Genomic DNA, 110,345 nt, shown 5'->3' on the forward strand with positions numbered 1-110,345 from the left:
AGGGGCAGGGCGTCTATACCGCGCTGGCGCAGATCGTCGCGGACGAGCTGGGCGCGGACTGGCGGACGGTGGGCGTCGAGCCCGCGCCGCTCAACCCGCTTTATGCCAATCCGGTCGGGCTGAACGCGCTGTTCGAGGGAATGCCGGGCGTGGTTCCCGCAGCGGTGGCGGGCCCCGCGCCGATGCTGACCGCGGGATCGAGTTCGGTGCGGATGTTCGAGGCGGCGTGCCGGAGCGCGGGTGCGGCGGCGCGGGAATTGCTGTGCAAGGCGGCGGCGCGGCGCTGGGATGCGGACTGGGCGGATTGCCGGACCGAGGCGGGGTTCGTCGTTCAGGGCACGCGGCGGATCCGCTTCGCCGCGCTGGCCGAGGACGCCGCGCGCGAGACCTTGCCCGACGAGCCGGGCATCGGCGGGCCGGGCGCGGGCGCGCTCGCGGGGCGGTCGGTGCCGCGGATCGACACGCCCGCCAAGGTCGACGGATCCGCCAATTTCACCGGCGACGTGCGCCTGCCCGACATGGTCCATGCGGCGATCCGGCAGGGACCGGTCGGCGACAGCCGGCTGATCGGGGTCGACCGCGCCGCCGCGGACCGGGTGCGCGGCGTGCTGCAGATCGTCGAGACGCCGGCCTGGGTCGCGGCGGTGGCGACGACCGGCTGGGCGGCGCAGCAGGCGTTGTCCGCGATGGCACCGCGCTTTGCCACGCGATCGTCGCTGGTCGACAGCGAGACGATCGCCGCCGCGCTCGACGCCGCGTTCGAGACGCCGGGCGCGACGATGGCGGAGAGCGGGGAGATCGGCACGTTGCTCGACGGGGCGGGGGTGGTGACCGCCGCCTACCGCGTCGCGCCCGCGGTGCATGCGGCGATCGAGACGCGCAGCGCGACCGCGGCATACCGCGACGGAATCCTCGAGCTGTGGCTGCAGACTCAGGCGCCGGGGCCCGCGCGCGCGGCGGCGGCAAGCGCGGCGGGGATCGACGAGGCGCAGGTGGTGATCCATCCGATGCCGGTCGGCGGGTCGTTCGGCGCGGCGCTGGAGCATGACGCGGCGGCGCAGGCGGCGGTGCTGGCGGTGCGGCTGAAGCGCCCGGTCAGCCTGGTCTGGTCGCGGGGTGAGGACCTGATGCATGACCGCTATCGGCCCGCGGCGGCCGCGCGGCTGGCGGCGCGACTCGATGCGCGCGGGCGGATTCTGGCGTGGCGTACGGCGATCGCGGCGCCCGCGACCGGCGCGGAGATCGCGGCGCGGGTGCTGCCGGGGATTGCGAGCCGGGCGGCGACCGCGCTGACCCGCGGCGATCCGCACGCGGTCGGCGGTGCGCTGCCCGCCTATGCGATCCCGGCGGTGGCGGTCGTGCATCATGCCGCCGAGATCGGCGTGCCGACGGGCGCGCTGCGCGGCGGCGCGCATGGCTATACCGCGTTCTTCACCGAGACGTTCGTCGACGAGCTCGCGCGGATCGCCGCGACCGAGCCGATGTCCTACCGGATCGGCATGCTGGGCGGCGGCGCAAGACTCGCGCGGTGCCTGTCGACCGCGGCGTCGCTGGGCGGGTGGAATGGCGGCGTGCCCGGCAGCGGGCAGGGGATCGCGGCCCACGCCTTTCGCGGCAGTTTCATCGCCGTGCTGGCGGAGGCGCATCTGGGCGCGGACCGGCGGCCGGTGGTCGAGCGGCTGGTCGCGGCGGTCGATTGCGGGGTGCAGATCAACCCCGATCTGGTCCGCCAGCAGATCGAGGGCGGGCTGATCTTCGGGCTGGCGACCGCACTGGGCGCGGCGACCGGCTTCACACGCAACCTGGCCGATGCACGCGGGTTCGGCGACCTGCACCTGCCGCGGCTGGCGGACACGCCCGACATCACCGTCGAGCTGATCCGCAGCGACGAGGCGCCGGGCGGGGTCGGCGAGCTGGGCGTGCCCGCGGTCGCGCCGGCGATCGCCAACGCAATCTTCTCCGCAACGGGCTTTCGTCTGCGCGATTTGCCTTTAAGACCCTCGACATGACCCTGCCCCCCGACCATCCCGCGATTCCGAAGCCCCGGATCGGCGTCCTGCTGATGAACCTGGGGACGCCCGACGGCCCCGACGTGCGATCGGTCAAACGCTATCTCGGCGAATTCCTGTCGGATCGCCGTGTCGTCGAGATTCCGGCGATCGCGTGGCAGCCGATCCTGCGCGGTATCATCCTGAACACGCGGCCGAAGAAATCGGCGCATGCGTACAGCCAGGTGTGGCGCGAGGACGGTTCGCCGCTCGCCGCGATCACGCGGTTGCAGGCGGCGGCGGTGAGGGATTCGTTCGGTCCCGAGGTGATGGTCGACTGGGCGATGCGCTATGGCCGGCCGGCGATCGCCGAGCGGCTGAGCGCGATGCAGGCGGCGGGGTGCGAGCGGATCCTGCTCGCGCCGCTCTATCCGCAATATTGCGCGGCGACGACCGCGACCGCCAACGACAAGGCGTTTGCGCATCTGGCGGGGCTGCGCTGGCAGCCCGCGCTGCGCACGCTGCCGCCTTATTATGACGACCCCTTGTATATCGACGCGCTGAAGACCGATCTCGAGACGTCGCTCGCCGCGCTCGACTTCGTTCCCGATGCGATCGTCGCAAGCTTCCACGGCATGCCCAAGCGCACGCTGGAGATGGGCGATCCCTATCATTGCCACTGCCAGAAGACCGCGCGGCTGCTGAGCGCGGCGATGGGGCGCGAGCTGACGGTCGCGTTCCAGTCGCGGTTCGGGCCGCAGAAATGGCTCGGGCCCGCGACCGACGAGACGCTGGTCGAACTGGCCAAGGCGGGGAAGACCAAGGTCGCGATCTTTGCCCCCGGCTTTTCGGCGGACTGTCTGGAAACGCTCGAGGAATTGTCGATTCGTGGGCGCGAGAGCTTCGAGGAGGCGGGCGGCAAGGACTTTGCCTATCTGCCGTGCCTGAACGATGGCCCCGCGGGGATCGTGATGCTCGAGCGGCTGCTCGCACGCGAGCTTGAAGGTTGGACGCGCCGCGGTTAGCCTCCGGTAAAACACGTATGGCGGGAGAGAAGGCATGGCACGCGTCGCGATCGTAACCGGGGGAACGCGTGGCATCGGCGAGGCGATCAGCCTTGCGCTGCAGAAGACCGGGCTGACCGTGGCGGCGACCTATGCGGGCAATGCCGAACGCGCCGAGGCGTTTTCCGCGCGGACGGGAATCGCGGTCTATCAATGGGATGTCGCGGATTATGACGCGTGTCAGGCGGGCTGTGCGAAGGTCGCGGCCGATCTGGGCGATGTCGACATCGTCGTGAACAATGCGGGCATCACGCGCGACGGCACGATCCTGAAGCTGAGCTATGACGACTGGAAGGCGGTGATCGACACCAATCTGGGCGGCTGCTTCAACATGGCCAAGGCGGTGTTCCCGGGCATGCGGACGCGCAAATGGGGGCGGATCGTCAATATCGGCTCGATCAACGGGCAGGCCGGGCAATATGGCCAGGTCAATTACGCTGCGGCGAAATCGGGCATCCACGGCTTTACCAAGGCGCTGGCGCAGGAGGGCGCGCGGGCCGGCGTGACGGTCAATGCGATCGCGCCGGGCTATATCGATACGGACATGGTGGCGGCGGTGCCGGCCGACGTGCTCGAAAAGATCGTCGCGAAGATCCCGGTCGGGCGGCTGGGCCAGGCGAGCGAGATTGCGCGCGGGGTGGTGTTCCTGTGCTCGGAAGAGGGCGGGTTCGTGACCGGCTCGACGCTCAGCATCAACGGCGGGCAGCATATGTATTGACGGTTTTGGCCCGGGTGCGCGGCAGCCGGGCCAAAACCGGCACGGCCGGCGGACGGGTGCAACCCGGTCCGGCCGACGGCTTTGCCGGCGGCGTGGGTTTGGCGGCGGACGGTGGCCTGGGCTCTGGGTCCTGACTTTCGTCAGGGTGACGGGAGTGCTCCGGTCTCGGGGGCGAAACCGAAATAATCGTGGCGGTACGCGTCGAGCGCGGTGCCGATGCAGCGGACCGTCGGGGAGGACTGCGCGTCGCCCTGATCGTCGGCGTGCAGGGTGAAATCTGCGCTGGGGAGCTCGGTCCGGCTGGGACGGAATTTGCCGCGGACCGCGCCGCAGCGGGTGGCGATCTGCGCGACCGCGTGTGCGGTGAGGACGGGCTTTTCGGCGTGCGGCCCGGCCGCACAGCCGGCGAGCAGCGGAAGAGTCGTCAGCATGGCGAGCGCAAGGGGGCGGATCACGGGGCTCTCCGGGGTCTGGATGTCGCAGCGTAGGGCGGTCGGCGTTGCGGCGGAAGCGGGGATGCGCGGCTGGGGACGGTGGGTGGTATCCTGGATCCTGACTTTCGTCAGGATGACGGGAGTGGGGTGTCGACCGGCCCGACCAAAAACTCCGTCATCCTGACGAAAGTCAGGGTCCAGGGTAACGAGGGGTGTCGCTGCTGGGCTCTGGGTCCCGACTTTCGTCGGGATGACGGGGAGAGGATGACGGAGGGGTAAGGGCTCAGGCCGGGCCTGCCGTCGGCAAAGCCGTCGGCCGGGTTGGCGCTGGCGCCACCCGCCGGCCGGTCCGGTTCCGCGCGGTGCGCGGCTCCGGACGAAAACGAGGCCGGCCCCCTGTGGGGGACCGGCCTCTGCCCTCGATACGCTACGCGAGGGAACTGGGTGGCGCGGGTGCTCGGCTTGGCGAGCACCCGCGCTGTCGCGCTTACCTCCGGCAATAGCGCGGGTTGTCCGACTTATCGATCGCGTTGCCGGCGAGGCCGCCACCGGCGGCGCCGAGCAGAGCGCCGATCGTGCCGTTGCCGCGACCGGCAACCGTGTGGCCGAGCAGGCCGCCGGCGAGCGCGCCGACGATCGTGCCGCCGGTGTTGTCGCAGCCGCGACGGTTGTTGCGGTCGTTGCGGTAGTTGTAGCGGCGGTCGTTGCCGCGATATTCACGGTCATAGCCCCGGCCACGATCATAGCCGCGCCCGTCGTAACCGCGGTCATAGCCGCGCTCGTAACCGTAACGCTGCGCCTCGGCGGCGACGGGGACCAGGGTCGCGGTGCCCATTGCGAGCGCGCTGACGGCGAGGGTGAAGGTCTTGAACATCAAACGTCTCCCATTTGGGACCTGGGGGAGTGCGCCGGTGGCGGGCCCTTCGATCCTGATGACAGCCTTATGGTCGAGTCGGATTGAGCCGAGCCTGAATGCGTTCGTTATCAACGGTTCAGGCGAGACTCCGGTCCCGCGCCCTATCACGCACGCCTGACTGGAAGCGGGTGCCCCCGGGCGCGGCAGCGGCTATGGGGCGGGCGTGCGGCGTTTCCCGACCCTGTTGTTCGTGCTGGCGAGCGTGCACCTGCTGGTGCCCGGATGGAGCGGCACGTCGCGGCTGCCGCTGCTGGGCGCGGCGGCGGACATGACCGCGACGCGGGTGCGGATCGATCCGGCGGATCCGTCGCGGCGGCGGCTCGGCGGGCTGACCTATCTGGGCGGGGTGGTGCTGCGCAGTCGCGATTCGGCGTTCGGCGGGTATTCCTCGATCGCGGTCCGTCGCAGGGCTTCGCGAACCCAGGTGACGCTGCTCAGCGATGGCGGGAATATCGTCCGCTTTCATATCGGTGACGACTGGCGGCCCGCGGGGATCGGCTTTGCCGCGCTGCCGGGTGGTCCCGGGCAGGGCTGGTCGAAGCGCGACCGGGACAGCGAATCGCTGACGATCGATGCCGCGACGGGGACCGCGTGGGTCGGGTTCGAATATTGGAACGCGGTCGGGCGCTATGCCGCAGGGGCCGACGGTACGCTGCTGGCGCGATTCGACGGGATGGTCCGGCCGCGGGCGATGCGCGAATGGCCCGACAATGGCGGGCCCGAGAGCATGGTGCGGTTGCGCGATGGGCGATTCGTCGTGCTGTCGGAGACCGCGCGGCCGCGGGTGCGGACGAGCGCGGGCGGGGTCGGGCGCGGGACCGGGCGGCGGGGGCTGCTGTTTGCGGGTGATCCGCTTAACGCGCGCGGGGTGGGCTTTACCTATGTGCCGCCGGTCGGGTTCAGTCCGGTCGATGTCGCCGAGTTGCCTGATGGGCGGCTGATCGTGCTCAACCGCGCCTTTGCCGCGCCGTTCGCGTTTTCCAACGCCGTGACGGTGATCGAATCGGGGGCGATCCGGGCGGGGGCGGTGGTGCGCGGACGCGAGATCGCGCGGCTGGCGGCGCCGCTGGTGCATGACAATTTCGAGGGGATCGCGGTGGTGCGCGAGGGGGACGACACGGTGGTGTGGATCGTGTCGGACGACAACGAGACCGTGCTGGAGCGGACCCTGTTGCTGAAGTTTCGGCTGGAGGGGTAGCGGGGGGCGAGCGGGGCTGGCAGTGGTGTCTCGACTTCGCTCGACACGAACGGGAGGGGACGGTGCACCGGGCGGGCGGTGTTTCGACTGCGCTCGACACAAACGGAGAGGGGGGTGGAACGGGTTCGGCGGCGCGTTTCGGTTCGACGGGCGCACGAACGCCGACGGCCCGCGCTCCGGTGGGAGCGCGGGCCGAGGCCGTGTCGCAGTCGCGCGGGTTAGGCGGCGGCGGCGATCTTCTTGACGACGTCGCGCTTCAGGCGGCGGGCCTTGAGCGAGAGCTTGTCGTCCGAAGTCTTGACGAGCCAGTTGTCGAGGCCGCCATTATGCTCGACCGAACGCAGGCCGTGCGTCGAGACGCGGAGACGAACGCTCTGCTCGAGCGAGTCGGAGATCAGCGTGACGTTCTGCAGGTTGGGCAGGAACGTACGCTTGGTCTTGTTGTTGGCGTGGGACACGTTGTTCCCGACCATCCGGCCTTTGCCGGTCAGTTCGCAAATTCGCGACATCTGTCTACCTATCAAGTGTCGGGAGGAACCCCGGAAAGGCGCGCGGATACCCGGCAAGCGCGGCCGCGTCAACCGATTCACCCGTTTTTGCCGATCGGTGCCCACGCGGATGCGGCGAACGGGGCGGCACAGCGGGGCGTGCAACCGCGCGGGGTTGATCGACGTTGTTACGCCATCGAACCGGTCGACGCCCGCATTGGGTCGTGGCCTTATATAAGGGGAATCCCATGCGTACGCTCTTGTCTCTGGTCGCGATCGCGCTGCTCGCCGTCGTCGCTCTGATGTATTTCGGGATCATCAACATCGACCAGACGCGCGCCGGCGCGATCCAGACGCCGAAATTCGAGGCGGACGTCGCCAAGGTGCGGCTGGGGACCGAGACCAAGACGGTCGCGGTGCCGACGATCTCGGTCGACAAGCCGGGGACCGCGGCAGACAATGGCCAGGTGCCCGCCAACTGATCCGCGCCCGCCTTGTCCTGCAGCTTTACCTGATGGGGAAGGCAGGGCAGGGCGGGGCATGTTTCCGATCCCCGACCCGATGCGGCGCGCGCTCGACGCCGCGCGCGATGCCGCGGCGGCGGGCGAGGTGCCGGTCGGCGCCGTCGTGGTGCGTGCCGGGCAGGTGATCGCGACCGCGGCCAATGCGCCGCGCGCGTTGTGCGACCCGACCGCGCATGCCGAGATGCTCGCGATTCGCGCGGCGGCCAAGGCGCTGGGGCGGGATCGGCTGGAGGACTGCGATCTGTGGGTGACGCTCGAGCCGTGCGCGATGTGCGCGGGGGCGATCGCGCATGCCCGGATCGCGCGGCTCTATTACGGGGCGGCGGATGCGAAGGGCGGCGCGGTCGAGCATGGGGCGCGGTTCTTTGGGCAACCGACATGCCATCATCGGCCTGAGGTCTATGCGGGGATCGGCGAGCGGGAGGCTGGCGCGTTGCTGACGGGGTTTTTCCGGGGGCGGCGTCTGTAGAAGAAGATTGGGTTCGCGCGGAGGCGCGGAGGCGCGGAGGCGCGGAGGGGGTGCATCCGGCGCTTCGGTCGGGAGACCCTGACCTTTTGCGCTGCCGGACGTGATCGGGCGGTCGCTTCGCGGCGTCCACACTTTCTCCGCGCCTCCGCGCCTCCGCGTGAACCAAACTTCTTCTGTCTTGTGGCGCGTGCTCGTCTTTCCGGCTGACGCCGGAGTGCAGGGCCATGCGGGTTTGCGCTTGTGACCCTGGGTCCCGGCCTTCGCCGGGATGACGGGGTGATTGAGAAGAGTGGGTTCACGCGGAGGCGCGGAGGCGCGGAGGGGGTGCATCCGGCCCTTCGGTCGGGAGACCCTGACCTTTTGCGCTGCCGGATATGATCGGGCGGTCGCTTCGCGGCGTCCACACCGTCTCCGCGCCTCCGCGTCTGCGCGTGAACGAAACTTCTTCTGTCTTGTGGCGCGTGCTCATCGTTCCGGCTGACGCCGGGGCGCAGGGCCATGCGGGTTTGCGCTTGTGGCCCTGGGTCCCGGCCTTCGCCGGGATGACGGGGGGATTAAGGAGAAGGGGTTCACGCGGAGGCGCGGAGGCGCGGAGGGGGTGCGTCCGGCCTTTCGGTCGGGAGACCCTGACCTTTAGCTCTGCCGGAGGTGATCGGGTGGTTGCTTCGCGACGTCCACACCCTCCGCGCCTCCGCGCCTCTGCGCGAACCCCCTTCTTCTGCTGCCGGTCCGCCCGCACCCTGGGTCCCGGCTTTCGCCGGGATGACGGAGGGGCGGGCGGACGGTGGAGTTAGCGGAGGTCGTTCTGGGTGATGGGGACGATCTTGACCTCGACGCGGCGGTTGGCGGCGCGGCCGGCGTCGGTGTCGTTCGAGGCGATCGGCTGGCTTTCGCCGTAGCCGCGGGTGCCGATGCGGGCGGACTGGACGCCGTGGCTCGACAGGTAATCCGCGACCGAGGTCGCCCGGCGCTGCGACAGGGTCTGGTTGTAGGAGTCGCTGCCGGTCGAATCGGTGTGGCCGTACACGTCGATATAGGTCTGGTTATACTGGCGCAGCGTGTCCGCGACCTGATCGAGCGTGCGCTGGAACTGCGGCTGCACGGTCGCGCTGTCATAGGCGAAGGTGATGCCCGACGGGATGTTGAGGACGAGGTCATCGCCCTGGCGGATCACCTGGACGTCGGTCCCTGCGGTGCGCGCACGCAGATCGCGCTCCTGCTTGTCCATGTACGCGCCGACGCCCGCACCCGCGAGGCCGCCGATGCCGGCGCCGAGCAGCTTCTCGGTGCGGTCGTTACGCCCGCCGACGATGTCGCCGAGCAGATAGCCGCCGAGCGCGCCGCCGATGCCGCCGAGCGCGGTCTTCGAGATCGTGCGCTGGCCCGTCTCCGGATCGGTCGTGCAGGCCGACGTCGTGACGAGTGCGGCGAGCGCTGCGCCGATGAATATACCCTTGGCCTTCATGTCTCTGTCCCTTTTGGTCATGCCGCAGATAACCCGGCATATTCGGCGATTGTTCCACCTGCGCACTGAACGCCCAATGACGATAAGTGTCGAGACCGGTTGTGAAGCGCGCGAATGTGCGCCAAGAGACGATCGAGCCAATGGCACCGCTTCCCCCCTTCCCCTGGATCGACGTCGCGATCATCCTCGCGCTCGTCGCGTTGAACGGCGTGTTCGCGATGAGCGAGCTTGCGATCGTGTCGTCCAGGCGTGCGCGGCTCGACGCGCTGGCGCGGACCGGGCGCAAGGGCGCGAGCGCCGCGCTGCTGCTCGCCGCCGACCCCGGCAAGTTCCTGTCGACCGTGCAGATCGGCATCACGCTGATCGGGATCCTCGCGGGCGCCTATTCGGGTGCGAGTCTGGGCACGCCGACCGCGGCGCGGCTGCAGGCGCTGGGGCTGAGCGCGAGCACGGCGGAGACCGCGGGCTTCGCGATCGTCATCGGCCTGACCACCTATGCCTCGCTGATCATCGGCGAGCTGGTGCCCAAGCAATTCGCGCTGCGATCGCCCGAGACGATCGCCGCGTTCATGGCGCGGCCGATGCGCTGGCTGGCGATCATCACCGCGCCGATCGTGTGGGTGCTCGATTCGACGAGCGCGCTGATCTTCAAGGCGCTGCGCCTCAACCGCGAATCGGAGGAGCATGTCACCGCCGAGGAGCTCCACCTGATCGTCGCCGAGGCGTCCAAGTCGGGCGTGATCGAGGAGCATGAGCGCTCGATCATCTCGGGCGTGGTGCGGCTCGCCGACCGCCCGGTGCGCGAGGTGATGACGCCGCGGACCGATATCGACTGGCTCGACTGCAACTGGGATGCCGACGAGATCCGCGACACGCTGCTCGCGTCGCAGCACACGCGGCTGCCGGTCGGCGACGGGTCGATCGACCGGGTGCGCGGCGTGGTGCAGGCGCGCGACATCGCCGCCGCGCTGTTCCGCGGGGAACCGCTCGACCTCAACGTGCTGATGCGCAAGGCGCCGGTGGTGATCGACCAGATCGACGCGATGGACGCGCTGATCGCGCTGCGTCAGGCCGAGGTGCCGATGGCGCTGATCCATGACGAATACGGGCATTTCGAGGGGATCGTGACCCCCGCCGACCTGCTCGCGGCGATCGCGGGCGAGTTCAAGTCGGATGCCGACCCGGACGATTCGCCGTCGGTGGTGGTGCGCGACGACGGTTCGCTGCTGGTCGCCGGCACGATGGCGGCGGATGCGCTGGCCGACCGGCTGGGCATCGACCTGCCCGAGGACCGCGACTACGCGACCGTCGCGGGGCTGGCGCTCGCGGTGTTCCGCCATCTGCCCGGCGAGGGCGAGAGCTTCGTCGAACAGGGGTGGAAGTTCGAGATCGTCGATCTGGACGGGCGACGGATCGACAAGCTGCTCGTCAGCGAGGTTTGAGGCTGGCGGGGGCGGGGCTTGAACGCGCCGGATCACCGACCCGGTTGATTTACCCGGGCGCTCATTGTTTCGACGCTTAGCGGTTGCCCGAGATTTTAAGCCGTCGCGACACGTACCGCACGCAGGCAAAAACCGCGATTCCGACTACAAGAGACGGCGCATAGATCATTCCGACCCCGTAGATCGGGACGTCGCGAAGTGATTGGTAGTCATACCACGAGCTATAGATGACGTAGACGCACAGGGCGACGAACAGGATTGCGCACACGAGCATGGCGATCCTTGCTTCGGCGTCGACCTTTTCGTGTGCGACGGTTTCCGCATGCTCGCTGTTTGCCAGACGGTGCAGGACGGGACCAAGGAACACGCCAACGGCCGAACCGACCGCCAGGATAATGACAGGCTTGTCGAAGGCGACAGTAGCGCAGACGATTGGACCCAGACATAGATACGCAAGGATCAGCAGCCCCTTTGCCATCCCGTATCGTGGTTGCTGCATAGCCTGTCCGCCGCCTTATTGGTTTTCCTTGTCGTGGATGAAATTCGTTAACGGTGCGTGAGGCAGCGTCCGCGTCAACGCGGGCGGTGGCGGATGTTCGTGCTAGTGTCGGCCATGACCATCATAGCCTTTGTCATATTGCTGCAAGCTGCCTCGGGGCAGATGGCGCCACCGGTGATCGTGCGGCCGGCGGATGACCGGACGGTGTTCGCCCCGCTTCGTGGGCTGGGCGACACGATGGAAATCGCGGGTCGCTGTTCGCGCTTTATCGCCGCCGCCGACATGGACACGTTCCTTGCCGTGGCCAAGGCCAACCCCGCCGACGAGCCGTATCTCATCAGCCGGATCGGCAAGGGCAGCCAGCATCCGAAGGATCCCGCATGGTGCAATGCGGCGATCGAGACGCTCGGTCGGAAATAGCCTGTCGGGATGAAGCAGGCCGCTGATGCGCGGCCTGCGTGTCAGAGTTTGCCGAAGACCGCTTCGAAGCCGGGCTTGTCGCCGGCGGCGAGGAGGCGGGATTGTTCGATCCAGCGGTCGCGGCCCATGCGGCCGGTGAAGGCGCCGAGCTGCGCGTCGATGTTCTGCGCTTCGGTTTCGGAGAGTGCGGCCATGTCGCCGACGGTGGTGACGCCCAGTTCCGCGAGGCGGGTGGCGACCTTGGGACCGAGGCCCTTGAGCTGGGTGACGGGGGCGGCTGCGTGGTCGACCGCTGGGGCTGGAGCCGGGGCCGGGGCGGGTGCCGGGGTGGGTGTCGGAGTGGGGGCTGGCGCCTCGGTCGGAGTGGCGGCTTCGGCGGCGGGGTTGGCGTCGAAGCTGGCGGCGGCGATCGGTTCGTCGGACAGCGGCGCGGGGGTTGGCGCGGGAGCGGGCGCGGGCGCGGGGGCGACTGGCTGCGGTGCAGGCGCGACCGGAATCGGGGTCGGGGCGGTCTGGACCTGCGACTGGCTGGGTGCGGGGGTCGGTTTCGGGGCCGGGCGCGTTTCGGGAGCTGGGGCGGCGGCGGGGGTCGGCGCGGCGGGCAGCTCGGGGGTCGGCTCGGGTGCTGGTTCGACGCCGGCTTCGCGCGCGTTGGCGATGACGTCGCGCGACGCCTTTTTGCGGCTGCGCTTGGCCTTGATGCCCCAGAGCAGCCCGGCGATCACGAAGAGCGCGAGCACCGCGATGATCGCGAAATGGATCGTCGTCAGCGTGGTGATGCCGTCGGGGAGCAGGCTGTCGCCCGAGGCGGACGTCGCGGAAGTTTCGTTCATTTGCCTATAGTAGCGGGGTGGGTCGGGGGGGGCGAGACTTAATGCGCGTTGGCGGTGGTATCAGTGGCGTTGCGTTTGGGGATGCGCCCCACCCCAACCCCTCCCCTGAAGGGGAGGGGCTTTTTGCTTCGGGTCAGCGGGTGAGTTCGCGCCAGCCTATGTCGCGGCGGTAGAAGCCTTCTTCGAAATCGATCGCCTCGACCGCGCGGTAGGCGTTGGCCTGGGCGGAGGCGAGGTCGTCGCCGGTGGCGGTGACCGCTAGGACGCGGCCGCCCGCGGCGACGAGGCCGCCATCCTCGAGCCGGGTGCCGGCGTGGAAGACGGTGCCGCCCGCCGCGCGTGCCGAATCGAGGCCGATGATCGCGCCGCCTGCCTTTGGCGTGCCGGGATAACCCTCGGCCGCCATCACCACGGTCAGCGCGGTGGCGGCGCTGAAGCGGGCGGGGGGCAGGTCGGCGAGGCGGCCCTCTGCCACCGCGAGCATCGTCGCGATCAGGTCGCCCTCGAACCGCATCATCAGCACCTGCGTCTCGGGATCGCCGAAGCGCGCGTTATATTCGATCAGCTTGGGGCCCTGCGCGGTGAGCATGAGGCCGGCATAGAGGACGCCGCTGAACGGGATCCCGTCCGCCGCCATCGCGGCGACGGTGGGGGCGACGATCTCGTCGAGCGCACGCTGTTCGAGCGCGGCGGTGAGGACGGGGGCGGGGCTGTAGGCGCCCATGCCGCCGGTATTGGGGCCGGTATCGCCCTCGCCGACGCGCTTGTGATCCTGCGCCGAGCCGAACGGCATCAGCGTAGTGCCGTCGGTGAGGACGAAGAGGCTCGCCTCCTCGCCTTCGAGGAATTCCTCGATCACCGCCTCCGCCTCGCCGTCCGCGAACAGCGCGTCGAGCGCGGCGTCGGCCTCGGCGCGGGTGAAGGCGATGACGACGCCCTTGCCCGCGGCGAGCCCGTCGGCCTTGATGACCACGGGCAGCGAGAAGGTGCGGGTGAGCGCGACGTCGGCATCTGCACGGCTCGCGACGCGGACATAGCCCGCGGTCGGGATGCCGGCGCGCGTGCACAGATCCTTGGTGAAGCCCTTCGACCCTTCGAGCTGGGCGGCGGCCCTGGACGGACCGAAGACGGGGATGGCGGCGGCGCGCAGGCTATCAGCGAGGCCGTCGACGAGCGGCGCCTCGGGGCCGATCACGACGAGGCCGATGGCTTTCTCGCGGACGAAGGCGACGACGGACGCGTGATCCGTCGCATCGAGACGCACGAGCGTCGCAAGGCTGGCAATGCCGGGGTTGCCCGGCGCGGCATAGAGCGTATCGAGGCCTGGAGAAAAGCTGGCCGATTGCACCAGCTTCCACGCGAGCGCATGTTCGCGGCCCCCCGAGCCTAACAGCAGGACGTTCATGCCCGATCCCTTTTCCGATGACGTCGTGTCCAGCGACATGCTGGCGAGCGATATGGGGCGGCTGGTAGCCGAGCCGGTCGCCGGCGACAACGCACTCGCCATGTCGGTCGGCGAACTCGCGTTCAAGCTGAAGCGGATGGTCGAGGGCGAATTCGGCCATGTCCGCCTGCGCGGCGAGATTTCGGGATGGAAGCGCGTGGCGTCGGGGCATTGCTACATGGCGCTGAAGGACGATCAGGCGGTGATCGACGGCGTGATCTGGAAGGGGAGCGCGGCGCGGCTCGCCTTCGTGCCGCAGGACGGCGTCGAGGTGATCGCGACGGGCAAGCTGACGACCTATCCGGGGCGGTCGAAATACCAGATCGTGATCGACCGGATGGAGCTGGCGGGCGCGGGCGCGCTGATGGCGCTGCTCGAGAAGCTGAAGGCGAAGCTCGGCGGCGAGGGGCTGTTCGACGCGGCGGCCAAGAAGCCGCTGCCGTTCATGCCGCAGGTGATCGGCGTGGTCACGTCGGGGACGGGCGCGGTGATCCGCGACATTCTCCACAGGCTCGAGGATCGCTGTCCGACGCACGTCATCGTCTGGCCGGTCAAGGTGCAGGGCGAGGGATCGGCGGCCGAGATCGCCGCGGCGGTGCGCGGGTTCGATGCGATCGCGCCCGGCGGACCGGTGCCGCGCCCCGATCTGGTGATCGTCGCGCGCGGTGGCGGGTCGGTCGAGGATCTCTGGTCGTTCAACGAGGAGGTCGTCGTGCGCGCGGTCGCCGCCTGCTCGATCCCGATCATCTCCGCGGTGGGCCATGAGACCGACACGACCTTGTGCGACTATGCCGCCGACCTGCGCGCGCCGACGCCGACCGCGGCGGCCGAGATCGCGGTGCCGGTGCTCGCCGACCTGAGGCTGACGATCGACAGCCACCGCAACCGGACCGAGCGGTGTGCGCGACGCTATGTCGAGCGCGGGCGCGAGCGGCTCGACGCGCTGGCGCGGCATCTGCCCAAGCGCGACCAGCTGCTCGGGCCGCAGCGGCAGCGTGCGGACGATGCCGGGCAGCGGCTCGATCGCGGGCTCGAGCGGCGGCTGACGCTGGCGCGCGGGAGCCTCGACCGGTCGGGCGCGGCGCTGCGGCCGGCGACGCTCGAGCGCAAGCTGGAGGGCGCGCGGGCGCGGCTCGATGCGACGTGGCGGCTGGTCCAGTCGCTCAACCCCGATGCGATCCTCGACCGTGGCTATGCGCGGGTGACGTCTCGGGCTCCGGGGGGCACGACGCTGGCGTCGGCGGCGGCGGCGCGTGCAGCGGGGGCGCTGACGCTGCATTTCCGTGACGGGATGGTCGATGCGACCGTCGATGGGGGTGACAGCGAGGTCGCCGCCAGGCCGAAGCCGGCGAGCCGGCCGACGCCGTCTGCCGCCCCGTCCGCTGCCGCCGGTGCCGCGCCGCGCCAGCCGACCCTGTTCTGATCCTTCCCCCTGTGACGACGAGAGAAATCCGATGCTGATGTCCAATTCCGACCGCGCCGCCAAGCTGCACTACATGGCGAACGGGTTTCGCGTGCTGAGCCCGGGGGATCATGTCGTGTGCGCGGTCACCGGCCACCGCATCCTGCTCGAGGATCTGCGCTACTGGAGCGTCGAGCGGCAGGAGGCCTATGCGACCGCGGCGGGCGCCGCCGAGGCGATGAAGCCGCGGTGATCCGCACGCTGCTGCTGCCGTTGGTGCTGCCAGTGGCGCTGCTCGCGTCGGGCGGCGTCGCGCAGACCGTGCCGGCGCCTGTCGCGGCCGTTCCCGCGGCGACGGGGTTCGTCTGGACCGGGACGCTGAGCCAGGGCGGGCTGATCCTGGGCACTGCGCCTGCGGGGACGCGCGCGCTGACGCTCGACGGGCGGGCGGTGACGGTCGCGCCCGATCGCCGCTTCGTCGCGGGGTTCGACCGTGATGCGGGCACGCAGGCGATGCTCGTCGCGACGCTGGCGGACGGGCGCGTCGTGCAGCAGCCGCTGATGATAGCGGCGCGCGGCTGGGACATTTCGCGGCTGTCGAGCCTGCCCAAATATCCGGTCCCCGCGCCCGAATTCGCGCGGATCCGGCCCGGTGAGCTGGCCCAGATCGTCGCGGCGCGGCGGATCGCGGCGCTGTCGGACGGCTGGCGGCAGGCGTTCGTCTGGCCGGTGACGGGGCGGATCTCGACGTTGTTCGGGTCGCAGCGCGTCTATGCCAATGGCGAGGCGGGATCCTATCATTCGGGGATCGACATCGCGCGGCCGACGGGGACGACCGTGGTCGCGCCCGCGGACGGCGTGGTGATCCTGGCCGCGGACCACCCCTTCACGCTGGAGGGCAATCTGCTGATGATCGACCACGGCATGGGGCTGAACAGCGCGTTCCTGCATCTGTCGCGGATCGACGTGAAGCCGGGCGATCGGGTGACGCGGGGCCAGCCGGTCGGCGCGGTGGGCAATAGCGGCCGCGCGACGGGTCCGCATCTCCACTGGAGCCTGCGCTGGGGGGACGCGAAGCTCGATCCGTTGCTGGTGGCGGGGGTGATGAAGTAAGAGCGCGCGACGTCTAGTTGAGGCGGCGGACCTTGACCGCGGGCTGACCGCCGACGCTCATCCGGAAACTGCCGAGTGCGGCGCGCTTGATGACGACCGCATCCTTCGCGCGCGGGCGCCGGGCGATCACATTGTCGTCGGTCTGGATCCAGCGCGCGCCGTCGGCGAGCTGGAAGCGCCAATGGCCGGAGTCGTCGACCGACGCACCCGCGAGAACCGCCTCGATCTGCGGCAGGTCCTCGGCCTTGCCGAGCAGGCCCGTCTCGGGGAGCGCGATGCCGAACACCGCGCGTCGCGTCTCGCGCACCTGCTGCTGATCGATGATGACGATCGTCCGGTTCGCTTCGGCCTGTTCGAGCGCGGCGACCGAGCGGTCGAAACAGGCGAGCCGCGCGGCGGTGTCCGGCAGCGTGCGGCACTGGGTGAGCGCGACCAGCACCGGCGCGCGTCCGCCGCGCGGCGACCCCGCGGTCGCAGCGGACGGCAGGCCCGCGATCAGCAGGGCGGTGGTCAGCAGGCCGGCGATCAGCAGGCCGGGGGCCGCGCGTCGTGTCGATATGTGCATGTCCGTGTCATCCTCGTATCGGCTTCGGCAATCCGGGGCCGATCCGGGGCGGGGGCGCGCAGGGCCCGCCATCCCCGGAATATCCCCTTTGATTCCTTCGGAAAACCCGCCGCAGGGCGCAGGATTCGCGATGTTGCCTTTTTGTAACAATGGTACGTCAATGCGATGATCCGTTACTATTTTACAATTTTATTTTGGACAAAAGCGCTGCCGTTTGCGTAACCGGCCCCCAGTCAGCGCGCCGGAGCGCGCCGCAACACATCGCGTCAGTCATCACGGATCGACGGCGCGAAAGGGGAATGAATACATGCGGAATCATATGTTTCGGGATTGCCTGCTCGCGTCCACGATGATCGCGGGCGCCGTCGTCGCGCTGCCGGCAGCGGCCCAGACCGCACCGGCTCCTGCACCGGCAGCCGAGCCGGCTCCCGCACCGCAGAGCACCACCAGCGACGACGGCGCGGCAGCGACGACCCCGGCAGTCTCGAACACGCCGAGCGAGGATCCCGCTGCAGCCGGAACCGCCGCGAGCACCGACATCGTCGTCACCGGATCGCGTATCTCGAACCCCAACCTGACCTCTGCCAGCCCGATCACCGTGGTCAACGCGGCGGACATCAAGCTGCGTGGCGCGACGCGCATCGAGGACGTGCTCAACAGCCTGCCGGCGTCGTTCGCGACGCAGACCTCGTCGGTGTCGAACGGGTCGACCGGTACGGCGACGATCAACCTGCGCAACCTGGGTGAATCGCGCACGCTGGTGCTGATCAACGGCCGCCGCCTGATGCCGGGCAACCCCTCGTCGAGCAGCACCGCGAGTGCGGCCGCCGACGTCAACATGATCCCCGCCTCGCTGATCAAGCGCGTCGACGTGCTGACCGGCGGCGCCGGTTCGGTCTATGGGTCGGACGCGATCGCGGGCGTCGTCAACTTCGTGCTCGACACCGATTACGAAGGCTTCAGCGTCGACGTGTCGGGCGGCATCAACAACCACAACAACCGCAGCGAGCGGTTCCAGGCGCTGTCGGCGGCAAGCGGCTATCCCGCGCCGAGCGGCCAGGCGTTCGACGGCACGCAGTTCGACATCAACTTCAAGGTCGGCGCGGCAACCAGCGACGGCCGCGGCCATGTCGTCGGCTATGGCGGCTATCGCAAGATCGGCGCGATCCTGCAGGGGTCGCGCGACTATAGCTCGTGCGGGCTGAACGCGCCGTCGGGCAATGTCGGCAACGATTATGTCTGCGGCGGATCGGCGACTGCGTTCCCGGCGAACTTCACGCTCGGCGATGCGACCGAGGGCGGGCCGCCGACCGGCTATACGCTGAACGCAGCAGGCCAGCTCGTCGCGGGGCGGACGCTCTACAACGCCAACCCGCTGAACTATTACCAGCGTCCGGACACGCGCTACACCGCGGGCTTCCTCGCCAAGTATGAAGTCAGCGACGCGTTCAAGCCCTATGCCGACTTCATGTTCATGGACGATCGCTCGGTCGCGCAGATCGCGCCGTCAGGTGATTTCAATAACACGACGGTCCTGAACTGCAACAACCCGCTGCTGTCGGCGGCGCAGGTCTCGACCTTCTGCCGTGCGTCCAACCTGGTGACCGACGCCAATGGCGCGGTGGTCAATCTGACCAACCCGGACGGCTCGCAGTATCAGCAGGCGAAAGTCCGCATCGGCCGTCGCAACGTCGAGGGCGGCGGGCGTCAGGCGGATCTTCGCCACACCCAGTATCGCTTCGTCGCGGGCGCGACCGGCGATATCGACAAGGGCATCTCGTACGAGGCCTATGGCCAGTTCGGCAGCACCGTGTTCAGCCAGGTGTATCGCAATGAATTCTCGATCTCGCGCACCACGCGTGCGCTCGACGCGATCACCGACACGCGTCCCGGCTCGGCGACGCTCGGCCAGGCGGTCTGCCGCTCGGTCGTCGACGGCACCGATCCGAACTGCGTCCCGCTCAACATCTTCGGCGCGGCCGGGATCACGCCCGAGGCGCTGAACTATGTCCAGACCCCGGGCTTCCAGTCGGGCGAGAACAAGGAAACCGTCCTCAACGCGAACTTCACCTTCAAGGGCGCCGAATACGGCGTGCAGTCGCCGTTCGCGAGCGAGGGCATCGCGCTGAACGTCGGTGGCGAGTACCGCAAGGAATCGCTGAGCCTCGAAGTCGACAACGCGTTCCTGAGCGGCGATCTGGCCGGCCAGGGCGGCGCGACGTTGCCGATCCGCGGCAGCTACACCGTCAAGGAAGTGTTCGGCGAAATCCAGGTGCCGCTGGTCAGCGACCGCCCGTTCGTCAACGAGCTGACGGTCAATGGCGGCTATCGCTATTCGAGCTACAGCACCGCGGGTTCGGCGCATTCGTACAAGGGTGAGCTGGTCTGGGCGCCGGTCTCCGACGTCCGCTTCCGCGGCGGCTACAACCGTGCGGTCCGCGCGCCGAACACGCAGGAGCTGTTCGCGCAGCAGTCGGTCCAGCTCGACGGTGCGACCGATCCCTGCGCCGGCGCCGCGGTCAATGGCCTGGTCAACGGCAACACCGCCGCGCAGTGCGCGCTGACCGGCGTTCCCGCGAACCGGTTCGGCCTGATCGCCGCCAACCCGTCCGAGCAGTATAACGGCCTGCTCGGCGGCAACCCGAACCTGCGCCCCGAAAAGGCCGACACGTTCACCGCGGGCGTGATCCTGCGGCCGTCGTTCCTGCCGGGCTTCAACCTGTCGGTCGACGGCTTCCGCATCAAGCTGAAGGACCGGATCGGCGTCGTCGGCGCGGACACGATCATCGCGCAGTGCCTCCAGACCGCCGACGACCAGTTCTGCAGTGCGATCAACCGCGATGCCAACGGCACGCTGTGGCAGGGCAATGCGGGCTTCATCGTAGACACCAACGTCAATGCAGGGTCGCTGACCACGCAGGGGATCGAGACCTCGGCGGGCTATACCTATCGCTCGGACAGCATCGGCACGATCGGCCTGTCGTTCAACGGCACCTATGTCGACAAGTTCACGTCGGACAAGGTCGGCACCAAGTTCGATTGCGCGGGCCTGTACGGCGCACAGTGCGGCTATCCGATGTCCAAGTGGCGTCACCAGGCGCGTCTGTCGCTGACCACGCTGGGCGGCATCGGCCTGTCGGGCAACTGGCGCCATCTGTCGGCGACCAAGTTCGAGCGGACCAGCAGCGATGCCGACCTGGCCGGCCCGTTCTTCGCCAATGACGGCCGCGTGAAGGCGCAGGACTATTTCGATCTCGCCGCCACCATCCGGGTCGCGGACAAGGTCACCTACCGCCTCGGCGTCAACAACGTGCTCGACAAGACGCCGCCGATCCTCAGCGCGACAGCCTCGCCGATCGGCTCGTTCGGCAACGGCAACACCTATCCGGGCATCTATGATGCACTCGGCCGGTACCTGTTCGTCGGCCTGACGATCGACATGTAAGCGATCCTTTCGGACGCGATATCGGGGGGCGGCGGATCATGGATCCGCCGCCCCTTTTTTTTGGTTCGGGCGGCCGGTCCGGAGTGACGCTGAAGCCCGGACCAAGGCCTCGCCGAGCGCCTGTCGCGGGTGCGACGTGAAAATGCCTTTGCCTAATTATTATGCGTAGCGATGATCTGCTGTCGGAAAAAGCAACAGATTTTAAGAAAAAGCACCAGTGATTGTGTCTTTTTCGCTACACGAGATTGCCAAAGCATTCGGCCGCCCGGATGCATTCTTTACAGGATGCGACAGCACCTCCATCCCATCGCCATGTCCTTCGGGGTCGTGCTTCGGCGCGATGAAAGGGGCGGAAAATTGCCCGGCGTACCGCGATGCGGGCGACCGGGTTCAAGCGAGGGATCATGATGACCAGCATTTCGTTGACCAAGAAGGCGCTCCTGCTCGCGGCTGCGACGCCGTTCGCGTTCGCCATGGCGGCGCCGGCGTTCGCGCAGCAGGCGACGCCGCCCGAGCAGAACGGTGTCCCGTCGAGCGACGTCGCCGCGCAGAACCAGCCCGCCGCCGGCGACGAGATCGTCGTCACCGGATCGATCATCCGCGGTACCGATACCGGCATTTCGCCCGTCACCACGCTGACCACCGAAAATCTGGATTCGCGCGGCATCAACACGGTGCAGGCCGGCATCCAGGCGCTGTCGTCGAACAACGGCCCGGCGCTGACCAACTCGTTCACCGCCAACGGCGCATTCGCCGCGGGCGCGTCTTCGGTGTCGCTGCGTGGCCTGTCGACCAACTCGACGCTCGTGCTGTTCGACGGCCTGCGCGCCGCCTATTACCCGCTGTCGGATGACGGATCGCGCAACTTCGTCGATCTGAACACCATCCCCGACGACATCGTCGAGCGCATCGACGTGCTGCGCGACGGCGCATCGTCGAGCTACGGTGCCGATGCCATTGCAGGCGTGGTCAACGTGATCACCAAGCGCAAGTTCAACGGCATCAGCGGTCGCGCCGAGGCCGGCATCTCCGAGAACGGCAACAACGCCAACCAGCGGCTGACGCTGACCGCGGGTACCGGCGACCTCGACGAGAAGGGCTACAACGCCTATGTCAGCGGCTTCTATTTCCGCAACGAGGGCGTGTACCAGCGCGACCTGCCGGCGCCCTTCAATTCGGACAACCTGACCGGGATCTGTTCCAACCGCACCGGCACCACGCAGTGCGGCCCGAACAACACGGCGAACGGCCTTGACGCGAACGGCGCCCTCAACGGCTTCGCGATCGGTACGGGCAATTTCTACGTCCGTCCGGCCGACGCCGCGAACACGGTCGCATCGGGCCGGTACCAGCTGCTGAACCCGGCAGCGGGCTGCCTCAACGGCACCCCCTACAACCCGACCGCCGCGCAGCTCGCCACGCCGGCGAACGTGACGACGCCGACCACGGTCTGCCAGGTCGACAACACCAACAAGTACGACATGGTGACGCCGAACATCGAGCGTTTCGGCGGCTCGGCCCGTTTCAGCGCAAAGGTCGGTGCCGACTCCGAGGCATATCTGCTGGTCAATTTCGCCCAGTCGGCGAGCAACTATACCGGTCGTCCGTCGGTCATCCGCGGTAACGCACCGGCCGGCATCCTCTCGCCGCAGTTCTCGACCTCGCAGGCGCAGACTGCCGCGCTGGCCGCGGGCTCGGGCGTCCTGGCATTGCCGGTCTATGTCTGCGCCGCGCGCGTGAACTGCGGTCCGACGAACGGCACGCTGAACCCGAACAACCCGTTCGCGGCCCAGGGCCAGGTCGCTCGCCTCGTCGGCGCGCTGCCCGACACGGTCACGCAGAACGAGACCCGCAGCCGCGTGTACCGTGCCGCATTCGGCCTCAAGGGCACGGTCCTCAACGGCTTCGACTATGACTTCAACGCAACGGCGATGCACACCGACCTGCGGGTGAAGACCAACGGGTATGTCTATATCCAGAACCTGCTCAACGTCATTGCCGACGGCAGCTACAACTTCGTCAACCCGGGCCTCAACACCCAGGCAGTGCGCGATTATCTGACGCCCGAGAACATCACCGACACGACGTCGGATCTCTATCAGGCGCAGCTGACCGTCCAGAAGTCGCTTGCCACGCTGCCCGGCGGCGACCTGCGCGTCGCGGTCGGTGGCTCGATCTTCTACGAAGCGGTCGACGCGCCCAGCGCGAACGACGACTATAACGGCGCGACGCAGCGGTACTTCACGCTGAACGCCTTTGGTACCAAGGGTAACCGCACGGTGAGCTCGGCCTTCGCCGAAATCAACGCACCGGTGCTCGACGTGCTGACGCTCAACGGTTCGGGTCGCTACGATCACTATTCGACCGGGCAGAGCAACTTCTCGCCGAAGGTCGGCGCGATCTTCACGCCGCTCCAGCAGGTCACGGTGCGGGGTACCTATTCGCGCGGCTTCCGTATCCCGAGCTTCGGCGAGGCGAATGCACTGCCGACGACGGGCTATGTGACGCAGCAGATCTCGGCGATCCCCGATGCGTTCCTTTCCCAATATGGCGCAGGCTGCTCGCAGGCGAACCCGACGGCGTGCCCGGCCTATCTGACGTCCTACTCGATCGGACAGACGACGCTGGCATCGCCGGAGCTGAAGCCTGAAAAGTCGCGCAGCTTCACCGGCGGGCTCAAGTTCGACCCGATCCGCAGCGTGTCGCTGACCGTCGACTACTACAACATCAAGAAGACCGGTGCGATCACGACGCCGGACAATTCGGCCGCGATCGCAGCCTATTATGCCGGTGCCGCACCGGTTGCCGGGTTCGAGGTCATCGCCGACGCACCCGACGTCAACAACCCGAACGCGCGTCCGAAGATTGCCTTCGTCCGCTCGCAGCTGATCAATGCCGACACGATCAAGTCGTCGGGCATCGATTTCGGCATCAACGGCGCGTATGACTTCGGCCCGGTCAAGTGGACGTCGAACCTGAATGCGAGCTACATCATCGAGCTCAGCACGACGATCGACGGCGAGAAGCAGCGCTATGAGGGCACGCTCGGCAACTTCAACCTGACCGCAGGGTCGGGGACGTTCGAGTGGAAGGGCAACTGGCTCAACACGTTCGACTTCGGCGACTTCGCGGTCAGCACCACGGTCAACTACACGTCGGGCTATGACCTGTCGGCGACCGATCAGGGCGACGAATACAAGGATTGCGGCCAGGCTGCCGTGTACAATGACTGCCACGTGAAGAGCTACATCACGGTCGATGCGAACGTGAACTTCAAGGTCACTGACAAGTTCAGCTTCTACGTCAATGCGCTGAACCTCTTCGATCGCCTGCCGCCGGTCGATACCGTCACCTATGGCGCGTATCTGTACAATGCGATCCAGGGTGGCGACGGCATCTTCGGTCGTCAGTATCGTGCAGGCGCGAAGTTCAACTTCTAAGCCGATACCCACGCGACATATCGGGGCGGCTCTTTCGGGAGCCGCCCTTTTTTTGTGCCTGCGGTTCGGGGGCTCAGCCGACCGCGAGCACCAGTTTCCCGTCGCCCTCGTCGATATGGACGGTGGCGCCGTCCTTGACCTCGCCGCGCAGGATCATGTCGGCGAGCGGGTCCTGGAGGTAGCGCTGGACCGCGCGTTTGAGGGGACGCGCGCCGTAGACGGGGTCGTAGCCGACGCGGCCGAGCCAGGCGCGGGCGGCTTCGGTGAGGTCGAGCGTGATCTTGCGGTCGGCGAGCAGCTTGTCGACGCGCGACACCTGGATGTCGACGATCGGCGCCATGTGCGCCTGGCCGAGACGGTGAAACAGGATCACCTCGTCCAGGCGGTTGAGGAATTCCGGGCGGAAATGCGACCGGACGATCTCCATCACCTGCGGTTCGACCGACGACACGTCGTCGCCCTCGGCCATGTTGGCGAGATACTGGCTGCCGAGATTGCTCGTCAGGATGATCAGCGTGTTGCTGAAATCGACCGTGCGGCCCTGGCCGTCGGTCAGGCGGCCGTCGTCGAGCACCTGGAGCAGCACGTTGAACACGTCGCCATGCGCCTTCTCGACCTCGTCGAACAGGATCACCTGATAGGGCCGCCGGCGGACCGCCTCGGTCAGCACGCCGCCTTCCTCATAGCCGACATAGCCGGGAGGCGCGCCAATCAGCCGTGCGACCGCGTGCTTTTCCATGAACTCGCTCATGTCGATGCGGACCATCGCCGAGGGATCGTCGAACAGGAATTCGGCGAGCGCCTTGGTCAGCTCGGTCTTGCCGACGCCCGTTGGCCCGAGGAACAGGAAGCTGCCGAGCGGACGGTTCGGATCCTGAAGCCCCGCGCGTGCGCGCCGGACCGCGGTGGAGACGGCCTTGACCGCATGCGCCTGGCCGATGACGCGCTTGCCGATCGTCGCCTCCATCGCGAGCAATTTGTCGCGCTCGCCCTGGAGCATCCGTTCGACCGGGATGCCGGTCCAGCGGCTGACGACGCCGGCAATGTCGTCGGCATTGACCTCCTCGCGCAGCATCGCGCCCTTGGTCGCGCCGGCGGCCTCGTCGAGCTGGCGCTGCAGGCCGGGGATCGTGCCGTAGGACAGCTCGCCCGCGCGCGCGAGATCGCCCGAGCGCTGCGCCTGGTCGAGTTCCAATCGCGCGGCGTCGAGCTGTTCCTTCAGCCGCGCCTCGGCGTTGATCTTGTCCTTCTCGCCCTTCCAGCGCGTCGTCAGCTCGGCGGACTGTTCCTCGAGATTGACGAGATCGCCCTCGAGCGTGTCGAGCCGGTCGATCGACGCCTCGTCGGTCTCGCGCTTCAACGCCTCGCGCTCGATCTTGAGCTGGATGATGCGGCGGTCGAGGTTCTCGATCTCCTCGGGCTTCGACTCGACCTCCATGCGGATCCGCGACGCGGCCTCGTCCATCAGGTCGATCGCCTTGTCGGGGAGGAAGCGGTCGGTGATGTAGCGGTTCGACAGCGTCGAGGCGGCGACGATCGCGCCGTCGGTGATGCGGACGCCGTGGTGGAGCTCGTATTTCTCCTTCAGGCCACGCAGGATCGAGATCGTGTCCTCGACGGTGGGTTCGCCGACCATGACGGGCTGGAACCGGCGCTGGAGCGCGGGGTCCTTCTCGACGTACTTGCGATATTCGTCGAGCGTGGTCGCGCCGACGCAGTGGAGCTCGCCGCGGGCGAGGGCTGGCTTGAGGAGGTTGCCTGCGTCCATCGCGCCTTCGGATTTGCCCGCGCCGATCAGCTGGTGCATCTCGTCGATGAACAGGATGACGTCGCCCTCGGCGGCCTTCACCTCGTCGAGCACACCCTTCAGCCGCTCCTCGAACTCGCCGCGATATTTCGCGCCCGCGATGAGCGAGCCCATGTCGAGCGACATGAGCCGGCGATCCTTCAGCGTATCGGGGACGTCGCCATTGGCGATGCGCAGCGCCAAACCTTCCGCGATAGCCGTTTTTCCGACGCCGGGTTCGCCGATCAGCGCGGGGTTGTTCTTGGTACGGCGGGCGAGGATCTGGATCGTGCGGCGGATCTCCTCGTCGCGGCCGATGACGGGGTCGAGCTTGCCGTCGCGCGCCGCCTGGGTCAGGTCGCGCGCGAACTTCTTGAGCGCGTCATAGCGGTCCTCGGCGCCCGCGGTGTCCGCGGTGCGGCCCTGGCGGACGCTGTTGATCGCGGTGTTGAGCCCCTCGGGGGTGACGCCGCCGGTCTTGAGCGCCTTGCCCGCGGCGGTGTTGAGCGAGAGCGCGAGCGCGACGAGCAGGCGTTCGACGGTGACGAAGCTGTCGCCCGCCTTGGTCGCGATCTGTTCGGCCTGGTCAAGCACGCGGACTGCGTCATTGTCGATGCCCGGCGTGGTCTGCGCGCCCGAGCCCGAGACGGCGGGGATCTTCGCGAGCGCAAGATCGGTTTCGGCGGTCGCGCGCTTCGCGTCGCCGCCCGCGGCCGCGATCAGCCCCGCGGCCATGCCCTGTTCGTCCTCGAGCAGCGCCTTCAGAAGATGCTCGGGCGCGATCCGCTGATGGTTCATGCGGATCGCGACGGTCTGCGCGGACTGGAGGAAGCCTTTCGCGCGGTCGGTGAATTTGTCGATGTTCATGGGCGTATCCCTGTGGTCTTTGGCCAGAGATGGTGTTGTATTTAGGCAACACAAGAGGGCGGCGTTGCATCATGCTAGGGACAAGCGCGGCAGGCCGGAATAGCGTTTATTGTCGGTGTCGAAGCAGCGTCGTCATCGCTATAAGCCCGCGCCCATGCTATATGGGTGGGGTGTCAACAGCCATTCCCCATATCTACGCCATCGGCATCGAGCCGGCCGACATCGACTTCATGGGTCACGTCAACAACGCGAACTATCTGAAGTGGGTACAGGCCGCGGTGATCGATCACTGGCAGCGTCTCGCCCCGGCCGAGGCGGTGGCGGGGCATTTGTGGGTCGCGCTGAAACACGAGATTACCTACCGCAAACCGGCGTTTCTCGACGACGACGTGATCGCGACGGTGCTGCTCGAAAAGGTGCAGGGCGCGCGGGCGTTCTACGAGACGATCATCAAGCGCGGCGAGGATGTGCTCGCCGAGGTGAAGTCGAGCTGGTGTTGCCTGGATGCGGAGACGCTGCGGCCTTCGCGACTGGCGAGTCATGTGGTGGAGCGGTTCTTTCCGAAGGATTGAGGGGCCTAGACCCGCCGTCATTCCCGCGGAGGCGGGAAGCCAGACTGGCTGGCCTTTGTGGGTATCGCCGTGGTTTGCCGGTCTGGATCCCCGCCTTCGCGGGGATGACGGGTTTTAGGGCTGAGTGCGGTCGTCGGTCTGGGGTCGCTCGATTGTGGTGAGCGGTCAGCCATATACACCACCTCCCCGGCGGAGGCCGGGGTCCAGGTGGGAAGGCCCTCGTGACTCCGCGTCGCCTCACGTTATTTCCGGCCCCCAACTGGGCCCCGGCCTTCGCCGGGGAGGTGGTCTAGCCGCTCACACCACCTCATACGGGACCGCGCCGCGGCGGTTGGGGTCGACGCGGATCTCGCTGGCGGCGGGGGGGAACGCGCGCTGGTCGCAGTCGGGGCGCAGGCAGATGCGGCAGGATGCGCCGATCGGGGTGGCGATACCGCCGGTGCCGAGCGCGTCGGCGTAGATGAATTCGGACGCGTTCGCCTCCTCGCAGCCGAGCGCCACCGCATAGCGGCGCGCAGGGCGGGTATAGGTTTCGGACGGTTTCACCAGCCCCTTGGCCATCGAGACGTAGCGGATGCCGTCGCTGGTCTCGAGCAGCTGCGTGAGGATGCGGTCGGGAATCGCGACCGCCTCGTGGACGATCCACAAGGGGCAGGCGCCGCCGAAGCGCGCGAACTGGAGACGGGTGGCGGAGTGGCGCTTGGTGATGTTGCCCGCCATGTCGACGCGGCAGAAGAAGAACGGGATGCCGAGCGCGCCGGGGCGCTGGAGCGTCGAGAGCCGGTGGCAGGTCTGTTCGAAGCTGGTGCCGAAGATCCGCCGCAGCCGGTCGATGTCGTGGCGGACGCTGCGCGCCTCGCTACGGAACCGGGTATAGGGCATGACGATCGCGCCCGCGGCGTAATTGGTGAGGCCCGCGGTCAGCAGCGCGCGCGCGGTCTCCGACGCCATGTCGGAGGCGGCGACGATGTCGGCGATCAGATCGGCGAATTCGCCGCGCGCGACCTGATGCGCGAGCGAGAAGAGCGTGGTCTCGCCGGGCTGCGATCCGTCGAGCCGCAAGGTCGCGCCGTCATAGTCGCGTAACGGTGCGGCGAGCGCGCCCGAGATCGTCACCGAGACGCCGCGCGCCGCGAGCCGCGCCTCGAGTGCTGCGATCCGGTCGCTGCCGAGCGTCTCGCCGATTTCCTCCGCGCGGCGATCGAGCATGTCGACATAATTGCCCGCGGCGTGAAACCAGTCGCGGACATCCTCCCAGGGGAGCAGCCCGGGCGCGCCTGACCCCGCCACGAGCCGGTCGTCGAGCGCGCGCAACTGTTCCTGCGCGCGGCGATAGGCGTCGTGCATCGCGACGAGCCGCTGGGCGAGCAGCGGCTGGTGCTTCACCGCGCGGCGGATCGCGCTCTCGTCGAGCGTGGGGGCGGCGACGCTGGTGTCGGTGACGGCCTCGAGCGTCGCGACGAGCAGCGCGGTATCGTCGGCGGCGTCGATGCTGCCCCAGTCGGCGGGGAATTCGCGCGCCAAGGTGACGAGCACGGCTTCGCTGACCGGGCGGTCGCCATTCTCGATCTGCGAGAGATAGCTGACCGAGATGCCGATCCGGACCGCCATCGCCGCCTGGCTGATCCCGAGCGTGCCGCGAAGGTCGCGCAGCCGGTGTCCGACGAAGAGGCGGCGTGGGGGATTGGTCATGCTGCGGGTGTAGTTTGCAAACATGGGTGGCACAAGTTTGCAACATTGCATTTGCGCATTGCGTCCCGCTCTGTGAAAGCCCCCAGCAGGACGGAGAGACGATGTCATCGACGATCGAAGAGCTTGAACGACGCCGCGAAGCCGCAAGAGTGGGCGGGGGTATCAAGCGGATCGGAGCGCAGCACGCCAAGGGAAAGCTGACCGCAAGGGAGCGCCTTGACGTGCTGCTGGACGAGGGATCGTTCGAGGAGCTCGACATGTATGTCGAGCATAACTGCGTCGATTTCGGCATGCAGGACCAGGTGATCCCCGGCGACGGCGTGGTCACCGGATCGGGCACGATCAACGGCCGCCTCGTCTTCGTGTTCAGCCAGGATTTCACGGTATTCGGCGGGTCGCTCAGCGAACGCCACGCGCAGAAGATCTGCAAGGTGATGGACAGCGCGATGAAGGTCGGCGCGCCGATCATCGGGCTGAACGACAGCGGCGGCGCGCGCATCCAGGAGGGCGTCGCGAGCCTTGGCGGCTATGCCGAGGTGTTCCAGCGCAACGTGCTGGCGAGCGGCGTCGTGCCGCAGCTGTCGCTGATCATGGGCCCGTGTGCGGGCGGCGCGGTGTACAGCCCGGCGATGACCGACTTCATCTTCATGGTGAAGGATTCGAGCTACATGTTCGTGACCGGGCCCGACGTGGTCAAGACGGTGACGAACGAGGTGGTCACGCAGGAGGCGCTGGGCGGCGCGGTGACGCACACGACCAAGACGTCGGTCGCGGACAATGCGTTCGAGAACGACATCGAGGCGCTGCTCGCGGCGCGCGACTTCTTCGATTTCCTGCCCGAATCGAACCGTGCGGGCGTGCCCGAGCGGCCGACTGCGGACGAGTGGGACCGGGTCGAGGAGAGCCTCGACACGCTGATCCCGGCGTCGGCGAACCAGCCCTATGACATGCACGAGCTGATCCGGAAGGTCGTCGACGAGGGCGATTTCTTCGAGACGCAGCCGGCGCATGCGGCCAACATCATCACCGGCTTCGGGCGGATCGAGGGGCGGACCGTCGGTTTCGTCGCGAACCAGCCGATGGTGCTCGCGGGCGTGCTCGACATCAACAGCTCGAAGAAGGCGGCGCGGTTCGTGCGCTTCTGCGATGCGTTCGAGATTCCGATCGTGACGTTCGTCGACGTCCCCGGCTTCCTGCCCGGCACCGCGCAGGAGCATAACGGGATCATCAAGCACGGCGCGAAACTGCTGTTCGCATATGGCGAGGCGACCGTGCCGAAGATCACCGTGATCACGCGCAAGGCGTATGGCGGCGCGTATGACGTGATGGCGTCGAAGCATCTGCGCGGCGACCTCAACTATGCATGGCCGACCGCGGAGATCGCGGTGATGGGCGCGAAGGGCGCGGTCGAGATCATCTTCCGCGGCAAGACGCCCGAGGAGATCGCCGCGCGCACCGCAGAGTACGAGGCGCGCTTCGCCAACCCGTTCGTCGCGGCGAGCAAGGGCTTCATCGACGAGGTGATCCAGCCGCATTCGACACGGCGGCGGATCGCGCTGGGGCTGCGCAAGCTGCGCGGCAAGAGCATCGAGAATCCGTGGAAGAAGCATGACAACATCCCGCTCTGAGGGGGCGGCTTGTTGGGTCATGCCAAGCACATTATCATGTCATGCGAAGGAGTCGTGACATGCAGACCGAACGCGTGACGTTTCTGACCACCCCCGATCACAAGGCGGCGCTCGACGCGTTTGCGGCGAGCAACGGCATGTCCGTGGGGCATGTCGTTCGCGAGGCGACCTCGCGCTATGTCGTCGAGGGCGACATGACCGAGGACGACCGCTTCAAGCTGTTGATCCACGAACTCGACGAGGCGCTTCCGGCAATGCACGCCGCGCTCGATGCGGCGATCGAGGGGCAGCAGCGTCTGCGCGCCGATATCGACGCCAGGCTGCGTGACGCCGGCCTGCTCGACGCGGAGCGTGTCGCATGAGCATGATTGGCGACGCGATGCGCACGATCGAGTCCGTCATCCTGCTCCGCAGCAAGGTCGAGCGATTGAACGAGGAACTTGCCGCGACCAACGGGCAGGTGCGACGTGTGGTCGACTCGGTCATCCAGATCAACGGACGCCTGATCCGTCTGGAAACGTTCGAGGAAATGCGGTCCGGGATACGGCCGACCCCGAGGATCGAGCAATGATCGCGCTTCTGCTTCTTCAAGCCGCGGCTGCAACAAGCACAGCAACGCCCGCGTGGAAGCTCGCCGACCGGACCAATGCGGCGGGGGTGCGGAGCATCTCCACCTCGGTCACGGGCAATGACGGGCTGTCGCGGTTCGTCGTGAAGTGCGACGTCGGCACCGAGTCGATCGTGTCGATCCAGTTCATCCAGCCGCAGTCGCTGGGGCAGGGCGCGGACAAGCCGGTCGCGGTGCGCTTCGATGGCGGGCCGGCCTTCACCTATAACTGGCAGTTTCCGGGGACGGGGACCTACATCACCGATCCCGTGGCGATCACCCGGCTGACGACGTTCCTGGTGAAATCGAAGACGCTGCGGGTCGAGGCGACCAACGGCGCGGGCTTTGCGGTGCAGGCCAATTTCGCCGCGCCGGCGAGCGATGGGATGGTGCGGCAGGTGCTGGGGGTGTGCGGCTATACGCTGGGCGTCGTGCCGCCGCCGCCGCCTGCGCCGCCCGCGGCGGAGGATGCGCAATGAGTCTGGGCCGCCTCAACCATGTCGGGGTCGCGACGCCGTCGATCGCGAAGTCAGTCGAGACGTATCGGTTGCTGCTCGGCGCGACGGTGATCGGGGAGCCGTTCGACCTGCCTGCGCAGGGCGTGAAGGTGTGCTTCATCGATGCGCCCAACACGCAGATCGAGCTGATCGAACCTTATGACGACAGCTCGCCGATCGCGGGGTTTTTGCGCAAGAACCCGGCGGGGGGGCAGCATCATGTGTGTTTCGAAGTGCCCGATATCGCGGCCGCGGTCGCGGAGCTGAAGGCGAAGGGGGCGACGGTGCTCGGCGAACCGCGGATCGGTGCGCATGGCACGCCGATCGTGTTCGTCCACCCGAAGGACTTTGGCGGCATGCTCGTGGAGTTGATGGAGACGCCGGGGGAGGATCATTGACCCCGCATCCTTTGTCCGTTGGTGCTGGGCGTGGTCGGAGTGCGTGGGACTCAGGCCCTTCGACTTCGCTCAGGGCGAACGGCGGGGGTGGGGCGTGCCCTTCGACTTCGCTCAGGGCGAACGGACGGGGTGGGGCTTGCCCTTCGGCTTCGCTCGGGGCGAACGGAAGGGGCGTGGCTAGCCGACTGGGGCGTAATCGATGGGGGAGACTGGCATGACCGCCTATGAGCATATCCTGAGCGAGCGGCGCGGTGACGTGCTGGTGCTGACGCTCAACCGGCCCGACCGGCTGAATGCGGCGCCGCCGGCGATGTTCGAGGAGATCGCCGCCGCGGTCGCCTCGCTCGACGGTGCGCGGGCGGTGCTGATCGCGGGTGCGGGGCGGGCGTTCTGTTCGGGCGCGGATGTCGGTGGCGGGGCGCTGGGGTCGGACGATCCGGGTGCGGCGACCTATCAGGCGCTGACGGGGAGCTATAATCCGGCGATGGCGGCGATCGCCGATCTGGGCGTGCCGGTGGTGAGCGCGGTGCGCGGGCCGGCGGCGGGGATCGGGTGCAGCCTCGCGCTCGCCGCGGATTTCTGCGTCGCGAGCGAAAGCGCGTATTTCCTCCAGGCGTTCGTCAATATCGGGCTGGTGCCCGATGGCGGCGCGTCGTGGATGCTGCCGCGGCTGATCGGCCGTGCGCGGGCGACCGAGATGATGATGCTCGGCGAGCGGGTGCCCGCGGCGAAGGCGCTCGACTGGGGGATGGTGCACAAGGTCGTCGCGGACGACGCGCTCGACGCGGAGGCGTTCGCGCTGGCGGAGCGGCTGGCGGCGATGCCGACGGTGGCATTGGGGCTGATGCGGCGCGCGATTACGGCTGCGTATGCGAGCGATTATGCGGGCGCGATGGAGGCCGAGGCGGTCAACCAGCGGGCCGCGCGCGGGTCTGCGGATTCGATGGAAGGCGGGATCGCGTTCCTGACGAAGCGCAAGCCGGTGTTCACGGGGAAGTGACCACGCGCGCTTCTCGTTCCCCGGCGGAGGCCGGGGCCCAGGCTCGATGCGCAGCATCGAACGCGCTGCCGCGCGCGATTTATTTTAGGGCTGGGCCCCGGCCTTCGCCGGGGAACTAGAGTATGACTGACAAACCAAATCCGACGCTTGTCGAGTGGGAGGCCGCTGCCGCGAAAGAGGTGAAGGGCGCCGACCTGACCTGGGCGACCCCGGAGGGGATCGACGTCAAGCCGCTCTATACCGCGGCGGACGTGACCGCCGACCCCGGCCTCCCCGGGTTCGCGCCGTTCACGCGCGGGGTGCGGGCGTCGATGTATGCGGGGCGGCCGTGGACGATCCGGCAATATGCGGGGTTCTCGACCGCGGAGGCGTCGAACGCGTTCTACAGGCGGAATCTTGCCGCGGGGCAGAAGGGGCTCTCGGTCGCGTTCGATCTGGCGACGCACCGCGGCTATGACAGCGACCATCCACGCGTGACGGGCGATGTCGGCAAGGCCGGCGTCGCGATCGACAGCGTCGAGGACATGAAGATCCTGTTCGACGGCATTCCGCTCGACAAGATGTCGGTCAGCATGACGATGAACGGCGCGGTGATCCCGATTCTCGCCTTCTTCATCGTCGCGGGCGAGGAGCAGGGCGTGCCGCGGCACCTGCTCGACGGGACCATCCAGAACGACATCCTCAAGGAGTTCATGGTCCGCAACACGTACATCTACCCGCCCGAGCCGAGCATGCGGATCATCTCGGACATCTTCGGCTACACGTCGCGCGAGATGCCCAAGTTCAACAGCATCTCGATCAGCGGCTATCACATGCAGGAGGCGGGGGCGACGCAGCTCCACGAGCTCGCCTTCACGATCGCCGACGGCATGGAATACGTCAAATACGGCGTCGCGAGCGGGCTCGACATCGACAAGTTCGCCGGGCGGCTGTCGTTCTTTTTCGCGATCGGCATGAACTTCTTCATGGAGATCGCCAAGCTGCGCGCCGCGCGCGTGCTGTGGCACCGCGCGATGACCGAGCTGGGCGCGCAGGACGAGCGGTCGAAGATGCTGCGCACGCATTGCCAGACGTCGGGCGTGTCGCTGACCGAGCAGGACCCGTACAACAACGTCATGCGCACGACGATCGAGGCGATGGCGGCGATGCTGGGGGGGACGCAGTCGCTCCACACCAACGCGCTCGACGAGGCGATCGCGCTGCCGACCGACTTTTCCGCGCGGATCGCGCGCAACACGCAGATCGTGCTGCAGGAAGAGACGGGGATGACCAAAGTCGTCGATCCGCTGGGCGGCAGTTACTATGTCGAAAGCCTGACGCAGAGCCTGGTCGACGGCGCGTGGACGCTGATCGAGCGGATCCAGGCCGAGGGCGGGATGGCCAAGGCCGTCGCGGCGGGCTGGCCCAAGGCGATGATCGAGGAAGCCGCGGCGGGACGCCAGGCGCGCGTCGATCGCGGCGAGGACGTGATCGTCGGGGTGAACAAGTACAGACTCGCCGAACAGGACGCGATCGAGATCCTCGACGTCGACAATGTCGCGGTGCGCGCCGGCCAGGTCGAGCGGATTGCGCGCGTCAAGGCGACGCGCGACGAGGATGCGTGCCGGGCGGCACTCGATGCGCTCCGCGAGGGCGCGAAGGGGTCGGAGAACCTGCTCGCGCTGGCGGTCGAGTGCGCGCGGGCGCGGGCGACGCTGGGCGAGATCTCGTCGGCGATGGAGGATGTGTTCGGGCGCTATGGCACGCAGCCGACGCCGGTGTCGGGCGTCTATGGCGGCGCGTATGAGGACGATGCGCGCTGGACGCGACTGACCGACGGGGTCGAAGCGACCGAGCGGCGGCTGGGACGCAAGCCCCGCATGCTGGTCGCCAAGATGGGGCAGGACGGGCATGACCGCGGCGCCAACCTCGTCTCGTCGATGTTCGGCGATCTGGGGTTCGAGATCGTGCCGGGGGCGCTGTTCCAGACCCCGGCGGAGGTCGCCGCGCTGGCGCTGGCCAAGGACGTCGACGTGGTCGGCGCGTCGAGCCTGGCGGCGGGGCACAAGACGCTGATCCCCGAGCTGATCGGCCACCTGCGCGAGGCGGGACGCGCGGATATCAAGGTGATCGCGGGTGGCGTTATTCCCGCACAGGACTATCAGGCGCTGCGTGATGCCGGGGTCCAGGCGATCTTCGGACCCGGCACCAACCTGATCCAGGCCGCCGAGGACGTGTTGAAGCTCCTCGGCCATAATATGGGCCCGCAAGAGGAAGCCGCAGAATAATGCTGAACAGTCTCGAAGATACTTCCCCGGCGAAGGCCGGGGCCCAGTTGGGCGCCGGTCGTGACGACGTACAGTCCTCCGTTACGTCGACCTCTCCAACTGGACCCCGGCCTTCGCCGGGGAACGGCACAAGGACCGACTGGACGCGCGCGGAGATCGCGGCGTTGTTCGACCTGCCGTTCGACGAACTCATGTACCGGGCGCAGACCGTGCACCGGGCGCATCATGCGGTGAGCGAGGTGCAGCTGTGCACATTGCTGTCGATCAAGACCGGCGGGTGCCCCGAGGATTGCGGCTATTGTTCGCAGTCGGCGAGCGCGGACACGCAGCTGAAGGCGGAAAAGCTGATGGACGTCGATGCCGTGCTCGCCGACGCCGCGCACGCCAAGGCGGCGGGATCGCAGCGGTTCTGCATGGGCGCGGCGTGGCGCAACCCGAAGCCGCGGGACATGCCGAAGGTCGTCGCGATGGTCGAGGGCGTGCGCGCGATGGGGCTCGAGACGTGCATGACGCTCGGGATGCTCGACGCGGACCAGGCGCGGCAGCTCGCCGATGCGGGGCTCGATTACTACAACCACAATATCGACACCTCGCCGGAGAATTACGGCAACGTGATCACCACGCGGACCTTCGAGGACCGGCTGGAGACGCTGGCCAATGTGCGCGATGCGGGCATCTCGGTGTGCTGCGGCGGGATCGTCGGGATGGGTGAGACGCGCGGCGACCGCGTCGGCTTCGTCCACGCGCTCGCCACGCTGCCGCGGCATCCCGAGAGCGTGCCGGTCAATGCGCTGGTGCCGGTCAAGGGGACGGTGCTCGGCAACATGCTCGCCGACACGCCGCTCGCCAAGATCGACGATATCGAGTTCGTGCGGACCGTCGCGGTCGCGCGGATCACGATGCCGCTGAGCATGGTGCGGCTGTCGGCGGGACGCGAGAGCATGTCCGAGGCGACCCAGGCGCTGTGTTTCATGGCGGGGGCGAATTCGATCTTCACCGGCGACACGCTGCTGACGACGGGCAATGCGGGCGACAGCGCGGATGCGGCGTTGCTGGCGAAGCTGGGGATGACGCCGATGACGGGTGCCGAACCGATGCGCGAGGCCAAGACATGCTGCTGATCGCACTCCTGGTCGCCGCCGCGCCGATGCAGTCGCAGGCGCAGATGACCCGGTCCGCGGGCAGCAGCTATGCGCAGGCGGACGCGGCGATGACCGCGCAGTGGAAGCGGACCTACGCCTATATGAAGCGGCGCGATGCGCAGGACACGTCGCGTGGCGGTGGCTTCGGGTTTGCGGGATCGCTGCTCGAAAGCCAGCGCGCGTGGCTGAAATTCCGCGACACGCAATGCGTGATCGAGGGCGGGCAATATGCCGGCGGATCGGCGCAGGGGATGACGATCGCCGGCTGTCGCACCGGCCTGACCAAGGCACGGACCGCGCAGCTCAAATCGATGATGTGGTACCAGTAAATACACGTCCGCACCCGGCGCCAAGCCGGGGAGACGGCACAGTTTAGGGCGAGAGATGTTCAAGAAAATCCTGGTCGCCAATCGCGGCGAGATCGCATGCCGCGTGATGCGCACCGCCAAGGCGATGGGGATCAAGACCGTCGCGGTCTATTCCGACGCCGATGTGCGCAGCCCGCACGTGCTGATGGCGGACGAGAGCGTGCGGCTGGGGCCAGCGCCCGCGGCGGAAAGCTATCTCAAGGCCGAGCTGATCCTGCTGGCGGCCAAGGAGACGGGCGCGGACTGTATCCATCCGGGTTACGGCTTCCTGTCCGAGCGCGAGAGCTTCGCGCGGGCGTGTGCCGAGGCGGGGATCGCGTTCGTCGGGCCGCCGCCCGCTGCGATCGCGGCGATGGGCGACAAGATCGAATCGAAGAAGCTCGCCAAGGCGGCGGGCGTCAACGTCGTGCCGGGCTATCTGGGCGAGATCGCGGATACCGACGAGGCGGTGCGGATCGCGGGCGACATCGGCTATCCGGTGATGATGAAGGCGTCGGCGGGCGGCGGCGGCAAGGGCATGCGGCTCGCGTATAGCGAGCAGGACGTCCGCGAGGGCTTCGAGGCGACCAAGCGCGAGGGGCTGGCGTCGTTCGGCGACGACCGCGTGTTCATCGAGAAGTTCATCGAAAGCCCGCGGCATATCGAGATCCAGCTGATCGGCGACCAGCATGGCAACATCGTCTATCTCAACGAGCGCGAATGCTCGATCCAGCGGCGGCACCAGAAGGTCGTCGAGGAAGCCCCGTCGCCGTTCGTGACGTCGAAGATGCGCAAAGCGATGGGCGAGCAGGCGGTCGCGCTGGCGCGGGCGGTGGGCTATTATTCTGCCGGGACAGTCGAGCTGATCGTGTCGGGCGCGGACACGAGCGGCGAGGGATTCTACTTCCTCGAGATGAACACGCGGCTCCAGGTCGAGCATCCGGTGACCGAGGAGATTACCGGGCTCGATCTGGTCGAGCTGATGATCCGCGTCGCGGCGGGCGAGCCGCTGGGGTTCGCGCAGGACGAGGTGAAGCTGAACGGCTGGTCGATCGAGAACCGGGTCTATGCGGAGGATCCGTATCGCGGGTTCCTGCCGAGCATCGGGCGGCTGGTGCGGTATAATCCGCCTCTCCCGTTCGCCCTGAGCGAGGGTGCTTCGACTTCGCTCAGCACGAACGGGGGAGGGGATGTGGATTCCGCCGAACCCCGCGTCCGTGTCGACGATGGCGTGCGCGAGGGGGGCGAGGTCAGCATGTTCTATGACCCGATGATCGCCAAGTTGATCACCTGGGCGCCGACGCGCGAGGGGGCGGTCGCGGCGCAGATCGCGGCGCTCGACGCGTTCGAGCTCGAGGGGCCGGGGAACAACATCGATTTCCTGTCGGCGATCATGCAGCATCCGCGCTTCCAGTCGGGGGCGCTGACGACCGGGTTCATCGCCGAGGAATATCCCGACGGGTTCCACGGCGCGCCCGCGGATGCGGCGTTGCTGACGACGCTGGCCGCGGTTGCCGCCTTTGCCGCGACGGCAGAAGCCGACCGCGCGCGGCGGATCGACGGGCAGCTCGGGCGGCGGTTGCGGCCGCCTGCGGACTGGGTGGTGACGATCGGCGGGACCGATCACCGCGTGCGCGTGTCGACCGACGGGATTTCAGTCGATGGCGAAGCGCTCGACCTGTCGCTCGAATATACGCCGGGGGACCGGATGGTGATGGTCGAGGGCGACGAGCATCTGACGATCCGGATCGCGAAGGCGCGTGCCGGGTTCAGGCTGACGACGCGCGGCGCGAGCCATGTCGCGCGCGTGCTGCCCGCGCGGGTCGCGCCCTATGCCGCGCACCTGATCGAGAAGGTCGCGCCCGATCTGTCGAAATTCCTGATCTGCCCGATGCCGGGGCTGCTGGTGCGGCTCGACGTCGCGGCGGGGGACCGGGTCGAGGCGGGGCAGGCGCTCGCGGTGGTCGAGGCGATGAAGATGGAGAATATCCTGCGCGCGGAGAAGACCGGCGTGGTGAAGTCGGTATCGGCCGCGGCGGGGGACAGCTTGGCGGTGGATCAGGTGATTTTGGAGCTGGAATAGGCTTGAGCCCTTGTGTCCCCGCGGAGGCGGGGACCCAGACTGGGCTCCCGCCTGCGCGGGAGAACATGGGGTCCACCACCCCGGCGGAGGCCGGGGTCCAGTTGGGGGATGTGGCTAGGCTAGCGCTGCGCGTCGTTACTCGAGCCTTCCCACCTGGGCCCCGGCCTTCGCCGGGGTGGTGTGTAGGGAGGGCGGGCCATGGCGGCGGGCTCTCCCGTTTTTGGCTGTGACGCTGTAGAGCCGGGCGGATGATCGTTCCCCGCTATTTCGCCGCGTTGCTGTTGCTCGTGTCCGCTGTGCCTGCCGTCGCGCAGGACGAGGCGAGGGTGGCGTCGGTGGCGGCGGGGCTGACGCGGGCGTCGGCGGAGTTGCAGGCGGTCGACGATGCGGCGGTCGAGGCGCGTGACGATGCGGCGCGGCAGGCTTTGCGGGCGCGGGCGGAGGCGGTGCAGGCGACCGCAGCGGAGGCGGTGCGCGTGCTGACGCCCGAAATGGCGCTGGTCCAGGCGCGGGTGACCGAGCTGGGCGCGGCGACACCGGGGGTGGTCGAGGCGCCCGAGATCCGCCAGCAGCGCCGGTTGCTCGCGCAGAGCCAGTCGGCGATCGATTCGGCGATCAAGCGCGCGCGGCTGATCGGGGTCGAGGCCAAGCAGCAGATCGACGATATCGGTGCGGCCGAGGCGGAGGAGCTGGGCCAGCAATTGTCCGAGCGCAGCGCGTCGCCGCTGTCGCCGACGCTGTGGACCGCGATCGTCGATCACCTGCCGCGCGACACCGCGCGGCTGAACCGGTTCGCGGCGACCGGCGTGCGCCAGTTCGTCCAGCGGTTCGACATGCAGGCGGCGATCATCGCGCTGACCGGGCTGCTCGCCGCACTGGTGGTGCTCGTGCCGGTGCGCGGTGCGCTCCACCGGCTGGGGCGCGGCTATGCGACCGATCATGCGCCGGGGGGGCGGATCCGGCGGTCCGCCTATGCGCTGTGGCTGGTGGTGATCGGCACGATGTTGCCCGGATTCGCCGCGCTGGCGTTCGTCCAGTCGCTGCGCTGGTCCGCCCTGCTGTCGCCCGCGTTCGACCAGATCGCGGCGCGTTTCGTCGGATTGTCGTTCTTTGCGGCCTTCCTGTCGGCGTTGGGCGGCGCGTTGCTGTTGCGCGCGCAGCCGAGCTGGCGGCTGTTGCCGATCGGCGACAGCGCGGCGCAGACGCTGCGCCCCTTCACCTGGGCGGCGGCGGGGTTGGTGTTCTTCGGCCAGCTGCTGATCACGGCCAACGCGCTGGTCGGTGCGAGTGCGGCGGCGTCGACCGCGGCGAACGCGCTGATCGCGCTGCTCCATCTGGCGCTGATCGCCGGCGTGCTGGTCGCGCTCGGGCGGCTGAGGGCGGCGGCCCAGCCCGATCCCGAGAAGCCCGCCCGCAACAGCCTGCTCGCGATCGTCGCGCTGGTCGTGTGGCTGGCGGTGCTGGTCGCGTTCGTCGCCACGCTGACCGGATACGTCAATTTCGCGCTGAAGACTGCGCAGTGGATGGTGTGGGGGGCGATCGTCGGCGCGACGCTGTACCTGATGATGACCTTCACCGACGACGCCTGCCGCGCCGCGCTGTCGAGCAACAACCGGATCGGCCGGAGCGCGAACAGCGGCTTCGGGGTCGGCAACCGGACGGTCGACCAGATCGGCGTCCTGCTGTCGGCGGTGCTGCGGCTGATGCTGATCATGCTGGCGTTCGGCGCGGTGATGGCGCCGTTCGGGGCGGGCGTGACGTCGGTGTTCGAGCTGTTCGGGACGCTTGCGGGCGGGATCACGGTCGGCGAGATCACGATATCGCCGGGCGCGGTGCTGCGCTCGATCGCGGTGCTGTTCGTTGCGCTGGCGATCATGCGCGGGCTGCAGCACTGGCTGGTCAACAGTTACCTGCCGACGACCGCGATGGATGCGGGCGCACAGAATTCGGTGACGATGGTCGCGCGCTATGCGGGGATCATCGCCGCGGTGCTGTGGGCGCTCGCCGCGCTCGGCATCGGGATGGAGAAGCTGGCGGTGGTGCTGGGTGCGCTGTCGGTGGGCATCGGCTTCGGCCTGCAGGCGATCACGCAGAATTTCGTGTCGGGGCTGATCCTGCTCGCCGAGCGGCCGGTCAAGATCGGCGACTGGGTGCGGATCGGCAACCAGGAGGGCGACGTCAAGCGGATCAACGTGCGGTCGACCGAGATCCAGGTCGCCGACCGATCGACGCTGATCGTCCCCAATTCGGAGCTGATCACCAAGACGATCCAGAACATGACGCTGGCCGCGCCGATCGGGCGGATCCAGCTGCAATTCTCGGTGCCGATCGAGAGCGATCTCGACGCGGTGCGGACGATGCTGTTCACCGCCTTTGCCGACCAGAGCGAGGTGCTCGACGATCCCGAGGTGAAGGTGTTCATCGATTCCGTCGATGGTGGCCGCGCGAAGCTCAACTGCTTTGCCTATGTCGCGAGCCCGCGCGACGCCTATCCGGTGCGCAGCGCGCTGCTGTTCACGCTGCTGCGCCAGTTCCGCGAGGCGGGGATCGATCTGGGCGCGACGACGACGCGGATGGAGCTGATCGGGACGCCGCCCGCCGTCGGGGCCGCCGGGATCATGGCCGGACCGACCGACGCGGCGCGGTGAAGCGGCATAATCCTGCGACAATTGGCCCCTAGGTGCCGGGGTCAGGTCGATGGGATGTCAGGGTTATGCGTACACTGGGTTTGATGCTGGCGGTGAGCCTGCCGGCGATGGCGGCGGCGCAACAGGCGCCCGCGCCGGTGCCGGCGACAGAGGGCGCGCAGACGGACGGTTCCGCAGCCGAGCCGGAGGATAGCGTCGAGGGCGAGGAGATCGTCGTCACCGGATCGCGCAAGCTGCCCGGATCGGTGGTCGGCGACATTCCGCCCGACCAGACGCTCGGCCAGGCGGACATCCGCTCCTACGGCGTCAGCTCGGTGTCCGACCTGCTTGCCGAACTCAGCCCGCAGACGACGAGCGGGCGCGGCAGCGGGGGCGCGCCGGTGGTGCTGCTCAACGGGCGGCGCATCTCGAGCTTTTCCGAAATCCGCGACATCCCGACCGAGGCGATCCAGCGCGTCGAGATCCTGCCCGAGGAGGTCGCGCTGAAATATGGCTATCGCGCGGACCAGAAGGTCGTGAACTTCGTGCTGCGCCGCCGCTTTCGCGCGGTGACCGCGGAGGCGATCGACCGGATGCCGACCGAGGGAGGGACGAACACGCCGCAGGCCAAGCTCGACCTGCTGACGATCGCGCGCGACCGGCGGGTCAACCTGCATGCCGAATATACGACGAGTTCGGCGCTGACCGAGGCCGAGCGCGACATCGTGCCGATCGCCGGGGGCAACGGCAGCGGGGCGGTGGGAGCGGGCGGCGCGGTTGTCGATCCGACGCCGTTCCGCACACTGCAGGGCCAGACGAGCACCTTCACCGCGAACAGCGTCTATGCGCGCAACATCTTCGGCAATGTCGGCGCGACGATCAACGGACGGCTCGAATCGACCGACAGCCGCAGCCTGAACGGCCTGCCCGTCGCGGCGCTGACGCTGGCGGACGGCAGCGTGATCAACCGTGCGCTCGACGATCCGGGTTTCCTGCCGCTGGCGCAGCGCGCGTCGTCGATCGCGGCGCATCTGGGCACGACGCTGAACGGCGATGTCGGCACGTGGCGCTGGACGGTGACGGGCAATTACGATCGCAGCGACACGCAGACCTTTACCGATACCGGCGTCGATGCGGGCGCGTTCAATGCGCGGCTGGCGGCGGGCGATCCGACCGCGGTGCCGCTGGGCGCGCTGACCGCGGCGGATATCGGTGCGGCGGCGGGCAACCGCGCCTATGCGACGCAGAGCATCGGCGGGATCGACGCGGTCGCCAATGGCCGGCTGTTCGCGCTGCCCGCGGGCGACGTGTCGACGACGCTCAAGCTGGGCGCGGAGACCGCCGATTTCGACAGCCGGTCGGATCGCGGCGGGTTCGCGCAGCGCGGACAGGTGGCACGCGACACGGTCAACGGCCAGGTCAATGTCGACCTGCCGATCGCGAGCCGGTCGAAGGACGTGCTGCCGTTCCTCGGCACGCTGTCGGCGAACTTCAACCTGGCGCAGGATCATTTGTCGGATTTCGGCACGCTGACCACGCTCGGTTACGGCGCGAACTGGGCGCCGATCCCGGCGGTGCGGCTGATCGCGTCGGTGACCGACACCGACCAGGCGCCGACCGCACAGCAGCTGGGCAATCCGTCGATCACGACGCCCAATGTCCGCGTGTTCGATTATGTCCAGGGCACGACCGCGACCGTCACCACGATCAGCGGCGGCAATCCCGGGCTGAGCGCGGACAATAACCGCGTGACCAAGCTGGGGCTGACGGTGAAGCCCTGGGCGGGGCGCGAGGTGACGCTGACCGCCAATTATGTCGACAGCCGGACCGACAATCCGATCGCCGCCTTCCCGGCCGCGACCGCGGCGATCGAGGCGGCGTTCCCCGACCGGTTCGTCCGCGACGCGACGGGCGCGCTGTTGCAGGTCGACCGGCGGCCGATCAATTTCGCGCGCAGCGAACGCTCCGAACTGCGCTGGGGGATCAATTTCTCCGCGCCGCTGAAGTCGAAGATCCAGCGCGAGCTCGAGGCGTTTCGCGCGGGGACGGGGCCCAATCCGTTTGCCGGGATGCAGCCGCCGGGCGGCGGGCGGCCTCGGGGTGAAGGACCGCGGGGCGAAGGCGCCGGGCCGGGTGAAGGACGTGGCGGTCCGGGCGGCGGTGGTCCGGGCGGCGGTGGTCCGGGCGGCGGGGGCGGCGGCTTCGGGCGCGGCGGGCGCGGGCAGGGCGGCGGGCGTGTGCAGTTCGCGCTGTATCACACCTGGCGCTTTACCGACCGCGTGCTGGTCGCGGAGGGCGGGCCGAGCCTGAACCTGCTCGACGGCGATGCGATCGGCAATAATGGCGGGTCGGCGCGGCACAGCCTGGAGGCGCAGGCGGGGTATAGCAACAATGGCCTCGGCGCGCGGCTGTCGGCGAATTACGCGGCGGGCACCCGCGTCGATGGCGGGACCGCGGCGGCGCCCGAGACGCTCAATTTCGGTGGGTTGGCGACCGCAAACGTGCGGCTGTTCGCGGATCTGGGGCAGCGGCTCGAATGGGTGAAGGCGCGGCCGTGGCTGCGCGGGATGCGCGTCACGCTGTCGGTCGACAATGTGTTCAACACGCGGCAGCGGGTGACGGATGCGAGCGGGGCGGTGCCGAATACCTATCAGCCGGATTATCTGGATCCGCTGGGGCGGACGGTGCGGTTGAGCGTGCGGAAGCTGTTTTTCTGAGGCTCGCGTCATCCTGACTTTCGTCAGGATGACGGATTTGAGGTTAGAGGCCGATCTTGCTCGCGAGCCAGCGGGCGGCGGCTTCGGGGGTCTGTTTGTCGGTGTCGCGGTCGACCTGGTAATTGGCGGTGCGCATCGCCTCGACCGGGATGCGGCCGATAAGCGGGCGGAGCGCGGCGGTGAAGCGGGCGTCGTTCGCGCGGGCGGGGGCGACCATCAGGATCGCGTCATAGCCGGGGATCGCGTGGCGCGGGTCGGTGAGCACGGTCAGCCTGTCCGCGGCGATCCGGCCGTCCGAGGAAAAGGCGGAGATGACGTCCGCCTTCCCGCTCTGCAACGCGCGGTACATGAAGGTCGGGCTGTACGGCGTGGTGCGTGCGAAGCGGAGCGGATAGGCGCGTTTCACCGCCGCCCATTCGGGGCGTTCGAGGAATTCGAGATCGCTGCCGAGCGTCAGGCCTGGTGCGGCCTTCACCAGATCGTCGAGGCTCGCGATGCGCTGGCGGCGCGCCACGTCCGCCTTCATCGCAAAGGCATAGGCATTCTCGAACCCGAGCGTGCCGACCAGGCCGACGCCGTGCGTGCTCTTCGCCCAATTGCCGATATCGGCGACCATCTTGGTGCGCTCGGGCACGTCGCTGCGCTTCATCTCGTTGGCCCAGATCGTGCCGGCATAGTCGACATAGACGTCGATATCGCCGCCTGAGAGCGCGCCGAAGACGAGCGCGGAGCCCAGACCGTCGCGATACGTGACGGTGTAGCCCGCGCGGGTCAGCCGGTCGCCGATCAGCCGCGCGAGGATATATTGCTCGGAGAAATTCTTCGCGCCGACGACGACCGTCCGGTCGCCGCCGCCGCCGCGGGGCCAGAGCGGCGCGGTGGCGAGCGCGGTGCCTGCGACCAGCAGCGCGGCGCTCGCGATCCACAGCCAGCGGCGGCGCGCGCGGATGCCCTGTTCGATCCCGCCGATCAGCGCGTCGACGATAAGCGCGAGCGCCGCCGCGCTGACGCAGCCGGCAAGCACCAGCGCCCAGTTCTGCGTCTGGAGCCCGGCGAAGATCAGGTCGCCCAGACTCGGCTGGCCGACCGTGGTCGACAGCGTCGCCGCGCCGATCGTCCAGACCGCGGCAGTGCGGATGCCGGCGACGACGACGGGGGCGGCGAGCGGGGCCTCGACGAGGCGGAGCTTCTGCGCGGGCGTCATGCCGACCGCGTCGGCGGCCTGCGACACCGCGGGATCGAGCCCCTTCAGCCCCGCGACCGCGTTGCGCAGGATCGGCAGCAGCGCATAGAGCGTGAGCGCGATCAGCGAGGGCAGGAAGCCCAAGGCGGGGATCCCGCCGCCAACCAGCGCGGAGAGGCTGAGCAGCAGCGGATAGAAGAGCGCGAGCAGCGCGAGGCTGGGGACCGTCTGGACGAGGCTGGCGAAACCGAGCGCGACGCGCGCGACCGCGGCGTTGCGCGCGGACCAGATCGCGAGCGGCAGGCTGATCGCGATGCCGAGCAGGAGTGCCGCCGCGGACAGCAGGACGTGGCTGGCGAGCAACGGCGGCACGCGGGTCAGCGCGTCGAGAAACGCGCTCATGCGACGAGCGCCCGGAGGCGGTCGGCCTGCGCGCGGGGGACCTGGACCAGAGCCTGCGCGTCGTCGTTGCCCTCACCCGCGACGAGCGCGGCAGGGGTCGCATCGGCGACGATCCGCCCGGCCTTCATGACGAGCACGCGGTCGGCGAGCAGCAACGCCTCCGCCATGTCGTGCGTGACGAGGATGGTGGTGAGGCCCAGCCGGTCGTGCAGCTCGCGGATGCGCGTGCCGAGCGCGTCGCGGGTGACGGGATCAAGCGCGCCGAACGCCTCGTCGAGGAGCAGCAGCTTTGCCCCCGGTGCGAGCGCGCGGGCGATGCCGACGCGCTGGCGCTGGCCGCCCGACAACGCGTCGGGCAGGCGCCCGGCGATGCCGCGCGGCAGGTCGACGAGATCGAGCAGCGCGCCGACATCGGCCTCGTCGCCGCGGCCGGCGATGCGCAGCCCGATCGCGATGTTCTCGGCGATCGTCATGTGCGGGAACAGGCCGATATTCTGGAAGACATAACCGACCCGGCGGCGCAGCGCGGGCGCGGGGCCGTGCGTGACGTCGGTGCCGTCGAGCAGGACGCGGCCGTCGCTGGGCTCGACGAGGCGGTTGATCGTCTTGAGGAGGGTCGACTTGCCCGATCCAGACGTGCCGACGAGCGCGACAAAGCTGCCTCCCGCGATCTCGAGCGAGACCGCATCGACCGCGATCGTCGCGCCGTAAGCCCTGGTGACGCGTTCGAAAGCGAGCGCTGGAGATTGATCTGGCATCTGGGCGCAGGATGCGGGAAACATACCGCAAAATCAAACGGAGAGGATCGGCCATGAGCCAGCAGAGCATATTCATCACCGGCGGCGGTTCGGGGATCGGCCGCGCGACCGCTTTGCTGTTCGCGCGCAAGGGCTGGCGGATCGGGCTGGCCGACGTCAGCGCCGCGGGGCTGGCGGAGACCGCGGCGCTGCTGCCCGAGGGGGCGTCGACCTATGTGATGGACGTGCGCGACCGCGACGCGTGGGTGGCGTCGCTCGATGCGTTCACGGCCGTGACGGGTGGGCGGCTCGACGTGCTGTTCAACAATGCCGGGATCGGCTCGGGCGGACCGCTCGCGACGACCGACTTCGCCGAGATCGACCGGGTGGTCGGCGTCAACCTGGTCGGCGTGCTGAACGGCGCGAAGATCGGTCATGGCTATCTGAAGCGGACGCCGGGATCGTGCCTGCTCAACACCGCATCGGCGTCGGCGATCTATGGCTCGTCGGGGCTGGCGCCCTATTCGGCGACCAAGTTCGGGGTGCGCGCGATCACCGAGGCGCTCGACGGCGAATGGGCGGGCGACGGGATCAAGGTGCGCGCGATCGTGCCGAGCTTCATCGACACGCCGCTGTTGAACACGACCGCGGGGGGATCGAACCGGTCGATCCGCGAGACGGTGACGGGCGCGGGGCTCGAGCTGACCGGGGTCGAGGCGGTCGCCGACGCGGCCTGGGCGGCGGTGCACGGCAATGCGGTCCACACCTATGTCGGCAAGACCGCGCACCGCATGGCGTTCGCCGCGCGCTGGATGCCGGGGTCGCTGCGCAAGCGGATGCGGCGGAGTGTGAAGCGCTAGGGGGGCGTCCCGTCATCCCGGGCTTGATCCGGGACCCAGAGTCACGGGCGTTGCCGTTTGGGGCTCTGGATCCTGACTTTCGTCAGGATGACGGGGTGGGGGCGTCAGGATGACGGGAGGAGCGTCAGGAGTCGCCGACAATGGCGTCGATGGCTTCGGCCATTTCGATGTCGCGGGGGGAGAGGCCGCCGGCGTCGTGGGTGGTCAGCAGGATCTCGACGCGGTTCCAGACATTCTTCCATTCGGGATGATGGTTGGCGCGTTCGGCGATCAGCGCGACCTGGGTCATGAACCCGAACGCCTCGACGAAATCGGCGAACACGATCGTCCGCGTGATCGCGTCGCGGCCATCGTCATAATCCCACTCGTCGAGTCCATCGAGCGCCTCGGCCCGCTCGGTCTCGTTCAGTGCCTCGATCATTCGCGTACCCTTGCAGCTATGGATCGCCAACGCGTATGGCTGGAGCCATGAGCGGGCAAGCGACAATCCATGGTGATACGCAGGGGCTCGCGCCCGATGCGGCTGCGATCGAGGCGATCGGGCGCGCGACGATCGCGCGGCTGCCCGCCGAATTCCGCGTGCATCTGGGCGACGTGGTGTTCGTGGTCGAGGAGTTCGCCGACGAGGAGACGCTGGCAGAGCTCGGCATCGAGCATCCGCTCGACCTGTCGGGGGTGTATCAGGGGCGGCCGCTGGGCGAGAAATCGTCGATGGATAGTGGCGCGATGCCCGACCGTATCACCTTGTACCGGCGTGCGATCCTCGAGGAATGGATCGAGACCGGGGTGCGGCTCGACGATCTGGTCGCGCATGTCACGATCCACGAGATCGGGCATCATTTCGGGCTGAGCGACGACGACATGCATGCGCTGGAAGACGCCGCGGCGTGAGCCTGGCGTTTCGCCGTGTCGCCTGCGACCGCGGCGGACGGCGGCTGTTCGACGACGTGTCGTTCGCGCTGGCGGCGGGTGAGGCGGCGGTCGTCGCGGGGCCGAACGGTGTCGGCAAATCGAGTCTGATCCGGATCGCCGCGGGGCTGTTGCCGCCCGCCGAGGGTGCGGTGACCGCGACCGGGCGCATCGCGCTGCTCGCCGAGGCGGCGGCGCTGGATGCGGAGCGCACGGTAAGCGAGGGGCTGGCGTTCTGGGCGGCGCTCGACGGGGCGGACGGGGTGAAGGTGGCGCAGGCGCTCGACGCCGTCGGGCTCGCGGCGCTGGCGGGGGTGCCGGTGCGGATGTTGTCGACCGGGCAGCGGCGGCGCGTGGCGATGGCGCGCGTAGTCGGGTCCGGCGCGCCGATCTGGCTGCTCGACGAACCGGGCAACGGGCTCGATGCGGCGTCGCTCGGGCGGCTCGAGGCGCTGATCGCGCGGCACCGGGGCGGGGGCGGGATCGTGCTGGCCGCGACGCATCTCCCGCTGGCGATTCCGGGGGCGCAGACGATCGTCCTGTCGGGTGAGGAGGCGGCGTGATGCTGGCGCTGACCTTGCGCGACGTGCGGCGCGGCTATGCGGGGGGCGGGGCGGCGTTGGTCGTCGCGTTCTTCCTGCTGGTCGCAGTGCTGTTTCCGTTCGCGATCGGGCCCGATGCGGCGGTGCTCGCGCGGGTCGGGGGCGGGGTGATCTGGGCGGCGGCGCTGCTCGCGGCGTTGCTGCCGGTCGAGCGGCTGGTCGGGCCGGACCTGGAGAGCGGGATGCTCGACCAGTTGCGCGTGCGCGGGGTGTCGCTGGCGCTGGTCGCGGCCTGCAAGATCTTAGCGCATTGGGTGGCGTTCGCGCCGCCGCTGATGCTGGCGGCGGTGATCGCGGCGGGGTTGCTCGACCTGTCGGGGGCAACCTTGGTGCGGGTCGAGATCGGGCTGGCGATCGGGACGCCGGGGCTGGCTGCGCTTGCGGTCGCGACGGGGGCGCTGGTCGCGGGGTTGCGCGGCGGGAGTGCGGTGGCGGGGCTGGTGATGCTTCCGCTCGCGGTGCCATTGCTGATCTTTGGCGCGGGGGCGCTCGATCCGGTCGGCGGGGCGGGGGCGTTCAAGCTGCTCGGCGCGGTCAGCCTGGTGCTGGTGGCGGGGGCGCCGTTCGTGGCGGGGGCGGCGATGCGGGCTGGGATGGAGTAGGCGGGGGTTGGGGCTGGTGCTTCGACTTCGCTCAGCACGAACGGATCTTGGGGTTTGGGGCGGGGGTGTGCTTCGACTTCGCTCAGCACGAACGGTTTGGGGGTGGTCCCGCGTCAGTCGCGGGACCAGCGGGCCCAGATGGCGGTGGGGAGGGTGAGGCCGCGGGTTTCCTCGCGGACGCCGAGTTCGCCGGCTTCGACCTTGCCGGGCAGGTCGGCGAAGACCTGGTTGAGCAGTTCGCCGATCGCGAGCGCGGACATGCGGACCGCGTAGACCGTCAGGAACAGGAAGCGCGAATTCTCGTCGAGTAGCTTGCGGCAGTCGGCGATGAGGCGGGGCAAGTCCTCCTCGAGCCGCCAGACCTCGCCCTCGGGACCGCGGCCATATTTCGGCGGGTCGAGCAGGATGCCGTCATAGCGACGGCCGCGCCGCACCTCGCGCGCGACGAACTTGGCGGCGTCGTCGGTCATCCAGCGGATCGGCGCGTCGGCCATCCCCGACAGGCGCGCATTGGCCTTGGCCGCCTCGACCGATTTCTTCGACGCATCGACATGGACCATGCGGACGCCCTTGGTCGCCATGGCGAGCGTGCCGACGCCGGTATAGCCGAACAGGTTCATGCATTCGGGGCTGTCGAGCCCGGCGACGCGCTCGCGCATCCAGCTCCACACCGGCGCCATGTCGGGGAAGAAGCCGAGATGGCGGAAGGGGGTGGTCTGCGCGGTGTAGGACACCTCGTTCCACTTGAGCGTCCAGCCCTCGCGGGGCACGGGTTCCGAGAATTCCCAGCGGCCGCCGCCATCCTCGTCCGAGCCGGGGACGAACTCGCCTTGCGCCTTCCAGTCGGTCGAGGCGGGGGCCCACATCGCCTGTGGTTCGGGGCGGATGAAGCGGAAACGGCCATAGCGTTCGAGCTTCTTGCCGTGGCCCGAATCGATCAGGCCGTAGTCCGCCCAGGGTTCGCCGATGAGGGTGTCGAGCGTCTTCATGCCGACGGCTTTGCGCGGTCGGCGATATAGGCGGTGATCGCGTCGAAGGTCGCGGGCAGCGTGACGTAGCGCTCCTCGCGCTGGAACAGGTCGCCGACGCGTGCGGGGAGCGACGGCCGGACGCCGGTCGCGCGCTCGACCGCGTCGCGGAACTTGGCGGGATGCGCGGTGGCGAGCGTGACGATCGGGGTACCGGGCGGCACCTCGGTACGCAGCGCGGCGGCGAGGCCGATCGCGGTGTGCGGGTCGATCACCTGCCCGGCATGCTCATGCGCCCAGCGCATCGCGAGCGTCATGTCGTCGAGATCGACACGGTCGCTCTGGAACAAGGCCGCCGCCCCTTGCGACTGCGCGTTGGTGAGCCGCATCGCGCCAGACGATTCGAAGCCCGCCATCTGGGCTGCGAGTGCTGCGCCGTCGCGGCTGCCGAGGTCGAACAACAGGCGTTCGAAGTTCGAGCTGACCTGGATGTCCATCGACGGGGTCGGGGTCTGTTCGACGCCGGTCTTCGAATAGTCGCCGCTGCTGAGTGCGCGGTGGAGGATGTCGTTGACGTTGGTCGCGACGATCAGCCGCGCGACGGGAAGGCCCATGCGGGCGGCGACATAGCCGGCGAAGACGTCGCCGAAATTGCCCGTGGGAACGGAGAAGGCGACCTCGCGATCGGGCGCGCCGAGGCGGACCGCGGCGTAGAAGAAGTACACGACCTGCGCCATCAGCCGGGCCCAGTTGATCGAGTTCACCGCGGACAGCGCGAACCGGTCGGAGAAGCCGGGGTCGTTGAACATCGCCTTCACGAGCGCCTGCGCGTCGTCGAAGCTGCCTTCGATGGCGATGTTGTAGACATTGGGGCTGAGCACCGTCGTCATCTGGCGGCGCTGCACGTCGGAGATGCGGCCGGCGGGGTGGAGCATGAAGATGTCGATGCCCTCGCGCCCCGCGACCGCGTCGATCGCGGCCGAGCCGGTGTCGCCGCTGGTCGCGCCGACGATCGTCAGCCGCTTGGTCGTGCCCGCGAGGAAGCGTTCGAAGAAGAGGCCGAGCAGCTGGAGCGCGACGTCCTTGAACGCGAGCGTCGGGCCGTGGAAGAGTTCGAGCAGCCACTGGTCGTGGTCGAGCTGGACCAGCGGGACGACCGCAGCGTGTGAGAAGCGGCCATAGGCCTGGTCGCAGAGCGCCTTCAGCTCGTCGCGGGTCATCGCGTCGCCGACGAACGGCGCCATGACGGCGACCGCGGTGTCGACATAGGAGAGGCCGGCGAGCGCGGCGATCTCGTCGCGGGTCATCGTCGGCCATGCCTCGGGGAGGTAGAGGCCGCCATCGGATGCGAGGCCGGCGAGCGTCGCCGCTTCGAAATCGAGGACGGGGGCCGAGCCGCGGGTGCTGATGTAACGCATGGCCAAGCCGGTTAGCGGGACGCAGCTTTCGACACAACCTTGCCGCGCCTGCCCAGTGCCAGGACATAAATGATCGCGGCGATGGCGGCGAAGAAGAACCACTGGCCGGCATAGGCGAGATGGTTGTTCGGGACCGCGTCGAGGTCGGGCTTGCCGTTGGGGGCGAGGCCGGCGGGCGGCGTGTCGGCGACGAGCATCAGCCGCGCCGGGGTCGGGTCGAACAGCGAACCGATCAGCGAGCGGCCGTCGGGGGCGTGGGTGATATAGCCCGAGACCGCGCCGCCGGGCCATTGGGGCTTGAGCTTCGGATCGCGCGTCGTGCCGAGCTGGACGATCATACCGGGGCCCTCGGCGCCGGTGCGGCAGTCGGCGATGACGCGAAAGCCCGCCTTGCCCGCGCCGGCAAGGCGGATCGCGGTCGGCTCGAGGCAGACGCCCGTCGCGCGGCGGAACAGCAGGGTCTCGTCGGGGAGGCTCGGGAACGCCATCGGCGGACGCGCGGGGTTGGCGGCGAGCTGCGAGAGGAACGCCTCCTTTTTCGGGAGGCGGTCGAGCAGCTGCCACAGGCCGAGCGCGATCATCGCCGCGACCGCGAGCGCGACGAGGAGGGTCGGGAGGACGGGGAAACGCCGGGTGGTCGTCACGGCTGGCTGCGACCCTCGCGCGCGGCGTTCCGATACTCGGCGGACATGAGCGCACCCTTGGCGGCGCGGAGCGACAGGATGACGCCCGCGGCGGTGAACGGGATCCAGACCAGCATGTGCACCCAGAGCGGCGGGTGCAGCGTCAGCTCGAGCGTGATCGCGAGCGCGACGACGATCGCGCCGAGGATCAGCGTCAGGAACGCGGCGGGGCCGTCGCCGACGTTGAACTTGCTGAAATCGAGGCCGCAATTGGAGCAGCGGTCGGCGAATTCGGCCCATCTGGCGAAGAGGGTGGGCTTGCCGCAGCGCGGGCACAGGCCCTTGAGCGCGACCTGGGCGATCGGGGGGGCTGAGGCGAGGGGGTAGGGGTCGGGGGTCATGCGCGGTCGCCTTGCCCGGTGTGTCTCGCCGCGAGGGTTGGGAGCCAGGCTGGGCTCCCGCCTTCGCGGGAGAACAGGGTGAGAAGGGCGCGCGGTTCGCCAGATGCCACCTCCCCGGCGGAGGCCGGGGCCCAGTTGGGGGGCGTTGCTGACTGAGGGCAGCGCTTCGTTACCGCGGCCTTGCCAACTGGGCCCCGGCCTTCGCCGGGGTGGTAGGCAGGGAGGGGGTGGGCGTGAACGCTCAACCGCCGTGGACGGGGGCGCCCCAGCCGCCCCAGACATAGACGGTGACGAACAGGAACAGCCAGACGACGTCGACGAAATGCCAGTACCAGGCCGCGGCCTCGAAGCCGAAATGCTGGCGCGGGGTGAAGTCGCCCTTATAGGCGCGGACGAGGCAGACGATCAGGAAGATCGTGCCGATGAGGACGTGGAAGCCGTGGAACCCGGTCGCCATGAAGAACGCCGCGCCATAGTTGATCCCCTTGAACGGGAACGGGGCGTGCATGTACTCATAGGCCTGGATCGCGCTGAACAGCGCGCCGAGGATGACGGTCAGCCACAGGCCCTTGAGCACGCCGTCGCGGTTGCCGACGCCGATCATGCCCCACAGCCCGGTCTTCTCGCCACCGCGCTGGTTGTGGATCAGCGCATGATGCGCCCAGGTGACGGTGGTGCCGGACGTCAGCAGGATCAGCGTGTTGAGCAGCGGCAGCTCGAACGGGTTGATGACGGTGAGGCCCTTGGGCGGCCACTGCGCGGCGACCGCGGCCGCGCCTTCGGCGGCGCGTTCGACCTGGCCGTCGACGATGCTCATCGCCGTCGGGAAAAGCGAGAAGTCGAAGAAGGCCCAGAACCAGCCGACGAAGAACATGACTTCGGAGGCGATGAACAGGATCATGCCGTAGCGGAAATGGAGCTGGACGACGGGGGTGTGATCGCCCGCGCGTGCCTCGGCGATGACCTGTGCCCACCAGCTGTAGAAAGTGAAGAGCAGCCCGGCGAGACCGATGAAAAAGATCCAGCCGCCGCCATTGGGCTTGTCGACATGGCCGCCATGCATCCACATGACGCCGCCGACCGCCATCACGAGCGCGGACATCGACCCGACCAGCGGCCAGACGCTGGGCGGCAGGATGTGATAATCGTGGTTCTTGGCGCCGGCCATGTTACTCCCCTATGTTCTTTACGACTGTCCTAGCTTGCGTTTTTCGCGGAATCCACCGGGTAAAACGTGTAGCTGAGCGTGATCGTCTGGATATCCGCCGCGTCGGGATCCTTCAGGATCTTCGGATCGACGAAGAAGATCACCGGCATCCGCGCGGTCTCGCCGGGCTTGAGCGTCTGCTCGGTGAAGCAGAAGCACTGGATCTTGGTGAAATATTTGCCGGCCTGCGCGGGCGTTACGTTGAATGTCGCGGTGCCGGTGATCGGCCGGTCCGAGGTGTTGGTCGCGGTGAAGAACGCCATGTCGCGCGCGCCGACCGCGATCGTGTCCGACGGGTTTTCGGGCGCAAACTTCCACGGCAGCTTCGGGTTTACATTGGCGTCGAAATCGACGCGGATCTGGCGATCGGTCCCGCCCGGGGCGACGAGCCCGCGCTGCGTCGTGCCGTTGAGGCCGGTGACCTGGCAGAACAGGCGGTAGAGCGGCACGCTGGCAAAGGCGAGCCCGGTCATGAAGCAGATGCCGAGCACCGCGAGCAGGGCGGTTCGCGTGGTGCGCTCGATCCGCATCAGTGCGGCATCCCCGCCTGGATCTTGGCGATCGAGATGGCGAAGACGAGGATGACGAACGCGCCGAGCAGCAGCGCCATCACCTTGGCCCGGCCCATCTGGCGGCGGCGGATCAGGTCTTCGCGGGTCTTGTCGTCGTTCATGCCAGCCACCTATCGACGACGAGCGCGCCGAACATCGCAAAGAGATACAGGATCGAATATTTGAACAATCGCCGCTCGGGCTTCATCGCGTCGTCGGTGCCGGTCGTGCGCGTCGCGACGACGACCACGAGCCATGCGAAGATGCCGGTCAGGACGGTTGCGACGATGCCGTAGAAATTGCCGACCAGGCCGAGCGGCCAGGGGAGCACCGCGGCGAGCGCCATCGGAATGGTGTAGAGGCCGATCTGAGTCCGGGTGACGCGCTCGCCCGCGACGACCGGGAGCATCGGCACGCCCGCATTGGCGTAATCGGTCTTCACGAACAGCGCGAGCGCCCAGAAATGCGGCGGCGTCCACAGGAAGACGAGCCCGAACAGCAAGAGCGGGAGCAGCGCGACGTCACCGGTCGCTGCCGCCCAGCCGATCAGCGGCGGGAAGGCGCCCGCTGCACCGCCGATGACGATGTTCTGCGGCGTGCGGCGCTTGAGCCAGACGGTGTAGACGAGGACGTAGAACAGGATCGAGACGGTCAGGATCGCGGCCGCGGCGAGGTTGACCGCGAGCCCCATCAGCAGGACCGAGAAGCTCGCGAGCCCGACGCCGAAATGCAGCGCGGCCTGACGGTCCATCCGGCCGGCGGGAAGCGGGCGCTTCTGCGTGCGGCGCATCACCGCGTCGATATCGGATTCATACCATTGGTTGAGCGCCCCCGCCGCACCCGCGCCGAGCGCGATGCACAGGATCGCAGTGAAGCCGATCACCGGATGGATGCCGACGGGCGCGGCGAGCATGCCGCACAGCCCGGTGAACACGACGAGCGTCATCACCCGGGGTTTGGTCAGCGCCAGAAAGTCGCGCCATTCGGCGGGGGGAAGCAGGGGCGTCGCAGTGGTCATGGTTGCGCAGGCCTATACGCGACCCGGCGGTTCGGGGAAAGCCATGGTTCTGCTGGGCTTCTGCTGGGAAAATCGAAATCCGGGTATGCCGATCAGGCGGCGGTGATCGGCTGGCCGAGGTCGAGTCGCTCGCCATCGGTGACGATCACCCGGTCGCCGAGCTTCACCGCGTCGAAGATCCGCTTCGCGAACGCCCTGGGCACGCCGATACAGCCATGCGTGGCATAGCCGTCGCCGACATCGCTGCCATGGATCGAGATGCCGTCATTGGTCAGCCGCAGCATGTACGGCATCGGCGCATTGTAGATGTTGGAGACGTGGTTGGCATCCTTCTGCGTGATCGGGAAGACGCCCAGGGGAGTCGGCTTGTCGTCCGCGCCGTAGATGATGACCGCGGTGCCGATCTCATAGCCGGCGCGGAAGACCGAGACGGTCTGCGCGGCGAGGTCGACGGTGACGATGACGGGGCCCTGGGGGGCGCCGGTTTCGTCCCAGTAATGGTCGCCCTGACGCATGGGGCCGGGGATCTGGAGGATGCGCTTGACGGTGTAGGCGGCGGGATCCGGGGCGGCCGGTTTGGGGGCAGGTGCCGCGGGGCGGGCCTTTGGCGCGGTGCGGGGTGGGGCGGGGTCCTGGATCGCCGTCACGGGGCGGGCGCCGGTCAGCGCGATCGCGGTGCCGCCGGCGAGGGTCAGGCCGAGAATCGAGACGGCGAGGTGCTGGAGCGTCGGCATGGGCCGTGTTTGGGGACCCGCGCGGGGTTTGGCTAGCGGCGGATTTTGGGGCGTGCCGGGGTGGGACGATTTTCGGGCGCGCGCTGTCCGGCTGGGCTCTGGGTCCTGACGTTCGTCAGGATGACGGTTTGGGGGGGCGGATATGAAAAACGCCCCGGGTTGCCCCGAGGCGCTTTTCTGGCTGGCCCCGACACGGGAGCAAGTCCCGTGTCGTCGGACGCGGCGTTGCCGCGCCGGCCGGGCGGGGGCCTGATGGCCCTGATCCGCCCTTAGTCGATCTTCGGCAGGGTCTCGAACTGGTGATAGGGCGGGGGCGAGGAGATCGTCCATTCGAGCGTCGTGGCGCCGTCGCCCCAGGGATTGTCCGCCGCCTTCTTGCCCGCGATCAGCGACCAGATCAGGTTGACGAAGAAGATCGCCATGCCCGCGGCCATGATCATGTAGCCGACCGTCGCGACATAGTTCCAGTGCGCGTAGGCGTCGGGATAGTCCGGGTAACGGCGCGGCATGCCCTGGAGGCCGAGGAAGTGCATCGGGAAGAACATGACGTTCACGCCGATGAAGAACACCCAGAAGTGGAGCTGGCCGAGGAACTCGTTGTACATCTTGCCCGACATTTTCGGGAACCAGTAGTAGAAGCCCGCGAACAGCGAGAACACCGCGCCGAGGCTGAGCACGTAGTGGAAATGCGCCACCACGTAATAGGTGTCCTGCATGTAGTCGTCGATGCCGCCGTTGGCGAGCACGACGCCGGTCACGCCGCCGACGGTGAACATGAAGATGAAGCCGATCGACCAGACCATCGGCGTCTTGAAGCTCATCGAGCCGCCCCACATCGTCGCGATCCACGAGAAGATCTTGATGCCGGTGGGGACCGCGATGACCATCGTCGCGGCCGTGAAGTACATCTTGGTGTTCACCGACAGGCCGGTGGTGAACATGTGGTGCGCCCAGACGACGAAGCCGACCACGCCGATCGCGACCATGGCATAGGCCATGCCGAGATAGCCGAAGACGGGCTTGCGGCTGAACGTCGAGATGATCTGGCTGACGATGCCGAAGCCCGGCAGGATCATGATGTAGACTTCGGGATGGCCGAAGAACCAGAACAGATGCTGGTAGAGGACGGGATCACCGCCGCCGGCCGGATCGAAGAAGGTCGTGCCGAAGTTGCGATCGGTCAGCAGCATCGTGATCGCGGCCGCGAGGACCGGGAGCGCGAGCAGCAGCAGGAACGCGGTGACGAGCATCGACCACACGAACAGCGGCATCTTGTGCAACGTCATGCCCGGCGCACGCATGTTGAAGATGGTGGTGATGAAGTTAATCGCGCCGAGGATCGACGAGGCGCCCGCGAGATGGAGCGCAAGGATCGCCATGTCGGTCGACGGCCCGGGCTCGCCATAGGTCGAGAGCGGGGCGTAGAGCGTCCAGCCGTTACCTGCGCCACCGAAGAAGGGCGAGGCGAGCAGCAGCGTGAAGGCGGGGATCAGCAGCCAGAACGACACGTTGTTCATGCGCGGGAACGCCATGTCGGGCGCGCCGATCATGATCGGCACGAACCAGTTGCCGAACCCGCCGACCATCGCCGGCATGACCATGAAGAACACCATGATCAGACCGTGCGCGGTGATCAGCACGTTCCAGAGGTGAAGCGATTCGTCTAGGCTGGCGCTGCCGCCATGGAGCATGCCGGCCCAGCCTTGCAGATACTGGATGCCGGGCTCGGCGAGCTCGGCGCGCATGAGGCCCGAGACCGAGCCGCCGATGATCCCCGCGACGATCGCGAAGATCAGGTAGAGCGTGCCGATGTCCTTGTGGTTGGTCGACATGAACCAACGCGCGAAGAAACCGGGCTTGTGATCGGCATCGTGATGATGCGCATGCGCATCATGGGCCACGAATGCCGACGGGTTGAGAGCGGTGTCGGTCATCTTACAGTCCCGCGTTGCCGGCGCCGGCCGGGTTGGAGGTGGCGCCCTGCGTCGTCGCAGGCGCTGCGGTGGTCACGTTTTCGACCGGGCCGGTGGCGTTGGCGGTTTCCGCCGCCTCCTCGACCTTGGCCGCGGAGCCGTCGGCGCCGGGCTGCGGAATGACCTTGTCGGAGGCCTGGCCCGGGGTCGGCATCGAGCCGCCCTTGGCCCGGACCCACGCCGCGAACTGCGCGGGCGAGACGGCCTGGACCGCGATCGGCATGAACGCGTGACGCGCACCGCAGAGCTCGGAGCACTGGCCGAAATAGAGGCCGGGCTTGTCGATCGTGAAGCTCGTCTCGTTCAGGCGGCCGGGGATCGCGTCGAGCTTGATCCAGAAGGCGGGGACCGCCCAGCTGTGGATCACGTCGTTCGCGGTCGTGATGAGGCGGATCGGCACGCCGACCGGCAGGACGATGCGGTTGTCGGTCGCGAGCAGGCGCGGGCCGTCGGCATCGGTGCGCGCGCGTTCGCCCGCGCCGACGTCCTTGGCCTCCTTCAGCATGTTCGCGGTGACTTCGAAGCCGCCGTTATCGGGATACTGGTAGGTCCAGTACCACTGGTTGCCGATCGCCTTGATCGTCACCGCGCCCGCGGGCGCCGGCTTGAACTGGGCGGAGAGCAGGCCGATCGACGGGACCGCGATCAGCACGAGGATGATCACCGGGGCGAGCGTCCAGATGATCTCGATTACGGTGTTGTGGCTGGTCTTCGACGGCACCGGGTTGGCGGCGCGGCGATAGCGGAAGACCACCCAGAAGAGCAAAGCGAGCACCAGCAGCGAGACCGCGGTGATCGTCGGCATCAGGATCGCATTGTGCATCCAGTGCGCGAAGACGCCGTTCTTGGTGACCTGTGGCTGGAGGCCGACGGTGCCGGGGGTGGGCTGGCCCACGCCGGGGGTCGGGGCCATCGCATAACCGCCATCCTCGGCGAGCGCCGGGCTGGAGGGATTCGCGGTCGCCGGGGCGGCAGCGCTGGTGGGTGCGGTGTTCGACACGCCGGCCGGGCCGGCCGCGGCCTGTGGTGCAGCGCCCACGGCGCCGGTGTCAGGCGCGGTCGCGGCGGCCTGCGAAGCCGGTGCAGCCTGCCCGGCGACGCCGCCAAGACTCGCCAGTGCGAGCCCCGCTGCGATCGCCAATCCTCTCATCCCCAGTATGCGCATCGTTTTTCTTGACCCCGGTTTGGTGCGAACCCGTATCACGGACGCGCGGATGTCTGCTTATCATTTTGACATTCGGCTATAGGCGGCGGCGGGGCGAGCCTCAACCCCGGTGCGGGCTTTGTTGAATTTGTTGCACGGGCCGGCAAATTTTTCGGGGCGTATGGCGGCCGGGGCGGTGGCGGTGGCGGGGGCGGTGGCGGTTGTCATTGCGTGGACTTTGCCGCGATCGTACAGCGCGACAGATTTCATTGGAGCGATGACCCGCGATGACCGAAGACGACGTGCTCGCCGAATTCCGCGCTGCCGAGGCGCTGCTCGAGGGGCATTTCATCCTGTCCTCGGGCCTGCGCAGCTCGCGCTATCTGCAATGCGCGCGCGTGCTGATGGACCCCAGGCGTGGCGCGCGGCTGGCGGAGGCGCTGGTCGCGCGGATCCCGGAGGACCTGCGCGGATCGATCAGCGCGGTGGTGTCGCCGGCGATGGGCGGGGTGATCTGCGGTCATGAGATGGCGCGCGCGCTGGGCGTCGAGGCGATGTTCCTCGAGCGGCCCGACGGCGTGTTCGAGCTGCGCCGCGGCTTCCGGCTGGCGCCGGGGCAGCGCGTGCTGATGATGGAGGACGTGGTGACCACCGGGCTGTCGTCGAAGGAAGCGATCGCGGCGATCGGGCGCGCAGGCGGCGAGACGGTCGCGGCGGCGGCGCTGGTCGACCGGTCGAACGGCGCGGCGGATCTGGGCGTGCCGTTCTTCCCGCTGATCCGGCTCGACGTGCCGACCTATGCCGCGGATGCGCTGCCCCCGGAACTCGCGGCGATCCCGGCGATCAAGCCCGGCAGCAGGGCGGCGGCATGAGCCCCCCCGGCACCGCGCATCTGCGCCTCGGCGTCAACATCGATCACGTCGCGACGGTGCGGAATGCGCGCGGGGCGGGCTATCCCGATCCGGTCCGCGCGGCGCTGGTCGCGGCGGCGGCGGGGGCGGACGGGATCACCGCGCATCTGCGTGAGGATCGCCGGCACATCACCGACGACGACATCGCGCGGCTGTCGACCGAGCTTGCGATCCCGCTCAACCTGGAGATGGCGGCAACCGACGAGATGCTCGGCATCGCGCTGCGCCACCGGCCGCATGCGGCGTGCATCGTGCCCGAAAAGCGCGAGGAGCTGACCACCGAGGGCGGGCTCGACGTCGCGGGGCATTATGACCGGATGGAACGGCTGGTCGACGCGCTGGCCGGGGCGGGGATCCGCGTGTCGCTGTTCATCGAGCCCGACGCGCGGCAGATCGAGGCGGCGGTGCGGCTGAAGGTGCCGGTCGTCGAGCTGCACACGGGGCGTTATGTCGAGCTGTCGGGCGATGCGCGCAGCGTCGAGCTACGGCGGCTCGAGGATGCGGCGGCGCTGGCGGCGAAGAACGGCATCGAGGTGCATGCCGGGCACGGCCTCACCTATGACAATGTCGCGCCGATCGCGGCGATCCGGCAGGTGCGCGAGCTGAACATCGGGCATTTCCTGGTGGGCGAGGCGTTGTTCGTCGGGCTTGGCGAGGCGGTGCGGCGGATGCGCGAGGCTATGGATGCGGCGCGGTAGCGTGCAGATGGGGTTCACGCGAAGGCGCGAAGGCGCGAAGAGTCTGAAGACCGCCCCGGGCTCGCGTCTCCCGCTCGCTTCGCGCCTTCGCGCCTTCGCGAGAACATATCTTGTCTTCCGACTCCAGGCGTCGCGATGATCATCGGGTTGGGGTCGGACCTGTGCAATATCGAGCGGATCAAGGCGTCGGTCGAGCGGTTCGGCGAGCGGTTCGAGCAGCGGGTGTTTACCGAGGTGGAGCTGGCCAAGGCGGCGCGGCGGCCGTTCACCAAGGCGGGGACGCTCGCCAAGCGGTTCGCGGCGAAAGAGGCGTTTTCGAAGGCGGTCGGCACCGGGTTTCGCGCAGGCGTGTTCATGAAGGACATCGGCGTCGTCAACGCCGCGAGCGGTGCGCCGACGCTGGCCCTGACCGGCGGGGCCAAGGCGAGGCTTGACGCGTTGACCCCCGAAGGCCACGCCGCACGCGTGCACCTGACCATGACGGACGATCATCCCTGGGCGCAGGCCTTTGTGATAATCGAAGCTATACCCCTGTTATCCGCGGATAAAGATCGATGAAGGAAGCGGCGTTGGACGGCAAAGAGTCGCTCGAGAATCCGGCAGCATCGCGGGTCGGCGCCACACCCGTCCCGCCCCCGGGCAACGACGGTTCCCCTCCCACCACGAAGACGGCACCCGCGCGCCGCGGGACCGACTGGTGGGGCGAGGTGAAGGGCATATTCTGGCTGGTGCTGGTGGTGCTCGGCTTCCACAGCTTCATCGCCAAGCCCTTCTACATCCCGAGCGAATCGATGCTGCCGGGCCTGCGGATCGGCGACCGGCTGGTCGTCACCAAATTCGCCTATGGCTGGTCGTTCGTGTCGCCGACGATCCCGAACCCGGTCGCGATCTTCAAGAGCGTCGTGCTTCGCCAGCAGGAAGACAGCTGGAGCGTGCAGATCCCCTTCATCAAGGGGCGGCTGTTCGGATCGCTGCCGACGCGCGGCGACGTGGTGATCGTGACGCCGCCGGGGACGCAGAACGACTATATCAAGCGCGTGATCGGCCTGCCGGGCGACCGGCTGGAAGTGCGCGGCGGGACGGTGATCCTGAACGGCGTGCCGGTGAAGCGCGGTCCCGTCCACGACACGCTGATCCCGGTCGACACCAACAGCCCGTGCAGCGAGGACGAATATCCCGGCGCGCGCGAGACGCGGGCCGACGGCGCGATGATCTGTCGCCTGCCGACGATCACCGAGACGCTGCCCAATGGCCGGCGGTTCGACACGATCGAGATGGGCTGGAGCCCGGGCGACGATTACGGGCCGATCACGATCCCGGCGGCTCATGTCTTCCTGATGGGCGACAATCGCGACCGGTCCGCGGACAGCCGTTTCGCGCTGACGCAGCTCGGCCTTGGCGGGCCGGTGCCGTACGAGAATCTGGGCGGGCGCGCGGAGTTCATCACCTTCAGCCTCGACGGCGATGCGACCTACAACCCGCTGACCTGGTGGGGATCGCTCCGGTCGGATCGCGCGGGCACGTCGCTCCACCCTGCAACGGCGAACTGAGATGGCCGACGATAGCGGCGCGACCAAGCGCGTCGACGAGGCCAGCCCGGTCGAGATGCGCGACCCGGCGCTGCGCACCGAAGTGCGGCGCGCGACGATCTGGCTGGGGCTCGCCTGCCTGATCGCACTGGCGATCGTGCTGGTGCAGCCGTTGCTGTTGATCTTCGCCGCGGTGGTGTTCGCGTCGCTGCTCGACGGCGGCGTCCGGTTGCTCGGGCGGGTGCTGCCGATCAGCCGCGGATGGCGACTGCTGATCGTCGTGGTGCTGGTGCTGGTGTTCATGATCGGCACGTTCGTGCTGACCGGCGTGCAGGTGACCGAACAGGTGACGCAGCTGCGCTCGACGCTCGAGCTGCAGGCGAACCGGTTCACGGGCTATCTGGCGTCGCAGGGGCTGATGCCGGGCGTGTCGGACGTGAGCGGGATCGCCAAGCAGGCGCTGGGGTCGGTCGGGCGCGTGACATCGTGGGTCGGCACCGCGATCGGCGCGCTGACCAGCCTGTTCATGATCCTCGTGCTCGGGCTGTTCATCGCGATGGACCCGGGCACCTATGCGCGCGGCGTGCAGTGGATGGTGCCGACCGATCTGCGCGACGAATTCGCCCGGACGATGGTGACGATGGGCGAGACGATGCGGCGGCTGCTCGCGGGGCGCCTGCTCGGCATGGCGGTCGAGGGCGTCGCGACGGGGATCGCGCTGGCGGTGGGCGGCGTGCCGATGGCGATGCTGCTCGGGATCATCGCGGGCATCCTTGCCTTCATCCCCAATATCGGCGCGATCGTCACCGGCGTGCTGATGGTCGCGGTCGGCTTCAGCGCGGGCGTCGACACCGGCTATTGGGCGATCGGCACCTATTTCGTGGTGCAGACGATCGACGGCTATGTGATCGTGCCGATGGTCGCCAAGCGCACCGTCGACCTGCCGCCCGCGCTGACGCTGGGCGCGCAGATCCTGGCGAGCGCGCTGTTCGGGATCCTTGGCCTCGCGCTTGCCGATCCGATGACCGCGATGCTCAAGACCGCGCTCGAGCGCCGGTCGGACCGCGAGGACGAGAAGGCCGCGGACTGACGAGCGTGTCGAACAGCGCGAGATAGCGCTGTGCCGAGTCGCTGCCGGGTTGCGGGACGGGTGCGGGCCGCGGCGTACCGGAGGTGAGCCAGGCGTCGAGTGCGGCGACGAGTGCGGGGCCGTCGTCGCGCACGACGATCGTGCCGCGTGCGGGCGTGTCGACGATCTCGGCAATCGCATGGCTCGAATCGGTCGCGACGACGGGGGTGCCGACCGACAGTGCCTCGCGCAGGACGCCCGGCACGCCTTCGAAATCCGACGTCAGCGCGACGACCTGTGCGCGGGCCATTGCCGGGAGCGGATCGGCGACATGGCCGGGCAGGTGCACGCGGGCGGCGAGGCCGAGTGCGGTCGCCTGCGCCGTGAGCGCACCGCGACATGCGCCCTCGCCGAGGATGACGAGCGTGATGTCGCGATCGGCGAGTGCTGCGACCGCGGCGAGCAGCCGGTCCCAGCGCTTCTGCGGTTCGAGCCGGCCGACGCCGAGGATGAACCGCGACGGCAGCACGGGGAGCGTCGCGCCCGGCGCCGCAAGTGCTGGCGGGTTGGGGATGACGCTGACCCGGCCCGGCATGCGCGTCGCGGCGGCGGCCTGCAGCGCGGTGGCCGGAGTCATCGCAACGAGATGATCGAGGAACCGGCCGTGCCGCGCGAGCCAGACGCGGTGCGCGGCGTGGAGGAGGCGGCCATGGTCGCCGCGGTCGGGCGCGTTCGACATCTTGGCGACGATCGGCGGACAGGCGCTGCCGAGCCGGAGCCGGATCCAGGCGGCGATGCCGGTATAATGATTGCCGGGGCAGAAGACGATGTCGGGGGCCAAGCGGCGGACAAGGCCGGCCAATGTGCGCGCGGAGCCAGCGACGATTGTAAGCCCATCGGGCAGCTCGGCGGCGAGCGGGCCGGTCGGGTCGCCGATCACCAGCGTGACGCGCCGCCCCGCGGCGAGCCAGCCGCGCGCGAGCCGCAACTGCGCGCGCTCGACGCCGCCGCCGGACAGGTTTTCCGCATAGGTGAGGATGTGGTGCGCGCCGGGCATCGCGCACAGATGGCGCGGCCGGGGCGCGATGGCGAGAGGGTAAGCGGCGGCGAACCGCGCGGGTTCGGGGACGGATGACTCGATCTTCACGTGCAAGCCGGCGGCGGGGCGGCTATTGGCGCGGCGTGATGGCATGCCCGGAAAGGCCGGGTGCGCGGTACAGGACGAGGATCGTTCGATGCGTACGCGTATGACGGGCTCCGCGCTGACGGCCGGGAACCCGCCGGGTCGTTCCGCGGCCGGGGTGGTGCAGGCGGGCGTGGCGCAGGCGGGGGCCGATATCGTCGGGCTCGAACCGCTGAAGACCTTTCGCAGCCGGTGGCCGGCGATCATCGGCGCGGTGCTGACGCTGGCGATGATCGCGGGGCTCGCGCGCGAGCTGTTCGCGCATGGGCTGGCCGGACTGTCGCGGTCGGTGCCGTCCGACCCGCGATTCTATCTGTGTTTCGCGCTGCTCTACATGTCGCCGCCGACGGGGGATTACGTGATCTTCCGCCGGTTATGGGGGATCCCGGTCGCGGGGCTGGTCGCGCTGATCAAGAAGCGGATCGCGAACGAAGTGGTGTTCGGCTATTCGGGCGACGCCTATTTCTATGCCTGGGCGCGGGCGCGCGCACGGATGGTGGCGTCGCCGTTCGGCGCGGTGAAGGACGTGACGATCCTGTCGGCGATTGCGGGCAACGCGATCACGCTGGCGATGGTGGCGATCGCGCTGCCGCTGAGCCGCGACCTGTTGCCGCCCGACCTGTTCAAGACCGTGCTGGGGTCGGCGGCGATCACCTTTGCGATTTCGCTGCCGTTCCTGATCTTCTCGCGGCGCGTCTTCTCGCTGCCACGCGCGACCTTGTGGTGGGTGTTCATGATCCACTGCATCCGGCTGATGTGCGGATCGCTGCTGATCGCGCTCGCCTGGCATTTCGCGCTGCCCGGCGTGTCGATCGCGATGTGGCTGTTCCTCGCGGCGGGGCGGCTGCTGGTGTCGCGGCTGCCGCTGGTGCCGAACAAGGACCTGCTGTTCGCCAATTTCGCGATCCTGTTGATCGGCCAGGATCAGGCGCTGTCCGAGCTCGTCGCGTTCACCGCGGCGCTTACGCTGCTCGTCCATGTCATTCTGATTGTCATATTCAGCGGGCATGCGATCGCGATGAGGACGCGTGCGTGAACCGATTGCTTGGGGCGGGGATGATGCTGGCGGGGCTGATCGCGGGCGCCGCCCCGGCATGGGCCGGCGGTCGGGTGGCAGTCCAGGAGCCGATGCTCGGCAGCGACGCGCAGGCGTGCGAGCGTGACGAAGGGCCGGCGATCGCAGCGACAATCGTCGGACTGAAGGATCGCAAGGGCAATCTGAAGCTCGAGCTCTATCCGCCCGACGAGGCCGATTTCCTGCGCGGCGACCGCGACCTGATCGCGGCGGGCAAGACGTTTCGCCGCATCAGCGTGCCGGCCCCCGCGACCGGCCCGACCGCCTTGTGCATCCGCGTGCCGCATCCGGGCCGCTACGCGCTGCTGTTCACGCACGACCGTGACGGCCGGGCCAAGTTCAGTGTCTGGTCGGACGGCGCGGGGTTCGTGAAGGGCGACCGGCTCGGCCGATCGCGACCCAAGGTCGACCAGGCGATCATCGAGGTCGGGCCCGGACTCACGCATGTCACGATCCGCGCGCAATATCTGCGCGGGCTGGGCGGGTTTGGCCCATTGGACGGCAAGTGAGGGGGCGGGCGGGCTGAGATGCGGATCGTCGACGTCAACGAATTTTACTCGCCGACCGGCGGTGGGGTGCGCACCTATATCGACCGGAAGATGGGGATCCTCGCCGATCTGGGGCACGAGCTGATCGTCGTCGCGCCGGGCCGCGAGGACCGCGTCGAGGAGCGGCCGGGTGGCGGGCGCGTGATCTATCTCAAATCGCCGGGAATGCCGTTCGATCGCAACTACGGCCTGTTCTGGGACCGTGCGGCGATCCACCGGGTGCTCGACGACCTCGATCCGGATGTGGTCGAATGCTGTTCGCCGTGGCGGCCCGCTTGGTTCGTCGGCGACTGGATGGGGCCCGACGGGCAGCAGCGCGCGCTGAAATCCTTCTTCATGCACAACGACAATATCGCCGCCTATGCGCAGCGCTGGTTCGCGGGGTTCGCCAGCCACGACCGGATCGAGCGCGCGTTCGGCTGGTACAGCCGGTACATGAACCGGTTCCTGACGCGGTTCGATACGGTCGTCACCAACGGACCCGCACTGGAGAAACGGTTGCGCGCGCGTGGGGTCCGGATCGATGCGGCGATGCCGCTGGGGATCGAGCGCGGCCATTTCTCGCCGCGGCTGCGCGACGAGGCGCTGCGGGCGCGGCTGTTGCAGCAATGCGGGTTGCCGGCGGACGCGATGCTGCTGATCGGGCTTGGCCGGCATCACGGCGAGAAGCGCTGGCCGCTGGTCGTCGACGCGGTCGCGCGCGCGGGCACCGACCTACCGATCGGGCTGATCCTGTTCGGCACGGGCAGCCAGAGCAAGGCGATCGCGCGGCGGATCGGCGGATCGCCGCATATCCGGATGTTCGCGCCGGTCTATGACCGCGAGCGGCTGGCCGCGATCATGGCGAGCTGCGACGCGCTGATCCACGGGTCGGAGGCCGAGCCGTTCGGGCTGGTCGCGTCGGAGGCGATGGCGTCGGGGCTGCCGCTGATCGTGCCCGATACGGGCGGGTGCGCCGAGATTGCGGACCGGCATGCCAGCGAGCTCTATACCGCGCGCGATGCGACCGCGGCGGCGGCGGCGATCGCGCGGCTGTTCGCGCGCGACCGCGGGATGCTCAGGCGCGCGGCGGTCGTGGCGTCGGCGCAGGTCCGCTCGGATCATGCGCATGCGGTGGAACTGGTGGACTATTATGCCGGGCTGATCGCGGCGCGACGGGGGCGGCTGGCGGCGTGACCGACAGCCGGAAGCGGGTGCCGGGGACGGCGACCGCTCCGGATGCCGCCTTCTCGAGCGCGGCGTCGAGCCGGCGATCACCCGCGGTCGCGGCGGATTCGCCACCGGTGAGGATGACGGTGCCGGGGGCGAGGCGCAGGCGATCGCGCGCGACGAGGTGGAGCCGGACCTCTGCCGCAGCGTCGAGCAGGGCGCGGCTGCGGAAGTAGAAGGGGCCGGCGGCGAAGCGGGCATCGGGCAGGCGGCCGGTGGCGGGCAGGATCTGCGGCGACAGCGTGACGATCGGGCCGGCGATCCCTCGCGCATCGAGCGTTCGCCTGAGCGTGGCGGCTTCGCGCATGGCGGTGACGAGCGAAAGGCGGCCGGGCTCGACGAGCGCTGAGAGCGTGGGCGCGAGGCCGAGCAGCGCGAAGACGGCCATGATCCGGGTGGTCGCGCGGGTCGGCGGCTGCGCGGTCCAGGCGGCGGCGAGCGCGACGAACAGCGGGGGCAGCATCGGCAGCAGATATTGCCGCCAGGTCGGCACCGGGAGCAGCGCGGCGACCAGCCCGGCGAGGACGAGCAGGTCGGGCAGGGTGACGCGACGACGTCGGATCGCGGCGCGCGCGACGAGGACGAGGGCGGGCAGCGCGGCGCCGAGCGCAAGGAACTTCAGCGTATCGAGCGCCTTGGCGGCAAGCGACAGCTTCCAGGGCCGTGCCGCGTAATATTCTGCGGGCGCCTGGGCGGGAAAATGCAGCGTGCCGAACAGGAAGCCTTCGGGCGACACCGCGAACGTCCAGCCGACGAACGCGACGATCGGGACCGCGCCGAGCGCGACCAGCCAGACGCGGTGGCGGGGATGGACCAGCGCGTAGAGGCCGTAGGCGGCGGCGGGGAGGGCATAGGAGATCTTCGCGGCGACCGCGGCGGCGAGCAGAAGGCCGATTGTCAGCGCGCCGGCGCGGGTCCGGTCTTCGCGGACGATCAGCCAGAGCGCAGCGGCGAGGCAGGCGGCAGGAAGCGCGTCGTTGCGCGCGGTGCCGATGCTGAAGAGCAGGATGTCTGTGGTCGCGAACAATGCGGCGCAGAGGCGTGCGGTGGTGGGGCCGGCACCAGTGCGGCGCGCGGCGGCGTGGACGAACGCGACGCTCGCGAGGCCGAGCAGCGCGTTGGTGAGGCGGAGCGCGGGCCAGGTCCAGGCGCCGGTTAGAACGGCGATGGGTGCGAGGACGAAGGGCTGGAGCGGGGTCTGGAGATAGGCGAAGTCGCGATAGGGGAGCAGGCCGTGCGCGGTGAGGACGGCCGCAGCGACATACTGGCTTTCGTCATGGTCGACGGGGCGGAGGAGGGCGAGCGCGATGTAGAGCGCGGCTAAACCCCCTAGAAGAAGGATGTTCACCCGCGAAGGCGGGTGTCCAGTCTGGGCACCCGCCTTCGCGGGTGAACAGGGGTGGGGGGTGCCCTTGGTCATGTGACACCACCCCGCCAGTATTCGGTTCCACCCCGGCGGAGGCCGGGGCCCAGTTGGGGGACGGTCATGGCTGAGGGTCGCGTTCCGTTACTCAGGCTTTCCCAACTGGGCCCCGGCCTTCGCCGGGGTGGTAGCACCTGCTGAGATGGTAGCACCCGCTGGGGTGGTAGTGCCTGCCGCGGTGGTAGCGTGCACCGGGGTGGGAGCGCCACCCAAGGTGGTCGTGCCGACTGGGTTGGTCGTGCCCGCCGGGCTGGTGCCGGGCGGGGCAAGGGTCAGGCTTTTACCGCGGTCAGGAAATAGTCGAGGCTGGTCGAATCGCTGAGCGTGAAGCCTGTCGCCGGCGAGAAGCCGAGGCCTTGCGTGTGGACGACGTGGAGACCGGCGTCGCGCAGCAGCGCGGTCAGTTCTTCGGGGGTGAGGAACTTGTTCCAGTCGTGCGTGCCGCGCGGGATGCGGCCGGTGCCTTCCGCGATCGTGATCATCGCGAGCCGCGACAAGGGCGTGCGGTTGGGGGTCGACAGGATCAGCAGGCCATTGTCGGCCAGCACGCGCGCGAGGCCGCGGACAAAGCCGGCAGGGTCGCTGACATGCTCGATCACCTCGAGGCTGGTGACGAGGTCGAACTGGCCGTCGAGCCCCTCGACGCCGCCCGCGCGATAGTCGATCGCGAGCCCGCTCTGCGCCGCATGTATTTCTGCCGCGGCGATATTTTCGGGCGCGGCGTCGATCCCGGTCACGCTGGCGCCGAGCCGCGCGAGCGGTTCGCAGAGCAGCCCCGCGCCGCAGCCGACGTCGAGCGCGGTCCGGCCGGCGAGCGGGGTGAAGCCGGTGCCGTCGCCGTGCCAGTGCGTGTCGACCCGGTCGCGAATGTAGCGCAGGCGGGGCGGATTGAGCTGGTGGAGCGGCGCGGACGAGCCCTTGGGGTTCCACCAGTCGGCCGCCATCGTGCCGAAATGCGCGGCCTCCCGGGGATCGATTGTTGCGCTTTCGTTGCGGTCACTTGCCAGTATCATGCGCGCTACCTATCAGGGCCGCCGCTTCGACCCAAAGGGATTTACGCTGCCCATGGCCCGTATCGTGATGAAATTCGGCGGGACGTCGATGGCTGGGATCGAACGTATCCGCAACGTCGCGGCGCGCGTGAAGCGCGAGGTCGATGCGGGCAACGAGGTCGCGGTCGTCGTCTCCGCAATGGCGGGCGAGACCGACCGGCTGGTCGGCTTCTGCCGCGAGGCGTCGTCGCTGTACGATGCGAAGGAATATGACGTCGTCGTCTCGGCGGGCGAGCAGATCACGAGCGGGCTGCTCGCGATCGCGCTGCAGGCCGCGGGCTGCAAGGCGCGGTCGTGGCTGGGGTGGCAGCTGCCGATCAACACGTCCGACGCGCATGGCTCGGCCCGGATCGGCGAGATCGACACGGTCGCGCTCGATGCGAGCCTTGCGGAGGGCGTCGTCGCGGTGATCCCGGGGTTCCAGGGCGTGGCGGAGGGCCAGCGTGTCACCACGCTGGGGCGCGGCGGATCGGACACCTCGGCGGTCGCGATGGCGGCGGCGATGAAGGCCGATCGCTGCGACATCTATACCGATGTCGACGGCGTCTACACGACCGATCCGAGGATCGTGCCGCGGGCGCGCAAGCTCGGCAAGGTGACGTATGAGGAGATGCTGGAACTCGCGAGCGTCGGCGCCAAGGTGCTGCAGACGCGGTCGGTGGGCCTGGCAATGAAAGAGAATGTGCGCGTGCGCGTGCTGTCCTCGTTCGAGGATGGCGATACCAGTGACGGACACCGCGGCACGCTGATCGTGGGCGAAGAGGAAATCGACGATATGGAACGCCAGCTCATCACCGGCATCGCGCATGACAAGAACGAGGCGAAGATCACGCTGACCCAAGTCAGCGATCGCCCGGGATCGGTCGCGGCGATCTTCGCGCCGCTCGCCGATGCCGGGATCAACGTCGACATGATCGTCCAGAACGTCGCGCATTCGACCGGGTCGACCGACGTGACGTTCACCGTGCCCTCCGCGGATCTGGCGCGGACGCTCGACGTGCTCGACAAGGCGAAGGACGCGATCGGTTTCGCGAGCCTGGTCCATGACACGCGCGTCGCCAAGGTCTCGGTGGTTGGCGTCGGGATGCGCAGCCATGCGGGCGTCGCCTCGACGATGTTCACCACGCTCGGCGAACGCGGCATCAACATCCAGGCGATCGCGACGTCGGAGATCAAGGTCAGCGTGCTGATCGAAGAGGATTATACCGAGCTGGCGGTGCGTGTGCTGCACACGGCTTACGGGCTCGACGCCGAGGATGCGGCTTGACGGACACCGTCCGTTCGTTTCGAGCATTGTCGGGAAATATGTCACGGATACTGCGCGGGGTTTCTCGACTTCGCTCGACACGAAGGGGAGTTTTGTAATGACCATCGGCAGCGACCGGCTTCAGCGTCGCATGGCGCGCGGCGCCGCATTCCTCGGGTCCGAGGTCGCGATCCTTGGCGGGGCGATGTCCTGGGTGAGCGAGCGCAACCTCGTCTCCGCGATTTCGAATGCGGGCGGGTTCGGGGTGATCGCGTGCGGGGCGATGACGCCCGCGTTGCTCGATGCCGAGATCGCCGCGACCCAGGCGATGACCGACAAGCCGTTCGGCGTGAACCTGATCACGATGCATCCCGACCTGGTCGAACTGATCGCGGTGTGCACGCGGCACAAGGTCGGCCATGTCGTGCTGGCAGGCGGATTGCCGCCCAAGGGCAGCCTCGAGGCGATCAAGGCGGGCGGCGCCAAGGTCATCTGTTTCGCGCCGACGCTGGCGCTGGCCAAGAAGCTGATCCGCAGCGGCGTCGATGCGCTGGTGATCGAGGGGATGGAAGCCGGCGGGCATATCGGCCCGGTGTCGACGAGCGTGCTGGCGCAGGAGATGCTGCCCGAGATCGCCGAGCTGGTACCGGTGTTCGTCGCGGGCGGGATCGGTCGCGGCGAGGCGATTGCGGGCTATCTCGACATGGGTGCTGCGGGCGTCCAGCTCGGCACGCGGTTCGTCTGCGGGACCGAATCGATCGCGCATGCCAATTTCAAGAAGGCGTTCATCCGCGCTTCGGCGCGCGATGCGATCGCCAGCGTCCAGCTCGACGCGCGGCTGCCGGTTATCCCAGTGCGCGCGCTGAAGAATGCGGCGGGCGAGCTGTTCTCGGCCAAGCAGCGCGAGGTCGCGGGGCATCTCGACGAGGGACGCGTGGCGATGGGCGAGGCGCAGTTGCAGATCGAACATTACTGGGCGGGCGCGCTGCGCCGCGCGGTGGTCGACGGCGATGTCGAGCATGGGTCGGTGATGGCGGGCCAGTCGGTCGGCATGGTCACCAAGGAAGAGCCGGTCGCGGACATCATCGCCGAGCTGATGGCACAGGCCGCGGCGGCGCTCGAGGCACGCGCGGCCTGATCCTTCGCCGGCCTAACACGCTGCGATCGTGCCGTTCGTCGCATTAGGGTTGCAGTCGCGTACGCGTTTTATACCCTGTTAACCTTATCGCGGCAGGTCTGTCTCGGTCGGGGGACAGCGAGGACTTGAGTCGATGAAGCGTCAGTTTGCGATGATTGCGGTGACCGCAGCCCTGCTCGCCGGGTGCGCGCGGAAGCCGGTCGAGGTCGCGGCGCCCGCACCGGCGCCGGTCGCGCCGGTGCCGGTCGCGGCCCCGCTGCCCAAGGGTGCGTTTCCGGGGATGAAGATCCCCGCGGTGCTCGCCGACGGTACCTATCCGACGCCGAACCGCAACCTGACCGAATCCGCGAAGATCTGGCACCTGCGCGCTGCGCTGAACGTCGCGGCGCTGGCGTGCCGCGGACCGGACGAGGCGGTGATCGTCGCGGGCTACAACGCGATGCTCGCCGCGCAGAAGCCGGTGCTCGCCAAGGCCGAGGCGACCTATTCTGCGGAATATCGCGCGGGCGGCGGCGACTGGCAGGATCGCTACGACGATTCGATGACGCGGCTGTACAATTTCTTCTCGCAGTCGCCGTCGCGTGATGCGTTCTGCGAAGCGGCAGGGCGCGTGCTGGCGGAGGGCGCGAGCGTGCCGGGGCCGATGCTGGCGAGCTTTGCCGCGACGCGGCTGCCGATGCTGGAGCAGCCCTTTACCGATTTCTACCGCGCGTTCGACGCCTGGCGCGGCACCGCGGTGCAGCCGCTTCCGGCACAGCGCGTGATCTTTGCGAGCAACGGCGCGGTCCCGGTCGGCGGTTCCGGCGCGGCACCGCTGCCGCCCGCCGCGCCCGCCACGCCGGGGTTGCAGGCGCAGCTCCGGCCCGTCACGCAGCCGCCGCTTCCCGTCGCGCCGCGTCCGCAGCTGCAGGTCGATCCGGGCGTCCTGCAATAAGACGAGTCGTATCCGCCTGCGCGGGTGCGAAACCGCGGGCCGGGCGACGCGAATGCTTTCTTCGCGGCGATGCTTGGGTTAACAGCCCCCGGAATGGCTGACGCAGAGCAGGATCAACCGGCGGGAGGGCGCTTTGCGGGGCGCGAGCACCGGTTCGCGCTGCGCGTGTATTTCGAGGACACCGACCTGTCGGGCGTCGTCTATCATGCCAATTACCTGCGCTACATGGAGCGCGCGCGGTCGGACATGCTGCGCGTCGGCGGGATCGACCAGCGCGCCGCGTTCGAGGCGGGCGAGGGCTCCTATGCGATCGCAAGCCTCGCCATCCGCTATGCCGCGCCCGCGCGGCTCGACGATGCGCTGGTGATCGTCTCACGGATCACGCAGGTCCGCGCGGCCAGCGTCGCCATTCATCAACGAGTCATGTGCGGCGGGCTTGTCTTGGCCGAGGCGGACGTGGTGGCGGCGCTGATCGCCCCCAACGGCCGGCCGCGACGCCAGCCGCGCGCATGGACTGACATCTACGAACGCCTTGTCTGGCAGGGGGAAGCATGAATCCGGTTCTGACTATGGATAGCGCGACATTGTCGCCGATCCACTTGTTCCTACAGGCCGATCTGGTCGTGAAGGGCGTGATGATCGGGCTGCTGCTCGCCAGCGTCTGGACCTGGGCGCTGATCGTCGCGTTCTGGCGGCGGCTGGGCAAGACGCGCAAGGGGCTGGTGCGGTTCGAGCGCGACTTCTGGAAGGCCGAGGACATCGACGTGTTCTACAAGGCCGAGAGCGAGACCGACCTGCCGTCGGCGCGCGTGTTCGCGGCCGGGGTGACCGAGTGGCGGCGGTCGACCGCGGGCGGCACGATCGACAAGGCCGGGACGCGCGAGCGGCTCGCCACGACGATGGGTGCGGCGGTCGCTCACGAGATCGACACGCTGTCGGACCGGCTGAACGTGCTGGCGACGGTCGGGTCGGTCGCGCCGTTCGTCGGGCTGTTCGGCACCGTCTGGGGCATCATGCGCAGCTTCACGAGCATCGCGGCGGCGCAGAACACCTCGCTCGCCGTCGTCGCGCCGGGGATCGCGGAAGCGCTGTTCGCGACCGCGATCGGCCTGTTCGCGGCCATCCCGGCGGTGATCGCGTACAACCGCTTCAGCCACGGCATCAACCGGATCGAGGCGAGCCTCAACCGCTTTGCCGACGGCTTCCACGCGACGCTGTCGCGGCAGCTGGACGGCGCGCGATGAGCGGCCGGCCGGTGCTGTGCACGGGAGGCGCGTAGATGGCGATGAACCTTCCTTCGGGTCGCGGTCGCGGGCGGCGCGCGCCGATGGCGGACATCAACGTCACGCCGATGGTCGACGTGATGCTGGTGTTGCTGATCATCTTCATGGTGACCGCACCGCTGATGACCGCAGGCGTGCCGGTGAACCTGCCCGATGCGCGTGCCAAGGCACTGGACCAGGAGCAGAAACCCGTCGAGATCTCGATGGATGCGACGGGCGCGGTGTTCATCGATCAGGACCAGATCGGCGAGGACGCGCTGCCGGTACGGCTCGCGTCGATCGCGGCGAGCCGGGCGGTCGGCAACGAGCCGCAGGTGCTGCTGCGCGCGGACCGCAAGCTCGATTACGGCCGGGTGATGCGCGTGATGGGCGAGCTCAACCGCGCCGGGCTGAACCGCGTCGCGCTGGTGACGGTCGAGGGCACCCCCAACTGATGTCGCGGCGGTGATGGGCCCTTGGTGATGGATCGCTCCGAAAAGATCGGATTCGGCGTCGCGCTGGTCGGGCATGTCGTGCTGTTCGCGCTGTTGTCGGTCGGGTTTCTCGACACGCCCGAGCCGCCCAAGCCTGTCCAGCAGCCGATCGACATCAGCCTGGTGCCCGACGTGGCGCTCGAGGCGACCGCGCCGCAATCGGCGGAGACGCCCGCCGAATCGGTCGCGCCCGACGAGGGCACGCCCGAGGATGCGGCCCCGCCCGCGCCGCAGGAGGCCGAGCCCGAGCCGCAGCCGGATCCGGTGCCGCCTGCGCCGCAGCCGGCCCCACCCAAGCCTGCGCCCAAGCCTGCCCCGCCCAAACCGGCGCCCAAGCCCGAGCCGAAGCCCGAGCCCAAGCCGGTGGCCAAGCCCAGGCCCGCGCCGCCGAAGCCGGTGGCGAAGCCCGCGCCCGTCCCTAAGCCGGTGGCCAAGCCTGCGCCGGCCAAGCCGAGCCCGGCGAAATCCAAGCCTGCGCCCGCGAAACCGGCGGCCAAGCCATCGCCCGCCAAGGCGGCACCGGCGAAGAGCGCGGCCAAGTCGAACGCGGCGCCCGCCAAGAGTGCGGCGTCCTCGGCAAAGCCCGCCAAGCCTTCGGCGACCAAGGGTAGTGGATCGACCGCAGAGGCCAAGGCGGCACGGCCGCGCGGGTCGCGGCTGGGCGACAATTTCCTCAAAGGCCTGTCGGCGGATCCGTCGCCGAGCAAGTCGGAAGCGCCCAAGGCGGCCAAGCTCGGCGCGCAGGCGGCGGCCAATATCGGCTCGGCGATCCTGCGACAGGTGCAGCCCTGCGCAAACCGGCAGGTGACGCCGGGGCCGGGCGCGGAGCGGATCCGGGTGACGATCAACCTGAAGCTCAACCGCGACGGGACGCTGAAGTCGCGGCCGACGATCACCGGGCATGCGGGCGTCGACGACGAGAACCGGCGCTATGTCGACCGCGTCGACGATCTCGCGATCGCGACCTTCACGGGCTGTTCGCCGCTGCGCGGTTTGCCCGACGACCTGTATGACGTGCAGAATGGCTGGAGCAATTTCAGCCTGCGTTACAAGCTTCCCGGATGAGGATGTCCGTTATGTTCCGATCGCTGTCCCCCCGCCGGCCCGCCATGATCTCCAGCCTCTTCCCCGGCGAAGGCCGGGGCCCAGGTGGAGAGGTTTTCGTGACGGCGCGCACCGTGCTTGCAGCAGCTTCTCCCAACTGGGCCCCGGCCTTCGCCGGGGTGGGGTCTGGGGTGAGGGCGGTGCTTGCTTCGGTCGGGTTGATGGCACTCGTTGCCGGCGGTGCGGCCAGTGCGCAGGATGCGCCGGCGCCGGCGCCGGTACCGCAGGCGGGGGCGCCGGCGGCCGCGGAGGATCAGTCCGGCGGGCTGGTGGTCGACGTGACGGGCGGGATCTCCGCGCCGATGCCGATCGCGGTGCCGGTGATGCCGACGTCCGCGGTGGTGTCGACGCCGGCGGGGTCGACCGACGTGCTAGGCCGGCAGCTGGCCGATATCGTCACCAACGACCTGCGCAATTCGGGTCTGTTCACGCCGCTCGCCCCCGGGCAGCTGCGCGCGATCGGCTTTCCCGAGGTTACCGCACCAGGGTTCGATTACTGGGGCAGCACGGGTGCGCAGGCGCTGGTGCAGGGCTTCATCCGCGCGAATGGCGACGGGAACCTGACGGTCGGCTGCTATCTGTACGACGTGTCGTCGCGCGCCGAGCTGACCCGGCAGGGGTTCGTCGTGCCGCCGTCGGACTGGCGGCGTGCCGGGCATAAATGCGCGGACATGGTCTATACGCGACTGACCGGCGAGGGCGCCTATTTCGACAGCCGCGTCGTCTATGTCTCGGAAACCGGGCCGAAGAATCGCCGGATCAAGCGGCTGGCGATCATGGACCAGGACGGTGCGAACCACCGGTTCCTGACCAACGGCCAGTCGATCGTGCTGACGCCGCGGTTCGCGCCGAACCAGCAGTCGATCGTGTATATGAGCTATGTGAACAACCGGCCGGCGATCTATGTCTATGACATCGGCACCGGGCGGCAGCGGCTCGTGGTGCAGAATGCCAGCCTGACCTTTGCGCCGCGCTTCTCGCCCGATGGCCGCAACATCCTGTTCTCGATGGCGCAGGGCGGCAATACCGACGTGTACCGCGTGTCGAGCCAGGGCGGCGCGCCGCAGCGGCTGACCAATTCGCCCGGCATCGATACCGGCGGCAGCTATTCGCCCGACGGATCGAAGATCGTGTTCGAGAGCGACCGGTCGGGCGGGCAGCAGATCTATGTCATGAACGCGGACGGATCGAACCAGCAGCGGATCAGTTTCGGCGGCGGGCGCTATGCGACGCCGGTGTGGAGCCCGCGCGGCGACCTGATCGCGTTCACCAAGCTGGGCGGCGGGTTCCGGATCGGGATCATGAGCCCGAGCGGCGGGGGCGAGAAGCTGCTGACCAACGACTGGCAGGACGAGGGGCCGAGTTGGTCGCCGAACGGCCGCGTTATCAACTTCTTCCGCTCGGGACGCGGCGGCGGGGGCAAGGCGGATCTGTGGTCCGTCGACCTGACGGGCGTCAACGAGCGCAAGATTCCGACCCCGCTCGACGGGTCGGATCCAGCCTGGGGCCCGCTGCGGCCCTAGACCGATTATGTAATCTATGTTGGAATATGTTCCGACCACGGGAGAAGATGTGATGGCCAAGTTTACGACAACGCTGCTGTGCGCGACCGCGCTGATCGCCGTCGCGGGCTGCGCCAAGAAGCGGCCCGAGACCCTGCCGCCCGCCCCCGTCGATTCGTCGGCGGGCGTCGACCCGACCGGCGGGCTGGCCAATGGCGGCGCGAACGGCGCGATCGTGCCCGGGTCGGACGCCGATTTCCGCCGCTCAGTGCAGAGCAACACGGTCAATTTCGCGCTCGACATGTACGATATCGATCCGACCGCGCGCGCGATCCTCGACAGCCAGGCCGAGTGGCTGGCGCGCAACCCCAATGTCCGGATCACGATCGAGGGGCATTGCGACGAGCGCGGCACGCGCGAGTATAACCTGGCGCTGGGCGACCGGCGGGCCAATTCGGCGAAGAACTACCTCGCGGCGCGCGGCGTGTCGGCGTCGCGGATGACGACGATCAGCTATGGGTCGGAGCGGCCGGTGGCGCAGGGGTCGGACGATGCGGCCTGGGCGGAGAATCGCCGGGCGGTCACGATTGTGCTGAACTGAGGGTTGGGGGCGGGCTCGTGAGGAGCCTTGCCCCGTCCTTCGTCATCCCCGCGGAGGCGGGGATCCAGACGGACTGACGGTCGGGTCTACTCGCGAGGGTAGCCGGTCTGGGTTCCCGCCTTCGCGGGAATGACTTTGGGCTGGGGGTATCTCTAGCCTCGTGCCCTCACCCTCCCATGCGCAAGGGCGCATGGGCCCCTCCCTCTCCCCAAGGGGAGAGGGGTTTTAGGTCAGGGCTTTGTCTAGAAGTTTTGCCAGGCGGAGGCCACCTTTGCGGACTTCTTCGCGGGAGACGGGGGCGATGCGGGCGATCGTGGCTTCGTCGAGTTTCACGCGCGGGGGGACGGGGGCGCAGGCGTCGCCGCCCAGCGCCGACGCATAGGTGACGTCGTGCGCGACCTGCCAGCTTTCGCGGCTCCAGTCGGCGACGGTGCCGGCGGCGATGCGCGCGCGTTCGGCGGCGGGGTAGCGGCGGACGAGCGAGGGCGGCGCGGAGATTGCGCGCTCGGCGAGCGTGCCGTCCGAGACCGAGTGGAGATTGAGCCGGGCGGGGGCGTAGATGCCGTAATCGGTCTTCACGTCGTTGCCGCCCTTGTCATGGCGATCGCCCGCGTGGAGCGGCTGGTGGAGATCGCCGACGAAGTGGATGAGGAAGGCGAGCGCCTGGACGCGATCGTGCGGCGACGTCTTGCGGTCGCGGAGCAGGGTCACGTCGCGGTCGATCTGCGCGGAGACGCAGTCGCCATCCTTGCAGGCAGGCGTCAGGTCGAACGGCGCGCAGACATCGACATTCTGGTAATGCCAGCTGTACGCAAAGCCGAAGCGCGACTTGCCGTCGGCAGTCTTGAGCGGCTTAATGCAATCCGCCCAGACACTTGCCTCTTCGATCGTGCCGGCCGGACATTCGGGGGTGTCGAGCAGCGCTTGCTGCGCGAGGATGCGGCGGATCGCGACCTTCGTGCGCGGCGCGACATTGGCATAGGCGATCTGCGCAACCGTCTCATGCCCATATTCCCAATAAGCGGAGGCGGGGGCGGCGGTCAGCGCGGTCGCGGCGAGGATGCCGAGCGCGGTCAGGGGCTTGCGAATCATGGCTGCTCACTAGCGTAGATGGCGACGCTGCGCGCGCCCTTTGCGGACGCGGTGCCGCGGTACATGCCGGGCGTGGTGAACGACCAGGCCATGCTGCCATCGGGTGCGACGACGATCGCGCCACCGGTGCCGCCGAGCGCGCGGACTTCGGCGAGGACCGCCTCGGTCGCGGTCTGGAGCGGTTCGCCGGTCAGCCGGACGCGCGCGGCGATCTCATGCCCGACGCCGACGCGCAGGAAGAACTCGCCCGAGCCGGTGCACGACACCGCGCAGGCGCGATCGTCGGCGAAAGTGCCGGCACCGATGACAGGCGAATCGCCGATCCGGCCCCAGCGCTTGCCGGTGACGCCGCCGGTCGAGGTGGCGGCGGCGACATGACCGTGCGTGTCGCAGGCGACCGCGCCGACGGTGCCGTATTTCATGTCGACGTCGAACATGTCGCCGCTCGCCTGAAGCTCGGCGAACTGGCGGCGGCGCTCGTCAGTGGCGAACCAGTCCTGCTCCGCCTGTTCGAGGCCGTGCTCGCGTGAAAACGCGTCGGCGCCGGTACTTGCGAGGAAGACGTGGCGGCCGTCGTCGAGGATCGCGCGCGCGAGGCCGACCGGGCTGCGAGTCGCGGTGGCGGCGGCGACGGCGCCCGCGGCGCGCGTGCGGCCGTCCATGATCGCGGCGTCGAGCTCGATCCCGCCCTCATGCGTGAAGACCGCGCCGCGGCCCGAATTGAAGTGCGGATCATCCTCGAGCACGCGGACCGCGGCCTCGACCGCGTCGAGCGCGGTGCCGCCGCCCGAAAGCACCGCCGAGCCGGCGTCGAGCGCGCGCGACAGGCCGGCGCGCGCGCCCGAATCCTGATCGGCGGAGAGCATCTCGCGGTCGAGCTTGCCCGCGCCGCCGTGGATGACGAGGGTCCAGTTGGGTTGGGGCATGGGGGCTTTCACAAGGTTGGCGGGGTGGGACGAAGGTGGAGACGCAGCCCGATCAGCGGGCGCAAGGGCGCGACCCTGCGGCCGATCCGGTAGAAGGCGAAGCAGCCGATCAGCGTCGCGGCGAGCAGCATCAGGAACTCCGCCCAGCCGGGAAGGCCGGCGGGGAGCAGCGCGTACATGACGAGGACGATGATCGTCTGGTGGATCAGGTAGAAGGGGAACACCGCCTCGGTCAGCATCGGCCGCCAGCGATGGTCGCGGTTGAGATGGCGTTCGGCGAGCCCGATCAGCGCGACGATTCCGCCCCATTGCTCAAGCGCATGCGCGATGCCGTAGGCGGTATAGAGCCAGTGCGGCTTCGCAACCCCGGCGGGCCAGCCGAGCTCTATGCCGAGGATCGTCGCATAGCCGAGCAGCGCGAGCCCGGCGCCGACCTTCCACAGCCGCGCAATCGCGGCGATCGCGGGTTCGGAGCGTGCGAGACCGAAGCCGAACAGGAAGGCGGGGAAATAGGTGATGTGCGCGATCCAGTCGCCGAGCAGCGCCTGGCTCTCGGCCGCCATCTGGAACCACCAGCCATGGACGAAGATGAGCCAGGCGAGCGGCAGGAGCAGCACCAGCCAGCCGCCGAAGACGCGGTCGAAGAGCCGCTGCGCGCCGCGGCTGCGGACATTCTGGTGGCTGCGCAGGCTTCGCGGGCCCCGGACCAGCGCGACGCCGAGCGTCAGGACCGTCGTGTAGACAAAGAGATAGACGACGAACCAGAGGTGGTTCCACGCCGGGAGCCAGAGCCCGTCGAGCGGGGCGAAGCGGAAGGCGTCGTGCGTCCAGAAGGTCCAGTAGCTGCCCGCATAGCCGTGCCGGGTGACGAGCTCGACCCAGGGTTGCGGGGGGACGATGACGAGGATGCCGAAGGCGAGCGGTACGAGCAGCCGGTAGCAGCGCGTCGCGAAGAAGCGGACCGGGCCGCTCGACCGGCGGAGCAGCGCGCGGCTGGCATAGCCCGACACGACGAACAGCAACGTCAGCCGCCACGCATTGGTGGCGAGCATCGGCAGCCGGACCCAGTCCTCGACATGCAGCGACTTCACATGGAAGTTCCACGGCACGAAGACCATCGCGATATGGTAAAGGATCAGCAGGGCGAAGGCGCCGATCCGCAGCCAGTCCATGCCGTAATGCCGGGTCATCGCAGCGCCCTAGGCGGCGGGTGACGGGGCTGCAAGCACGCGCTGCCCCGTCACACCGGCGCGGGCCCGCCCGGCCCGGCCCGGTCAGGCGGCCATGCGGGGGACGCCGAGGAAGTCGCGTTTGCCGAGCGGGACGCCCTGGGCGCGCAGGATCGCGTAGGCGATGCTGGCGTGGAAGTAGAAATTGGGCTGCGAGAAGGACAACAGGAAGTTGGCGCCGGTGAAGGGCATGACATAGCTGCCGAATTCGAACTTCGTCGCGGCGGTGGCGAGCGTGTCGAATTCGGCCGGGTCATAGCCCTCGAGCGTCGCGATCGCGCCCTGGACCGCGGCGTGGAGCCCGGCGAAGTCGGTCGGCCAGGCGCTGCGGTCGGGCGAGAAGACGCCGTCGCGGACGCCCTGCACGCCGCCCGCCGAATGCGCGACGCACGACTTCACCTGATAGCCGAAGGGGAGCATGTCGTCGGCGAGCTTCGCGTCGATCAGCGTGGCGGGGTCGATCCCGCGCTCGGTGGCGAAGGCTTCCGCCTTGTCGAGCAGCGCGTCGAGCGCGCGCAGGACCTGGAGATTGGAGGGGATCGTCGCATCGTAGAGGGACAGGGTCATCGATCGGGCTCCGCTGAGATGCGGCAACCTATGGCCGTGCGGCGGCATGTGCCAGCGTTGTTTCGCTCGCCGCGTCCAGCCGCTATATACGGCGGTGAACCCACGAGGAATCTTCATGTCCCTTCGTCCCTGGCGCGATATCACCCGCCGTACGAGCCGCCAAATCATGGTCGGCAACGTCCCCGTCGGCGGCGATGCGCCCGTCACCGTGCAGACGATGACCAACACGCCGACCGACGACATCAAGGCGACGGTCGACCAGATCCGCCGCTGCGAAGAGGCGGGCGTCGACATCATCCGCGTCAGCTGTCCCGATGTCGAATCGACCAGCGCGCTGAAGCAGATCGTCCGCGCGAGCCGCGTGCCGATCGTCGCGGATATCCATTTCCACTATAAGCGCGCGCTCGAGGCGGCGGATGCGGGGGCGGCGTGCCTGCGGATCAACCCGGGCAATATCGGGTCTGCGAGCCGCGTGAAGGAGGTCGTCGACGCGGCGAAATCCAATGGCTGCGCGATCCGGATCGGCGTGAACGGCGGAAGCCTCGAGCGGCATCTGCTCGAAAAATATGGCGAGCCGTGCCCCGATGCGCTGGTCGAATCGGCGCTCGATCATATCAAGTTGCTGCAGGACCATGACTTTCACGAGTTCAAGGTCGCGGTGAAGGCGTCCGACCTGTTCCTCGCGGTCGCGGCCTATCAGCAGCTCGCCGAACAGGTCGACTGCCCGCTGCACCTCGGCATCACCGAGGCGGGCGGGTTCGTCGGCGGCACGGTCAAGTCGGCGATCGGGATGGGCAGCCTGCTCTGGTACGGGATCGGCGACACGATCCGCGTCTCGCTGTCGGCCGAGCCCGAGGAGGAAGTGCGCGTCGGGTTCGAGATTTTGAAGGCGCTCGGCATCCGCAACCGCGGCGTGCGTGTCGTGTCGTGCCCGAGCTGTGCGCGGCAAGGGTTCGACGTGATCCGCACCGTCCAGGCGCTCGAGGAGCGGTTGCAGCATATCCGCACGCCGATGTCGCTCAGCGTGCTTGGCTGCGTCGTGAACGGGCCGGGCGAGGCGCGCGAGACCGATATCGGGATCACTGGCGGCGGCAACGGCAAGCACATGGTGTATCTGTCGGGGGTCACCGACCATCATGTCCAGGATGCCGATATGGTGAACCATATCGTCAAGCTGGTCGAGGCCAAGGCGGCGGAGATCGAGGCCGCGGATGCGGCGGTCGCGGCGCTGGTGCCGGAGATGGCGGCGGAATAAGCGGGGTCTTATCGGGCGGTTGGCGGAGCCGGGCGTCGCCCTCACCTTCCGTCATCCTGACGCAAGTCAGGATCCAGGGCGGCGGGGGTGGTGCTGCTTGGCTCTGGATCCTGACTTTCGTCAGGATGACGGGGTGGGCTGACGGACGTTTCGGGTTTTGGCGGTGCTTCGACTTCGCTCAGCACGAGCCGGAGGGGCGTGGCAGTGCTTCGACTTCGCTCAGCACGAGCGGGAGGGTGGCGTTGTTTGGCTCTGGGTCCTGACTTTCGTCAGGATGACGGGGAGGACGCCTCCGCTGTTCTCCCGCGTAGGCGGGAGTCCAGGGTTTTTGCGGTGGGGGTGGGGCTTCTGGGCCCCCGCTTTCGCGGGGGAACCGGCACTCGCGATCGTGAGGATGCTGACAGCCTGCGGGCGATGATGGCGCCGGTGGGGGATGCCGGTTAAGCGGGGGGATGGGTATTGGCATCTTCTCGGCGGCGGGGCGGGCGGCGTGACGGGGCGCAGCGTTTCGCCGGCGCTGGCCCTTGCCGTCGCGGCGCTCGGGATCGGGTTGTTCTCGGTCATGGACGCGGTGATGAAGTCGCTGGTGCTGGGGATCGGGGTGTATAACGCGCTGCTGTGGCGGCAGATGGCGAGTGTCGGGCTGGGGGCGGTCGCCTGGAAGCTCGGGCGGAGCGGGCGGCCGAGCGGGCGGGCGCTGAAACTCCATTGTGCCAGAGGGTTGGTGACCGCGGCGATGGCGCTGCTGTTCTTCTGGGGGCTGGCGCGCGTGCCGATGGCGCAGGCGATTTCGCTGACCTACATCTCGCCGATCCTCGCGCTGCTGCTCGCCGCCGTCACGCTGGGTGAGCGGGTCGGGCGCCGGGTCGTGGTCGCGTCGATCCTGGCGCTGGGCGGGGTCGGAATCGTGATGATCGGGCATGGCCGCGAGGGCGCGGCGGGGGCGGCGAGCCTGACGGGGGTCGCGGCGGTGCTGGGATCGGCGCTGCTCTATGCGGTCAACCTGGTGATCGCGCGGGTGCAGGCGCAGGCGGCGCGGCCGGGCGAGATCGCGTTCTTCCAGGCGCTGGTGGTGACCGCGACGCTGGCGCTTGCGGCGCCGTGGCTGGCGGTGGTGCCCGATGCGGCGACATGGCCGCAGCTGTTGCTGGCGGCGGGGCTGGCGACCGCGTCGCTGTGGCTGCTCGGCTGGGCCTATGCGCACGGCGACACAGGATTTCTCGCGACGACCGAATATAGCTCGTTCGTCTATGCCGCAGGGCTCGGCTATCTGGTGTTCGGCGAGCGGGTGTCGGCGTTTACCGCGTGCGGCGCGGGTGTCATCGTCGTCGCATGCCTGTATGCGGCGCGGCGGCGCGATATCGCGCAGACGTCGATGGAGGCCGCCGCATGACCCAGATCCGTTCCGCCACCCGCGCCGATACCGGCACGATCCTGCGCTTTGTGCGCGAACTCGCGGCGTTCGAGCGCGAACCCGATGCGGTCGAGGCGACCGAGGCGACGCTGGGCGAGGCGCTGTTCGGGGATGCCCCCGCGGCGGAGGCGGTGATCGCGGACGGGCCGCAGGGACCGGTCGGGTTCGCGGTGTTTTTCCACAATTTCTCGACCTGGACGGGCAAGCGCGGGGTGTATCTGGAGGATCTGTACGTGACGCCCGAGGCGCGCGGGCAGGGGGTCGGCGGTGCGCTGCTGGCGCATCTGGCGGGGATCGCGATCGACCGCGGATGCGCGCGGTTCGAATGGTCGGTGCTCGACTGGAATGCGGATGCGATCGCGGTCTATCGCAAGCTGGGTGCGGTGGGGATGGAGGACTGGACGATCCAGCGGTTGACGGGGGATGCGCTGGTGAAGCTGGCGGGGCGGTAGGCCTGTCGTCAGCCGCGGGCGCCGTCATCCTGACGGACGTCAGGATCCAGAGCCAAACAGGTTGGCGCTAAGTAACTCTGGATCCTGACTTTCGTCAGGATGACGGAAGAAGAAGGGATGACGGGAGAAAAAGGGGGGGCGCGTCAGTTGCGGGCGACCGTCGTGCGCCAGATGACGGGCCAGGTGATCGCGCCGCGGCATTCGCCCATCATGCGCATTTCGGAGAGGCGGAAGCGGGTGCCGTCCCAGACATAGTCTTGGCCGACGCCGCAGTCGCCGATGCCGCGGCCCTTGGCGTAGGAGCTGAGCAGTCCGGTCTTCGGGTCGTAGCCCGCGTTGACGAGCGCGGGTTTCGCGCCGGGTTCGCCGAATTGCGGGGGCAGGTCGAACGGCGCTTCGCTGGCCTTGCCGTCGCGGACGATCAGCGCGCGGGTGATGACATTATACGCGCCGGATCCGCAGGATAGCAGGACGAGGTCGGTGGTCGCGTCGAGCGCATGGGTCTCGTTGGTGACGGGGCCGAACTGGTCCGCGGCACAGCCGGTGCGCTGGCGCATCTGTGCGACGAGCGGCGCGGCGGGGGCCTGCGCGCTACGGTCGGTGAGCGGGGCGGCGAGGATCGTCGGGAGCGCGGGCGGGGTGGTCGCGGGCGGCGTGTCGCCGGTCGCGACGAGCGCGGTGGCGGTGTCCGCGCGGCCCTGTTGCGCGTCGGCATAGCGGAGCGCCGCGGCGGCGCCGGTGATGACGACGGGGATCGTCCGGCCGTCGAGTCGCGCGGTCATCGCGGTGCCGGTGGCGAGGCGGCGGGCGAGCGTCATCGCGACCGGGCCGGTGACGGTGAAGCGCCGGTCGTCGCCCGGATTGCCGCTGGCGAGCGGGGTGCCGTCGATCGCGACGACGACGCGGCGCAGCGCGCTGCCCGGCGTGCCGATCGTCACCGATACGGGCGCGTCGGCGGCGGGGCCGCGCTCGACCACGATCGACAGTTCGGCGATGCTCGAATCGTCGGGCGCCATCGAGACCGCGGTGCAATAGGCACCGTTGTCGCAGGCAATTCCCCAGGCGCCGAAGGTCTTTACGCTGGTCGGGCGGGGGCGTGCCTTCGAATCGACGGCGGGCTCCGCGGGGGCCTGCGGGGCGGCGCCGTGCGCGATCGGGCGCGGTTTGGGGCGGGCTGGGGTTTCGAGCGGGACGGTCGCGTCGTTGGGCGCGCCGGTGTTGCCGCTGGGGCTGCAGGCCGTCGCGGCCAGCAGAACCGAAACGGGCAGAACCGAAACGGGCAGAAGCGAAACGAGAACTGGATAGCGCATGCGACCTCCTGACCGGTCTGGCGGCGACGGTCCCGCTTCGATAGGGGCGAGGCCATAGTCGAACAACCGTCAATGGTAAGGGCGGCAATCAAGATGGAGAGTGCGATGCAGACGATCGGCGTAATCGGCGCGGGACAGATGGGCGCGGGGATCGCGCAGGTCGCCGCGCAGGCGGGCTACCGCGTGCTGCTGGCCGATATGGGCCTGCCCCAGGCCGAGGCGGGCAAGGCGGGGATCGGCAAGGCGATGGCGCGGCTGGTCGAGAAGGAGAAGATCACCGCCGACGTCCGCGAGACGACTTTGGCGAACATCGAACCGGTCGCGAGCGTCGCGGAGATGGGCGACTGTTTCATCGTCGTCGAGGCCGCGACCGAGCGCGAGGCGATCAAGCGGACGATCTTTGCCGAGGTCGGCAAGGTGTTGAAAGCGGACGCGATCCTGGCGTCGAACACCTCGTCGATCCCGATCACGCGGCTGGCACAGGCGGCCCCCGATCCGGCGCGGTTCATGGGGGTGCATTTCTTCAACCCGGTGCCGGTGATGCGGCCGATCGAGCTGATCCGCGGGCTCGCCACGTCGGACGCGACGGTCGCCGCGGTCGAGGCGTTCGCCGAAAAGCTCGGCAAGCAGGTCGTGCATGCGAACGACGCGCCGGGCTTCATCGTCAACCGCGTGCTGATGCCGATGATCAACGAGGCGTGCTTTGCGCTCGGCGAAGGCGTGGCGGGGGTGCGCGACATCGACCTGGCGTGCCAGCTTGGGCTCAATCATCCGATGGGGCCTTTGACTTTGGCCGATTTCATCGGGCTCGACACCTGCCTGGAGATCACCCGCGTGCTGTTCGAGGGGACCGGCGATCCCAAGTTCCGGCCCGCGCCGCTGCTGGTCAAATATGTCGAGGCCGGGTGGTTCGGGCGCAAGACCAAGCGCGGCTTCTATGACTATTCGGGTGCGGAGCCGGTGCCGACCCGCTAACCAGATCGGTTATTCACCCTTGACATCGTCACGCTGTTCTGGCACATAACGGGAACGATGACGAATTGCGAGTCGGGCCGGACGCGGTCGGGGTGATCCCCCGGCGGCGGACCGGCCCGATCCATTTGGGGGATGGTGCATGGCGGCGGGTGGGGCGGCGGGCGGGAAAGCTGGGGGCCGGTTGCAGGTGCGCAAGGCCGCCAAGGGCGGCTGGACATCCGCCAAGCGCGCGGCGTTTCTCGAGCATCTGGCGGCGACGTGCAACATCGCGGCGTCGGCGCGCGCGGTCGGGATGGCGCCGCGCGGGGCGCATGCGCTGAAGGCGCGCGACGCAGTGTTCGCGACCGCCTGGGCGGGGGCGATCGAGGCGGCGTACGAGACGCTCGAGGCGCGGTTGCTGGCCTATGCGCTGGGGGAAGCCGAGGGGGAAGCTGAGGCGGAGTCTGAGCGGGAGCCTGAGGCGGAGTCTGGCAGGGTCGTTGACGGGGATGCGGCGGCGGCGTTGCGCGGGGCGCATTTCGATCCGCGGGTGGCGGTGCAGGCGCTGGGGTTTCGCAAGCGGGCGGGGGGCGCTGCCGGTGGCGGGGCTGGCGGATCGGGGGCGGGGACGCTGTGCAAGCGCGTGTCGCTGGCCGAGCTGGAGGCGGTGCTGTTCGCGCGGCTCGATGCGCTCGATGCGCAGGCTTCGTCCGTCACGGGGGATGCGTGATGGCGGATAGCGGGGGTGCGACGTTCGATCCTGCCGTGCTCGCGCGGTTGCGGGGGTTGCCGCGGGGGCAGCTGGTGACGCTGTTGCGCGGGCTGTCCGAGGCGGAACTCAGGACGCTGCACGAGAGCTGGGCGATCTGGGCGTTGCCGGGGCAGCGCGAACCCGCGGGCGACTGGCAGGTCTGGCTGATCCGCGCGGGCCGCGGCTTCGGCAAGACGCGCGCGGGCGCCGAATGGGTGAGCGCGCTGGCCCGCGCGATGCCCGGCGCGCGGATCGCGATGGTCGGCGGGACGATGGACGACGTCCGCAAGGTGATGGTCGAGGGCGAGAGCGGGCTGATCGCGGTGGCGCAGGCGGGCGAGACCTATCGCTGGCGGCGCGACGCGGGCGAGTTCGTGTTCGACAGCGGCGCGCGCGCCTTCGTCTATTCGGCGGAGGCGCCCGAGAAACTGCGCGGGCCCGAGCATCATGCGGCGTGGTGCGACGAGCTGGCCAAGTGGCGCTATGGCGACGCGACCTGGGACAATCTGATGATGGGGCTGCGGATCGGCGACCGGCCGCGCGTGCTGGTGACGACGACGCCGCGGCCGGTGCCGCTGATGCGGCGGCTGCTCGCGCTGCCGGATCTGTATGAATCGCGCGGGGGGACGGGGGAGAATCCGTTCCTGCCCGCGTCGTTCGTCGCGGCGATGACCCAGACCTATGCGGGGACGCGGCTGGGGCGGCAGGAGCTGGACGGCGAGCTGATCGACGATGTCGAGGGGGCGCTGTGGACGCGCGACCTGCTCGAGCGGCAGCGTGGCGCGGTGGTGCCGGCGCTGGTGCGCGTGGTCGTGGGGGTTGATCCGCCCGCGGGGACGGGGGGCGATGCGTGCGGGATCGTGTGCGTCGCGCTGGGCGATAACGGGCTCGCCTATGTGCTGGAAGATGCGAGTGTTGCGGGCCTGTCGCCCGAGGGCTGGGCGCGCGCGGTGGCGGACTGTGCGGCGAAGCACGGTGCGGACCGGGTGGTCGCGGAGTGCAACCAGGGCGGGGAGATGGTCCGCAGCGTGCTGATGGCGGCGGACTGTGCGCTGCCGGTGCGGCTGGTCCATGCGAGCCGCGGGAAGGTCGCGCGGGCGGAGCCGGTGGCGACGTTGTACGAGGGCGGGCGGGTCTTTCATGTCGGGGCGTTTCCGGCGCTGGAGGACGAGCTCTGCGGGCTGGTGAGCGGGGGGTATGTCGGGCCGGGGCGCTCGCCGGATCGGGCGGATGCGCTGGTGTGGGCGTTGACGGAGTTGTGCTTGCGGCGGCGGGTTAAGGTGGGGGTTCGGGTGGTTTGAGGGGGGCACCGGCCCGTCCCCCCCCCCCCGTCCGTTCGTGCTGAGCGTAGTCGAAGCACTGGCGCGCGGGTCGTGCCCTTCGACTTCGCTCAGGGCGAACGGGGGTGGCGTTGTGGGTGGGGTTTCGAGCCTCACGTGCCCTCACCCTCCCACGCTTCGCGCGGGCCCCTCCCTCTCCCCCGGGGGGAGAGGGGTTTTGGTCCCCCCTTCTCCGTCATCCTGACGAAAGTCAGGATCCAGGGTCGCGGGGGTGACGCTTTTGGCTCTGGGTCCTGACTTTCGTCAGGATGACGGGTGGGGTGGGGGTGGGGGTTCGAGCCTCGCTTGCCCTCACCCTCCCACGCTTTGCGTGGGTCCCTCCCTCTCCCCCGGGGGGAGAGGGTTTTTGTTACGGTTTTCGGGAGGGTTTTATGGGGTTGTTCGGGTGGAAGTCCGGGCGGGAGGGCGCGCGGCCGGCTTTGTCGGGGGCGGGGAGTCTTGGCTGGGCGGGGGCGGGCGGTGTCGCGGGGGCGCGGGGGTATGAGGCGCAGGTGCGCGAGGCGTATCTGGGGAATGCGGTGGCGCAGCGGGCGGTGAAGCTGGTCGTGGAGGGCGTCGGGTCTCCCCCTAGGGGAGAGGGGTTTTGAGTTTCGGGCGTCCTTCGGGGCGCCTTTTTTTGTTTCTTGGCAGGGAGATGGACATGACGGTGATGGATCGGCCGATGCTGGAGGGGGCGGCGCCTTCGGGGGCGTTTGCGGGGTTCGTGCGGAGTGGCGCGACGATCGAGATGAAGGCGTTTACCGGGGTCTCGGGTGATGCGGGCGGCTATGCGGTGCCGCGCGAGGTGGATGTCGGTCGCGGTCGATGGCGTCGCGACGTCGGGCTTCTCGGTGGTCGCCGGGGGGTGGGTGGTGCTCGACGCGGCGCCCGCGGCGGGTGCGGTGGTGAGCGCGGGGTTCGCGTTCGACGTGCCGGTGCGGTTTGCCGAGGACCGGCTGAGTGTCGCGCGGGCGACGTTCATGGCGGGGGTGGCGGCGTCGGTGCCTCTGGTGGAGGTGCGGGAGGGGTAGGCTTCACGCCGTTCGTGCTGAGCGTAGTCGAAGCACTGGTGTGCGGGGCCTGCCCTTCGACTTCGCTCAGGGCGAACGGGGGGGCTTGGGCGTCGGGCCTGAGCCTCACGTGCCCTCACCCTCCCACGCTTCGCGCGGGCCCCTCCCTCTCCCCCGGGGGGAGAGGGGTTTTGGAGAATTTCGATGACGGATGTTGGGGTGACGACGGTGGCGTTGTGCTGGCGGGTGGCGCGGCGGGATGGGGTGGCGGTGGGGTTGACGGGGCATGACCGGGATCTGCTGGTCGACGGGCTGGTCCACCGCGCGGCGCCGGGGATGACGCCGTCGGCGATCGCGCGGTCGGGGGTGCTCGAGCCGGGGGCGGAGGCGGATACGATGGATGTCGCGGGCGCGCTGAGTTCGGCGGCGATCGGCGAGCGCGATCTGCTGAGCGGGCGGTGGGACGGCGCGCGGGTGCGCGTGTTCGCGGTCGACTGGACCGATCCGCGCGATCCGCTGACGCTGGGCGAGGGGGTGATCGGCGCGGTCGAGCTGGGCGAGGACGGGTTCACCGCCGAGCTGCGCGGCGCGAGCGCGGCGTTCGACCGGCCGGTGGTCGAGGAGACGTCGCCCGAATGTCGCGCGACGCTGGGCGACCGGCGGTGCCGCGTGGCGATGGCGGCGCGGCGGCGGTTCGCGCGGGTGACCGCGTGCGAGGGGGCGGTGGTGACGCTCGACCTGGCGGCGACGGGAGCGGGCGATGTCTATGCGGGCGGGCTGCTGCGGTGGTTCGGGGGGGCGAACAGCGGGCTGGAGAGCGCGGTCGCGGCGTCCGACGCCGGGCCGGCGGGGGCCACCCGCGTGACGCTGGCGCGGGCGCCGGTGCTGGCGGTGGTGCCGGGCGTGCTCGTCGAGCTGAGCGAGGGGTGCGACAGGAGTCTGGCGACCTGTGCGACGCGGTTCGGCAATGCGGTGAATTTTCGCGGCGAGCCCTATCTGCCGGGGATCGACCTGCTGACGCGGTATCCCGGGGCATGAGCGGCGTCGAGGTGGCGGGGGCCGTCGAGGCGGCTGCGCTGGCGGCGGTGGGGAGCCGGTTCCGGGTGCATGGCCGGGTGGCGGCGACGGGGCTGGATTGCGTCGGGCTGGTCGCGCTGGCGCTTAGGGCGGGCGGGTGCGGGGTCGCGGTGCCGACCGGCTATGCGCTGCGGGGCGGCGATCCGGCGGGCGGTGGCGGCTGACGCAGCTGCTGCGCGGGCGGCGCGGGACCGAGGCGGCGATCGGCACGCAGGCGCCGGGCGACGGCTTCGTGCTGATCAGCGCGGATTCGGTGCGGACGATCGACCTGCCGGTCGCGGCGATCGGCGGGACGGTGCGGGTGATGGCGTCGGGGGTGGGCGATGCGGTGCCGGTCGAGACCCGGCTGGTGCTGGCAGGCGCGTCGGTGCTGCCGCCGTCGCCGGTCGGCTTGCGCGCGACGATCGCGGCGGATGGCGGCGCGACGCTGCGCTGGACGCGGCGGAGCCGGGCGGGGTGGCGCTGGATCGATGGCGGCGACGTGCCGCTGGGCGAGGGTGGCGAAGCCTATGCGGTGACGGTCCTGACGGGCGCGGGGGTGACGCGCCTCGTCGAGACGACGACGCCGGTCGTGACGCTGTCCGCGGCGGAACGCGCGGCGGGGGCGGTGCGGGTCGAGGTGCGCCAGCGCGGCGACTTCGGCGTGTCGCTGCCCGCGATACTGATGGTGTGACGAGGGGGAGAGTGGCGATGACGGACGAGACGAGCGTGCGGACGGGGTTGCCGCTGCTGCAGCCGGGGCAGGCGCAGAAGGAGATGGGGCATAACGAGGCGCTCGCGCTGATCGACCTGCTGCTGCAGCCGAGCGTGGTGACGGTCGGGCTGAACGTGCCGCCGGCCGCGCCCGCGCCCGGCGCGTGCTGGATCGTCGGGGCCGCGCCGACCGGGGACTGGGGCCCCCACGCGCAGGCGCTGGCGGGCTGGACGCCGGGGGGCTGGCGGTTCGCCGCACCGCGTGCCGGCATGACGGTGTGGCGCGAGGATCTGGCGACGCTGATCCGGCATGACGGGGCGGGCTGGACAGCCGCCGATATCACCGGCGGGCGGGTCGTGATCGGCGGTAACAAGGTGGTCGGCGCGCAAGGCGCGGCAATTGCCGATCCGGTCGGTGGAGCCGTGGTCGATACGTCCGCCCGGGCTACACTTTCCGCCGTTCTGGTGCTATTGAGGAGCCACGGATTGATCGCCGCCTAAACACTCTAAAAACTGTGGCGTTCCAGCAACACCTCGAACTTTTGTGCGCTTGCGTGGAAACAAGCCGAAGGATAGGGAGTTTGCGATGTCCGTGTGACACTCATGAAAGGGGATTTATATGCGGAAGCTTGCCGTCGTTCTGGCACTCGCCTCCACCGCACTCGCCACTCCTGCCCTCGCCCGCGACAAGTCGTGGTACGTTGGCATCGAAGGCGGTGCGATGATCGTTGAAGACATCGATTACGACATCGGTGCTCTGAACAATGCCGGTTCGGTCGACCATGACTATGGTTATGACGTCGACGCAGTCATGGGCTACGATTTCGGTGGCTTCCGCCTCGAAACCGAAGTCGGTTACCGCAAGGCTACTGTGGACGGCTATTCGTCGACCACGACCACGCCGTACTTCACGGGCGCAGGCGCACTCGTCAACGCACCGGCTGGCAACTATGACTATGCTGGCGGTTCTTCGTCGGCACTCAGCTTCATGCTGAACGGCCTTCTGGACTTCGGTCCGGATGACGGCATCCAGGGCTTTGTCGGCGGTGGTGTCGGTGTTGCTCGCGTCAAGGCGAACTACGCCCTCAACAACAACGGTTCGTTCCTGAACGATTCGGACACCGTGTTCGCCTATCAGGGCCTCGCCGGTATCCGTGCACCGCTGACCGACCACATCGACGCGACGCTGAAGTATCGTTTCTTCAACGCCGAGAACGTCAAGCTGGTCGACAACACCAACCGCTTGTTCGACGGTCGTTACCGTTCGCACAGCATCCTTGGTGGTGTGACGTACAACTTCGGCACACCTGCCGAGCCGATGGCACCTCCTCCCCCGCCGCCGGCACCCGAGCCCATGGCTCCCCCGCCGCCGCCGGCGCCGGTCGAGGTCGTTTGCTCGCCTGGTCCGTTCATCGTGTTCTTCGAGTGGGACAAGTCGGACATCACGCCTGAGGCTGCGTCGATCCTCGACAACGCCGTCACGCAGTACCAGTCGTGCGGCAACGCACAGGTCATGCTGGCAGGCCACGCCGATAAGTCGGGTTCGGCGTCGTACAACGTCGGTCTCTCGCAGCGTCGTGCAGACGGCGTCCGCGCCTATCTGTCGTCGCATGCGATCCCGGATGGCGTGATCTCGACCGAAGCGTTCGGTGAGAGCCGTCCGCGCGTCGACACCGCCGATGGCGTGCGCGAAGTGCAGAACCGTCGCGTGGAAGTCACCTACGGTCCGGGTTCGGGCCAGTAAGACTTCCGCCCTCCGGTCCTTCGGGATCGGATGCGGGAAAAGATCGGGGAGGTCGGCGCGAGCCGGCCTCCTTTTTCTTTTGTCTGCTGTTCTTTGGGGCGGGAAGAAGTTTGGTTCGCGCGGAGGCGCGGAGGCGCGGAGCCTTTTGGGGTGGGCCGCGGGGGTGCATCACGGAGGTCTGGGCAGGATTTGGCGTGCCGCACGGGATGCTTCGGCGCGGTCGCGCATGGGCGTGCGTTGGAAGTGTTCACGCGAAGGCGCAAAGGCGCGAAGATCTTGGGGCTGCCTTCTTGTGTGCCGCCGGGCGGCGGGGCGCGGCTTCGCTGATCGTGGTCGGGGCGGTCAGCCGGCTGACGTGCAATCTTTGCGCCTTCGCGCCTTCGCGTGAGATGCTAATCACTGCGCCTGGCGGCGGCGTTTACGACGTGGGGGGATCGTCGGCCTCGAGGGCGGGGGCGAGCCAGGTGGGGATGAGCGCGTCGCCGAGGGCGTCGGTGCGGCGGTGGTCGATCATCAGGGCGAGGTCGGGATAGGTGACGCGGGTGCGGCTGCTCGGTTCGGTGAAGGGCGCGACGACCAGGCGGCGGTTGACCTTCGAACGGTGGTGCATCCGCGCAGTATTCTCCTGGCCGACATAGCAGCCCTTGGTGAAGCTGACGCCGTTCAGCTCGCGCGCATTGCATTCGAGCCAGAGCGTCTCGCCATTGCCGAGCTCGGCAACGCCTTCGGTCACGCCGAGCGACAGCCGGTGTGCGTGCCAGGCGGGTGACGCATCGCCTGCCGCTGCGTCCGCGGGGGCGAGCCAGCGGTGGCCGAGCGCGGGAAGCCGCGGATCGGGGCTGCCCTCAGTCCCCGTCGGCGACCAGTGGACATGGAGCGGATCGGGCGCGATCGTGATCGCGCGGCGCAGGCGGTAGAGCGTCAGTCGCTTCGCCAGCGCCTCGGCCTGCGTGGCTTCGACATCGACCAGCACATCGGCGCCGTCCGCCCAGAGGATGAAGTCGAACAGCACCTTGCCCTGCGGCGACAGCAAAGCGGCCCAGGCGGGCGCGCCGGGCGCGAGCAACGCGGTGTCGGCGGTCACCAGCCCCTGCAGGAAGCCGCGGACGTCCTCGCCCGCGATGCGCAGCACCGCGCGGTCGGCGAGGCAGGTGGCCGTGTCGGGCCGGGTTGCGCTGTCGGGCTGGGTCATCCCTTTCACCTAGTGCGTGCCCGGCGATTTCCAAGGCGCGCAACCGTCTGGCGTCGTCAGCCGCGCGTCGGTAGGAGGGCGCATGACCGACAGCATCACGATCCGCCGCCCCGACGACTGGCATCTCCACCTGCGCGACGGCGCGATGCTGGACGCGGTCGCGCCGCACAGCGCGCGGCAGTTCGCGCGCGCGATCATCATGCCCAACCTCACCCCGCCGGTGACGACGATCGCCGCCGCGCGCGCCTATCGCGAGCGGATCCTCGCCGCGGTCGGCGGTGCCGATTTCACGCCGCTGATGACCTGCTATCTGACCGACGGCACCGATCCGGCGGAGATCGAGCGCGGCCATGCCGAGGGCGTGTTCACCGCGTGCAAGCTCTACCCTGCGCATGCGACGACCAATTCGGCGCACGGCGTCACCGATATCCGCGCGCTGACCGGCGTGCTCGAGACGCTGCAGCGGATCGGCATGCCGCTGCTGATCCACGGCGAGGTGACGGACAAGAGCATCGACATCTTCGACCGTGAGGCGGTGTTCGTCGAGCGGACGCTCGCGCCGCTGACGCGCGACTATCCGGGGCTGAAGATCGTGCTCGAGCACATCACCACCGCCGAGGCCGCGGCGTTCGTGACCGAGGCGGATCATCCGATCGCCGCGACGATCACCCCGCAGCATCTGCTGATCAACCGCAACGCGCTGTTCGACGGCGGGCTTCGGCCGCACGCCTATTGCCTGCCCGTGCTCAAGCGCGAGACCCACCGGCTCGCGGTGCGGAAGGCCGCGGTGTCGGGATCCCCGCGCTTCTTTCTCGGCACCGACAGCGCACCGCATGTCGTGGGGGCGAAGGAATCGGGCTGCGGCTGTGCGGGGATCTTCAACGCGCCGTTCGCGCTCGAGGCGTATCTCGGCGTGTTCGACGCGGAGGGCGCGATCGACCGGTTCGAGGGGTTCGCGTCGGAGCACGGCGCGCGCTTCTACCGGCTGCCGCTGAACGAGGGCACGGTGACGCTGGTGCGCGAGAGCGTGATCGTGCCCGAGCGGGTCGGGGAGGGGGATACGTCGGTCGTGCCGTTCCTGGCGGGGACTGATGCTGGGTGGCGGTTCGCGGGCTAAGGGGCGCCGTCCGTTTCCCTTCTCCCGTCATCCTGACGAAAGTCAGGATCCAGAGCCCAGCAGCGACGGCGTTCGTGACCCTGGGTCCTGACGTTCGTCAGGATGACGGTTGGGGGGTCAGTTCGCCGGATCCTCCTCCGCGAGTCGGTCGAGCCAGAGCCGCGCTTCCTTCTGTTCGCCGGGTGCGCTCGCGCTGACCGGCCCGCGCGCGGCGAAGAAGTCGCGGTGGAGCGCGAACGGGTCGAGCATCAGCCGGTCGCGCATCGCGTCGATCTCGGTGCCCATTTCACGCAGCGCGGCGATCGTCGGGGCGATCGCGGTGCGGACGCGGCGGTCGCTGCTGCGGTCGAACAGCCCGAGCGCGCCGTTCGCGGTTTTCTCCAGCGCGGCGATCAGCGTTGCGCGATACTCGGTTTCGAGGTCCTCGCGCTGGGCGTCGAGACGGGCGAGGCGGTCGGGTTTGGCCATTCGCGTGGCGTTAGGCGATTGTGGGGGTGGGCGCTACCGGGGGCTGGTGTCGCCGTGGGTGCCCGGCGGCCCGCCGCACACGCTGTTCTCCCGCGAAGGCGGGAGTCCAGGGTTGTGGGGATGAGGGGTGTGGGCGGGGGTGGCGCCTCGCCGCGGGCAAAGCCCGCGGCGTCGGACGGCGCTACGCGCCGCCGGCCGGGCTTGCGCGAGTCGAGCGGGCGTTGCCGCTCGCCGCGCTGCGCCTTAAAACGGCAACCAGCGGCTCTTGTGGGTGATGTTCATGTACCCGACGTTCACGCCCGCGCGCCAGCCGACGCCGAGCCGGATCGGGATCAGCACGACGTTGCCGCGCCGCAGATAGGTCGCGGCGAATCCGCCGACGAGGTAGAGCCGGCCCTCGACCGCGGGGAAGCGCTTGTAGAGCTCCTCGGTGTCGTAGAGGTTGTAGACCAGCACGAAGACCTTGTTCGCGTCGCCGCCGACGTCGAAGCCGACCGACGGCCCGGTCCAGTAGACCGGCTTCTCGCCCTCGACCTTGTGGTTCATCAGCCCCGAGCCGTAGCGCACGCCGAGGATGAACGCGCCCGACGCCTCGCGGCCGGCGATATAGGCGTTGGGCTGGCCCTGGTCCTTCAGGATGTTCTCGAGGATGCCGCCGAGCCCGGCCGCGCCCTTTCCGAACACGCCTTCGCCCGCGGCGAGCAGATCGTCGCGCTCATAGGTGTCGGCGGCGCTCATCGTCGCCTCCGCGCGTGTCGTCGCACCGGGGCCAGGCGCGGGCGGGGGCGGCGCGGCGGGCTGGACCGGCTCGACCGGCGCGGGCTCCGGATAGCGCTGGTCGGGGACCTGCTGCCCCCGCGATGGGGTGGTGCTGGTCTGGGGCGCGAGATCCCCGTCGATCGCCTGGTTGGGATCGATCGTGCGGACCTGTGCGGGCGCGCTGCTCGCGATCGACGCTGCGAAGGCGCCGAGGCCAAGCCAGAAACTGCGCATGATGCTATCTTCCCCAATGCCGAGTGCGCGTGAGTTAACAAACCCCCGCCTGACCCCGCAATGAATGAAACGGCGGGAAGAGTCGAATTCGCGTCCGGTACCCGCGTAACGACGGTTGCCCCCGCCGCAGACCCTCGCTATAGCCCCGCATCTGCTGCAGCCGGAGACGTGGGTGAGTGGCTGAAACCAGCGGTTTGCTAAACCGCCGTACCGGGTTTACTGGTACCGAGGGTTCGAATCCCTCCGTCTCCGCCATTTTCGTCACCACAGCGTATCGGTGATGTGCCCCCCATTGTAGCGTGCCGACGCTGGGTAACGGGCCGCTTGCGCGCTAGGCCAGGCGCGACTTTCACGTCGGGCGTCTTCGATCACCGCGGCGCTTCGATATCCCACCTAACGGATCGGCGTTGAATATCGGCTGTTGTCGTGTATGCGTGTGGCACCACTAAGAGGGTTGATCATGAAGAAGATTTTCGCTGTCGCCGTCGCTGCCGGCCTGTTCTCGCTCGCAGCTTGCAACACCAGCCCGCGCGAGCAGGCAGCCGACAACATCGAGTCGAACACCGAGGCGGTCGCTGACAACCTCGAGGACGCTGCCGACCTCACGGGCAACGAAGCAGCAGAAGAAAGCCTCGAGAACAAGGCTGACGCGGTGCGTGCGACCGGCCAGAACCAGGCTGAAGACATGCGCACCAACGACGCGGATACTAATCTGTCGAACGGTATCTGAGCCACAGCGCTCAGGGGCGCGGGCCAAGCTGCCTGCGACCCCGAGCGACGTGCAGAAAAGGGCATCCGGGGCGACCCGGATGCCCTTTTTGCGTTCGGGGACTGTGAGCCGAGCGCCGCTGGCGACGCCTATCGCGCAGCCGGCCGGTCAGGCCGCATCGGCCCGCCGGGCGGCGCGGGCGTGTTCGCGGGTGAAATCGCCGACGCCGCGATCGGTGTGGCACAGCCGGTCCCAGTGGCGGAAATACAGGCCGTAATTGCAGCCATAGAGTTCGTGATGGCGCTGATGATGGCTGGCGGTGATCAGCCATCCGCCCAAGGGGCCGCTCCACATGAAGCGCGGGAAGATCTCCCACCCCATGTGGTTGGTCACGCCCATCACCGTCATGATCGTCAGCACGACCCCCAGCCCGTAGATGTGGATCGGCACGAAAAAGACGAGCAGCGGAATGACGATGGCGCCGCTCAGCGCCTCGATCGGGTGAAACGCCATGGCGGCCCATGCCGTCGGCGGACGGCTGGCATGATGGAGCGCGTGCGCGAGCTTGAACGGGGCGGGGCGATGCATCCAGCGATGCGTCCAGTAGAACCAGGCATCGTGGAGGAGCAGATAGGCGAACACCGAGACCGGAAGATACCAGAGCGGATAGGCGTGGACATCGGCATAGACCTGGGTCCAGCCGCGATGCTGCCAGCCCCAGGCGACGACGCCGGCGGGAATGCCGTAGAGCGCGGCGGAGGCGAGGCTCCAGACGATCTCGCGCCGGACCTGCGGATCGAGCCCGAGATACAGCCCCGGATGCTTGCGCGTCGTGATCCAGGCGAACGCGCCCGACACGAGCAGATAGCGGACCCCGACGATGACGGTCATCGCAATGGCGGAGAAGATGATGGCAAGCGTCATGCGGGGTCCTCTACACCGCGGCGGTCGGCGGCGCGAACCGCAAGCGCACGCCGCCGCGCGGGCAGCCCCCACCACGGCGTGCCCGGCGAGAGATGATGTTCGTGATGATAGCCGCCGAAGTGGAAGCAGGTCATCAGCGACAGCGCGGGTCCGATGTCGAGGCTGTGCGCGCGGTGGGTATCCGCGAAGGGCAGGTCGCGCTCGCGGTGCGGCAGCCAGGTGCCGAAGACGAACAGCTGTGCGACGGCACCGAGCGCGGGCAGCGCCCAGAAGATCACGATGTTGCCGAGCGGCGCGCCGAGCAGCAACGTATAGACCAGCGCCACCAATGTGATGCGGATGATCTGGCCGTGCGAATAATAGGTCTTGAAGAACTGCAGGAACCAGCGGGTCAGCCGCGGGTCGCCGCCATGGAAATCGGGATCCCCGGCGCGTCCGGTCTGTTTGTGGTGGAGATGATGCTGCGGGAGCAGGGACGCATAGGACAGGCAGGCATAAAGCGAGAGACAGGTCGCGCCGATCGCCCGGTTCAGCCTTGGATGCTCGGGCGCGAGGGCCCCATGCATCGAATCATGCGCGACGATGAACAGCCCGGTGGAGAGCCAGGTCTGCACGAGGACCATCAGGACCGCGACCGGCAGCGTCGCGAGGCTCCACTGCCAGAAGAAGATGCCGGTGATGTGGATAGCGAGCCACGCGACCATGATCGCGGCGGACAGCGACACGCCGATCCGCATCTGGCGCTTCATCGCGTCCGACGGGTGGGCGGCGGTGATGCTCACCCGCGCTGGTCTGCCGGACTGGTGTTCGGGGTCCGCGCGGGACGGGCGGCGCGACGCTGCGCATCGGCATTGGCACGCAGCTGCGCCTTCAGCACCGCGGGCTTGCGCGCGAACAGGAAGCCGTGACTGACGGTGCCGTCCTTGCCCTCGACCGCGTGATGCAGGCGATGCGCCTGGAGCAGCCGCTTGAAATAGCCCTGTTTGGGGACCCAGCGAAAGCCGCCGCGCTGATGCACGAGCATGTCATGGACGAAGGCGTAGATGCCGCCATAGACGGTGATGCCGAGTGCCGCCCACCACAGCGCCGGGTACCAGAGCCCGACCACGAACAGCACGATCGGGACGATCGCGAAGACGATCGCATAGAGGTCGTTCTTCTCGAACCAGCCCTCATGCTCCTCGTGATGCGACTTGTGCCAGCCCCAGCCCCAGCCGTGCATCACATAGCGGTGCGTCGCCCAGGCGAAGCACTCCATGAACAGGACCATGCCGACGACGATCGCCAGTTTCTCGACCCAGGTCACGACGCGCGATCGGGCAAATCGGCGCTGACCAGAAGCAGTGCATTCAACATGGCGTATATATAACCGTTCGGGGCGGACGATGCGAGGGCGCGCCGCCATAAAAGCACGCGCGGCACCGCGTCGGCGGCCGCGGGCCGGCGGTGGCATACACAGGTAAATCATACGGATGCGATCGATCGCGGCACCGCAGGGCGGGACGCTGCGTTCGACCCCGATGCCCGCTTCGAACTTCCGTGCCGACCACCGCGACACCCCGTCCTGGTTGCTGGTCGCAGCCATGATCCTCAGTTTCCTCGTCGCGCAGCAGGATGACCGCTTCACGGTCGATCCGCTGCGGGCGCTGCCAGCGATCCTGTCGCTGCTCGCGCTGGGCGGCGCGCTGGCGATCGGCCGGTATAGCGCGCGACCGCGTCTTGCCGCGGGGGCGAGGGCGTTTCTGCAGATGACGCTGTTCACGCTGTTCGGCGTGGTCCTCGCCTATGCGCTGGCTGCGAAGTCCGGCACCTTGTGGGATGCCCGGCTGGCGGCGGCGGATCGTGCGGTCGGCTTCGACTGGCCGGTCGTGCTCGCACTGCTCGACCAGTGTCCGCCGCTGATCTGGCTGCTGGGCCTCGCCTATCACAGCCTGACGGTGCAGATGATCGTCGTCATCGTCGCGCTGAGCGGGATGGAGAAATTCGACACGCTGCGGACGATGGTGTGCGCCGCGATCCTGTCGGGGTTCGTCACGATCCTCATTTCGGGTCTGACGCCCGCGATGGGAAATCTGTTCGACCCGGCGCGCTACGTGCATCTCTGGCCGTCGATCGCGTGGCTCGAACAGGGGCTGATCTCCGGGCTGCGAGACGGATCGCTGCGCGTGCTCGATCTCACCATGCTGATGGGGATCGTCAGCTTTCCCAGCTTCCATGCAACGCTCGCCGCGATCTTCATCTGGGCCTTCGGTGCGATGCCGCGCCTTGCCGGACCGGGCCGCGCTTGGGCGATCCTGACGATCGTCGCGACGCCGGTGTTCGGCGGTCACTATGGGGTCGACGTGCTCATGGGGCTGTTGCTCGCGCCGCCCGCGATCGTCGCGGCACAGCGCCTCACGCAGCGCAGGCAGCCCTGTCCTCAGCCAGGTCCAGGCCTGCCGGCATAAGGATCGCGTCGTCGCGCAGCGCCGCCTCGACGCGCGCGGCCGCGTCGGCAGCGCCCCCCGCCATCGCCATCTCCGCCGCGAGCAGGCCGGCCGCGCGGCGATAGCCCGGATCGGTCAGGACATGGCGCAGCGCGGGTTCGAGCCCGCCTCTGGCGGCGTCGGCGGCGGATACGATGCGCGCCGCGCCGATCCGCTTCAGCCGCGCCGCGGTCGCCGGTTGTTCGAACGCCAAGGGGACGGTGACGATCGGCACGCCCGCCGCGAGCGCGTCGAGCACGGTGTTGAAGCCGCCGTGGAGGATGGCTGCCGAACAGTGCGGCAGGATGCGCGTCTGCGACCAGAAGGCGCGGACCAGCGGGTCGCCGGGCAGCGAGGCCGCGTCGCCGTCGCTCAGGCCGCCGCCATGCGCGACCACCGCGCGCGCACCGACCGCGGCACAGGCGGCGGTCATCGCCGCGAACAGCGACCGGCGCGCGCCCTGCAGCGACCCGAGCGAGCAATATATCAGCGGTCGGCCGTCGCTTTCGGGGATGTCGTCCACGGGTTCGTCGAGGCGCCACGGCGCGCCGTACCGGAAGCTCGGTGGCAGGGCGGTGCGCGGAAAGTCGAGTCCTGCCGGGCATTGCGCGATCTGCAGGCGGTCGGACCATTGCTGCTGCGGGTCGGGATCGAGCCCCCAAAGCTGTGCATAGGTCGTCACGATGCGGGTCACCGGGCGCATCAGCAGGTCGCTGACCGCATAGCCGCCATTGTTGCGATTCCGCCCGAGCGCGTCGGCCCGGTATGCCCAGCCGAGAAAGGGCGGGGGGATCATCGGTTCGCGGAGCAGCGGCAGTCCGGTGATCGCGGTCACGAACGGCAGGCCGAGATGGCGTGCCACCAGCGCCCCCGCCGGCTCGACCGAATCCGCCACGACCGCATCGACGCCCAGCCGCGTGAGGGTGGCCGGCAGCGCCGCGAGCAGGAGCTCGGTCATCGCCGCGGTGCTGCGGATCATGCGCGGCAGCCCGACCGGCCCCGATGGCTGGGCGAGCTTGCGATAATGTTCGGCCAGCAAACCTTGGCGATCGGCGGGATGGTCAAGCGGCGCAAACGCGACATCGCCGCGAGGCAGCATCGCCGCGACGTCGGCCATATGCACCAGCGTGACCCGGTGTCCCGCGGCGACGAGCGATGTGCCCAGCGCGACCAGAGGATTGAGGTGCCCGGCGGTCGGCGGCGCGATGATGGCGATATGCCGCCCTGCAACAGTCAATTCAGGAGCTTTCCGACGCCGTCTGGTAGGGCCGCCACTATCAGCATGGATGCGACGCGCGATAGTCGCAATACGGTGATCGAGTATAACTTGGTAACGATCTACCCCTGCGATCGATCTCGCCGCATGGTCGCGCCTGCCAAGACCCGCGCGGCTGCGCGGTGTCATCCCGGCTTCACGATGGACGAATAAGACGCCCCGAATCGCAAGCGGGGGGCGTGGTGAACAGGGACGCGGGGGTTTTCAGGGGCGTCGGGGAGCACCGGCCGGTGACGCCGGCGCTGGCGATGCAATGCCCGGACGCGGCGCTGTCACGCGCGCTGCGTGCGTTCGTGCACGGGCGGCTGGGGCATCACGCCGACGGCGACGACGTCGTGCAGGAAACCTATCTGCGGCTGTTCACCTATCAGGCAAGCGCGCGGGTCGAGGATGTGAAGGCGCTCTGCTTCGCGATCGCGCGCAATCTGCTGCGCGATCATCACCGCGTCGCCCGGCGCGGCGCGCATGTCGAACTGGACGAGGCGATGGTCTGTCCGCTGCCGGCGGCGGATCGGGTGGTGGCGTTCCGCCGCGCGGTCGCGCTGATGGCGGGCGCGCTCGAACGCATGCCGCCGCTGCGCCGCGAGATATTCCTGCGCCGACGGCTGGACGGCCTCACCACCGCGGCGATCGCCGATCGGCTCGACATGAGCACCGCCGCGGTCGAGAAACACGTCGTCCGGGCCTTTGCCGACCTTCGCACCGCGCTGGCGCGGCGGGGGTTCACGATGGAGGCGGGGGCGTGACCGCCGGCAGCAGCAGCAGGGGTGGGGGCAGCAGGGGCGGGGGCGGGGGCGCGGCCGTGACCGATGCCGCGCTGACCGATGCGCTGCGGACCGCCGCTTTGCACTGCGGCCGGCTGTCGGACGAGCAGGTCCGCGCGCTCAGGCGGCGGCGGCGGTCCGTCGTCGTCGCGGCCACGACCGCGCCGCTCGTCGCCGTATTGCTCGCCCTCGGCCTCCGCATGGCCCCGCCGCCCGCCGCGGTGGCACCGTCGCCGCAGCTGTTCGCGACGCGGGCCGGCGAGCGCGCGACCGCGACGCTGGCGGACGGTAGCACCGTCCGGCTGAACGGCGCGACGCGACTGCAGGTCGTCTACACGACCGCCGGGCGCAGTGCCCGGCTGCTGGCGGGCCAGGCGTTCTTCGACGTGCGCCACGATGCCGCGCGCCCCTTCGTCGTGCGTGCGGGGGCCAGCCGGACGCGCGTGCTCGGCACCGCGTTCGACCTGGATCTGACGCGGCGGCAGGTCGCGCTGGCGGTCTATCGCGGCGCGGTCGGGTTCGACCCGCTTAACCCGGCGTCAGCAGGCGCGGGGCGCGGCGTCGTGGTCCGCGCGGGCTATCGCAGCAGCATCCGCGGCGGCGTGACCGCGGTACCCGAGCGCTTCGATCCGGGGCTGCCCGACTGGCGTCAGGGCTGGATCGACACCGCGGGCATGCGGCTCGACGATCTGGTCGAGATCCTCGACCGGCAGGGCGGCGTCCGGATCGCGCGCCCTGCCGAGCCGCTCGCCTCGACGACGGTGTTCGGCCGTTTCCGGACCGATCATCCGCGCCAGCTCCTGGCGGCGATCGGCGGCGGGTTCGGGTTCGCGGTGGTCGAGCGGGATGGGGGTCTCGCGCTCGAAACCGCACGCTGAAAAAAACACTGTCCGGATCCGTCGGGCTGCGCCGTCTTCCTCCCGAATGGCGCGTGGGGGCGCCATGACGGGGGATTATCATGACGCGGTTTTACGGAACGTCGGCACTCGCTCTGGCGGTGTGTGCGCTCACAATGCCAGCGGCGGCACACGCCCGGCCGGCGGGCACGCAGTCGGCGGGGGCACGCGCGTTCGCCATTCCCGCAGGCGACCTCGCCGCGGCGCTGTCGGCCTATTCGAGCGCGACGGGGATGCAGGTGATCGCGGCGCCCGCGCTGATCCAGGGACAGCGGACCGGGGGGGTGAGCGGGCGGCTGACCGCGCCGGCGGCCCTCGCCGTGCTGCTGCGCGGCACGGGCCTGCATCCGGTCGAGAGCAACGGCGTGCTGGTCCTGCGGCGCGCGCCGCCGCGCCCAGGCCTGCGCACCGTCAGCGCACCCGCGCCCGTAGCCACGCCGGCGGTCGCGGGGGGCGTCGCGGGGGGCGTGTCGACGCTGGCGGCTGAGCCGGTCGCGGTCGCCGACGACATCGTCGTCAACGGCTATCGCCGCAGCCTGCTCGCCGCGCAGGAGCTCAAGCGCCGCGCGGTCGGGACCGAGGACAATATCGTCGCGTCGGACATCGCCGCCTTTCCCGACCTCAATCTCGCCGAAGCGCTGCAACGCGTCCCCGGCGTCGCGATCACCCGCGACACCGGCGAAGGCCGCCAGATCGCGCTGCGCGGGCTCGGCCCCGATTTCACGCGCACCCAGCTGAACGGCATGGAAGTGCTCGGCAACACCGCGTCGGGGATGGACAATCGCGGCAACGTCAGCCGCAGCCGCGGCTTCGACTTCAGCCTGTTCGCGTCCGAGCTGTTCAACCGCGTCAGCGTGCAGAAGAGCTATGCCGCCAATCAGGACGAGGGCGGCATCGCCGGGACGGTCCAGCTCTTCACGGCCAAGCCGTTCGACTATGACGGGCAGAAGATCGTGCTGTCGGCCAAGGGCCAGACCAACGACCAGACCAGCGGCATCACCCCGCGGCTCGTCGGGCTGTTCTCGCAGCGCCAGGGCGATTTCGGTGCGCTCGTCTCGGTCGCCTATTCGAAGATCCGCAACAACGAATATGGCTATCGCAACTGGAACTGGGGCAAGGTCACCTACGGCGCGAACAATATCGGGCCCGAGATCGATGCGGCGACACGCGCGCTGCTGCGCGGCGGCACGATCTTCGCACCGCAGGCGCAATCGCCCTCGACCTGGTACACCGACCGCGAGCGGATCGGCGTCACCAGCGCGCTGCAATATCATCCGGGCGATCGGTTCAAGCTCGATGTCGACCTGCTCTACGGACACCTCGCCGACAAGCGTGACGACTGGGCGATCGCGGCGGGCGGCTATAACGCGCTGACCGGCAATGTCAGCGGGACGCAGGTCATCCGCTCCGCGACGATCCAAGGCAATTCGCTCGTCGCCGCCAGCTATACCGGGATCGACCAGCGGACCGAACATCACCGGGTCGAGAACCAGACCGACTTCTATCAGGCGGTGGCCAATGCCGAATGGAAGGTCGGCGATCGCCTGACGCTGACCGCGCTCGCCGGCTATCAGAAGTCGGCGTTCGCGCAGCCGACGTTCGACAAGATCTTCCTGCAGGCGCGCAACACCGCGTTCAGTTTCGACATGCAGCCGACGATCCCGGTCAACACCTATGGCTTCGACCTGACCAAGCCGGCGAACTGGAACGTCCAGCGGCTGGTGACGCAGGAAAACACGATCGACAACGCCTATCGCAACGGCCAGCTCCAGGCGGTCTATACGGTGTCGCCGATCCTGAAGCTCGAGCTCGGCGGCGAGTATAAGCGCTTCACCAACAGCGGGTACCAGTATCTCACCAACATCTTCTACGGGACGCAGGCGACCAGCGACCGCGCGGTGCCCGACGCGCTGAAATACGTGATCAACCGCGACAGCCTGATTCCCTATATCGGCGGCGACGTCGCGGGCATCTACGCGCTGCTCGGCAACAACCGGAACCTGACCGCGGCGAACCTGACCGCGGGCAGCGACTTCCGTATCCGCGAGACGAGCTGGGCGGGCTTCACGCAGCTCGATCTCGATACCGAACTCGGTTCGATGCGGCTGCGCGGCAATGCGGGCGTGCGCTATTACCATACCGCGCTCGTCTCGAGCGGGTCGCTCGCGACCGCGACCAACGGCGTCACGGTGCTCCAGCCCGTGACGGTCAAGACCAGCAACGACGACTGGCTGCCCGCGCTCAACATCGCGCTCGACCTCACGCCCAAGCTGATCGCGCGCGCGTCGGCGAGCCGCAACGTCAACCGTCCCGGCCTGCCGCAGCTTGCCGCCGCGGGCACGCTGACGGTCGCGCCGTTCGGCGGCACGGTGTCGGTCGGCAACCCCAACCTCCAGCCGTTCCGCTCGACCTCGGTGGAAGGCGGGCTGGAATATTATATGGATCGCAACGGCTTCGCGTCGGTCGGCGTGTTCTGGAAGGATCTGGCGAGCTTCATCACCTCGGAGACGTCGCAGGTGCCCTACAGCGCCACCGGCTTCCCGGTCTCGCTGCTGCTGCCGGGGCAGGACGGCACCACGCCGTACAACTATACGCGGCCCGTCAATGGCGACGGCGCCAGCATCCGCGGGGTCGAGGCCGCGGTCCAGCACGACTTCACCTTCCTGCCCGCGCCGTTCGACCATTTCGGCGTGGTCGCCAACGGCACCTGGATCGATGGCGACCAGAAGGCGATCTACAACGGCGTCGCCCAGACCATCCCGCTGTTCAACCTGTCGAAATGGGCCGCCAACGCGACGCTGTATTTCGAGACCGAGCGGTTCGGCGCGCGCGTCTCGACCGCCTATCGCAGCCGCTACATCACCGGCGCGGGCAGCAACGCCAATGTCGGCGACGGCATCCGGCCGACCAACAACGTCGATTTCCAGATCCGCTACAGCCCGGTCGAGAATCTGCGTTTCGTGATCGAGGGCATCAACGTCACCAACCGGCCGATCGAGCAGTTCGCCGATCTCAGCGCCGACCGGACGCTCGTCTACACGCGCAGCGGCCGCATCTTCACCTTCGGCGTGACCACCAGCTTCTGACCTTCGCGTCCGCGGCGCTCCCCGCCGCGGACGCGGGCGTACGGCGTATCTCCACACAGCTGCCACGGGAGTTTGCATGAAAAGCCAAGCTACATTGTTGTCCGCCGTCGGCCTGGCCGCGGCGCTGCTGGCATCGCCCGCGTTCGGACAGGGCTGGCCGTCGCCGGTTGCGCCGCTGCCCGAACGCGCCACCGCGCTCGACAAGCGCTTCCAGCCCGCGGTCGACTTCGACACCGACGTCTGTTTCAACGTCCCCGCGGTCGACGCGTCGGGCGCGATCAGCCCGGCCGCCTCGACCTATGCGACGCGCCCGCCGGCATCGTGCCGCGCCGCGAACTACCGCACGCAGAGCAACGTCTATGCGCGCAGCCGCTGCAACAACGGCTATTGCGGGCGGGTCTACAGCTATTTCTGGCAGTCGGACTTCTCGCATGCGTTCGACTGGGAATCGATCATCGTCTGGACCACCGACCAGGGCACGAGCAGCCGGGTCGTCGGTGTCACCCGCGGCGATCACGGCGATTGGGATACGCGTCCGACCAGCGGCGGCCAGCTCCGCTTCGTCAGCGATGCGAGTGGCGAACACGTCAAGCTCGTCTTCCATTACGAGACCTGGGGCTTTTCGCACCTGTGGCGCTTTTCCAAGACCGACGGCGGCGACGAGCCGGCCGAGAACGGTACCGGCCAGTGGCTCATCCAGCCGCTGGTGAGCTGGAACGGCTATCCGTCGGTCGCGGTCCGCAACGCGGTGTCGAACTACGACTTCAAGGGCGCGAACTTCGACAACAAGGAAGCGCGCTTCGCCAGCATGCTGGCCGCCGCCAATGCCGGCGGCATCGCGCCGGGGTTCAATGCGAATGTCGATGCCGGCAGCAATTCGCCGGGCTGCCCGTCGGGCTCGACGCTCTGTTGATCCAGCCCCGCCCCGCGCCGCCAATGGCGATGCGGGGCGGCACTGGAGGCCGCATGCCACTGCGCCCCGTCCGTCCTTCACCGTTGTTCGGCTGGATCGCGGCGGCGATCATGGTCGCGCTGTTCGGTGCGATCGTCGTCGGCTGGCGCCAGCGGGAGCGCGACGTCGCAGCGACCGCGATCGCCGTCGTGCGGGCCCCGACCATCCCCGTCGCCAGGATCCCGCCATTACCAGAGGCGAGGCCGACCACGGTCGCACCGGTCGCCGCGAACGTCGCGGCCGCGCATCTTCGCACCGTCTACCCGCTGCTGTCCGACGTCACGATCACCTGCCGCGACGATCGCTGCACGCTGAGCGCGACGATCCGCCCGGTGACCGGGCAGGCCGATCTCGACCGGCGGCAGGAGATGCTGCTGGGGGGCCTCGCCGCGGCGCTCGCTGCCGACGGATACCGGTTGGCGGTGCCGTTCCAGATGGACGAGGTCGCCGACAACCTGTTCCGCATCCGCGCATCGGTGACGCCGCGATAACCCGATTGCGCCGGGTCAGGCGCGGACGAGGTGGATGTTGGGGTGGTCGGCGATGATGGTCAGGATGGTGTCGAAATAGGTCTCGCCGCGGCCCTGTTCGAGCGCGTCGAGCTGGGTGGTGATGCGGGCGGCGTCGAAGGCTGTGTTCTGGAGCTTGGCGCGGAGATGGGCTCTGGTGGCGTCGATGCCGAGCGCGGCGCGGCTCGTCTCGATATCCTGCCAGACGAGGATGACCGGCGCCTTGCCCGCAAGCGCTCCGTAGCTGCCGTAGAACAGGTCATCGAGCGCATCGAGGCTGGGGCCGAGCGACCAGTCCTCGTCCGCCATGAAGACGCGGTTGATCTCGTCGTAGAAGCTCGCAATGTCGCGGATCGCGCGGCCGGCAATGGTGAGGGTCATGGCCTTGGGGTCGTCGATCATCCGCGTGCTGGTCCGTCTGCTAGCTGGCGCCGGCCTCGACCCGGCACTGCGACATATCGGGGACAGCCCCCGCGGCGTGCGAGAGTTCCGTGCGTGCGGCGTCGATGTCGCGGCGGAAGTCGGGGGCGGTGTGCACCGTGGCGACGAGGACCGGCTTCACCTGGCGGATCCTTCGAGGTCACCGCATTGCTTGGCGCGACGCACGGGGTTGCAGCGCGCGACATGGCCCTCGGGGAGCGCGACGCGGTAGACGCCGGCGAAGCGCGGATCGGGCCAGAGATAGTCGGTCGAGACATAGTGCGCGCCGCCCGCCAGCGCGGTGTCGCGGGGCACGCCGTCATTGGCGCGCGCCTCACGCGTGTTGGCGTCGGCGCGGGTGCGGACGAGGAAGC

Annotated in this window: 109 protein-coding genes, 1 tRNA gene and 1 pseudogene (2 of these 111 cut by a window edge); 69 read left to right on the forward strand and 42 right to left on the reverse strand. The window is 68.9% G+C overall.

What is annotated here, in order from left to right; all coding sequences use genetic code 11:
* The 3 genes in view from IFT87_RS07230 to phbB are tightly spaced (at most 34 nt apart) and all read left to right on the forward strand, a layout consistent with a single transcriptional unit that may run on beyond the window.
* A protein-coding gene (locus tag IFT87_RS07230) for a xanthine dehydrogenase family protein molybdopterin-binding subunit (RefSeq protein ID WP_192007963.1) crosses the window boundary here: on the forward strand, positions 1–2,009 show its 3' portion. It extends 184 nt beyond the left edge of the window; the window shows 2,009 of its 2,193 coding nt (coding positions 185–2,193); its start codon lies off the left edge, out of view; it ends in the stop codon at positions 2,007–2,009.
* Positions 2,006–3,013, forward strand: coding sequence for a ferrochelatase (gene hemH, locus IFT87_RS07235; protein ID WP_037530548.1), 1,008 nt, complete (start codon positions 2,006–2,008; stop codon positions 3,011–3,013). The genes IFT87_RS07230 and hemH overlap by 4 nt, the downstream gene beginning before the upstream one ends.
* 34 nt (positions 3,014–3,047) lie before the next feature.
* Entirely contained in the window at positions 3,048–3,770 is a 723-nt protein-coding gene (phbB, locus tag IFT87_RS07240) for an acetoacetyl-CoA reductase (RefSeq protein ID WP_037530550.1), read from the forward strand.
* Positions 3,771–3,910: 140 nt separating this feature from the next.
* Here phbB and IFT87_RS07245 read toward each other — a convergent pair whose 3' ends face one another.
* Together IFT87_RS07245 and IFT87_RS07250 are read right to left on the reverse strand one after the other, a co-directional pair.
* Positions 3,911–4,225, reverse strand: coding sequence for a hypothetical protein (locus IFT87_RS07245; RefSeq protein WP_192007964.1), 315 nt, complete (start codon positions 4,223–4,225; stop codon positions 3,911–3,913).
* Between the two features lie 466 nt (positions 4,226–4,691).
* Positions 4,692–5,078: a glycine zipper 2TM domain-containing protein gene (locus tag IFT87_RS07250; protein WP_056406961.1), complete on the reverse strand. Its 387-nt coding sequence runs from the start codon at positions 5,076–5,078 to the stop codon at positions 4,692–4,694.
* Between the two features lie 205 nt (positions 5,079–5,283).
* On the opposite strand from IFT87_RS07250, the gene IFT87_RS07255 reads away from it, so the two are divergent.
* Positions 5,284–6,318, forward strand: a complete 1,035-nt coding sequence (locus tag IFT87_RS07255) for an esterase-like activity of phytase family protein (protein ID WP_342211138.1) — start codon at positions 5,284–5,286, stop codon at positions 6,316–6,318.
* Between the two features lie 218 nt (positions 6,319–6,536).
* Here the strand turns inward: IFT87_RS07255 and rpmB are convergent, their stop codons facing one another.
* Positions 6,537–6,827, reverse strand: a complete 291-nt coding sequence (gene rpmB / locus IFT87_RS07260; protein WP_031395040.1) for a 50S ribosomal protein L28 — start codon at positions 6,825–6,827, stop codon at positions 6,537–6,539.
* 227 nt (positions 6,828–7,054) lie between these two features.
* Here rpmB and IFT87_RS07265 point away from each other — a divergent pair, with 227 nt between their 5' ends.
* Entirely contained in the window at positions 7,055–7,288 is a 234-nt protein-coding gene (locus tag IFT87_RS07265) for a hypothetical protein (protein WP_031395039.1), read from the forward strand.
* Between the two features lie 79 nt (positions 7,289–7,367).
* Positions 7,368–7,799 carry a nucleoside deaminase gene (locus IFT87_RS07270; protein WP_192008190.1) on the forward strand — a complete coding sequence of 144 codons (432 nt, stop codon included), beginning with the start codon at positions 7,368–7,370 and terminating at the stop codon, positions 7,797–7,799.
* A gap of 790 nt (positions 7,800–8,589) precedes the next feature.
* Here the strand turns inward: IFT87_RS07270 and IFT87_RS07275 are convergent.
* Positions 8,590–9,264 carry an OmpA family protein gene (locus IFT87_RS07275; protein WP_031394229.1) on the reverse strand — a complete coding sequence of 225 codons (675 nt, stop codon included), beginning with the start codon at positions 9,262–9,264 and terminating at the stop codon, positions 8,590–8,592.
* Positions 9,265–9,404: 140 nt separating this feature from the next.
* Between IFT87_RS07275 and IFT87_RS07280 the strand changes: the two genes are divergently transcribed.
* A complete protein-coding gene (locus IFT87_RS07280; protein ID WP_056406965.1) occupies positions 9,405–10,706 on the forward strand; it encodes a hemolysin family protein in 1,302 nt (433 codons plus the stop codon).
* 76 nt (positions 10,707–10,782) lie between these two features.
* On the opposite strand, the gene IFT87_RS07285 is transcribed toward IFT87_RS07280, so the two are convergent.
* Positions 10,783–11,184, reverse strand: a complete 402-nt coding sequence (locus tag IFT87_RS07285; RefSeq protein ID WP_031440573.1) for a hypothetical protein — start codon at positions 11,182–11,184, stop codon at positions 10,783–10,785.
* Positions 11,185–11,319: 135 nt separating this feature from the next.
* Between IFT87_RS07285 and IFT87_RS07290 the strand changes: the two genes are divergently transcribed.
* Positions 11,320–11,625, forward strand: coding sequence for a hypothetical protein (locus tag IFT87_RS07290; RefSeq protein ID WP_192007965.1), 306 nt, complete (start codon positions 11,320–11,322; stop codon positions 11,623–11,625).
* A 41-nt stretch (positions 11,626–11,666) separates the two neighbouring features.
* Here IFT87_RS07290 and IFT87_RS07295 read toward each other — a convergent pair whose 3' ends face one another.
* Positions 11,667–12,458 (reverse strand): hypothetical protein, encoded by a 792-nt coding sequence (locus IFT87_RS07295; RefSeq protein WP_107045481.1) that lies wholly within the window; start codon positions 12,456–12,458, stop codon positions 11,667–11,669.
* A 133-nt stretch (positions 12,459–12,591) separates the two neighbouring features.
* Positions 12,592–13,863, reverse strand: a complete 1,272-nt coding sequence (gene purD, locus IFT87_RS07300; protein ID WP_192007967.1) for a phosphoribosylamine--glycine ligase — start codon at positions 13,861–13,863, stop codon at positions 12,592–12,594.
* Between purD and xseA the strand changes: the two genes are divergently transcribed.
* Genes xseA through IFT87_RS07315 form a run of 3 tightly spaced genes read left to right on the forward strand, consistent with a single transcriptional unit; the run spans position 13,862 to position 16,417 of the window.
* Positions 13,862–15,325: an exodeoxyribonuclease VII large subunit gene (gene xseA, locus IFT87_RS07305; protein WP_426290279.1), complete on the forward strand. Its 1,464-nt coding sequence runs from the start codon at positions 13,862–13,864 to the stop codon at positions 15,323–15,325. The two genes, purD and xseA, sit on opposite strands and share 2 nt — an antisense overlap.
* 31 nt (positions 15,326–15,356) lie before the next feature.
* Positions 15,357–15,557: a DUF2093 domain-containing protein gene (locus tag IFT87_RS07310; RefSeq protein ID WP_031441717.1), complete on the forward strand. Its 201-nt coding sequence runs from the start codon at positions 15,357–15,359 to the stop codon at positions 15,555–15,557.
* Complete coding sequence (locus IFT87_RS07315; RefSeq protein ID WP_426290278.1) at positions 15,554–16,417, forward strand: M23 family metallopeptidase; 864 nt, start codon at positions 15,554–15,556, stop codon at positions 16,415–16,417. The genes IFT87_RS07310 and IFT87_RS07315 overlap by 4 nt, the downstream gene beginning before the upstream one ends.
* Before the next feature lie 13 nt (positions 16,418–16,430).
* Here IFT87_RS07315 and IFT87_RS07320 read toward each other — a convergent pair whose 3' ends face one another.
* Positions 16,431–16,982: a hypothetical protein gene (locus tag IFT87_RS07320; protein ID WP_249403235.1), complete on the reverse strand. Its 552-nt coding sequence runs from the start codon at positions 16,980–16,982 to the stop codon at positions 16,431–16,433.
* Between the two features lie 307 nt (positions 16,983–17,289).
* Between IFT87_RS07320 and IFT87_RS07325 the strand changes: the two genes are divergently transcribed.
* Positions 17,290–20,427, forward strand: a complete 3,138-nt coding sequence (locus IFT87_RS07325) for a TonB-dependent receptor domain-containing protein (protein ID WP_037530793.1) — start codon at positions 17,290–17,292, stop codon at positions 20,425–20,427.
* Between the two features lie 404 nt (positions 20,428–20,831).
* Complete coding sequence (locus tag IFT87_RS07330; RefSeq protein ID WP_192007968.1) at positions 20,832–23,867, forward strand: TonB-dependent receptor domain-containing protein; 3,036 nt, start codon at positions 20,832–20,834, stop codon at positions 23,865–23,867.
* Between the two features lie 73 nt (positions 23,868–23,940).
* Here the strand turns inward: IFT87_RS07330 and clpB are convergent, their stop codons facing one another.
* Complete coding sequence (gene clpB, locus IFT87_RS07335; RefSeq protein ID WP_107930690.1) at positions 23,941–26,520, reverse strand: ATP-dependent chaperone ClpB; 2,580 nt, start codon at positions 26,518–26,520, stop codon at positions 23,941–23,943.
* 170 nt (positions 26,521–26,690) lie between these two features.
* Here clpB and IFT87_RS07340 point away from each other — a divergent pair, with 170 nt between their 5' ends.
* Positions 26,691–27,092 carry an acyl-CoA thioesterase gene (locus IFT87_RS07340; protein ID WP_107931458.1) on the forward strand — a complete coding sequence of 134 codons (402 nt, stop codon included), beginning with the start codon at positions 26,691–26,693 and terminating at the stop codon, positions 27,090–27,092.
* Positions 27,093–27,389: 297 nt separating this feature from the next.
* On the opposite strand, the gene IFT87_RS07345 is transcribed toward IFT87_RS07340, so the two are convergent.
* Entirely contained in the window at positions 27,390–28,784 is a 1,395-nt protein-coding gene (locus IFT87_RS07345) for a helix-turn-helix domain-containing protein (RefSeq protein WP_037530790.1), read from the reverse strand.
* A gap of 101 nt (positions 28,785–28,885) precedes the next feature.
* Between IFT87_RS07345 and IFT87_RS07350 the strand changes: the two genes are divergently transcribed.
* From IFT87_RS07350 to IFT87_RS07405, 12 genes are all read left to right on the forward strand, one after another.
* Positions 28,886–30,412, forward strand: a complete 1,527-nt coding sequence (locus IFT87_RS07350; RefSeq protein ID WP_031441840.1) for an acyl-CoA carboxylase subunit beta — start codon at positions 28,886–28,888, stop codon at positions 30,410–30,412.
* A gap of 59 nt (positions 30,413–30,471) precedes the next feature.
* Entirely contained in the window at positions 30,472–30,774 is a 303-nt protein-coding gene (locus IFT87_RS07355) for a hypothetical protein (protein WP_056673713.1), read from the forward strand.
* Positions 30,771–30,983, forward strand: coding sequence for a hypothetical protein (locus IFT87_RS07360; protein WP_037530777.1), 213 nt, complete (start codon positions 30,771–30,773; stop codon positions 30,981–30,983). Before IFT87_RS07355 ends, IFT87_RS07360 begins: the two co-directional genes overlap by 4 nt.
* Positions 30,980–31,498, forward strand: coding sequence for a hypothetical protein (locus IFT87_RS07365; RefSeq protein WP_037530776.1), 519 nt, complete (start codon positions 30,980–30,982; stop codon positions 31,496–31,498). The genes IFT87_RS07360 and IFT87_RS07365 overlap by 4 nt, the downstream gene beginning before the upstream one ends.
* A complete protein-coding gene (mce, locus tag IFT87_RS07370) occupies positions 31,495–31,914 on the forward strand; it encodes a methylmalonyl-CoA epimerase (protein WP_192007969.1) in 420 nt (139 codons plus the stop codon). The genes IFT87_RS07365 and mce overlap by 4 nt, the downstream gene beginning before the upstream one ends.
* Positions 31,915–32,128: 214 nt before the next feature.
* Positions 32,129–32,914: an enoyl-CoA hydratase-related protein gene (locus tag IFT87_RS07375; protein ID WP_192007971.1), complete on the forward strand. Its 786-nt coding sequence runs from the start codon at positions 32,129–32,131 to the stop codon at positions 32,912–32,914.
* 122 nt (positions 32,915–33,036) lie between these two features.
* On the forward strand, positions 33,037–35,181 hold the full coding sequence (gene scpA / locus IFT87_RS07380) for a methylmalonyl-CoA mutase (RefSeq protein ID WP_192007972.1): 2,145 nt from the start codon (positions 33,037–33,039) through the stop codon (positions 35,179–35,181).
* On the forward strand, positions 35,181–36,302 hold the full coding sequence (gene bioB, locus IFT87_RS07385; RefSeq protein ID WP_192007974.1) for a biotin synthase BioB: 1,122 nt from the start codon (positions 35,181–35,183) through the stop codon (positions 36,300–36,302). The genes scpA and bioB overlap by 1 nt, the downstream gene beginning before the upstream one ends.
* Positions 36,293–36,652 carry a lysozyme inhibitor LprI family protein gene (locus tag IFT87_RS07390; protein WP_037530771.1) on the forward strand — a complete coding sequence of 120 codons (360 nt, stop codon included), beginning with the start codon at positions 36,293–36,295 and terminating at the stop codon, positions 36,650–36,652. Before bioB ends, IFT87_RS07390 begins: the two co-directional genes overlap by 10 nt.
* Before the next feature lie 55 nt (positions 36,653–36,707).
* Positions 36,708–38,753 (forward strand): acetyl-CoA carboxylase biotin carboxylase subunit, encoded by a 2,046-nt coding sequence (locus tag IFT87_RS07395; protein WP_192007975.1) that lies wholly within the window; start codon positions 36,708–36,710, stop codon positions 38,751–38,753.
* Between the two features lie 248 nt (positions 38,754–39,001).
* Positions 39,002–41,401, forward strand: coding sequence for a DUF3772 domain-containing protein (locus IFT87_RS07400; protein ID WP_192007976.1), 2,400 nt, complete (start codon positions 39,002–39,004; stop codon positions 41,399–41,401).
* 65 nt (positions 41,402–41,466) lie between these two features.
* Complete coding sequence (locus tag IFT87_RS07405) at positions 41,467–44,097, forward strand: TonB-dependent receptor (RefSeq protein WP_192007977.1); 2,631 nt, start codon at positions 41,467–41,469, stop codon at positions 44,095–44,097.
* 43 nt (positions 44,098–44,140) lie between these two features.
* Here the strand turns inward: IFT87_RS07405 and IFT87_RS07410 are convergent, their stop codons facing one another.
* Both IFT87_RS07410 and IFT87_RS07415 read right to left on the reverse strand, forming a co-directional pair.
* On the reverse strand, positions 44,141–45,682 hold the full coding sequence (locus tag IFT87_RS07410) for an ABC transporter permease/substrate-binding protein (protein WP_192007979.1): 1,542 nt from the start codon (positions 45,680–45,682) through the stop codon (positions 44,141–44,143).
* Positions 45,679–46,440: an ATP-binding cassette domain-containing protein gene (locus tag IFT87_RS07415; protein WP_192007980.1), complete on the reverse strand. Its 762-nt coding sequence runs from the start codon at positions 46,438–46,440 to the stop codon at positions 45,679–45,681. Before IFT87_RS07415 ends, IFT87_RS07410 begins: the two co-directional genes overlap by 4 nt.
* 53 nt (positions 46,441–46,493) lie before the next feature.
* Between IFT87_RS07415 and IFT87_RS07420 the strand changes: the two genes are divergently transcribed.
* Positions 46,494–47,279, forward strand: coding sequence for an SDR family oxidoreductase (locus tag IFT87_RS07420; protein ID WP_031440926.1), 786 nt, complete (start codon positions 46,494–46,496; stop codon positions 47,277–47,279).
* Positions 47,280–47,403: 124 nt separating this feature from the next.
* Here the strand turns inward: IFT87_RS07420 and IFT87_RS07425 are convergent, their stop codons facing one another.
* The gene (locus IFT87_RS07425) at positions 47,404–47,700 is read right to left on the reverse strand and encodes a 4a-hydroxytetrahydrobiopterin dehydratase (protein ID WP_031394518.1); all 297 of its coding nucleotides are present in this window, start codon (positions 47,698–47,700) and stop codon (positions 47,404–47,406) included.
* Between the two features lie 47 nt (positions 47,701–47,747).
* Between IFT87_RS07425 and IFT87_RS07430 the strand changes: the two genes are divergently transcribed.
* From IFT87_RS07430 to IFT87_RS07440, 3 genes are read left to right on the forward strand one after another with little or no spacing between them, the layout of a single operon-like run.
* Positions 47,748–48,170, forward strand: coding sequence for a metallopeptidase family protein (locus IFT87_RS07430; RefSeq protein WP_416365719.1), 423 nt, complete (start codon positions 47,748–47,750; stop codon positions 48,168–48,170).
* Positions 48,167–48,751, forward strand: a complete 585-nt coding sequence (gene ccmA / locus IFT87_RS07435; RefSeq protein ID WP_192008217.1) for a heme ABC exporter ATP-binding protein CcmA — start codon at positions 48,167–48,169, stop codon at positions 48,749–48,751. Before IFT87_RS07430 ends, ccmA begins: the two co-directional genes overlap by 4 nt.
* Positions 48,751–49,392, forward strand: a complete 642-nt coding sequence (locus IFT87_RS07440; protein WP_192007981.1) for a heme exporter protein CcmB — start codon at positions 48,751–48,753, stop codon at positions 49,390–49,392. The genes ccmA and IFT87_RS07440 overlap by 1 nt, the downstream gene beginning before the upstream one ends.
* Before the next feature lie 113 nt (positions 49,393–49,505).
* Here the strand turns inward: IFT87_RS07440 and IFT87_RS07445 are convergent, their stop codons facing one another.
* The 11 genes from IFT87_RS07445 to coxB all read right to left on the reverse strand — a co-directional run bounded on the left by IFT87_RS07445 (position 49,506) and on the right by coxB (position 59,435).
* Positions 49,506–50,381, reverse strand: a complete 876-nt coding sequence (locus IFT87_RS07445) for a class I SAM-dependent methyltransferase (protein WP_056017567.1) — start codon at positions 50,379–50,381, stop codon at positions 49,506–49,508.
* Positions 50,378–51,778, reverse strand: a complete 1,401-nt coding sequence (gene thrC, locus IFT87_RS07450; protein WP_037531826.1) for a threonine synthase — start codon at positions 51,776–51,778, stop codon at positions 50,378–50,380. The genes IFT87_RS07445 and thrC overlap by 4 nt, the downstream gene beginning before the upstream one ends.
* A gap of 11 nt (positions 51,779–51,789) precedes the next feature.
* Positions 51,790–52,422, reverse strand: a complete 633-nt coding sequence (locus IFT87_RS07455; RefSeq protein ID WP_037531828.1) for an SURF1 family cytochrome oxidase biogenesis protein — start codon at positions 52,420–52,422, stop codon at positions 51,790–51,792.
* A complete protein-coding gene (locus IFT87_RS07460; RefSeq protein ID WP_031441783.1) occupies positions 52,419–52,802 on the reverse strand; it encodes a DUF983 domain-containing protein in 384 nt (127 codons plus the stop codon). Before IFT87_RS07460 ends, IFT87_RS07455 begins: the two co-directional genes overlap by 4 nt.
* Before the next feature lie 241 nt (positions 52,803–53,043).
* Positions 53,044–53,970: a cytochrome c oxidase subunit 3 gene (locus IFT87_RS07465; RefSeq protein ID WP_031441784.1), complete on the reverse strand. Its 927-nt coding sequence runs from the start codon at positions 53,968–53,970 to the stop codon at positions 53,044–53,046.
* A gap of 29 nt (positions 53,971–53,999) precedes the next feature.
* The gene (locus tag IFT87_RS07470) at positions 54,000–54,539 is read right to left on the reverse strand and encodes a cytochrome c oxidase assembly protein (RefSeq protein ID WP_031395434.1); all 540 of its coding nucleotides are present in this window, start codon (positions 54,537–54,539) and stop codon (positions 54,000–54,002) included.
* Entirely contained in the window at positions 54,539–54,682 is a 144-nt protein-coding gene (locus tag IFT87_RS07475) for a hypothetical protein (RefSeq protein ID WP_166746380.1), read from the reverse strand. The genes IFT87_RS07470 and IFT87_RS07475 overlap by 1 nt, the downstream gene beginning before the upstream one ends.
* The gene (locus IFT87_RS07480; protein WP_037530876.1) at positions 54,679–55,578 is read right to left on the reverse strand and encodes a heme o synthase; all 900 of its coding nucleotides are present in this window, start codon (positions 55,576–55,578) and stop codon (positions 54,679–54,681) included. The genes IFT87_RS07475 and IFT87_RS07480 overlap by 4 nt, the downstream gene beginning before the upstream one ends.
* A gap of 92 nt (positions 55,579–55,670) precedes the next feature.
* Entirely contained in the window at positions 55,671–56,312 is a 642-nt protein-coding gene (locus IFT87_RS07485; protein WP_192007982.1) for a L,D-transpeptidase family protein, read from the reverse strand.
* Positions 56,313–56,581: 269 nt separating this feature from the next.
* The gene (gene ctaD / locus IFT87_RS07490; protein ID WP_192007984.1) at positions 56,582–58,246 is read right to left on the reverse strand and encodes a cytochrome c oxidase subunit I; all 1,665 of its coding nucleotides are present in this window, start codon (positions 58,244–58,246) and stop codon (positions 56,582–56,584) included.
* Between the two features lies 1 nt (position 58,247).
* Complete coding sequence (coxB, locus tag IFT87_RS07495) at positions 58,248–59,435, reverse strand: cytochrome c oxidase subunit II (protein WP_426290273.1); 1,188 nt, start codon at positions 59,433–59,435, stop codon at positions 58,248–58,250.
* 281 nt (positions 59,436–59,716) lie between these two features.
* On the opposite strand from coxB, the gene pyrE reads away from it, so the two are divergent.
* From pyrE to IFT87_RS07520, 5 genes are all read left to right on the forward strand, one after another.
* On the forward strand, positions 59,717–60,301 hold the full coding sequence (gene pyrE, locus IFT87_RS07500; RefSeq protein WP_037530688.1) for an orotate phosphoribosyltransferase: 585 nt from the start codon (positions 59,717–59,719) through the stop codon (positions 60,299–60,301).
* Entirely contained in the window at positions 60,298–61,038 is a 741-nt protein-coding gene (locus tag IFT87_RS07505; RefSeq protein WP_031439335.1) for a pyridoxine 5'-phosphate synthase, read from the forward strand. The genes pyrE and IFT87_RS07505 overlap by 4 nt, the downstream gene beginning before the upstream one ends.
* A gap of 135 nt (positions 61,039–61,173) precedes the next feature.
* A complete protein-coding gene (gene acpS, locus IFT87_RS07510) occupies positions 61,174–61,596 on the forward strand; it encodes a holo-ACP synthase (RefSeq protein ID WP_031439336.1) in 423 nt (140 codons plus the stop codon).
* Positions 61,593–62,588: a signal peptidase I gene (lepB, locus tag IFT87_RS07515; RefSeq protein WP_031439337.1), complete on the forward strand. Its 996-nt coding sequence runs from the start codon at positions 61,593–61,595 to the stop codon at positions 62,586–62,588. The genes acpS and lepB overlap by 4 nt, the downstream gene beginning before the upstream one ends.
* 1 nt (position 62,589) lies before the next feature.
* The gene (locus IFT87_RS07520) at positions 62,590–63,657 is read left to right on the forward strand and encodes an AI-2E family transporter (RefSeq protein WP_037530691.1); all 1,068 of its coding nucleotides are present in this window, start codon (positions 62,590–62,592) and stop codon (positions 63,655–63,657) included.
* Here the strand turns inward: IFT87_RS07520 and IFT87_RS07525 are convergent.
* Complete coding sequence (locus tag IFT87_RS07525) at positions 63,602–64,693, reverse strand: glycosyltransferase (RefSeq protein ID WP_192007987.1); 1,092 nt, start codon at positions 64,691–64,693, stop codon at positions 63,602–63,604. The two genes, IFT87_RS07520 and IFT87_RS07525, sit on opposite strands and share 56 nt — an antisense overlap.
* Positions 64,694–64,871: 178 nt before the next feature.
* Here IFT87_RS07525 and IFT87_RS07530 point away from each other — a divergent pair, with 178 nt between their 5' ends.
* From IFT87_RS07530 to IFT87_RS07540, 3 genes are read left to right on the forward strand one after another with little or no spacing between them, the layout of a single operon-like run.
* The gene (locus tag IFT87_RS07530; RefSeq protein ID WP_244650217.1) at positions 64,872–65,855 is read left to right on the forward strand and encodes a hypothetical protein; all 984 of its coding nucleotides are present in this window, start codon (positions 64,872–64,874) and stop codon (positions 65,853–65,855) included.
* 20 nt (positions 65,856–65,875) lie between these two features.
* Positions 65,876–66,403, forward strand: a complete 528-nt coding sequence (locus IFT87_RS07535; RefSeq protein WP_037531179.1) for a DUF2141 domain-containing protein — start codon at positions 65,876–65,878, stop codon at positions 66,401–66,403.
* Positions 66,404–66,421: 18 nt separating this feature from the next.
* Entirely contained in the window at positions 66,422–67,618 is a 1,197-nt protein-coding gene (locus tag IFT87_RS07540; RefSeq protein ID WP_192007988.1) for a glycosyltransferase, read from the forward strand.
* Here IFT87_RS07540 and IFT87_RS07545 read toward each other — a convergent pair.
* Together IFT87_RS07545 and ubiG are read right to left on the reverse strand one after the other, a co-directional pair.
* Complete coding sequence (locus tag IFT87_RS07545) at positions 67,500–68,999, reverse strand: glycosyltransferase family 39 protein (RefSeq protein ID WP_192007989.1); 1,500 nt, start codon at positions 68,997–68,999, stop codon at positions 67,500–67,502. The genes IFT87_RS07540 and IFT87_RS07545 overlap by 119 nt on opposite strands.
* A 347-nt stretch (positions 69,000–69,346) precedes the next feature.
* Positions 69,347–70,087, reverse strand: a complete 741-nt coding sequence (ubiG, locus tag IFT87_RS07550; protein ID WP_084215257.1) for a bifunctional 2-polyprenyl-6-hydroxyphenol methylase/3-demethylubiquinol 3-O-methyltransferase UbiG — start codon at positions 70,085–70,087, stop codon at positions 69,347–69,349.
* Positions 70,088–70,139: 52 nt separating this feature from the next.
* On the opposite strand from ubiG, the gene IFT87_RS07555 reads away from it, so the two are divergent.
* The 9 genes from IFT87_RS07555 to pal all read left to right on the forward strand — a co-directional run bounded on the left by IFT87_RS07555 (position 70,140) and on the right by pal (position 78,407).
* Positions 70,140–71,393 carry an aspartate kinase gene (locus tag IFT87_RS07555; protein WP_037531555.1) on the forward strand — a complete coding sequence of 418 codons (1,254 nt, stop codon included), beginning with the start codon at positions 70,140–70,142 and terminating at the stop codon, positions 71,391–71,393.
* Between the two features lie 97 nt (positions 71,394–71,490).
* Positions 71,491–72,510 carry an NAD(P)H-dependent flavin oxidoreductase gene (locus IFT87_RS07560; RefSeq protein ID WP_031440024.1) on the forward strand — a complete coding sequence of 340 codons (1,020 nt, stop codon included), beginning with the start codon at positions 71,491–71,493 and terminating at the stop codon, positions 72,508–72,510.
* 133 nt (positions 72,511–72,643) lie between these two features.
* Positions 72,644–73,444, forward strand: coding sequence for a hypothetical protein (locus IFT87_RS07565; protein WP_192007990.1), 801 nt, complete (start codon positions 72,644–72,646; stop codon positions 73,442–73,444).
* Between the two features lie 93 nt (positions 73,445–73,537).
* Positions 73,538–73,999 (forward strand): YbgC/FadM family acyl-CoA thioesterase, encoded by a 462-nt coding sequence (locus IFT87_RS07570; protein WP_031440026.1) that lies wholly within the window; start codon positions 73,538–73,540, stop codon positions 73,997–73,999.
* Positions 73,996–74,688, forward strand: coding sequence for a protein TolQ (gene tolQ / locus IFT87_RS07575; RefSeq protein WP_031440027.1), 693 nt, complete (start codon positions 73,996–73,998; stop codon positions 74,686–74,688). Before IFT87_RS07570 ends, tolQ begins: the two co-directional genes overlap by 4 nt.
* A gap of 35 nt (positions 74,689–74,723) precedes the next feature.
* On the forward strand, positions 74,724–75,161 hold the full coding sequence (gene tolR, locus IFT87_RS07580) for a protein TolR (RefSeq protein WP_037531582.1): 438 nt from the start codon (positions 74,724–74,726) through the stop codon (positions 75,159–75,161).
* A 27-nt stretch (positions 75,162–75,188) separates the two neighbouring features.
* Entirely contained in the window at positions 75,189–76,265 is a 1,077-nt protein-coding gene (locus tag IFT87_RS07585) for a cell envelope biogenesis protein TolA (protein WP_192007992.1), read from the forward strand.
* A 200-nt stretch (positions 76,266–76,465) separates the two neighbouring features.
* Positions 76,466–77,827: a Tol-Pal system beta propeller repeat protein TolB gene (gene tolB / locus IFT87_RS07590; RefSeq protein ID WP_192008196.1), complete on the forward strand. Its 1,362-nt coding sequence runs from the start codon at positions 76,466–76,468 to the stop codon at positions 77,825–77,827.
* Between the two features lie 52 nt (positions 77,828–77,879).
* Positions 77,880–78,407: a peptidoglycan-associated lipoprotein Pal gene (gene pal / locus IFT87_RS07595; RefSeq protein ID WP_031395926.1), complete on the forward strand. Its 528-nt coding sequence runs from the start codon at positions 77,880–77,882 to the stop codon at positions 78,405–78,407.
* A gap of 225 nt (positions 78,408–78,632) precedes the next feature.
* Here the strand turns inward: pal and IFT87_RS07600 are convergent, their stop codons facing one another.
* The 4 genes from IFT87_RS07600 to IFT87_RS07615 form a co-directional block, all read right to left on the reverse strand.
* Complete coding sequence (locus IFT87_RS07600; protein ID WP_192007993.1) at positions 78,633–79,499, reverse strand: S1/P1 nuclease; 867 nt, start codon at positions 79,497–79,499, stop codon at positions 78,633–78,635.
* The gene (locus tag IFT87_RS07605) at positions 79,496–80,425 is read right to left on the reverse strand and encodes an isoaspartyl peptidase/L-asparaginase family protein (RefSeq protein WP_192007994.1); all 930 of its coding nucleotides are present in this window, start codon (positions 80,423–80,425) and stop codon (positions 79,496–79,498) included. Before IFT87_RS07605 ends, IFT87_RS07600 begins: the two co-directional genes overlap by 4 nt.
* Before the next feature lie 8 nt (positions 80,426–80,433).
* Entirely contained in the window at positions 80,434–81,615 is a 1,182-nt protein-coding gene (locus IFT87_RS07610) for an acyltransferase family protein (protein WP_192007995.1), read from the reverse strand.
* Positions 81,616–81,699: 84 nt separating this feature from the next.
* On the reverse strand, positions 81,700–82,221 hold the full coding sequence (locus IFT87_RS07615) for a DUF1993 domain-containing protein (protein WP_192007997.1): 522 nt from the start codon (positions 82,219–82,221) through the stop codon (positions 81,700–81,702).
* A gap of 115 nt (positions 82,222–82,336) precedes the next feature.
* On the opposite strand from IFT87_RS07615, the gene ispG reads away from it, so the two are divergent.
* From ispG to IFT87_RS07630, 3 genes are all read left to right on the forward strand, one after another.
* On the forward strand, positions 82,337–83,476 hold the full coding sequence (gene ispG / locus IFT87_RS07620; RefSeq protein ID WP_031440350.1) for a flavodoxin-dependent (E)-4-hydroxy-3-methylbut-2-enyl-diphosphate synthase: 1,140 nt from the start codon (positions 82,337–82,339) through the stop codon (positions 83,474–83,476).
* Positions 83,477–83,909: 433 nt separating this feature from the next.
* A complete protein-coding gene (locus tag IFT87_RS07625) occupies positions 83,910–84,869 on the forward strand; it encodes a DMT family transporter (RefSeq protein ID WP_192007999.1) in 960 nt (319 codons plus the stop codon).
* Positions 84,866–85,342: a GNAT family N-acetyltransferase gene (locus IFT87_RS07630; protein WP_192008000.1), complete on the forward strand. Its 477-nt coding sequence runs from the start codon at positions 84,866–84,868 to the stop codon at positions 85,340–85,342. Before IFT87_RS07625 ends, IFT87_RS07630 begins: the two co-directional genes overlap by 4 nt.
* A gap of 143 nt (positions 85,343–85,485) precedes the next feature.
* On the opposite strand, the gene IFT87_RS07635 is transcribed toward IFT87_RS07630, so the two are convergent.
* Positions 85,486–86,652, reverse strand: coding sequence for a DUF1176 domain-containing protein (locus IFT87_RS07635; RefSeq protein WP_192008002.1), 1,167 nt, complete (start codon positions 86,650–86,652; stop codon positions 85,486–85,488).
* Between the two features lie 105 nt (positions 86,653–86,757).
* Between IFT87_RS07635 and IFT87_RS07640 the strand changes: the two genes are divergently transcribed.
* From IFT87_RS07640 to IFT87_RS07685, 10 genes and pseudogenes are all read left to right on the forward strand, one after another.
* Positions 86,758–87,627 carry a 3-hydroxyacyl-CoA dehydrogenase NAD-binding domain-containing protein gene (locus IFT87_RS07640; protein ID WP_192008197.1) on the forward strand — a complete coding sequence of 290 codons (870 nt, stop codon included), beginning with the start codon at positions 86,758–86,760 and terminating at the stop codon, positions 87,625–87,627.
* A gap of 139 nt (positions 87,628–87,766) precedes the next feature.
* Complete coding sequence (locus IFT87_RS07645; protein ID WP_192008003.1) at positions 87,767–88,336, forward strand: hypothetical protein; 570 nt, start codon at positions 87,767–87,769, stop codon at positions 88,334–88,336.
* Positions 88,336–89,658 (forward strand): DNA-packaging protein, encoded by a 1,323-nt coding sequence (locus IFT87_RS07650; RefSeq protein WP_192008004.1) that lies wholly within the window; start codon positions 88,336–88,338, stop codon positions 89,656–89,658. Before IFT87_RS07645 ends, IFT87_RS07650 begins: the two co-directional genes overlap by 1 nt.
* A 410-nt stretch (positions 89,659–90,068) precedes the next feature.
* Positions 90,069–90,284: a hypothetical protein gene (locus IFT87_RS07655; RefSeq protein ID WP_192008005.1), complete on the forward strand. Its 216-nt coding sequence runs from the start codon at positions 90,069–90,071 to the stop codon at positions 90,282–90,284.
* 207 nt (positions 90,285–90,491) lie between these two features.
* A pseudogene (locus IFT87_RS07660) lies at positions 90,492–90,707 on the forward strand (DUF2460 domain-containing protein); the annotation flags it as partial.
* A gap of 183 nt (positions 90,708–90,890) precedes the next feature.
* Positions 90,891–91,724, forward strand: a complete 834-nt coding sequence (locus tag IFT87_RS07665) for a DUF2163 domain-containing protein (protein WP_192008006.1) — start codon at positions 90,891–90,893, stop codon at positions 91,722–91,724.
* Complete coding sequence (locus IFT87_RS07670) at positions 91,721–91,927, forward strand: hypothetical protein (protein WP_192008007.1); 207 nt, start codon at positions 91,721–91,723, stop codon at positions 91,925–91,927. Before IFT87_RS07665 ends, IFT87_RS07670 begins: the two co-directional genes overlap by 4 nt.
* Positions 91,861–92,436, forward strand: a complete 576-nt coding sequence (locus IFT87_RS07675) for a GTA baseplate fiber-binding domain-containing protein (RefSeq protein WP_192008008.1) — start codon at positions 91,861–91,863, stop codon at positions 92,434–92,436. Before IFT87_RS07670 ends, IFT87_RS07675 begins: the two co-directional genes overlap by 67 nt.
* 17 nt (positions 92,437–92,453) lie before the next feature.
* Entirely contained in the window at positions 92,454–92,957 is a 504-nt protein-coding gene (locus IFT87_RS07680; protein WP_192008009.1) for a DUF2793 domain-containing protein, read from the forward strand.
* Positions 92,958–93,075: 118 nt separating this feature from the next.
* Positions 93,076–94,200 (forward strand): OmpA family protein, encoded by a 1,125-nt coding sequence (locus IFT87_RS07685; protein ID WP_192008011.1) that lies wholly within the window; start codon positions 93,076–93,078, stop codon positions 94,198–94,200.
* 418 nt (positions 94,201–94,618) lie between these two features.
* Here IFT87_RS07685 and ygfZ read toward each other — a convergent pair whose 3' ends face one another.
* Positions 94,619–95,392, reverse strand: a complete 774-nt coding sequence (ygfZ, locus tag IFT87_RS07690; RefSeq protein WP_037532399.1) for a CAF17-like 4Fe-4S cluster assembly/insertion protein YgfZ — start codon at positions 95,390–95,392, stop codon at positions 94,619–94,621.
* An 82-nt stretch (positions 95,393–95,474) separates the two neighbouring features.
* On the opposite strand from ygfZ, the gene pyrC reads away from it, so the two are divergent.
* Positions 95,475–96,509 (forward strand): dihydroorotase, encoded by a 1,035-nt coding sequence (pyrC, locus tag IFT87_RS07695; protein ID WP_192008013.1) that lies wholly within the window; start codon positions 95,475–95,477, stop codon positions 96,507–96,509.
* Between the two features lie 117 nt (positions 96,510–96,626).
* Here the strand turns inward: pyrC and IFT87_RS07700 are convergent, their stop codons facing one another.
* Together IFT87_RS07700 and IFT87_RS07705 are read right to left on the reverse strand one after the other, a co-directional pair.
* Positions 96,627–96,977 (reverse strand): hypothetical protein, encoded by a 351-nt coding sequence (locus tag IFT87_RS07700; RefSeq protein WP_037532403.1) that lies wholly within the window; start codon positions 96,975–96,977, stop codon positions 96,627–96,629.
* A gap of 243 nt (positions 96,978–97,220) precedes the next feature.
* Positions 97,221–97,970 (reverse strand): DUF1134 domain-containing protein, encoded by a 750-nt coding sequence (locus tag IFT87_RS07705; protein ID WP_056407073.1) that lies wholly within the window; start codon positions 97,968–97,970, stop codon positions 97,221–97,223.
* Positions 97,971–98,132: 162 nt separating this feature from the next.
* Here IFT87_RS07705 and IFT87_RS07710 point away from each other — a divergent pair.
* Positions 98,133–98,225: transfer RNA gene (locus IFT87_RS07710), tRNA-Ser, on the forward strand.
* Positions 98,226–98,430: 205 nt separating this feature from the next.
* A complete protein-coding gene (locus IFT87_RS07715) occupies positions 98,431–98,700 on the forward strand; it encodes a hypothetical protein (RefSeq protein WP_031393429.1) in 270 nt (89 codons plus the stop codon).
* A gap of 147 nt (positions 98,701–98,847) precedes the next feature.
* On the opposite strand, the gene IFT87_RS07720 is transcribed toward IFT87_RS07715, so the two are convergent.
* From IFT87_RS07720 to IFT87_RS07730, 3 genes are read right to left on the reverse strand one after another with little or no spacing between them, the layout of a single operon-like run.
* The gene (locus tag IFT87_RS07720; protein WP_192008015.1) at positions 98,848–99,603 is read right to left on the reverse strand and encodes a sterol desaturase family protein; all 756 of its coding nucleotides are present in this window, start codon (positions 99,601–99,603) and stop codon (positions 98,848–98,850) included.
* Positions 99,600–100,385 carry a fatty acid desaturase gene (locus tag IFT87_RS07725; RefSeq protein ID WP_306286543.1) on the reverse strand — a complete coding sequence of 262 codons (786 nt, stop codon included), beginning with the start codon at positions 100,383–100,385 and terminating at the stop codon, positions 99,600–99,602. Before IFT87_RS07725 ends, IFT87_RS07720 begins: the two co-directional genes overlap by 4 nt.
* Positions 100,382–100,909, reverse strand: coding sequence for a sterol desaturase family protein (locus IFT87_RS07730; protein WP_037532513.1), 528 nt, complete (start codon positions 100,907–100,909; stop codon positions 100,382–100,384). Before IFT87_RS07730 ends, IFT87_RS07725 begins: the two co-directional genes overlap by 4 nt.
* Before the next feature lie 166 nt (positions 100,910–101,075).
* Between IFT87_RS07730 and IFT87_RS07735 the strand changes: the two genes are divergently transcribed.
* Entirely contained in the window at positions 101,076–102,050 is a 975-nt protein-coding gene (locus IFT87_RS07735; RefSeq protein WP_037532516.1) for a phosphatase PAP2 family protein, read from the forward strand.
* On the opposite strand, the gene IFT87_RS07740 is transcribed toward IFT87_RS07735, so the two are convergent.
* On the reverse strand, positions 101,998–103,305 hold the full coding sequence (locus IFT87_RS07740; protein ID WP_249403237.1) for a glycosyltransferase: 1,308 nt from the start codon (positions 103,303–103,305) through the stop codon (positions 101,998–102,000). The two genes, IFT87_RS07735 and IFT87_RS07740, sit on opposite strands and share 53 nt — an antisense overlap.
* Before the next feature lie 269 nt (positions 103,306–103,574).
* Between IFT87_RS07740 and IFT87_RS07745 the strand changes: the two genes are divergently transcribed.
* From IFT87_RS07745 to IFT87_RS07765, 5 genes are all read left to right on the forward strand, one after another.
* On the forward strand, positions 103,575–104,090 hold the full coding sequence (locus tag IFT87_RS07745) for an RNA polymerase sigma factor (RefSeq protein ID WP_107930566.1): 516 nt from the start codon (positions 103,575–103,577) through the stop codon (positions 104,088–104,090).
* Positions 104,091–104,146: 56 nt separating this feature from the next.
* On the forward strand, positions 104,147–104,986 hold the full coding sequence (locus IFT87_RS07750) for a FecR domain-containing protein (protein WP_192008017.1): 840 nt from the start codon (positions 104,147–104,149) through the stop codon (positions 104,984–104,986).
* A gap of 80 nt (positions 104,987–105,066) precedes the next feature.
* The gene (locus IFT87_RS07755; protein ID WP_192008018.1) at positions 105,067–108,090 is read left to right on the forward strand and encodes a TonB-dependent receptor; all 3,024 of its coding nucleotides are present in this window, start codon (positions 105,067–105,069) and stop codon (positions 108,088–108,090) included.
* A 76-nt stretch (positions 108,091–108,166) separates the two neighbouring features.
* Complete coding sequence (locus IFT87_RS07760; protein ID WP_192008019.1) at positions 108,167–109,003, forward strand: NPP1 family protein; 837 nt, start codon at positions 108,167–108,169, stop codon at positions 109,001–109,003.
* Positions 109,004–109,056: 53 nt separating this feature from the next.
* Positions 109,057–109,533, forward strand: coding sequence for a hypothetical protein (locus IFT87_RS07765; RefSeq protein WP_192008020.1), 477 nt, complete (start codon positions 109,057–109,059; stop codon positions 109,531–109,533).
* A gap of 15 nt (positions 109,534–109,548) precedes the next feature.
* On the opposite strand, the gene IFT87_RS07770 is transcribed toward IFT87_RS07765, so the two are convergent.
* The 3 genes in view from IFT87_RS07770 to IFT87_RS07780 are tightly spaced (at most 40 nt apart) and all read right to left on the reverse strand, a layout consistent with a single transcriptional unit that may run on beyond the window.
* Positions 109,549–109,932, reverse strand: a complete 384-nt coding sequence (locus IFT87_RS07770; RefSeq protein WP_128082359.1) for a barstar family protein — start codon at positions 109,930–109,932, stop codon at positions 109,549–109,551.
* A gap of 40 nt (positions 109,933–109,972) precedes the next feature.
* Positions 109,973–110,113, reverse strand: coding sequence for a hypothetical protein (locus IFT87_RS07775; protein WP_157840589.1), 141 nt, complete (start codon positions 110,111–110,113; stop codon positions 109,973–109,975).
* Positions 110,110–110,345 carry the final stretch of a Ca2+-dependent phosphoinositide-specific phospholipase C gene (locus IFT87_RS07780; RefSeq protein WP_037532924.1) on the reverse strand. 850 nt of this gene lie beyond the right edge of the window, so the window shows 236 of its 1,086 coding nt (coding positions 851–1,086); its start codon lies beyond the right edge, outside the window — the gene reads right to left on this strand; it ends in the stop codon at positions 110,110–110,112. Before IFT87_RS07780 ends, IFT87_RS07775 begins: the two co-directional genes overlap by 4 nt.

The organism is Sphingomonas sp. CFBP 8765 (assembly GCF_014841445.1).
GTDB classification, from domain to species: Bacteria; Pseudomonadota; Alphaproteobacteria; order Sphingomonadales; family Sphingomonadaceae; genus Sphingomonas; species Sphingomonas aerolata.

What these genes read in the sequence shown, in the direction of transcription:
- hemH (WP_037530548.1), top strand. Translation starts at nt 2,006, where the DNA reads ATGACCCTGCCCCCCGACCATCCCGCGATTCCGAAGCCCCGGATCGGC.
- phbB (WP_037530550.1), top strand. Translation starts at nt 3,048, where the DNA reads ATGGCACGCGTCGCGATCGTAACCGGGGGAACGCGTGGCATCGGCGAG.
- IFT87_RS07250 (WP_056406961.1), bottom strand. Translation starts at nt 5,078, where the DNA reads ATGTTCAAGACCTTCACCCTCGCCGTCAGCGCGCTCGCAATGGGCACC.
- rpmB (WP_031395040.1), bottom strand. Translation starts at nt 6,827, where the DNA reads ATGTCGCGAATTTGCGAACTGACCGGCAAAGGCCGGATGGTCGGGAAC.
- IFT87_RS07265 (WP_031395039.1), top strand. Translation starts at nt 7,055, where the DNA reads ATGCGTACGCTCTTGTCTCTGGTCGCGATCGCGCTGCTCGCCGTCGTC.
- IFT87_RS07270 (WP_192008190.1), top strand. Translation starts at nt 7,368, where the DNA reads ATGCGGCGCGCGCTCGACGCCGCGCGCGATGCCGCGGCGGCGGGCGAG.
- IFT87_RS07275 (WP_031394229.1), bottom strand. Translation starts at nt 9,264, where the DNA reads ATGAAGGCCAAGGGTATATTCATCGGCGCAGCGCTCGCCGCACTCGTC.
- IFT87_RS07280 (WP_056406965.1), top strand. Translation starts at nt 9,405, where the DNA reads ATGGCACCGCTTCCCCCCTTCCCCTGGATCGACGTCGCGATCATCCTC.
- IFT87_RS07285 (WP_031440573.1), bottom strand. Translation starts at nt 11,184, where the DNA reads ATGGCAAAGGGGCTGCTGATCCTTGCGTATCTATGTCTGGGTCCAATC.
- IFT87_RS07290 (WP_192007965.1), top strand. Translation starts at nt 11,320, where the DNA reads ATGACCATCATAGCCTTTGTCATATTGCTGCAAGCTGCCTCGGGGCAG.
- IFT87_RS07295 (WP_107045481.1), bottom strand. Translation starts at nt 12,458, where the DNA reads ATGAACGAAACTTCCGCGACGTCCGCCTCGGGCGACAGCCTGCTCCCC.
- xseA (WP_426290279.1), top strand. Translation starts at nt 13,862, where the DNA reads ATGCCCGATCCCTTTTCCGATGACGTCGTGTCCAGCGACATGCTGGCG.
- purD (WP_192007967.1), bottom strand. Translation starts at nt 13,863, where the DNA reads ATGAACGTCCTGCTGTTAGGCTCGGGGGGCCGCGAACATGCGCTCGCG.
- IFT87_RS07310 (WP_031441717.1), top strand. Translation starts at nt 15,357, where the DNA reads ATGCTGATGTCCAATTCCGACCGCGCCGCCAAGCTGCACTACATGGCG.
- IFT87_RS07320 (WP_249403235.1), bottom strand. Translation starts at nt 16,982, where the DNA reads ATGCACATATCGACACGACGCGCGGCCCCCGGCCTGCTGATCGCCGGC.
- IFT87_RS07325 (WP_037530793.1), top strand. Translation starts at nt 17,290, where the DNA reads ATGCGGAATCATATGTTTCGGGATTGCCTGCTCGCGTCCACGATGATC.
- IFT87_RS07330 (WP_192007968.1), top strand. Translation starts at nt 20,832, where the DNA reads ATGATGACCAGCATTTCGTTGACCAAGAAGGCGCTCCTGCTCGCGGCT.
- clpB (WP_107930690.1), bottom strand. Translation starts at nt 26,520, where the DNA reads ATGAACATCGACAAATTCACCGACCGCGCGAAAGGCTTCCTCCAGTCC.
- IFT87_RS07345 (WP_037530790.1), bottom strand. Translation starts at nt 28,784, where the DNA reads ATGACCAATCCCCCACGCCGCCTCTTCGTCGGACACCGGCTGCGCGAC.
- IFT87_RS07350 (WP_031441840.1), top strand. Translation starts at nt 28,886, where the DNA reads ATGTCATCGACGATCGAAGAGCTTGAACGACGCCGCGAAGCCGCAAGA.
- IFT87_RS07355 (WP_056673713.1), top strand. Translation starts at nt 30,472, where the DNA reads ATGCAGACCGAACGCGTGACGTTTCTGACCACCCCCGATCACAAGGCG.
- IFT87_RS07360 (WP_037530777.1), top strand. Translation starts at nt 30,771, where the DNA reads ATGAGCATGATTGGCGACGCGATGCGCACGATCGAGTCCGTCATCCTG.
- IFT87_RS07365 (WP_037530776.1), top strand. Translation starts at nt 30,980, where the DNA reads ATGATCGCGCTTCTGCTTCTTCAAGCCGCGGCTGCAACAAGCACAGCA.
- mce (WP_192007969.1), top strand. Translation starts at nt 31,495, where the DNA reads ATGAGTCTGGGCCGCCTCAACCATGTCGGGGTCGCGACGCCGTCGATC.
- IFT87_RS07375 (WP_192007971.1), top strand. Translation starts at nt 32,129, where the DNA reads ATGACCGCCTATGAGCATATCCTGAGCGAGCGGCGCGGTGACGTGCTG.
- scpA (WP_192007972.1), top strand. Translation starts at nt 33,037, where the DNA reads ATGACTGACAAACCAAATCCGACGCTTGTCGAGTGGGAGGCCGCTGCC.
- bioB (WP_192007974.1), top strand. Translation starts at nt 35,181, where the DNA reads ATGCTGAACAGTCTCGAAGATACTTCCCCGGCGAAGGCCGGGGCCCAG.
- IFT87_RS07390 (WP_037530771.1), top strand. Translation starts at nt 36,293, where the DNA reads ATGCTGCTGATCGCACTCCTGGTCGCCGCCGCGCCGATGCAGTCGCAG.
- IFT87_RS07395 (WP_192007975.1), top strand. Translation starts at nt 36,708, where the DNA reads ATGTTCAAGAAAATCCTGGTCGCCAATCGCGGCGAGATCGCATGCCGC.
- IFT87_RS07400 (WP_192007976.1), top strand. Translation starts at nt 39,002, where the DNA reads ATGATCGTTCCCCGCTATTTCGCCGCGTTGCTGTTGCTCGTGTCCGCT.
- IFT87_RS07405 (WP_192007977.1), top strand. Translation starts at nt 41,467, where the DNA reads ATGCGTACACTGGGTTTGATGCTGGCGGTGAGCCTGCCGGCGATGGCG.
- IFT87_RS07410 (WP_192007979.1), bottom strand. Translation starts at nt 45,682, where the DNA reads ATGAGCGCGTTTCTCGACGCGCTGACCCGCGTGCCGCCGTTGCTCGCC.
- IFT87_RS07415 (WP_192007980.1), bottom strand. Translation starts at nt 46,440, where the DNA reads ATGCCAGATCAATCTCCAGCGCTCGCTTTCGAACGCGTCACCAGGGCT.
- IFT87_RS07420 (WP_031440926.1), top strand. Translation starts at nt 46,494, where the DNA reads ATGAGCCAGCAGAGCATATTCATCACCGGCGGCGGTTCGGGGATCGGC.
- IFT87_RS07425 (WP_031394518.1), bottom strand. Translation starts at nt 47,700, where the DNA reads ATGATCGAGGCACTGAACGAGACCGAGCGGGCCGAGGCGCTCGATGGA.
- IFT87_RS07430 (WP_416365719.1), top strand. Translation starts at nt 47,748, where the DNA reads ATGAGCGGGCAAGCGACAATCCATGGTGATACGCAGGGGCTCGCGCCC.
- IFT87_RS07440 (WP_192007981.1), top strand. Translation starts at nt 48,751, where the DNA reads ATGCTGGCGCTGACCTTGCGCGACGTGCGGCGCGGCTATGCGGGGGGC.
- IFT87_RS07445 (WP_056017567.1), bottom strand. Translation starts at nt 50,381, where the DNA reads ATGAAGACGCTCGACACCCTCATCGGCGAACCCTGGGCGGACTACGGC.
- thrC (WP_037531826.1), bottom strand. Translation starts at nt 51,778, where the DNA reads ATGCGTTACATCAGCACCCGCGGCTCGGCCCCCGTCCTCGATTTCGAA.
- IFT87_RS07460 (WP_031441783.1), bottom strand. Translation starts at nt 52,802, where the DNA reads ATGACCCCCGACCCCTACCCCCTCGCCTCAGCCCCCCCGATCGCCCAG.
- IFT87_RS07465 (WP_031441784.1), bottom strand. Translation starts at nt 53,970, where the DNA reads ATGGCCGGCGCCAAGAACCACGATTATCACATCCTGCCGCCCAGCGTC.
- IFT87_RS07470 (WP_031395434.1), bottom strand. Translation starts at nt 54,539, where the DNA reads ATGCGGATCGAGCGCACCACGCGAACCGCCCTGCTCGCGGTGCTCGGC.
- IFT87_RS07475 (WP_166746380.1), bottom strand. Translation starts at nt 54,682, where the DNA reads ATGAACGACGACAAGACCCGCGAAGACCTGATCCGCCGCCGCCAGATG.
- IFT87_RS07480 (WP_037530876.1), bottom strand. Translation starts at nt 55,578, where the DNA reads ATGACCACTGCGACGCCCCTGCTTCCCCCCGCCGAATGGCGCGACTTT.
- IFT87_RS07485 (WP_192007982.1), bottom strand. Translation starts at nt 56,312, where the DNA reads ATGCCGACGCTCCAGCACCTCGCCGTCTCGATTCTCGGCCTGACCCTC.
- ctaD (WP_192007984.1), bottom strand. Translation starts at nt 58,246, where the DNA reads ATGACCGACACCGCTCTCAACCCGTCGGCATTCGTGGCCCATGATGCG.
- coxB (WP_426290273.1), bottom strand. Translation starts at nt 59,435, where the DNA reads ATGAGAGGATTGGCGATCGCAGCGGGGCTCGCACTGGCGAGTCTTGGC.
- pyrE (WP_037530688.1), top strand. Translation starts at nt 59,717, where the DNA reads ATGACCGAAGACGACGTGCTCGCCGAATTCCGCGCTGCCGAGGCGCTG.
- IFT87_RS07505 (WP_031439335.1), top strand. Translation starts at nt 60,298, where the DNA reads ATGAGCCCCCCCGGCACCGCGCATCTGCGCCTCGGCGTCAACATCGAT.
- acpS (WP_031439336.1), top strand. Translation starts at nt 61,174, where the DNA reads ATGATCATCGGGTTGGGGTCGGACCTGTGCAATATCGAGCGGATCAAG.
- lepB (WP_031439337.1), top strand. Translation starts at nt 61,593, where the DNA reads ATGAAGGAAGCGGCGTTGGACGGCAAAGAGTCGCTCGAGAATCCGGCA.
- IFT87_RS07520 (WP_037530691.1), top strand. Translation starts at nt 62,590, where the DNA reads ATGGCCGACGATAGCGGCGCGACCAAGCGCGTCGACGAGGCCAGCCCG.
- IFT87_RS07525 (WP_192007987.1), bottom strand. Translation starts at nt 64,693, where the DNA reads ATGCCCGGCGCGCACCACATCCTCACCTATGCGGAAAACCTGTCCGGC.
- IFT87_RS07530 (WP_244650217.1), top strand. Translation starts at nt 64,872, where the DNA reads ATGCGTACGCGTATGACGGGCTCCGCGCTGACGGCCGGGAACCCGCCG.
- IFT87_RS07535 (WP_037531179.1), top strand. Translation starts at nt 65,876, where the DNA reads ATGATGCTGGCGGGGCTGATCGCGGGCGCCGCCCCGGCATGGGCCGGC.
- IFT87_RS07540 (WP_192007988.1), top strand. Translation starts at nt 66,422, where the DNA reads ATGCGGATCGTCGACGTCAACGAATTTTACTCGCCGACCGGCGGTGGG.
- ubiG (WP_084215257.1), bottom strand. Translation starts at nt 70,087, where the DNA reads ATGATACTGGCAAGTGACCGCAACGAAAGCGCAACAATCGATCCCCGG.
- IFT87_RS07555 (WP_037531555.1), top strand. Translation starts at nt 70,140, where the DNA reads ATGGCCCGTATCGTGATGAAATTCGGCGGGACGTCGATGGCTGGGATC.
- IFT87_RS07560 (WP_031440024.1), top strand. Translation starts at nt 71,491, where the DNA reads ATGACCATCGGCAGCGACCGGCTTCAGCGTCGCATGGCGCGCGGCGCC.
- IFT87_RS07565 (WP_192007990.1), top strand. Translation starts at nt 72,644, where the DNA reads ATGAAGCGTCAGTTTGCGATGATTGCGGTGACCGCAGCCCTGCTCGCC.
- IFT87_RS07570 (WP_031440026.1), top strand. Translation starts at nt 73,538, where the DNA reads ATGGCTGACGCAGAGCAGGATCAACCGGCGGGAGGGCGCTTTGCGGGG.
- tolQ (WP_031440027.1), top strand. Translation starts at nt 73,996, where the DNA reads ATGAATCCGGTTCTGACTATGGATAGCGCGACATTGTCGCCGATCCAC.
- tolR (WP_037531582.1), top strand. Translation starts at nt 74,724, where the DNA reads ATGGCGATGAACCTTCCTTCGGGTCGCGGTCGCGGGCGGCGCGCGCCG.
- IFT87_RS07585 (WP_192007992.1), top strand. Translation starts at nt 75,189, where the DNA reads ATGGATCGCTCCGAAAAGATCGGATTCGGCGTCGCGCTGGTCGGGCAT.
- tolB (WP_192008196.1), top strand. Translation starts at nt 76,466, where the DNA reads ATGGCACTCGTTGCCGGCGGTGCGGCCAGTGCGCAGGATGCGCCGGCG.
- pal (WP_031395926.1), top strand. Translation starts at nt 77,880, where the DNA reads ATGGCCAAGTTTACGACAACGCTGCTGTGCGCGACCGCGCTGATCGCC.
- IFT87_RS07600 (WP_192007993.1), bottom strand. Translation starts at nt 79,499, where the DNA reads ATGATTCGCAAGCCCCTGACCGCGCTCGGCATCCTCGCCGCGACCGCG.
- IFT87_RS07605 (WP_192007994.1), bottom strand. Translation starts at nt 80,425, where the DNA reads ATGCCCCAACCCAACTGGACCCTCGTCATCCACGGCGGCGCGGGCAAG.
- IFT87_RS07610 (WP_192007995.1), bottom strand. Translation starts at nt 81,615, where the DNA reads ATGACCCGGCATTACGGCATGGACTGGCTGCGGATCGGCGCCTTCGCC.
- IFT87_RS07615 (WP_192007997.1), bottom strand. Translation starts at nt 82,221, where the DNA reads ATGACCCTGTCCCTCTACGATGCGACGATCCCCTCCAATCTCCAGGTC.
- ispG (WP_031440350.1), top strand. Translation starts at nt 82,337, where the DNA reads ATGTCCCTTCGTCCCTGGCGCGATATCACCCGCCGTACGAGCCGCCAA.
- IFT87_RS07625 (WP_192007999.1), top strand. Translation starts at nt 83,910, where the DNA reads ATGCCGGTTAAGCGGGGGGATGGGTATTGGCATCTTCTCGGCGGCGGG.
- IFT87_RS07630 (WP_192008000.1), top strand. Translation starts at nt 84,866, where the DNA reads ATGACCCAGATCCGTTCCGCCACCCGCGCCGATACCGGCACGATCCTG.
- IFT87_RS07635 (WP_192008002.1), bottom strand. Translation starts at nt 86,652, where the DNA reads ATGCGCTATCCAGTTCTCGTTTCGCTTCTGCCCGTTTCGGTTCTGCCC.
- IFT87_RS07640 (WP_192008197.1), top strand. Translation starts at nt 86,758, where the DNA reads ATGCAGACGATCGGCGTAATCGGCGCGGGACAGATGGGCGCGGGGATC.
- IFT87_RS07645 (WP_192008003.1), top strand. Translation starts at nt 87,767, where the DNA reads ATGGCGGCGGGTGGGGCGGCGGGCGGGAAAGCTGGGGGCCGGTTGCAG.
- IFT87_RS07650 (WP_192008004.1), top strand. Translation starts at nt 88,336, where the DNA reads ATGGCGGATAGCGGGGGTGCGACGTTCGATCCTGCCGTGCTCGCGCGG.
- IFT87_RS07655 (WP_192008005.1), top strand. Translation starts at nt 90,069, where the DNA reads ATGGGGTTGTTCGGGTGGAAGTCCGGGCGGGAGGGCGCGCGGCCGGCT.
- IFT87_RS07665 (WP_192008006.1), top strand. Translation starts at nt 90,891, where the DNA reads ATGACGGATGTTGGGGTGACGACGGTGGCGTTGTGCTGGCGGGTGGCG.
- IFT87_RS07670 (WP_192008007.1), top strand. Translation starts at nt 91,721, where the DNA reads ATGAGCGGCGTCGAGGTGGCGGGGGCCGTCGAGGCGGCTGCGCTGGCG.
- IFT87_RS07680 (WP_192008009.1), top strand. Translation starts at nt 92,454, where the DNA reads ATGACGGACGAGACGAGCGTGCGGACGGGGTTGCCGCTGCTGCAGCCG.
- IFT87_RS07685 (WP_192008011.1), top strand. Translation starts at nt 93,076, where the DNA reads ATGCGGAAGCTTGCCGTCGTTCTGGCACTCGCCTCCACCGCACTCGCC.
- ygfZ (WP_037532399.1), bottom strand. Translation starts at nt 95,392, where the DNA reads ATGACCCAGCCCGACAGCGCAACCCGGCCCGACACGGCCACCTGCCTC.
- pyrC (WP_192008013.1), top strand. Translation starts at nt 95,475, where the DNA reads ATGACCGACAGCATCACGATCCGCCGCCCCGACGACTGGCATCTCCAC.
- IFT87_RS07700 (WP_037532403.1), bottom strand. Translation starts at nt 96,977, where the DNA reads ATGGCCAAACCCGACCGCCTCGCCCGTCTCGACGCCCAGCGCGAGGAC.
- IFT87_RS07705 (WP_056407073.1), bottom strand. Translation starts at nt 97,970, where the DNA reads ATGCGCAGTTTCTGGCTTGGCCTCGGCGCCTTCGCAGCGTCGATCGCG.
- IFT87_RS07715 (WP_031393429.1), top strand. Translation starts at nt 98,431, where the DNA reads ATGAAGAAGATTTTCGCTGTCGCCGTCGCTGCCGGCCTGTTCTCGCTC.
- IFT87_RS07720 (WP_192008015.1), bottom strand. Translation starts at nt 99,603, where the DNA reads ATGACGCTTGCCATCATCTTCTCCGCCATTGCGATGACCGTCATCGTC.
- IFT87_RS07735 (WP_037532516.1), top strand. Translation starts at nt 101,076, where the DNA reads ATGCGATCGATCGCGGCACCGCAGGGCGGGACGCTGCGTTCGACCCCG.
- IFT87_RS07755 (WP_192008018.1), top strand. Translation starts at nt 105,067, where the DNA reads ATGACGCGGTTTTACGGAACGTCGGCACTCGCTCTGGCGGTGTGTGCG.
- IFT87_RS07760 (WP_192008019.1), top strand. Translation starts at nt 108,167, where the DNA reads ATGAAAAGCCAAGCTACATTGTTGTCCGCCGTCGGCCTGGCCGCGGCG.
- IFT87_RS07765 (WP_192008020.1), top strand. Translation starts at nt 109,057, where the DNA reads ATGCCACTGCGCCCCGTCCGTCCTTCACCGTTGTTCGGCTGGATCGCG.
- IFT87_RS07770 (WP_128082359.1), bottom strand. Translation starts at nt 109,932, where the DNA reads ATGACCCTCACCATTGCCGGCCGCGCGATCCGCGACATTGCGAGCTTC.